This window comes from Haloarcula quadrata, assembly GCF_003634715.1.
Lineage (GTDB): Archaea > Halobacteriota > Halobacteria > Halobacteriales > Haloarculaceae > Haloarcula > Haloarcula marismortui.
In genome coordinates this window covers 2124606-2235104 of record NZ_RBWW01000001.1, presented here as the reverse complement: position 1 = coordinate 2235104, position 110499 = coordinate 2124606, and the positions used below count along the sequence as shown (strand labels likewise).

Below are 110499 nucleotides of genomic sequence, written 5' to 3'. Positions count from 1 at the left end.
ACTAAATCCTGCCCCCGACGATTCGGAAAATCCGAGTTGAGACAGGAGACGGTCACTATTCGTCATTATTCGTCTGAATTTCTCCCAACATGTATGAAATGGTTGACTTTTTTACCCCTCGGTGCTGACTTCGCGCGCTTCATTAGGCCGGACCCTTGCCAGACACGAGACTGCTCCCAGAGACAGTGAGGTACCCAACACGAGCGGCGCCAATGGCCCTATTGGTGCTTAGTTTTCTCGCCGTGTTCTATGTAGATGTACGCAAATCACCAGACGATACTACTCCAATTCAGGACCCATCAATGATTGAACGGAAAGGAACTACATTGCGTTCATCAGCAGAACCAGCCCACCGCTGTCGGGCGGTTAGAACTACAAAATCCGATACGGGCGCTGAGGGATTTTCACCCGACTGCGAGACTCGCTCTCGCTCGTCTCGTGTGGTTCAAATCCTTCAGTTTACCGTGGCAGCCGCTCGCGAATTTGCTCGCGGCAGAACACGGGCGCTGAGGGATTTGAACCCCCGACGGTTTGGTCCGAAGCCAAGCACTCTGTCCAAGCTGAGCTAAGCGCCCTACGTACAATGATATGATGGTGTTATGGTTTAAACCAACCGGTTCCGCCGCGCGATGGTACCGCAGTCAGGGGATTACTCTGAAACCGCTTCAGCTGTGTCGCTATCAGTGTCTGTGGCGACATCGGCCACGATCGCGTCTGTATCGACACCCCGTTCTTCGGCGAGTGCCTCGATGAGCGCGCGCTGTTCGGCCAGTTCCTGCTCCATTCCATCGACGCGAGTATTCGTCTCGTCGACAGTGCTCCGTAGGTCCTCGAGCTGTGTCTTCAGCTCGTTGACCTTCTTGTAGAGATCCTCGGCGATGTCGGCGACCTTCTGTATCTTTTTCGCGGTGGAGCCCAGTCCCATGGCCTCGGCTACGGCGAGCCGACATTTCCTCGTTTCGCTCGAACGTCGCTGTTAAGACGCCGCCGGACCGAGCGGCGATATGGACGACTTGCGGCTCGCTCCGACTGTCGGCATCGTCGGGTGCGTTCTGTATCTGCTTGTACTTGCGGTCCCGTACGGCCTCGTCGAAACGGCGAGTGCCGTCGGGGCGTACTACAGTTCGGGGGCGCTCTCCCCGCTGCTGCCAGGCGTATTCGCGCTTGTTTGCATTATTGTGCTGGCGGCCGGCCGCGAGGGACGGTCGGATCCGAGTGTCGCGGCGGGCGCGAGCATCGGCATGGGCGTATTCATCGTCGCCCTCAGTGTCTTCTGGGCGGTCACCGTCCCCGAGAGTCTCGTGCTGGGACTGACTGAGTCGACGTTGATGGAGCACCACCGCTGGGGCGTCGTCATCGCGGGCCTCCTCATCCCGCTTGGTGGGACATGGTTCGCGCGGGCGCTGGACCTGCTGTAGGCCGGTCTGTCCACCGGCGCGTCGTCCAGCGGTCTGTGGGCGCATCCGAAAGGCCCTTATGGGGCGGCGGCGGACTTTCAGATGGACTAGGTCGGGGGGCTAGGCCCCCCTCCTTGCCCGCACTGTGGTCTTGAGCGGGGACCGAACACCGGGGGCGTCCGGTCTGACGGACGTGGACCCCGTGAGCTAACGTGGAAGCCTCGTCCCACGGGGACGGCGGTCCGCGTGGTCGCACCTGCAGGGGTGCGCCCACGTGGTTAAACGATGGCACTCCGCCAGGCACGGAAGTGAGCAGCGGACCATCGAACACCCGTCGCTCGTGGGGTCGCGGGGTGGAGGAGGCAAACGGGATTACCCGCGTCCGAACGCCGGGCTATCCTGGCTGTCCGTTCCATTCATACCTACAGTCACTACCCGTGAACAGTCGTACTGGACGCGTTTTTGCGGAGCTCTCTCAGTACACTGTACGCGAAAGGACGATACTTGGGTGTAAATAGTGGCATTTCGTCTATAAAAATCTGATATAGATAATATATCTCACCATATATCCAGAATATAGAGACAAATATAGGTATATAGAACAGTAATTTGCCTACTTATTTGTATAAAAGGGGCTGCTTTTCAGCCTGTCGTCGTCAATATCTGGAATGCTTAACTGATTTCGTCCATCCGACGGCTATCGGTGGCGACACTTGAGACTACGGCAACTCGCCGGCGCTGTCGTCGGCATTCCACGCCTGTAATTCTTTCCGGCGGATCTTCCCGCTTGTCGTCTGTGGCAGCGCATCAGCGAACTCGATCTCGCGGGGGTATTCGTACTCGGCAAGGTGCTCTCTGACGATAGATCGGATTTCTGACCGGAGCGTCTCGTGGGCCGGCGCATCGGCCGATGCTTCCACGTACGCTTTGATGATTTCGCCCCGGGTGTCGTCCGGGACACCGATGACGCCCGCCTGAACTGCGTCGGGGTGTTCGAGAATCGCGCTCTCGACCTCCATCGGCCCGACGCGGTAGCCACTGGTGATGATAACGTCGTCTTTGCGCGATTTGAACCAGACGTAGCCGTCGGCGTCCTGTCGTGCCAAGTCGCCGGTAACGAACCAGCCGTCGACCTCTTTGGCCGCCGTCTTCTCCGGCATGTTCCAGTACTCGTCGAAGAACACCGAGCGGTCGTGCGGTCGCACCGCTATCTCGCCGAGTTCGCCGGTCGAGAGCGGCGCAGCAACGCCGCGGTCGGCGGCGTCGGGGTCCAGAATCGCCAGGTCATACCCCGGTAACGGCTTGCCCATGCTGCTGGGCTGTGTGTCGAACCAGTTCGAGTTGTTGGCGACAACGAGATTCAGTTCTGTCTGGCCGTAAAACTCGTTGATGGTGACCGAGTCGAACGTCTCCGCCACCCAGTCGACGATTTCCGGGGTCAACGACTCGCCGCCGACGGCAAACGTCTCGATGGCGAGGTCGTACGTCGTTGTCGGGTCCTCGATATCCATCAGCATTCGGAGGGCGGTGGCCGGCATGAACGACCGGGTGATATCGAACTCGGACAGCAGGTCGAACGCCGCCTCGGCCTCGAACCCTGAGGCGGGATAGCCGACGATGGTTCCACCGTGATGCCACGTCGCAAAGAGTGTCCCGCCGAGGGCCGCGCCCCAGGCCCAGTCCGCGGGCGTCCAGACTGTCGCGTCCGGTCCCAGCCCTTGGTCGAAAAAGTTGTACGCGGCTGCGGCTCGTCCGAGCCACAGTGCGTGTGAGTGCCGGACGCCTTTCGGCGGTCCCGTCGACCCGCTCGTGTACAGTATCGCCGTGTCAGTGTCCGGCGTGGAGTCGTAGGGTTCGATGTCGGTGTTTTCCGGCGCAGCAAGCATATCGCCGAAGGCGTGGACATCACCAGCCGGTGCGTCAGTTTCGATTTCGAGGACGTGCTCTAGCGTCGGACAGTCCTCGCGTATCGCGTCGATATCATCGCGCACGGTCGGGTCGATAACGGCGACGGTCGCGCCAGCGTCGTCCAGCCGGTACTGGAGCGCGTCCGTCCCGAACAGGACCGTCAACGGCACCGAGACGGCCCCGAGCTTCCAGTTCGCCAGGTGCGTTATTGGGTTCTGTGGCTTCTGTGGCACGACGACGCCGACCCGGTCACCGGCCTCGACGCCGAGACTGGCCAACCCCGCCGCGAGTCTGTCCGATAGCTCGTCCAGTTCGCGGAAGGTGTACTGCTCGCGCTGTCCGTCAGGATATGCCTGTTCGAGCGCCACCCTGTCGGGGCCCTCGTGTTTTTGCAGAAAATCGACCGCCGGATTGTACGACGACGGAAGGTCCCAGCTGAACTGCTCGTGGGCCTCGTCGTACCCCTCGAAGTCCGGCATCACTGTCCAGACCATGGCAGACCGGTCGTCTGGGTGGCTGTTGCGTCTTTCGGTCGAACCACCGTCGCCACACCCGAGCCGGCAGAACTTTCCGTCTTCCCCTCCCGACTTCACCGTGGACTCTACCGACATTCGGGACGAGTGGGCCGAGCGGTCCGGCGAATACTCTCCCGCGTATTATGCCTACTATGGAGCGGACGAGACGAGTGAGCTGGTGCAGTCAATACTCGCAGAGCATGTCGAGCAGGACGCGGCTGTGCTGGAGGTTGGCTGCAGCTCCGGGCGGCACCTCGCTGCACTAGCTGAAGCTGGCTACTCGGATTTGACCGGCGTCGATATCAACGGCGATGCGTTAGATGTCCTTGCTGAGACGTACCCCGACCTCGCAGCCACCGGCTCGTTTCACGCCATGGCTATTGAGGAGTTCGTCACAGATGTCGCGGACGACACGTACGATGTCGTTTTTTCCGTCGAAACACTGCAACATCTCCACCCAGATGTCGACTGGGCGTTCGAAGAACTGGCACGGATCGTAGGTGACCTGCTGATTACCGTCGAGAACGAAGGCGGCGACCCGGGTGAAGTAAACTACGTCGATGACAACGTCCCGCTGTATTACCGGGACTGGAATGCGGTGTTCACAGACTGTGGACTTACCGAGGTCGATTCAATAGACGGAAAGCGGGATACTGTTCGCATCTTTCAGGTACCTGAGTAGGCCGTAGTGAAAGTAGGTTTGTATAGGGCGCTATTGAGGTGGGAAACTGATATAGATACATATATGCTCGAAGTTGAGTGGCAAAAATCTGAATGTGGCGGTAAACATGCAGGTGGTGCTTGGAAAGCTCATGTGCAAATTTAGAGGTGTCTGTGGCTCATTAGAAATGCATATTGAACGGATGGTGACAGAGCGGAGTCTCGTTGATATTATATTGATATTAGTCCGATAACTGTGTATCAGATAGGAACTGAACTACTGAACGGCGGTGTTACACGGAACCGTTCTAGTATCATCACTCTCCGCTGTAGAAGTGGGCTTGGGAGCGGTGAGTATGTGTCTCACCACACACTCACTGGGATACCAGAATAACGTCTGTACGCCTGTCATTCGTAGTGTTCCGTATTGCTGAACGGCAGTTCGCCCGATTGGGAATGGGTTGCCGGTCGACGGTAGTGCTCTCGCGACAGGCAAGAAGCATACCGTTGCCAGCACAAGATTCATGTATTGTTGCAGTTTGCAACTCTGTATGAGGTACTACCAGCTACGTGACGGGAACTCACAGCGGTTAGCGGTCGAAACTGGGGACGGTGTGTACGATTTGACCAGCGTCAAACCGCAGCTTCGAACGCTCCGTGACCTCCTCAAATCGGCCTCGATTGCGGATACCGCACCGGACGAACTCAGCGCCCGCCACCTCGATGCCGCTGAGGCAGTGTCCGAACAACGACTCGAAGCCACTGCTACCGATCCCGTCACTGCCGACGAAGTCTGGGCCGCTGGCGTCACGTACCAGATCAGTGAAGAAGCGCGGACAGAGGAAAGCGGCACGCCGGAGATGTACCTTGACGTGTACGATGCGGAGCGGCCGGAGATCTTTTTCAAATCGACGCCCACTCGGACTGTCGGCCCCGACGAAGCGGTCGGCATCCGAGCCGACTCAGACTGGGACGTGCCCGAGCCAGAGCTTGCAATCGTTCTCTACGAGGGCGACATCGTCGGCTACACTGTCGGCAACGACATGAGCAGTCGGTCTATCGAGGGAGAAAACCCGCTGTACCTCCCGCAGGCCAAGGTGTACGACCGCTGTTGTTCGGTCGGCCCAGCCGTCGTCACGGACATCGAAGACCCGCACTCGCTGGCACTTTCGATGTCGATTCACCGCGATGGTGACCGTGTCTACCACGGAGAGACCAACACCAGCGAGATGAAACGCACCTGTGAGGAACTCGTCTCGTACTACACCGCGCACAACGCAGTCCCCGAGCTGTCAGTGCTACTTACCGGGACCTCGCTCGTTCCCGACGACGATTTTACGCTGCAAGAGGGAGATCAAGTCAGCATCAACATTGAGTCCATCGGAACACTGAACAATTCGGTTACAGTCGTGTGAAAGGCTATCGGACCGGGGCGGTCTGGTAACCGCTTCGCAGAGGGTTTCACACTGTGATACCGTGCTCGGCTCTCGACTGGTTTCGATTGCGTGCCTGTGTGTCGGTCTGGCGGGGATTTGCGCCGACGGAATTATTACAGCCCTCCATCTGAATGCACGCTCCACGGATATGTCTACCTGCGACAATCGATCAGGGCGTACGTGTCAGTTTGCGGTGATTTGCTATCGATATGCCGTGAGAAAACCAGTGTGCCGTCGAGGCCGCCGCTCTGTCCCAGATGTTTGAACAACTGTTTAGTACGAGGGGATACATGGCCGAGTATGGCAAAAACCGCTCAAAACCCAGTCAAATCCGCCGAGACGACGTTCGAGGTGCTCGACGCACTGAAAGATCTCGACGGAGCCGGTGTCACCGAACTGGCCCAGCACCTTGACATCCCAAAGAGTACCGTTCACAACTACCTGAGCACGCTGGAACAGGAAGAATACGTTGTCAACAGAGACGGTGTGTATGAGGTTGGGCTTCGGTTCCTAGAGCTGGGAGCGTACGCCCGCCACCGGCAGAAACTGTTCGAGATTGCAAAGCCAGAGGTTGACCGGCTGGCCGAAGAAACCGGCGAGCTCGCGAATATTCTCGTCGAAGAACACGGCCGCGGGTCGTACCTGTACCGTGCTCGGGGAGACAAAGCCGTGCAGGTCAAAGCCCACGTCGGAACACGCGTTCCGCTTCATACGACAGCGCTGGGAAAAGCGATTCTCGCACACATGCCGACCGAACGGGTTGATGCGATCGTCGACCGCCACGGACTCGGCGGGGAGGCCAGCAAGTCGATCAGTAGCAGAGCGGCACTGGAGCAAGAGCTAGCGGACGTCCGAGAGCGCGGCGTCGCCTTCGATGATGAAGAGCGTCTCGAAGGACTCCGCTGTGTCGCTGCCCCGGTGCTCAACCACGATACCGAAATTATCGGTGCGATCAGCGTTTCGGGCCCGACAAATCGGTTCCGAGGCGATCGATTCCGCGAAGAATTCCCACAGAAAGTACTGGAAGTCGCCAACGTTATCGAGCTGAACGTTACCTATTCATAGCAGCGGTGTTCAGAAGCGGTGAACGGTATTACAGTCTTGTGGTAGTGATACCTGAACAGCCCATTTTCGACAGTAGCGCTGTATTCGGGCAGCGTTTGCAGCACGCATTGGATCCACGACGCGCATGAGTTCCTGCTTGCATTCGATAACCGCCAGTTCATAGCTCTGGCTGCTGAACGGTGTCCATACCCGATTCATGATGAGTGAACGGCTTTCCAACGCTATCTTACACTGTTCGATACGAGATACGACCACGACTCCGACACGGTCCCAATCTCAATAATGGATGTACTACTGTTACTCCAGACGAGACACATCGATTATGCGTTTCCTATCACTGGCTGTGCTCGAAATAGTAGCAAAACCCACCGTCGCTATGGCTAATATATCCAAATGTCGATTTTATATACAGCTATGCCTAATATAGACCTAATTCAGGCTCTGAAAAATCGACAGTGCAAAATACGTCGATAGATTTGGGTAGATAGAATTATATTTTGTCAATAATAAGGGTGAGCATGAACTATCCGCCCATATATATTGCTCAGGTAGCCACGCAACAGCAGCTATCGTTCCGGCGGTATCTCCCAACAAATCAGGGGTGCACGGTTACGCGAGGAACTGGACGCCCAGAGCCAGCAGGAACAGTACCACGACCCCGATCGATGACAGTTCGAGCCACCGGGACCGCACGTCTGTGGACCTGATGCTTGCGACGAACAGCGTTCCGACGACGCCGACGACGACCAGTGCCAGATACACTGCGTTAAGCGCTGATGCCATATGATACCATTTCACAGCAGTACAGTAAACACTGGTGGTCGAATCGCCATCCCCACAACGGTAATGAGACCCAATCACATAGTCAGGGGCATGCGCCTCGAACTACGAATCTGTAAACACTGCTACGAGGGAGAGCATGGGAACGACCAAAAGACGGCGGTGACGCAGGACATGGTCGCCTGTGCCGAACAGGTCCGCGAGTACAAGGACCTCATTGGGCTCGATGCGCTCTATATTACGAAGGTGACGGAGGGCGACCCCGGCGGCGCGGAAGCACTGGATGTCATCGTCGCCAGCATCGAGGGCGACCAGGTCGCGCTCTCCGACACACAACTGGTCATGGAGGACGGCGACGGCAACATGCTCGTCTACCCGGAGCCAAAAGACATCCTGCAGGTCCTGACCCGGAACCTGAACCAGATTCAGGAACAGACCCGGCAGGACGTCGATGTCGAGCTGTCGCCGGAAGGACAGGCACTCATCGCGTAGCTGCACGAAAAACGGCCCTCAGTCGGTTCAGTTTTCGCTGTCGTCTGATTCAGGCTGGCCGCCGTCGGTCTGGGGTTCGCCACCGTCGGCCGCGGCCGGCCGCTCGTCTCGTTCTAGCTGTTGTTCCCAGCGGATGCGCAGGACGTTCCCGTACATCGACAGCACGAGCCCGACACCGAGGACGACCATGCCGAGGTTGATACCGATAGTCAACAGAATGCTCGACGGACCGCCGCCAATGGCGAGTTCGCGGGGCACCGGATAGCCCTCGTCGAAGATGCTCCCAATGAGCACGGAAACGATGCCGATGACAGTCATCGCGCCGAAGATCGTCGAGACAGTCCGCCAGGACGGGGACAGCGAGAGGCGTTCGATCCCCGTGGTGTCCGGCTCCTCGTCGTCGTCACCGTGGTGTTCGGGCACCATGCTTCGGGGAATGAACGCCTTCGTCTCGACGGGGTAGAAGGCAGGGTGCATCCCGTGCTCGAAGATGTGGAACATGACCCCCATCAGCATGATAACGCCCAGCAGGCCGTGGAACGTGACGAAGGCCATCGCGGCCGCCTTGGTCTGGAACATCGCGGCGAGGCCGGTCTTGCTCCAGATGAGCAGCCCCGATATCGCCAGCAGGGTCAGCTCGATGGAGAAGATGAACACGACGCCCTTGCCGATGTAGGACAGTAGCGGGACCTCGTCGGCCTTGTAGCCGGCGAACTGCCGCGCGCTCGGGTGTCGTTCGTCGGCTCGACCGAGCACGAACTGGATATCCTGAATGAACGCGTCGACGTCGTCTTTCGCCGGGAGGATTTTCGAGAAGTTGCTCCGGCCGGTCGAGGAGATAAGCTGGAGCGTAATCCAGAAGATGACGAGTGCAACCAGCCCGATGCCGGTGATGCGGTGGATCGCCGTCACGCCTGAGGCCCCGCCCATCAGCGTCAGCATCCACCACAGTTCGTCGTTGAACATGATGGCGTAGCCGGTGAAAAACAGGAGGAACACGTCCAGGCCCAAAAGCGAGTGGAACAGGGTCGTCACGCGCGTGAACTTCCCGTGGTCGAGATTGCTCATGCGCCGTCACCTCCCTGTCCGTCGCCGCGGGCCGGCGAACCACCGTCGGCCGCGACGGCCTCGCTGGTATCCTCACCCGGTTCACGCATCTTGCCTGCCAGACGCTGGAACGCCGCCCAGTGGATGAACACCATCACGAGGATGAACGCGCCGAGGATGACGTCGGCCGCGTGGATGAGCGCGATGAGGAAATCGAGCGCGGGGATGGTGTTGCCGAACACCCAGTCCGCGCCGATACCGCCGCCCTCGACGCTCGGGTTGACCCGGTACAGCGATTCATAGCCGAGTCTGAATCCCTGTGCCCAGAACAGCGCCAGCGCCGCGACAGCGAGGCCGACGACCGCGCTGACGAGCACCGAAACGCGGCTGTAGCCGTTCACCTCCGGGAGGTCTTCTGTGTTCGTCATTGGAACTCACTGGCGTCCTCGCCAAAGATGATGTCCATAGCCACGTCGTTGAAGAACGTGCCGCTGTCCCTGTTGTCCAGTTCGTCCGATATCTGGGCCGGCGTCCCGACCAGGATGGCGTCGGTGGCACACTCCTCGGCGCAGGCCGGCCCCTTGCCGACATCTTGACGTTCCTCGCACATGGTACACTTGTCCATGTTGCCACCGCTGCCGACGAGGTTGGCGACCCCGCTGTCCTCGTCGGGGAACTGTGGCGCGCCGAACGGACACGCCGAGAGGCAGTACTGGCAACCGATACAGAGGTCGTCACGGACCCGCACGAAGCCATTCTCCTTCGAGATGAGCGAGTCGGTCGGACACACCGAGACGCACGGCGCGTTCGAACAGTGATAGCACTGCATCGGGACTGCTGTCTCGCCGGGTGACTCACCTTGGCCTATCGCCTGGCCGCTGCTGGCGTTGAGCCCCGATGCGGCTTCCTGGCCTTCGAGCATCGTCGCGATACTGATTCGCTGTTCGTCCCGTGGGACGTCCCACGTACGCTTACAGGAGACAACACAGCCACCACAGTCGATACACGCCTCAACATCCGGGAAGATGCGCGCATCCTCGCCGGTACTCATCACGCCGTCGTGCATCACTTCATTGCCTGTTGACATACTAGCTCACCTCATTGCACCGTCGAGTTGTCGCGGACATCGAAGTCCTTCTGCGTCCCGACGTCGTTCACGTCCTGCGGGAAGTCAAAGTCGAGGTCCACGTCAATATTGTACCGGTCCAGTACCTCCGGCGTCGCCGGGTTGACCGCGACCATCGATACTTTCGTCTCCTGCATCTGGGTTTCAACGTCGTAGCCGCGAGACGTGATGGCGTTCGCTGAGTCCCCGATAGCGTAGGGAACGTGCCCGTCAGGGTACTTGTCCTCCAGACTCTCGCCTTTGAACACGCCGCCCCAGTGGTACGGCAGGAACACTTCTCGGTCGTTCGGCCGGTCCGTCACGCGGGCTTTCACCAGCACGGAACCGCGGTCCGTCGAGGAGATGACGACGAGGTCGCCGCCGTCAATGCCGAGTTCTTCCGCCTTGTTCGGCGTTATCTCAGCGTACATATGCGGCTGGAGGTCGGCGGTGTGGATGTTGTTCCGCGTCTCCGCACCACCGCCCTGATGTTCGACCTGCCGACCGCTGGTCATGATCATGTCCAGATCAGGCCCGTCGTCCTGATTGTGGATGATGTTCGTGGCCTGTTCCTGCTCCTCGAGGTTGTTCTGGTCGAGCCGATAGAAGTTCGTCTGCTGGCCGTTCGCCGGCCACTCGTTCAGTAGTTCCGTGTCCGGCCCCTCGATGGGTTCGCGGTGGACCGGCACCTTGTCGAGGAAGCTCCAGACGACGGCCCGCGCCCGGCCGCGCCCGGTCGGCGCGTCGGGCTGTTTGAAGTCGTATTGCTCGTAGAACTCGGGGTCGACGCCTTCCCCGATCATCGTTTCGAGGTACTCGTCGAACACTGCACTCCCGGTGTCAGGGTCGTTCAGCGCCTGCGCGGCGGTGTACACAGACTCCTGATTGTCGAGCGCGTACTGCTGTGGGATGGTGAGTTCGTCCGGCTGGACCTCCTGATTCGGATCGATGAGGCTCTGTGGCGGCGTCACCTTCCAGCCAGGGTACTCCGGGATGCCGTGGATCATGCCGTCCGCAGCCGTGTCGTCGTCGTCGGCCCATGCGGGGTTGTACGGTGCCCGGGTCAGGTCCAGCGCCTCCTCCTGGCTGTCGTAGCGGTCGCCGACAGCGTCGAGCGTCTCCTGCATCGGGTAGTCGTCGTCTGTCGGCATATCGGCCCAGTCTTCAGGCGTGGGTGCCGAGACGCCCCAGCGGGTCCGGAAGTCCTGGCCCCCGTTGTTGGGGTCCAGATCGTCGTTCCAGATAATCGGCGTCCCCGGATGGTCTTCGCCCCAGCAGGGCCAGGGGAGCATCCAGTATTCGCCCGCGACAGGCGTTCCTTCGGCTCCTTTGAGGTCCTCGTTGGAGAACGCGTAGTCGTACTCCAGATGTTGCTGGAGCCGTTCGGGCGTCTGCCGGTAGCCGATGGTGTTCGTCCCGAGGTTGAACTCGCGGACGACGCCCTCGTATGAGGACTTGCCATTGTATAGCTCCGAGCCCGCGCCCCAGTCGAAGTGTTCGCCAAAGCCTAGATAGCCAGCCAGTTCCTGCATGATCTGGAGGTCCGGCTTGGAGTTGTGTGCCGGCGAGCGGACCGGTTCGGACCACTGGACCGACCGGTTCGTGTTGGTCAGCGACCGGTAGTGCTCGTACTGGCTAGACGCCGGCAACAGCAGTACCGGCGGTCCGTCCTCGTAATCCGGCAGGACGCTCGCGACGGAGGGGAACACGTCGACGACGACCAGCAGGTCGAGGTTCTCCATCCCCTCTTTCATCTGCTCCATCTCGCTGATAGAGTTCGCCGAGTGCCCCCAGAAGACCGCGATTTTCGTCTGGTCGGGCTGGTAGATCGGTGTTTCCTGATACCGGTCTTCCTGATCAAGCGCCGATTCGAACCAGCGGGCCACGGTCAGCCCGTTCTGGAACATCATCGAGTTCTCCGCCGGGTTGTTCGGCCCGTGGGCGGTGTTCGGCGGCAGCGAATCCGCGTCCTCACTCCCTTCGTAGGTCGGACTCTGGCGGACGTACTTCTCCGGCGACATCAGCTCGAACCGGTTGTACATATCCGCAAACGACGTGTCGCCGCTGGTCTCGGGCGTCCGGTCCCAGATTTCAGCCCACCACGACCAGCCACCCGGTGACAGACCGTAATACCCCGGCAGGATGTGGCTAGCGACCGCAAGGTCGGTCGCTCCCTGAACGTTCGCGTGTCCGCGCATGACCTGCAGCCCGCCACCGCTCCGGGCCGCACTCCCGGAGGCGAGGCTCGCCACCGCGTACGAGCGGATGTTCTGGGTCCCGTTGTTGTGCTGTGTCCCGCCCATCGCCCACTCGATCTGGACGTGTGGTCGGGCCTCGTCGATCATGTCGGCGATGCGCTCTATGTCCTCGGCGGACACCCACGTGATTTCCTCGACCGTCTCCTTGTCGTACTCGTCGAGTTCCGCGTCGACGTCTTCCCAGCCCTGGACGCGGTCAGTGAGCATATTCTGCCCAGTTTCGTCCGCGTCGGGGTCCATCGCGAGCCCGTGCTTGTCACGGAGCTCCTTGATGATGCCCATCATCAGAGCCACGTCGGTGCCCGGACGGAACCGCATGAACTCGTCGGCGTGAGCCGATGTCTTCGTGAACCGCGGGTCCAGATTGAGGATGGTTCCGCCCCGTTTCTGCCCTTCGAGAATGTGCTGCATCGCGATGGGGTGTGCCTCAGCCGGGTTCTGGCCGATGATGATGTTCAGGTCGAAGTTCCGGTAGTCCTGAACGGTGTTTGTCATCGCGCCGTAGCCCCAAGTGTTTGCCAGTCCCGTGACTGTCGTAGAGTGACAGATACGGGCCTGGTGGTCGATGTTGTTCGTACCCATAAACGCCGCCAGCTTCCTGATGGCGTAGGCCTCCTCGTTGGAGTGATGGGCGCTGCCGAGCAACATCACGCTCTCGCGACTGTGCTCCGCGTCGACGTCGACAGCCTCGTCCGGAGAGGTGTCGTCGTCGGGCCACAGGGCCCGGATGTCTGTCGCCAGACGGTCGTACGTTTCGTTCCACCCGAGTTTGCGCCACTCTCCGTCCTCCTGTATCATCGGGTGTTTGAGACGCTTCTCGGAGTGTTCGGTCTCGTATATGCCGGCCCCTTTCGAGCAGAGCGACCCGGCATTTATTGGGTGTTCATGCCACGGCTCCATGCCGACGAAGGAATTACCCTCCCGCTCACCACGGAAGCCACAGCCCACCGAGCAGTAGTTGCAGATCGTCTTGGTCAGTTCGGTGTCCGTATCTGTCCCGTCCGTTTCCTCGCCGTCCTCCTGAAGTGCCCGACCAGCGCCGCTGACGCCAAGGGCGACCCCGCCCGCGAGGGCGCTCGCCTTCATGAACGAGCGCCGGTCGAGATCCAGTGAGACTGGTTCCTGTTGTGTACTCATGGTGACTGGTGCCCACCCATCACCGATGCTGTCCGTGTTTGCCACGCAATCTGGTTTGTCATTGTCTATCTAGCCGTTGCACAAATTCAATGCCCTCCATGATAAAATGTGTCATAGTTAGCCATTATAGTTCAGGAAATTTTCTGGTCTCCCCAGTATTTAGGGTTGAATTCATGAATAGATGTGTGAACACTCCGCAAGGTCTATTACCGGGACAGGATTTTGCATGATTAATGAATACAGGCGCCTTTGTGTGTTCCTGTGGGGGATCGTGTGACATCGACCTCGAAGCGGTTCGGGACGGTGTCGACGATGTCGATGTTGTCGCCAGTTCCGAACTGCTCTGTCAGGACGGCTTGGCGGGGATGTCGCAGGTCATCGAGGAGTACGATCTCGATCAGGTCATCGCGACGACGCCGGAACCGTCGTGTCAGGACCGCATCCGCGGGCTTGCCGACGAACACGACCTTCATCCCGAGGCATCGGTGTTCGTCGACCATCGGGAAACCAGCGCCTGGGTCCACGACGAGGCAGCGGCCACCGACAAGACGGCCCGTCTCATCAACGCGAAACAGGCCGGCCTCCGTGAGGAAGCGCCGTCGCGAACGGTGTCGAAAGACGCTGGGAACCGCGTCGCTGTCGTGGGCGACCCCGGCGCGGCGCGGTCACTGACCGACGATGCCGACGTGTTGTTCATCGCGGACGGGCGGGATTTCGCCGACGTTGACGGGCTCGGTGACGTGACGATGGAACGCGGGCGCGTCGTCGACATCGAGGGCTCCTACGGCGAGTACGAGCTCACGTTAGAGGCCCGCGTCACCGACGACTGTATCGACTGCATGGACTGTGTGCGCGAGGGGCCGGATGGGATGGTGACGGAGTTCCCCGTTGATATCCATCCGGACGCGCCCGACGGCGAGTGGACGAACACCTGCCCGACCGACGCCATCGATCTGGACGGCGTTACCCGTACTGTCGAAGTCGACCAGGTCATCTACCCCGGCGGCCGCGACGACGCTCGCGGCGGCCGGCTGGGCTTCTACACCGGGCCGGTCGACGCCGGAACCATCGCCGCAGTCGAATCGCAACTGGGCGGCATCGAGAAACCACAGTTCCTCGACCTCGAGGTGGATGTCTGTGCGGCCGGGGCATCCAGTCAGGAGGGATGTACGGCCTGCGTCGACGCCTGCCCTCACGGCGCGGTCGACCGACCGACTATCGACTCCGTGGAGTTCGATGAGGTGGCCTGCGAGAACTGCGGGGCCTGTACGAGTTCCTGTCCGACGGGCGCGACACAGCTCCGCGAGCCCTCGAACCGACGGCTCGCCCGCGAAGTCGAGGCGTTGCTGGAAGACGATTCCGACGAGGGCTTGCTCTCGCGGGGCGACAGCGCAGGTATCGACACCCAGGTCATCGCGTTCGTCTGTTCGGAGTACGCGATGGACCGCCTGCGGGCGCACGGACGCAAGGCCGTGCAGTCAGGCGACCTCGACTACCCGCCTATCCTTCCGGTTTCGGTCAACTGCACGGACACGGTCGGCGAGGCACATGTCATGCACGCGCTTGCGGCCGGTGCGGACGGCGTCGCCGTCGTCGGCTGTGGCGGCTCGTGTCTGCACTCCGGCCCGGATCCCAAGCAAGAGCTAGTTGACCGGCTCAATCAGGCGACAACCGACCTTGGGCTCGGTGACCGGGTCGGCTTCTTTGCGCCCGAGGCCGGCAACCCCGAGGCGTTCGTCGGGTCGCTGTCCGGGTTCGTCGAGTTCGGGCTCGACGAGACACCGATTCCGGCCGGCGGCTACGAGGCGACCGGCCGCAGCGACGCCGACCGGGAGGACCCTCGCCCAAACCCCGATTTCGACAGCCACGGCTGGACCTTGGAGAGCGTTCGAGCTATTCTCGACCACGTCGAGCCCGAACGCGAGGTGATTCGCGGGCTGAAGGACTTCGGGGTTATGGATGTCAACGACGCGTGTACGCTGACGCCGACCTGTACGAACCTCTGTCCGACCGGCGCCATCCAGCGGACCGGTGAGGGCGAACTGGCGTTCAACCACGCGGACTGCGTCAACTGCGGCCTCTGTGAGGAGGGCTGCCCGGAAACGGCGATTACGATGCACGACGGACTGGACCTCTCCCTGCTTCCCGAGAACAGGGGCGGCGAGGCTTGGGTGACCGTCCACGAGGGCGATATGCTGGAATGTGTCCGCTGTGGCAAGCCCTTCACCAGCGTCGCCTCCGCCGACAAGATTGAGGAGGAGGTCGGCGATCAGGTCGAGGGTCTGGCTCCCGATGCCGACCACTCCGTCTTCGAGTACTGTAGCGACTGCCGGAGTCGTCTGCTGTTCGACCAGGGGGAGAAACGATGAACGACGCGGCCGTCTACGAGGCCCGCCTCGAACTGGTGGATTTCGTTATCGACGTGTTCTGGGACGTGCCCGAGGAAGCGTTCGTCGAGCGACTGTTGAGCGGCGAGGTGCAACTGCCGGAAGAGTCCATCAACGACCAGCTCGACGAGGGCTTCGAGATGCTTGCGTCGTGGATCGACGAGAACGCCGATCAGTCGGTTTCGGCGGTGCAGGACACCCTCGAACGAGAGTACACGGACCTGCTTGTCGGCCCGCGACCGCCGGTGTTGCCCCACGAGACGAATTACCGCGAGGACACGGAGTTCATCGGGGAAGGGCTCGCCGAGGTCGATGCCAGCTACGCCGCGGCGGGCTGGGCACCCCCCGAGAACTACCCCGAAGAGGACGACTTCATCGCCGTCGAAATGGCGTTCCTGCGGTATCTCATCGAGCGCCAGCGAGAGGGCGACGAGGAGACCGTCGGCTACGAGCGGGTGTTCATTGAGCAACACCTCAGCGAGTGGGTTGTCGAATTCGCCGACGAGATGCGCGACGAGGCCGATGACGGACTGTTCCTCGCAGCGGCGCTCATCTGTGAAGGGCTCGTCCGCTTCGAGGACGAAATCGTCGCCCAGATCGGCTAGCAGGGTGGCTACCGGATTCGGAGCACGAGCCCGACGCTTGCGATGAGCCCGACAGCCATCAGAACCTTCACCGCGGGCAGCAGGAACGCCATCGCCTGTTCCATGAGAAAGAGCGACCGCCAGGTGTTGACCGACTGTGCGATGACCGCGACCGCTCCCGCGCCCGCGACCAGTACGCAGAGAAGCGTGACCGAGGCGGCCGCGACGACCCCGAATGGGTTCGCACGCAATCGCTCACGCATCGGGGACCACCCGCCGACCGACGACGAGAACTACGAACAGCGGGACGAGGACGACCAGCAGTCGGCTGACGAACAGCCCGATGTAACTGATAGTCGATTCGAGGTGAATCTGCCAGTGCCAACTTCCCTTGAGCTCGGCGATGAGGCCGATCGTGCCGACGACAAGCAGTGACAACGCCAGTAGCGTAGCAAGGGTGTAGACGAGAATTCGGAGATAGCCGAGAAGTGACGCGGCAGTCAGCCGGGAGTTCGATTGTTCGGTGGCCATCAGGTACCGTCCCCAGCCCAGTGCTGCTGATAGATATCGTACGTGATGACAGCGAGGACGACCAGCCCGACACCGAGGACTGCCGCACCCATATCGGGTGGAAACGGGAGGTTAAGTCCCGATTCCGAGTGCATGAGTGTAGTTAACATGAAGTGAGGTACGGACTGGCAAGTAAAAAACCGTTGTGACCTGTTCTCATGAGACAAAGTTTTTCTCCGCGTAGCCCTACCCTGTGATAGTATACCATGACTTCGCGCCGTGGGCTGCTACTTCGGCTCTCCGCACTCACCGGAGCGGCCGGTCTCAGCGGCTGTTCATCCCTGCTAGCCAGGCAAGCGGAGTCGCCGACGGGTGACCTCGACCCGAACCCGCGGGCCGACGACCTCCCGATACGGCAACACGCCTGGAACGAGCGCCTTCGGAGCGACGGCGCTGGCAACGACCTGTTGCCACGTCATTTCCGACTGTTCATGCTCGACCTTGATGCCGCCCCGTCGGATTCTGCCGCGGAGACCGTCGAGCTAGCGATGCGGACGCTGGAGGACGCCTACGAGTTCAACAGTGCAGGGCTCCTGCATATGCTCGGCTGGGGGACGAGTTATTTCGACACCTACGGGTCGCTCGATTCGTCCCCGATACGCAGCCCGCGGGTCCTCTCCCGGACCGACGACCCCGACTTGCAGTCTTTCGACGCGATGCTCGTCCTTGCGAGCGACGTTCCGTCGAACCTCGCCGCCGCCGAGTCGGCGATGTTCGACACGCGGCCGAGGCTTGCGGATGCGGAGGTGCAGGGTCGACTCGGCGACGTGTTCTCTGTCGCAGACCGCCGCGGCGGGTTCGTCGGCGAAGGGCTTCCAGCGGCCCACGCCGACGCGGAAGGCGTCCCCGCCGATATCCCCGAAGAGTCACATATGTTCTCTGGCTTTTTTGCCGGCCGGGCCGGCACGCAGGCCAGCGAGGACCGCGTCACCATCGACGACGGCCCCTACGCCGGCGGGACGACAATACACCTCTCACGAATCAACGAGGCCTTCGACAACTGGTGGGAGCTGGCCCAGTCAGACCGCGTCAAGCGACTGTTCTCGGCGGAGTTCTCCCCGGAGGACATCGACAGAGGGAGCCTCCCCTTCGCCGAGATGGTCCGCGAGCACGCGAGCAGCGAGGGAACGGTCGGCCACTTCGAGAAAGTGGCCCGCGCCCGCAAGGATGGGGAGCCGCTTCTCCTCCGGCGCGACTTCAACACGATTGACGGCGGCCAAGCCGGGATTCACTTCCTCTCGCTCCAGGAACGCCCGCGTGATTTCGAGGAAGTCCGGGACGCGATGAACGGCTGGTGGCTCCGGGAAGAACACGAAGAACTCCGGGACCGGCAGAACAACGGCCTGCTGGAATTTATCGAAGTCGCGTCACGCTCGAACTTCTACGTCCCGCCGCGTGACAGACGGGCCTTTCCGGCCCCATAGCTGTCGCTCGCGTGCAGGGTGAGCCACGAAAATAGGACAAGACCTGACGCCGATAGCGGTTCACTCCTCGTCGTCGTCCGATGTCGTGTCGTTCTGGTTCACGTCACCCGGCCAAACGCCGTGGTCCCAGACCTCGAAGTCGTTGAATGTCTCTGTCGCACCCTTGGGTTTCCACTCGCTTTTTTCGTGTGCCATTGTGTATCATCTGTCTCAGTGGTCGGGCTTAAGCTTTGGTGCCGTCACTCAGACGGCGTTCCCGGCGGTTTCTGCTCGTCCGTAACTTCATCAAGGAACGCGTTGGCGTAGAGGTCGACGTGCATCTTCAAGACCGCGCTCTCGTCGATGCCACTCTCTTCGGCCTGTCGACGGAGCAACGCGGCCAGTTCGGCTGTTGGTTCGTACCGTACCTCGCGACCGTCGACCTCGAACGCCACGTCGTGGGACTGTGAGACGAGGTGCTCGACCTCCAGTAACGCCTGCTCGACTTTCGTTTCCATCGCCTCGTCAATGTCCTCTAATCGCCGGTCAGCCCACTCCTCGGCGGCCGCATACAGTCGGTCACTCACCTCGAAGGCGAGCGTCAAAACGACACCCCCTCACCCTCGAACTCGGGCGTCCACAGCGTCGTCTCCTCACACACTGGACAGTCCTGTCGGCGCGGCTGTCCCTCGAACGCCGAGAGGTCTATCATCTGGCCGCATTTCTCGCAACTGTAGTAGGTCATTCTTCGGATGGCGGCCACGACTGTGGGGCCGGGTCCGACTCGGTTATCTCGGAGTACAGGACCACGAGCGCTCCGAGCACGATGGTCAACACCAGCACCCCGGCGATGCCGCCCAGCGCGTTCTGGCCGACATACGTTGCTGTGCCGGTCGCGAGGTCGATGGTCGACAGTACTTCGAACAGCGTCAGTAACAGCCAGACGAAGGCACCCAGTACCACGAACGTGAGTATCTTCGACTGTCGGACCGCGGTTCGGAGTGTCATTGTCGTTCGTGTATGACAATGACCAGCAAGCATTATAAATATACGGCGTCACTCATCAGCGAGGTCCCAGTCCGCTTTCTCGGCGGCGTCGGCGAGTGGGATGAACTCCCAGCCGGTCCGCTCTGCAATCGGCTCGTCGTCCGGGCGGCCGACGAGGACCATCCGCTCGGCGTAGAACATAGAGTGCTTGTCGATGTCGGCAAGTCGCTCGGCTGGCTCCTGGCCCGCGCCGCTGAAGAAATCGGCGTCGATGCCATGGTCGCGCTGGAACTTGTTGATGACGAACGCCTCCACGTCGCCGACGATACCGACCCAGTCGGCCCATCCCCGCGCCTCACGGAACACCAGTTGCGGGTCGGCGAACTGCCGGGCCGCGTCGTAGGTCACGGCCATCGTCATGTCGTCGATACCGCCGCCGTGCGGACCGCTCGCTTCGACAGACGCCTCGCCAGCAGCGGGGTCCTCGGCGACGTTCGAGGCCGGGTCAGTGTCAGTCGCGGCTGCGCCGCCCGCGCCGCCGCTGTCCGTCGGAATGCCGACCGGCTTGTCTTTGTTCTCCCGCGGGACGTGGGGGACCGGCTGTCCCCCGGGGTCTGCGCTGGCCGTCTCTCCGCTGTTCCTCTCGGCATCAGTGGCCGCGTCGGGACTCGTATTTATGGCTGCAGCGGGACTGCCAGCCTCGGCGTCGCTGTCGGGCCGTACCGATTCAGTCCCAGTTGCTCCGGTGTCGGGTTCATCCACGGGGTCGCCTTCATCGCTCCAGAACCAGTCGCCCCGGTTCGGCGTCTCTTCGTCGTCCTGTACGTCGAGTTCATCGAGGTCTATTTCGTCTGTCATTCTCCGAGTGCTGTGTCCGCTGGTAGTGTCGACTGGTCGACGGCGTCCGCGAGGCCGAGCCGTTCGATTGTCTCGGGAGTGGGGTGGCCATCGGCGTCCCAGCCCCGTTGCCTGTAGTACTCATCAAGCATCGCGTCGAAGGATTCGGTGTCGATTGCCGCGCCAGCGTTCGGGCCAGAATCAAGCGGTTCCTGCAGCTTTGCCGGCAGTTCGTCGTCGGCCCGCGAAATACCCTCGCGGACGTTGAACAGGCGCGTGAGTGTCCAGACCCGCTCGCCAACTGTCGCAAGGTCGCCGTCCGTGTCCAGTCCGACTGCATCAAGCCACTCAGCGCCGAGGTCGTCGAACGCGTCGCCGACGAAGTCGTCCACGACGAGACACCACAGCACCGAACGCTGGTCCTGTTCGCGGATGACGGCCGCGGCCGCCCGCTCGGGGCCCCAGTTGCCATCGAACCCCTCCCGCTCGATGGGGAGCGCCCGCCGATGACAGGCCCCGCGGTCGCTGGTCGCGTACGCCAGTGCCATGCTCCGTGCGCCGCGGGGGTCGTACGCGGGCAGTTCCATGGCCTTGACCGTCGGCAGGAGGTCGTCCCCGCCTAGACGGGCCGAGGCCGCGTCAACGCCGTCGGCCAGAGCGTCGCCGAGCGTCGACTCCCGCGCGACGATTTCTTCGAGGAGCGCTCGCGCGTCGTCAGGACTCCCGTAATCGAGCGATTCCGCAAGCAGGCCGGCGTCGCCGGCTTTGATAGCCCACGCGACGGCGCTTCCGGCGCTGATGAGGTCGAGCCCCAGTCGGTTGCATGTCTCGCCCAGCGTCGCCACGGCGTCGAAGTCGTCGATGCCAAGCCCGGCCCCAAGGCTCATCGCCGTCGCCCCGCGGGGCACGGTCTCGCCATCTTCAGTCTGGACGCGAAAGCCGCCGGGACTGTCCGCGTCGTCGTACTCTCGGCCCGCGGCAAGTTCCTGTACGGCCTCGATACCGACGCTGTCGGCCCCCTCGAACTGGCCGTCTTCCCAGCCGCGCGTCGAGAGCGCGCCGATCGCGTTGGCGAAATCGACTGTCTCGACGGTCCCGCTGGCGTTGAGCCACTGTCCGGTGTCGCCCTCGCGGTACCGCTTGGCGTACTGCTCCCGTAGCTCCGCGAGGTCCGTCGGCGGCTCACCGCGGACGACGACGGCTTTCAGCCGTTTTGCGCCCATCACTGTTCCGGCACCGCCCCGCCCCGCGTGGTGTTCGCCGCCGTCAGAAGCGATAGTCGCGAACGCGACGCCCTGCTCGCCCGCCGGGCCGATACACGCCACCGCAGCCTCGGGGAACGCTGCGTCGGTTTCGGCTGTATCCTGCCCCCACGTCTCGGCGGGTTCGACCGTCGCGCCGTCGGCCTCGACGACGAGTTTGACCGGCTCCGAAGCGCGCCCGGTGACAAGAATCCCGGTGTGGTCCTGCAACGCGCCGGCCAGCGTGTCCGGGAACGTCCCGCCCGCATAGGAGTCGAGGAAGCCGCCAGTCAGGGGCGACTTCGTGACCGCCGCGTAGCGTGTCTCGCCGGGGAGCAGCCCGGAGACCGGCCCGAGCATGAACAACAGGATGTTCTCGGGGCCTAGCGGGTCGGTGCCGGCGTCGAGTTTGTCGTACAGGTACCGAGCGCCGAGTCCCTTGCCGCCCACAAACTGGCGACGCCAGGCCTCCGGAACCGGACAGCTCTCGACCGATGCCGACGACAGGTCGACGTGGAGCATCCGGTCCCGATTAGCTACTGTCATCATACCTCACTCTTCCGTCTGTCGACTAAAGGATTACCCACAGCACCAAGCACCTTTGTGCCAGACCCGAGAAGGCAGGGTATGCGCGCAGGTGTCATCGTTGCGGGCGGTCGGTCGACGCGGTTCGGCGACAGCGACAAAGCCGTCGCCGACCTCGCTGGGACACCGATGGTCCGCCGCGTCGCCGACCGCCTTGGCGAAGCCGTCGACGAACTCGTCGTGAACTGCCGCGAGGACCAGGTCGAGGCCATCGACACGGCGCTATCGGACCACACGCTTGAGCCGACGTTCGCGCTCGATGAGGACCCCGACCAGGGACCGATGGCTGGCATCGCGACCGGGCTGGGGGCCGTCGACAGCGAATACGCTGCGGTGGTGGCCTGCGATATGCCCTTTGTCGACCCAACGTTCGTCGACTACCTGTTCGAGCGAGCGGCGTCCCACGAGGCCGCAGTCCCACGTCCGGACGAGTGGTTTCAGACGACACAGGCGGTGTACCACGCCGACGCAATGCATGACGCCTGTCAGCGAGCACTGGAGCGCGGTGAGCACAAAATCGTCGAACCGTTGTTCGACCTTGAGTACGTTGTCGTTGAGCGCGAAGACGTGCTCGCACACACTTCACTGGATACGTTCAAGAACCTCAACACCCGTGAGGAGTTCGAGGCCGCGGCCGAGCGGTTCTGAACGAGCGGGGCCGGTGTCGCCTCGCTCTCAGACGACTGCCACCAGCGGGTCGTCGCTCCGCATCTCAGCAAGGACGACACGCGACACGTCGGCTTGGTCGTGAATCGCCTCGGCAACGGCCCGCGCGCTTGTTTCGAGTCCCGCGTCATCGACCATGTTGAGCAGCGGAACCGCGGTCGCGTTGGCTGGCACGTCTTTCAGCCCGCCCTGCTCGTGGGCGAGGACCGCAGCGACGTCTTGCGGTCGAATCTCGTCACCGCGAGCGAGCCCGGTAATCGCGGTAACTTCGTCGACCCGGTGGACGATGTCGTCGGTCAAGGGTTCGCCGACGACGTGGGCGCTGGCAATCGGGACGACGGTCGAGGCCGACGTGGGGAGCTGTGGCTCGCGGTCGCTCGGCGCTTTGAACTCTCGCATCCGTGCGCCGTCGGCTTTCACCAGAATCGGATGGTCGATATCAGCCAGGTCGGCAACAGTCCCCGGGTCGTAGCCGCGGTAGCGGTCCGGTCGCTCCTGTGCCGGGACGACGCCTAGCGGCCACGCAGACGCCTCGTCAATGGCTGTCCGTGGGGTTTCCGTCACGACAACGTCCTCGACCCACCCGTCGAAAATCGGAATCCGAACCGTCGCGGTGACGACGGCGTGTTCTAGTCGCGCTGCGAGCGTCGCCATCGTCGTTTTCTTGCCCCCAGCGCCGACAAAGCAGATGGTCCCATGTCGTGCGTCTAGCGCGTCGACGATGTCCATACGCAGTACACGGCGGTCGCCTGATTAATCATTACCCCGTGTCCGATGACGGAACCGGACCAGTCACGCCATTTAATAGGCTGTGCTGTGAACAGTTAGCAAGGATATGCTCGAAGACGACTTCGGTCGCGAGGTCTCCGGTGTCCGCGTCTCCCTCACCGACCGGTGTAACTTCGACTGCGTCTACTGCCACAACGAGGGGCTGGGCGACACACGGGGCCCGATGGAGGCACAGGACGACGAACTCACTGCTGACACCATCGTGGCCTTCCTCGAAGTCGCCGCCGAGTTCGGCGTCGACTCGGTGAAGTTCACCGGCGGGGAGCCGATGCTCCGGGAGGACCTGGAGGAAATCGTCCGGCGCGCCCCCGACGAGATGGAGGTGTCGATGACGACCAACGGCACCTTCCTCCCCGGCCGCGCCCCGGACCTCGTCGACGCAGGTCTTGAGCGGGTCAACGTCTCACAGGACGCTCTCGACAGCGAGGCCTTCGCCGAACTGACCCAGAGCGGGGCCTACGACCGCGTCCTCGAAGGGGTCGAAGCGGCGCTGGACGCTGGCCTCGAGCCGGTAAAGCTCAACATGGTCGTCTTCGAGCCGACCGCGGGCTACGTCCCGAAGATGGTCGACCACGTCGCCGAGAACCCCGGTCTCCAGCTCCAGCTTATCGAGTACATGCCGGAACTGGCGGGCCATCCGGAGTGGGCTATCGACATCGACCGCGTCCACGACTGGCTCGAAGACCGCGCCGACAAGGTCGAACACCGCGAGATGCACGACCGCAAGCGCTACTGGATGCACAGCGGCGAGGCGACGGTCGAAGGTGATAGTGCCTCCACCTCGCTGGCCGCGTCCGACGGCGGGATACGAACGGAGCCGGTCAACAACCACAACAGCGGGATGGTCGAAATCGTCGACCCCGTCGGCAACGAGAACTTCTGTGCGAACTGTCATCGCGTGCGGCTCACCCACGACGGCTACCTCAAGGGCTGTCTGAACCGCAACGATGACCTGCGTGACATCGGCACGACCAAAGAGTCGATGCGCGCCGCGTTCCGCGAGACGGTCGACACTCGCGTCCCCTACTACGGCGAGTACATGATTGAAACCGAGGACGGCGAGTGGGAGATAAACGAGGAGTACATCGACACCGACGGGGACCGTGCGCCCTACGAGTACTCGGAGTAGCGGCCGCCGCGGAGGGGTTCGCTCACTGTTTCGCCGTCGGACACGACCGTCATGAGTTTCACGTTCCGCGACCAGACGACAGTTTCGCTGTCGTGGAATGAACTGACCGGCGCAATCGGGGACTCGGCGACGGTACTCCCAGTTGTTGTCGCCGTCGCCGTGCTGACGAAGCTCTCGCTCCCGGTCATGCTCGTCTGGTTCGGCGTTTTTCAGGTCGTCTGGGGGCTGTACTACGGTGTTCCCATATCAGTCGAGCCGATGAAGGCGTTCGCCGCGCTGGTCATCGCCGGGACCATCTCGACTGGCGAACTCGTCGTTGCAGGGCTTTTGCTGGCCGGCATCCTGCTCGTCCTTGGAACCACACAGTCGCTCGAAGTGGTCAATCAGTACGTCGACGATACCGTTGTCCGCGGGGTGCAACTCGGCGTCGCGCTGGTCCTGCTCGAAACCGGCGTGGGCCTCGGACTCAACGACCCAAGACTCGTGGCTGTCGCCGTTGGCATTGTTGCCGTCCTTGCGGTGGTCGGCCACAGCAGGCAGAGCGCCTTCGCCGTTTTTGTCCTTGGAGCCGCCATCGCCCTCGCGGAGACCGGGGTTCCGACGCCGGCCGTCCCAGCGGTTGAGGCCATGTTTATGCTTCCGACAATGACGCTATCGTTGCAAACGGGGGAGGCCGTCCTCGCACAGATCGCGGTCACGGTCGGCAACGCCGCCCTCGCCACGTCGGTCCTGCTCGCCGATTATTTCGACCGGGACGTATCTGCGGACCAGCTCTCGAACAGCATGGGGCTGATGAATCTGGTCGCGGTCCCTTTCGGCGCGTTCCCGATGTGTCACGGGAGTGGCGGCGTCGCCGGGAAGTACGCATTCGGGGCCAGAACGCCCGGCGCGAATCTGCTACTCGGTGCGGGCTACGTGCTGACTGCGTTCCTCGCCGTCGGCGTCATCTCGGCCTATCCGACGGCGCTACTCGGGGTCATTCTGGTACTGATCGCACTCCAACTGGGCTGGACCGGGGTTTCCAGCACGGATGACTTGGCAGTTGTCGCTGCAATCGGTGTCGTCGGCGTGCTCGTCAACCTCGGCCTCGCGCTCGTCCTCGGCGTCCTCGTCCAGCAACTGCGTGCCCGACTGTAACTCAGCGGCTGGCCCCCACACGCTTGTAGCAGGAGCCCGAAGGGTCGACCGATAAATGCGCCCCGCAACAGAACTTGAAAATCTACTCGGAGAGGCGGAGTCGCTCACGATTGTCTGTCACAACAACCCTGACCCCGACTGTCTGGCCAGCGCGCTCGCGCTCGGTCGCATTGCGGCCGCCGTCGGCATCGACGAACGACGCATCCTCTACAGCGGCGAGATATCACACCAGCAGAACCGCTCGTTCGTCAATCTGCTGGAGATGGACATTCAGGAGTTCGATAGAGCCGACGTGATTGACCGGGACCCTTCGGAACTACTCGCCTTCGTCGACCACTCGATTCCAGGGGCGAACAACCGGGTTCCCGATGATGTCTCGGTCGATATCGTTGTCGACCATCACCCCGCCGAGGATATCAGCGCCCGGTTCGTCGACCACCGGGTGGAGATCGGGGCGACGGCGACGATACTGACCGAGTACCTGCGGGACCTCGAAATCGAACTCGACGACCGGCTGGCGACAGCGTTGCTGTTTGCCATCCGCCGGGAGACGCTGGGATTCCTGCGCGGCGTGACGCCGGATGAGTACGGGGCGGCCGGCTTTCTGACGGACACGGCCGATTCGGACCTGTTGCGACAGCTCTCTTCGCCGTCGATCAGCGGTGCAACCGTCGACGCTATCGCGGACGCAATCGGAAACCGGACAGTCCGCGGGTCGGTGCTGATTTCACACGTCGGCCGGACGCCCGAGCGGGACGCCCTGCCGCAGTCGGCTGATTATCTGGCGACGCTTGAGGGCGTCGAGGCGGCCATCGTCTTTGGCATTGTCGAGGACACGATTCAGCTCAGCGCCCGCTCGACGGACTCCCGGGTCAACATCGGTGACATTCTGAGTGAGTCCCTGAGCGATGTGGGGAGCGCAGGGGGACACCGCGAGATGGCCGGCGGCGAAATCCCGCTTGGCATCTTCGCCGATTACACGAGCGACGACACCGTGCTTGTCGATATTGTCGAGCAGGTGATTTCGGCGCGGCTCTTTGCCGGGTTGAATCTCTCGGAAGACAGCTAAGCCGCTGTTCAGGACAGCCGGAACGTTTCTAGGTTCTTCGGGTTGTGCGTCCGCATGTTGAACTTCTGGTACAGCGCCGAAGAGAGCTGGTTCGTCGTGGACGCGTCGCCGTGGACACAGAGGATCTTCTCCGGCCGCGGGTGCATTGTCTCGACGAACGACTCAAGCCCCTGTCGGTCGGCGTGGCCGGAGAAGCCATCGACCGTCTCCACGTTGAGTCTGAGGCTCACCCGCTCGGCGCGTGGCCCGCTCGTGTCGCCAAGGGTGATTTCGTCCTGTCCGCGCTGAATCTGGCGACCGAGGGTGCCTTCGGCCTGATAGCCGACGAACGCCATCGTGCTGTCCGGGTCGCTGCCCAGCAATCGGAGCCAGGACATCACGGGGCCGCCGGTGACCATTCCGGAGGTAGTCAGGATAATAGCCGGTTCGTCGTCGGCGATGTCCTGTCGCATCTCGTCGCCGCCGTCGACCTGCTCGAACTGCTCGGCGAGGAACGGGTTCTCGTCTTCGTAGAGGATTCGCTGGCGGAGGTCGTCCCGGAGGTACTCCGGGTACGCGGTGTGGATAGCCGTCGCCTCCCGAATCATCCCGTCGAGGTACACCGGCATCGTCGGAATATCGCCCTTCCGCATCGCTTCTTCGAGGACAAGCATGAGTTCCTGCGACCGCCCCACGGCGAATGCCGGAATCAGTACCTTGCCGTCGTTCTCGTAAGACTCGTTGATAACGTCTCTGAGAACCCGTTCGGAGTCAGACTGGTCGGTCTGGTAGTCGTTCTTGCCGCCGTAGGTCGACTCCAGCACGAGCGTCTCGACGCGGGGGAAGTCGTTGACGGCCCCGTCGAGCAGGCGGGTGTCTTTGTAATGGATGTCCCCGGAGAAGGCGACGTTGTAGCGGCCCTCGCCGATATGGAAGTGACACACTGCCGACCCAAGGATGTGGCCGGCGTTGTGCATCGTGAGCTTGATATCCGGCGCAATGTCGGTGACGTTGCCGAACTCCAGCGGAATCGTGTGTTTCAGTGCGTCCCGGACCTGCTGGCTCTCGTAGGGCGGTGTCCGCCCTTCCTTCGAGGCCACGTCGAGGTAATCCAGCTGGAGCAAGCCCATCAGGTCCCGCGTCGGTGCAGTCGTGTAAATCGGCCCGTCGTAACCGTATTTGAACAGAATAGGAATGAGCGCGGAGTGGTCGAGGTGGGCGTGTGTCAGGACGACGGCATCGAGGGAGTTCGGCCCCGCAGCGAGCGCTTCGGGAGCCTGGAGATACGGAACCTCGCCCTCAGCGCCGGGTTTGTCGCCACAGTCGATGAGGATGCGGGACTCCGGCGTCGAGAGGATGAAGGCGGCGCGCCCGACCTCACGACAGCAGCCGAGCGTGGTGAGTCGAACCCAGTCCTCGTCGCTCGTGGTTGGGCGGTTGATCTGTCGACCGACGCGCTGGAGGATATCTCGGCGTTCTTCGCGTTCCTGTTTGAGGTAGTTCCGGACGTTCGAGACAGTCGAGGACTCCATCGGCGGCGTCCGGACGACCTCGGGGGTCCAGCCGACGGATGCAGAAATCTCGTCCAGCGTTGCCCCGTGGCGGCCGATGACGCGACCGGGCTTTTCGGCCTCAATAAATACCTCGCCCGTCTGGCGGTCGAAATCCAGATTCTGGACGCCGGCGTCCTCGGGAATCGTCTGCGTGATTTGGGCCCGGGCTTCGTTCGGCGGCACGAGGGCTTCCTGCGTGGGGCGAACGTTGATGCGTTTGCGGAGCGTCTGTGCAAGATTTCTGACGATGCCGTCGCGGTTGGCGACCGTCTGCGCGTCCGGCGTGTAAATAACTAGTTCCGGCCCCTCGAACGCGACCGATTCGATTTCGATGTCGTCTGGTGTCTCTTCTTCGACCTGTGCTTTGATTCGATCAAGTGTCTCGTCTGCGGAACTCATAAGTTTGGAGATGGAGGCCCGATAGCCGTCGGAAAACCACGGCTCTCGACTGCCGTTATCTAGCGGGAGTGCAAGCACGGTAAAGAACCTTTGCTTGTCTCGTTATGTCATCGCGTGGTCGTGTCTCGGCAAGAACCGGCGAATTTTAGTGTGGGACTGCGAGTTGTATCTATATGGGCTTTGGTAGCTACGATGAATCCGAACAGAAAGACAACGACGTAGACGCGGACGACAGCGAGGGTGTTGCGGTCCACGAGAACGACCACGACGGGTCGGTCTCCTTCGAGACGGAGGCGACCACGAGCGACCTCGTCGACAAGCTCGGCGACATGAAAGACGAAGATGAAGAGTAACGCCGCCACTTCCGGCCGCGCTTACTGACCGACTTTTTGTGCAAGTTCGCCGCGCTCGTCGAGCTGTTCGAGGATATCACTGCCACCGATGAACTCCCCGTCGACGAACGTCTGTGGGATCGTTTCGCGCCCGCTGTGGCGCTCCAGAGCTTCCCGATAGGCGTCGGTCGCTTTGAGCACGTCCACTGTCTCGATGTCGTCGCGGTGTTGTTGCAGTAGTGCGAGTGCCTTCTTCGAGTAGCCACACTGTGGCATCAGCTCGTTGCCTTTCATGAACAGCACGACCTCGTTGTCCTCGATGACACTGTCTACCTGCTCCGTGACCTCTTCCGGGGAAAGTTCTTCGGGCTCGAATGCCATACCGCCACTAACGGCGTCGGCAATAAAGGCGTACCGACGGGGCGAGTGAGGCCCCATCACCGAGACCCGGCTACTCTGCTTCCGCAGGTGTCAGCGTCGTCAGCTCGATGGCGTGAATGTCGCGAGTGAGATGGTCCCCCAGCGCGTCGTGGACGAGCTGGTGCTGGTCAACTAGCGACTCCCCTTCGAACACCGGCGAAACCACGCGTACGGCGTAGTGTTTGTCGTCGTCAGGGTCCCGCGGTGTGGTGACCGTCGCCTGTGCTTCCGGAAGCGCTTCCTCGATGAGTTCGGCGACCGCATCCTCGTCCATACGCGTTCTGAAGAGAGCGGCGGGCAAAACAGTTGGCGTCACAGTCGCGTCGTGGGCACCAACTGAGCGACAGTACCCGGTCGAAGGCGGCCAGTCACAGGGGTACAAGCCCGCCAGTCACGACCGGTTTGACCAACCGATTCACGTCCGCGTCTGTGGTGACCGGCTGTGAATCCCTGTCGGCTGAACCACAGGTGTTTGTGCCCCGGATGCGTAGACCGCATATGAGCGACGCAACGCTCGTCTACGACGACGACTGTGGCTTCTGTACATGGTGGGCGGACTTCATCGGCGAACGGTCTGATCTCGAAATCGTTGGCTTCTCTGCGCTCGGCGACGACCTGCTAGAGCGACTCCCAGACGACTACGAGTCCTGTTCGCATCTGGTGACCGAGGAGGACGTGTATTCCTGCGGGAAATCCATCGAAACCGCGCTTACATACACCGAACTCGGCAAGCCAGCACGACCGCTGGTCTCGTTCCTCCGGCAGTTCGAGGACTACGAGCGGTTCCGCGAGCGGGCCTATCGACAGGTCGCGGATAACCGTTCGAAGTGGGGGAAGGTCATGTCAAAGACGCCGCCAGCGCGCAGGGATAACTCGGACTGACGCCACATTCCCAAAACTGCTGGACGACGTTCACACATCGATCAGCGGTAGTCCGCGACAGTCGCCCGTCCACTCACCTCATCAGTTGCTGGTGGGTCGGCTTCATACAGCGGTCCTGAACGACGCGGCGGCCAGCCGCTTCAGCGCGTTCGACGGCGTCGTCGTCGTGGATACCAAGCTGGAGCCAGATGACGGCGTCGTCGTCGCGTTCTAGGGCCGCGTCAACGATGTCGCGGACCTCATCGCTGGGCCTGAACACGTCAACGATGTCTATTTCACCCGGAACCTCTGCCAGTGAGTCGTAGGCCTTCTGCCCGAATATCTCGTCAGCGAAGGGGTTGACCGGAATTACTTCGTACCCCTGTTCGCTAAGGTACTTCGGAATCTCGTGGGCGTCCTTGCCGGGGCTGGTCGAGCACCCGACGACGGCGACACGGTCATATTCGAGAATCTCCCGGAGTTCGTCGTCCGAAGTAACAGGCATACACGAAGGTTCGTCGGGCAGCAACAAAAGGGATTGCCTGCTGGACCTACTCCGCGGGCTCGTCGGCCTCTGTCGGTTCCTGCAGGTACGTCTCGCCCCACGCCGCCATTTCGGTGATTACGGACTCCAGCGACTCCCCGTGTTCGGTGAGCGAATAATTGACGCGAAACGGCTGTTCGTTGATTACTTCCCGGTCGACGAGCCCTTTCTCCTGCAGGTCTTCAAGGCTGTCAGAGAGGACTTTAGAAGAAATCCCATCGACGTTCTCTTTGAGTTCGTTAAAGCCTGATGGGCCGTTATCAAGCAATCGGTGGATGATAACGGGGTGCCACTTCTTCCCGATAAGGGACGCCGTCGTGGTTATGGGGCACCAGTCCTCGCCAGCACACCAGACGGAGAGCTTCTCTGGTGAATCGCTCATATCTTGTCGGGATTTCGGCCGCGGCCGGCTAATAACTACCCCTGTGCAAGTAGCCGGACTCCATCGTTTGGGAACCACATCGAGAGACTCAGCAGGACATCGCACACTGAGGCCTACCCAGAGCTATGAGCTATTATACCCGAGTGTGTCCCTCTCCGCTATTTCCTGCGGCGCGGTTACGCTGGGAGAGAGTAGCCATATTTTTCTCCGGTTATTCAGTGTATTCTTGTATGGTTGCAGTCACCGTGTGGAACGAAAATCAGCATGAACGGGCGACAGGCCCGGCCAATGCGATGTACCCCGACGGGATCCACACGACGTTGGCTGAGACGCTTACTTCGTACGGCCACACCGTTCAGACAGCGACACTCGATGACCCAGCCCACGGACTGACCGAGACGGTGCTCGCCGAAACTGATGTGTTACTGTGGTGGAGCGATATCGCCCACGATGTTGTTAGCGATGCGACTGCGAACCGCGTCGAGCAGGCCGTCCGTGACGGGATGGGGTTCATCCCGCTCCATTCCAGTCACGAGTCGAAGCCGTTCGAGGCACTCATGGGGGGGACTGGCACCCTGCGCTGGCGCGAGGAGGGCGAGCGTGAGCACGTCTGGGTCGTCGAAGCGAGCCATCCTATTACCGATGGACTACCCGAGGAGTTCGAACTCGAACGTGCCGAGATCTACGGAAAGGGGTTCGACCTGCCGACACCGGACACGCTAGTGACTGTAAGTTGGTGTGACGACGGCACGGTGTTTCCCAGCGGGTGTTGTTACTACCGTGATGCAGGAAGAATATTCTACTTTCAGCCCGGCCACGAGACGTTTCCAGTGTACCACCGGCCGGTCGTCCAGAAGCTCTTGCACAACGCCGTTACGTGGGCCGCGCCGAATGAGCCCGACCGCCCCTGCGCCGGACAGTCCTGACAAGCAGCACAATTGTTATGCTGGCCATTGGCCCCCGGATGACCCGTCTCCTGTTCAATTGACTGGCTGGAAACGGCGGCCTGAATCCGCACGTAGGTGATTAGGAGGGGTTTTCAGGAACAGTAGGAACTGTTTGCGCTCAGGAGGGGGAGCGAAGGTGACTGCAAACTTAGGGGGCTGGGTCACAACCGCGAGCCAGCATGCGAGGACAACAGCAAAGCCGTGGACCGATTCCAAAGGGTTTGTATCTAATGACTCCGGAGAGTGGCCTATGACAGAGAACGTAGTGGTGCTTGGTTCGGGGTACGCCGGCGCGGGGGCAATAAAGAGTTTCGAGGACGAGTTAGATGGCCAGACGGACGTTGATGTGACCTGGATTTCTGAGACGGACTATCATCTGGTCTTGCACGAGTCTCACCGCTGCATCCGGGACCCGAGCGTGCAGGAGAACATCGCCATCCCTGTCCACGAAATCAAGCAGCCGTCGACGTCATTTATTCAGGACGAGGTCGTCGGCATCGACACCGACGCCCAAGAAGTGGCCCTCGCCGACTCCGACACCGTCGAGTACGACTACTTGCTCGTTGGGCTGGGCTCCCAGACGGCCTTCTTTGGCATCGAGGGCCTCAAAGAGCACGCTCTGACGCTCAAGAGCCTCGACGACGCGCTTGAAATCCACGACAAGATTCAGCAAGCGGCCCGCGAAGCCTCCACAAACGACCCAGCACAGGTCGTCATCGGCGGCGCTGGCCTCTCCGGCATTCAGACCGCCGGCGAGGTTGCCGAGTTCCGCGACGAACACAACGCGCCAATCGACATCCACCTCGTCGAAGGCCTCGACCAGGTCTTGCCCAACAGCGACCCGGAACTGCAGGGTGCCCTGCGCAAGCGTCTGGAAGCCGCCGACGTGAACATCAAGTGCGGGGAGTTCATCGGCGAAGTCGACGAGGAGACGGTCTACATCGGCGACGAGGACGAACTGGAGTACGACGTACTGGTCTGGACGGGCGGCATCACCGGCCGCGATTGTATGCAAGACGTCGACCTGGACAAGGACGAGCGCAACCACCGCGTCCACGCAGAAGGGAACTTCCAGACCGAGGATAAACACGTCTTCGCGATCGGCGACTCGGCGCTGATCGACCAGCCGGGCGACCAGCCCGCCCCGCCGACCGCGCAGGCCGCCTGGCAGGCCGCCGAAGTCGCCGGTGAGAACCTTGCTCGCGCCGTGCGAGGCCAGCCGCTGAAGACGTGGACCCACAAGGACAAGGGCACGGTTGTTTCGGTCGGCGAGAAAGCCGTCGCCCACGACGTGGTGAACATGCCTATCGAGACGTTTGGCGGGATGCCGGCGAAACTGCTGAAGAAAGCGATTGCCGCCCGCTGGATCAACGACATGACCGGTGTTGGTCGGGCCGCCAAGGCCTGGCCTGACATGTAGCGAGTACCTTTTTACGTCACCTCCCCTCCTCGCGCCTCCGGCGCTGCGGGGAGCAGGGTCGTAAAAATCTACGCTAAAAACGACCTCCGTGTCGCGTTCTGCGAACGCGCTCGGAGTGAAACCGCGCTCGCTCCGCTCGCGCGGTATGCCGTGTCTGCCACCTTCCCCAGTAGCTATTGATATATGCCGCCGTCTGTAGGTCGCTACCAAGCAGACTCTAACACGCCGACAATATCGTCCCGGGTTGGCTCCAGCCCCGACGGGACGTTCATCATGAAGGCGTCTTCAAGGACGGCATCGGCGACTTCGGGAAACTCCGCCCGGTCGGGGCCGGCTACGTCCCGGAGTTGTGTTGGCAGTCCCAGCGTCGTCACTACCTCACTGACTCGGTCAACGACCGCCGTACCAGGGTTGTCAGCGTCGCCGACCCCGAGTGCGTCGGCCAGAAGTGACCGCCGGCCGTCGACCTGCTCGAAGAGGTACGAGAGCGCGTGCGGAGCAATGATTCCGTGAGCCGCGCCCTGCTGGACGTCGTCGGTCCGGGTTAGTCCGTGGCCGAGGGCGTGGATCAGCGAGAGCGTCGTCCCGTTGGCCCGCGAGATACCGTACTGGACGAGCATGAGTCCCTGCGTGACCGACTGGTACACCCATGGGTCGTCGTCACCGTTACCGAACGCGAGCAGGCCTTCTGTGAGAAGGTCGAGGCCGTGCGACGCTGTGGCGTCGGTTATCGGAGTTGCGTTGGCCGCGTACAGCGTCTCGATACCTTTGTCGAACCCGTTCATCGCCGACGCCGCGAGGACCGACCGGGGCGTCGTCGCAATCAGTTCGGGGTCGTAACAGGCGGCCGCGGGCATCAGTTCCGGGTCACTGACACCGCCGCTGGCCGGTTCGTCCACAGGACAGGTGTCTGGTGCGGCTGTGACGCCAGCAACGATAGAGAGGTCAGCGCCGGCCAGCGTCGTCGGGACGGCGATAATCGGTGGCAGTGCTGCTTCGGGGACAGCTATCGTTCCGGAATCAGCGAACGCCGTGCCGACAGCGGTTGGGTCGCGGTCGGTCGCCGCGAGAATACTGATGATTTTTGCCACGTCGAGGCTGCTCCCGCCGCCGACGGCCACGAGACAATCGGCGTCAGCCTCGCGGAAGCGTTCGAGCCCGTCGTACGCAGTGCCGAGCCGCTTGGCTGGCGTTGTCTCCGCGAAGACGCCGGCAAGTCGGTCACCGAGTCCGTCCCGAACAGGGTCCATCACGGCCGGCGTCTCACCGACGGTAGTGCCACAGACGACCAGTGCACGGTCGTAGCCCTGCTCGTCTAACTCCGTACCCAGCGACCGCACGGCGTCAGGGGCGTATCGGAGCGTCGCGGGGGCATACTCGAACCGAAACGGGGCCTCAAGGTCGCCGGCAACCGGTGTGTCGGCCATCGGTGTGACGCATTCGGCCCCGCTCGTCTTTAGGCCTTCAGGTCGCCAGAGCCGTCAATCGCCACAACTTTCGCTTTCGATGACTGCAACGCGGACACGTGACGGTCCCTTGCAGGACGGCAGCGTATTCTCGGCTGAAGTCCCCGCGTTCGGGTAAACGCCGTTACTGCGGTTCCATACCAGCTATCCCGTCGGCCAGCGAGTCAAGGTCGTCAAGCGCCTCCTCCAGCGCACCGACGCTGTGTTTCTCCCGTCGGTCCGGGTTCGCAAGTACCCGGACCTGCTGTGTTCCCAATGAGACGAACCCAAGGTCAAGTTTCGCCGCTGTAGCGTGAAGCCCGAGCCCCGCATCCGCACCGCCCGCCATGACCTTTCGAGCGGGACTCTCGTGGGCTTTTGTCGTGAGTTCGTAGCCTTCGATGGCATCGACGACCTCCGCGCGGCCGACGCCCCGGTCCCCGCCGAGGGCGTCGAGCGCGTCGTCGAAGCTCCGTCGCAGTCCGGAGGCAGTGTCGCGGTTGACAAAGCGGTAGTCACCGTCGACGAGGTCGCCCAAGTCGGATACGTCGGTATCAGGACCAACGACAAGCCCCCATTCGCGCTCCCAGCCGCCAATGTCGGCCGCGTCGTGGTCATCGGCGGCCGGCCCCGCAACGACGGCGATGTCGGGCACGCCGTTGTTGAGGCGGCGGAGCCCCTCAGTAGATCCAAGCGGGAGATACCGCGGCCGGCCAATCGTGTCGAGCAGGCGCGAGAGCAGCGGGTCGTCCTCGCCCATCCCCAGAAGCGTCGGCGGCCTGACTGCCGGAGAGAACAGCGTCACGTCGACTGCCTCCCCCTCTGCCAGGTAGTCCGTCCCCGGCGGGACGTCGACGAACCCGTCGGCGTCGACGAGGCTTGTCGTCGCGCCGCTGCCCTTGTCGACGGGGTAGACCAGCAGCGACCCCGTTTCGTCCTCGACCAGACCCGCCGGCATGAGGCGTCTGCGCCCCTCACCGTAGCGTTCCTGAACTGCCATCGTGCCAGAGACCGTTGCTGTCCGTGGCGGGTCCCGTCCGGCGGCGTCCCGGACTGCCGGCGCGACAAACGTCTGGAAGATGGTCAGCGCCGACACCGGGTACCCCGGCAAACCGACGTACGCCGAGTCGCCGATAGTGCCGACGAGCATCGGCTTGCCGGGCTTGACGGCGACGCCGTGGAGCCTGAGTTCGCCCCGCTCCTCGATGACGCGGTAGATGACATCGACCGCGCTGGCGCTCGTCGACCCTGACGAGAGGACGAGGTCGCACTCGTTGGCTGCCTCGTGAAGTAACCGCTCCATCTCCTCGTAGTCGTCGCCGGCGTGGGGGTACATCACAGGGTCGCCGCCGGCCTCCGCGACCGCGCCCGCCAGCGTGTAGCTGTTTACGTCGTATATCTGGCCGGCAGCGCTGTCGAGGGGATTCCCGGGTCGGACGAGTTCGTCCCCGGTTGAGAGGATGCCAACCTGGGGCCGGCCACGCACCGGGACCTCGTCGACGCCCAGCGCGGACAGGAGTCCGATTTCCCGGGGCGTGATTCGCGTTCCGGGGCCGAGCGCGCGCGCCCCGGCCGCGATGTCCGCGCCGGCGAGCATCACGTTGTCGCCGGGCGCAACGGACGTGCGTATCTCGATGCCATCGTCAGTCTCAGTCGTTCGTTCGACCATCACGACGGCGTCCGCGCCGGTCGGCATCACCGCGCCGGTCGAGATTTCGGCGAGTGAACCCGGTTCGACGGTTACGTCGGGCTCCTCGCCCGCGTGGACCTCCCCAACGACCGACAGCGTCACCGGGTCAGCCTCGTCAGCGCCGAAGGTGTCTCTGGCGTGTACAGCGTAGCCGTCCATGCTCGCGCGGTCGAACCCCGGCACGTCGATATCGGCGTCGATCCGCTCGGCGAGGACGCGGTCCCGTGCATCTGCCAGCGGGACCGTCTCCGGGGCGGGGTCGATGTCGAGGCCCGCGACGACCTCGTGGGCCTCCTCGGGTGACGCCAGGTCGCGGAACTCGCGGCGGTCGCTCACTGTGACCACTCCCAGTCCTCGACGGTCACGGTGTCACCGGCGTCGTACCCCTCAACGGACTCCGGCACGACAACCCAGCCGTCAGCGAGCGCGACGCTTGAGAGGACACCGGAGCCGCTGGCCCGCGTCGGCGTCGCGGTCGTTTGCTCGTCCGCGTCTTCATCGTGCAGTTCCACCCGCGCGTAGGTTCGGGTCCCCGGCTCGCTGGCGATCTTCCGCGTGAGTTCGGCCTTGGTCGTCGGTGGGTCGGTCGACCGGAGATGGCCGGCCTGCCGGAGCGCTGGCCGGAGGAACTGGACGGCGTTGACGATGCAAGCGACCGGATACCCCGGAAGCATGAGAATCGGCGTCCCCTCAGCCACGCCGAGCGCGACCGGGTGGCCCGGCTTCAGTGCGACCCCGTGGACCAGCACCTCGCCAATCTCGCTGACGACCTCCGGGAGCAGGTCACGCTCGCCGACAGAGGACCCGCCGGTCGTCACGACGAGGTCGTGGTCAAGGTCGTCACTGATGGCCGCCCGGAGTGCGTCCACGTCGTCGGTGACGATGTCGCGGTAGGTCGCGTCGCCGCCCCAGCGCTCGACGTACTGGGTGACGGTCTGGCCATTCGTCTCGATTACCTGCCCCGGTTCTGGGTCATTTTGGACCAGCTCCTCGCCGGTCGGGATGACGCTGACCGTGGGCCGCTCGTACACCTCGACCACGTCGTTGCCGACCGATTTTAACAGCCCGAGGTCCGACGGTCGGAGCCTGTGGCCATCCTCGTACAGCGTCTGCCCTTGCTCCACGTCCTCGCCGACAGGGGCGACGTTCTCCCCGCCAGCGACCGCATCGAACACTGTGACGCTGTCGCCGGTCACCTCGGTCTCCTCAACCATCACGACGGCGTCGGCACCCTCGGGGAGTTCGCTCCCCGTGTGCACGCGAGCCGCTGTTCCCGTTGTCACCGCCTCATCGACCCGGAGCGATGCCGGCGACCGCTGGCTCGCGCTAAACGTGTCCTCGGCTCTGACAGCGAAGCCGTCCATCGCCGCACGGCGGTAGTGGGGCACCGCTCGCTCGGCCGTGATTTCACCCGCGACGACGCGTTCGTCGGCGTCACGCAGCGGGACACGCTCCGTCCGCTCGTGTGGGGACACTGCGTCCAGCAGCGTCTCTCTGGCCGTCGTCACCGGCGTTCGGTCCTTGAATCCGGCTGACTTCCGGGACTCGTTGCTCATACGTGTACGAATGGCCGGCACACCAAAAAGCTCGCCAGATTCAGGGGGCTTCGGGCAAACAAGAACGTATGGCTGAGTCGGACCTTCGCTGTCGGCTCCGTGGGAACGAGCTCTCGAAAGGACTGGTCGCAACCGACAGCCGGCACTGCTGTCTCAATGCCACCCCTATCGCCGGGACCTGCCCCGAACACGGTCCGGTCGGCCCGCATCACGCTGTGGAGGACTAGCCGGGCTGCGCGTCGCGGAGGTTCAAGTACGGGAACGGGGCCACGCCTCAGTGTGCTTCCGGGGCTTCCTGCCGCCGACCCGACAGCGACGCTCGCGCTCCTCACAGCGATCGGGGCAGGGGTCGGACTGGGAACGCTCAGCGGACTCGTTCCGGGGCTACACGCCAACACGTTCGCGCTCTTGCTCGCTGCTGCGGCGAGCAGTTTGCCCGGGCCGCGGCTCTACGTCGGCGTCGCGATGCTTTCGGCCGGGGTGACACACACCTTTCTCGATGTGATTCCGGCGCTGGCACTGGGCGTGCCGGACCCGGCGATGGCGGCCAGCGCGCTGCCGAGCCACCAGCTGGTGATAGAGGGCCGCGGTCGGGAGGCGCTTCGCCTGTCTGCGCTGGGGAGCGGGCTCGCCGTGGTGTTTGCCGTCCCGCTCGCGGTTCCGCTCACTCTGGTAATGAAGCGTGTGTACCCACTCCTCCGGCCGTGGCTGTCGGTGCTACTCGTCGGGGTCGCCGTCCTGCTCGTGGTCACGGAGCACGGTCGCCGCCAGCAGGTCGGTGCTGCGTGTTCGCTCGCCGCGAGCGGGCTGCTCGGAGTCAGTCTGCTCGATGCGCCAGTGACCGGCGCGTTGCCTGTGTTGGACGTGCTGGTCCCGCTGTTTTCGGGGCTGTTCGGCGCGCCGGTGCTCTTGGCCGCTATCGAGGGGGATGGCGTCCCGCCACAGGCCGGTGCAACGGTGACGACGCCGCGGCGAACAGTCGGCGTCTTAGCAGGCATCGGCACGCTCTGTGGGGGTGCAGTCGGCTACATCCCGGGAATCTCGAGTGCTATCGCGGCGACGCTAGCGTTGGGTCTGGTCTCCGACCAGGGACCTCGGGCGTTCATCGTCACGACGAGTGGGGTCAACACGGCGACAGCGGTGTTTGCCCTGTTCGCGCTCATCTCGCTCGGGACGCCCCGGACCGGCGTCCTCGTCGCGCTGGACCGGGCGGAAGTCCCGCTGGTGCTTCCAGCGCTGCTTGCGGCAGTCGCTATCGCTGCCGTCGCCGGCGCGATACTCGTCCCGACGCTGGGCGACCGGTACCTCCGAATTGTCGGCCGACTGGACCCGACATATCTCTCGCTGTCGGTGATTGCAGTACTCGTCTGTCTCTCCGCGCTCTTCGCCGGCCTCGTCGGCGTGGGCGCGTTCGGGGCCGCGACTGCAGTGGGCCACCTGCCCCCGAAGTTCGGAGCCCGGCGAGCAACCCTGATGGGGGTCTTACTCGTCCCGCTGGCGTTATAGGTAGCCCCGCTGGCGGAAATGAGCGAGCAAGACTCCGACGACGATCACCATCCCAATCATCACCGCGGGATACCCGAACGCCCAGCCCAGTTCCGGCATATTGTACGGGCTGTCGGTGAAATTCATCCCGTAGACGCCGACCACGAATGTCAGTGGGATGAAGATCGTCGCAACGACGGTCAGCATCTTCATCACCTCGTTTGTCGACTGGGACACCGTATTCAGGTAGATATCCCGCGCCCCCGAGACGAGGTCGCGGTAAGTCTCAGTCAGGTCGACAATCTGGACCAGGTGGTCGTACACGTCCCGGAAGTATTTCTCCGTCTGTGGCTGGATCTGTTTGGGGTCGCCACGGGCGAGCACGCCAATTGCCTCCCGTGCCGGCCAGACCTGTTTGCGGAAAGACAACAGGTCACGCCGAACGTCGTTGATCCGTTCGAGCGTCTCGATATCGGTGGAGGTAGTCACCTCCTCTTCGATCTGTTCGATATCGGTCTCGATCTCGTCCAGCAAGTCGAAGTACGCGTCGACGATGACGTCGATGACCCGGTAGGCAGTAAAATCCGGGCCGCGGTGAAGGAGTCGCTCGTCCCCACGGCCGACAGCGTCCATCACGCGCTGGATGGACGGGACGGCGCCCGTCGACAGCGTGACAACCCAGTCGGAGCCGACAAACAGGCCGAGCGGCGTCGTTTTCACCTCCTTGTCGAAGGTCGTATCGCCGGGCGTAAGCGACGCAGATTTGACGAGCACGAACGTGTAGGCGTTGAACTCCTGAACGTTCGCCCGGACGTCGTTCTTGATGTCATCGATAGCCAGCGAATGAAGGTCGAAGGCGGAACTGACGGCGTCGACCTCATCGGCTGTCACGTCGGTGACGTGAACCCACGTCGTTCCGGCAGCCGTTCGGGCGGTCGTCAGATCCTCGTACTCTATCGCCTGCCCGTCAGCGTACACCACTGCGGAAATCACGGCGTGTCCTCCGTCGGCGTGGCGTGGCCGACGGCCGCCACAGTCAGCCCGACCATCACCGCCGTTACTGACACAGACCGGCCGGGATAGGCGACGCTCGTCCCGACGGCGTAGCCGGCGATACCGACAAGCGTGAGCACCACACCGCCGACAGACAGCCGATTCATGCCTCCGTTATCACTGGCCCGAAAGAAAACAGTGTCCCCGCAATCAGTTGCCCGAGTGCGAGAGGCCGCCAAGCAGCGTATCGACGCGCGGCCCTTCGCTGTCGTCAAGCCGCTCAGGGTAGACGGCGACGGCGACGACCACGTCGCCCTCGTGTTCGAAGCTCGTGAGGTGGATCAGGACATCGACACTCTGACCCTCAATGGTCGTCGTCCCGGAGAACACAGCCACCTCACGGGACTCACCCAGCGCTTCCACTGTGCGGTTACGCTCGAACTGGACGTCGTTGATCTGGTCGTTTCGACTGGCGACTTCCTCGACGAGGCGTTCGTTGGACCAGCTCGCGGCGGGGTTCAGCGTCTGTCCCGCCACACTGGCGCTGGGCGTCGAGAAGACGATGAATCGACCGGCGTTGACCTCACCGACCGGTCCGAGATCGATGCCACGCTGGTACTGTCGGACGTGGTTCGTGACACGGATGGTTCGCTCTTGGCCGGCGACGGTGACCGTCCGCTCGATTGTTTGTTCGTCCGCCATCGACTGCTCGTAGCCGGTTTCATCGAGCGCACTGTCGCTGACTGTCGCCGGTGCGGAGTCGAACGCTACCGTCTCCCCGGTTATCAGGCCGGTACAGCCCGACGAGACGACGAGTACCCCGACAAGAAGCGTGAGTATCCCCTTTCGCATTGTTGTCCTTACACTGTGTCCAGCATCTGTCTTTAGCTAAGAGACGAACCACGTGACAGCAGCGGCTTATCGAGGCTACTTTTCGAGAGGAATGAGGAGGAGTCCGCTGTGCACACTGACACCTCCTCGTCGAGAATCATGCGTCGGCTCACTACACTGTTTCCCTCCGAGTTCCTCGAAGAGCACGCCGAGGAACTCGGCGTGGTCGAGCGAGAGGGCAAGCTTCAGATTCCTGTCCTCGTGTGGGCGCTCGTGTTCGGCTTCGCCGCAGGCGAGAGCCGAACACTCGCTGGGTTTAGACGCTGCTACAACGCTACAGCTGACGAACCGATCTCTTCTGGCGGTTTCTATCACCGGTTGACGCCTACTCTTGCAGAGTATCTCCGCGACCTCGTCGAGGCCGCGCTCGACGAGGTCGCTGTCCCTGATGCTGTTGACGCTGATATCGACCGATTCAGGGACGTGATGATCGCTGATGGAACCGTGTTGCGGTTGCACGAGTTCCTCTCTGATGAGTTTCAAGCCCGCCACGAGGAGCAGGCTGGAGCGAAGCTCCACCTGCTCCACAACGCCACCGACCAGACGATTGAACGGATCGATGTGACTGATGAGAAAACGCACGACAGCGCGCTGTTCAAGACGGGATCGTGGCTGCAAGGACGACTGGTTCTGTTTGATCGGGCGTACTTCAAATACCGCCGCTTTGCGTTGATCGACGAGAACGACGGCTACTTTGTGAGTCGGCTGAAGCAGAACGCAAATCCGGTGATAACGGCGGAATTACGGGAATGGCGCGGCCGCGCCATTCCCTTGGAGGGCAAGCAGATCCACGACGTGGTCAATGATCTCTCGCGGAAGTACATCGACGTAGAGGTGGAAGCAGAATTCAAGCGCGGCCAGTACGAGGGAACTCGGTCGCTGGACACGAAGCGGTTTCGCGTCGTCGGCGTCCGCAACGAGGACGCCGACGACTACCACCTGTACATCACGAATCTGCCGAGAGAGGAGTTTCTCCCGGCGGATCTAGCGACGCTGTATCGGTGTCGATGGGAGGTAGAAACGTTGTTCCGTGAGTTGAAAACGCAGTACGAACTGGACGAATTCGACACGAACAACCCTGATGTCGTGAAAATTCTACTATACGCTGCGTTGCTGTCACTGCTGGTGAGCCGAGAGTTGTTGGATCTGGTCACCGAGCAGGCCGACGATGAGATCGTGTTTCCGCCGGAACGCTGGGCGGCGACCTTCCGGTCGCACGCCCAGCTCATCCTCCACGAACTCGGTGAGTACCTCGGCTACTCGCCACCGCCGTTGCTGGAGCGGCTGATCGAGGATGCTCAGAAGATCCACCAACAACGACCGATCTTACAAGAGACGCTCGCTACCGCTACACAACCGAGGTGTGAGTCTTAGCTAAAGACGAATGCTGTGTCCAGTATATAAAGTACATGGCCGTTCAAGGTATCATCTGGACTATAGAATTCATCGATACGCGTTTAGAGCCGGTATATCGTCCCTTCAGAGGCGATAGGTCGGCCCGTCGTCGGTGTCCTGCACCTCGACACCGAGCGCTTCGAGTTCGTCTCGGAGTTCGTCGGCGCGCTCGTAGTTACCGGCCTCCCGTTCCTGTTGACGGACGGTCAGAACGAGGTCGACGACGTCACCGGCCAGCGACACGTCGCCGCTGTCGTCGTCGCCGAAGGCCAGTCCGAGGATGCCGCCGCCGAATTCCTCGAACGTCTCGACGGCGCGGCGGAGCCCCTGGTAGTCGTACTCGTCGTGGCCGTCAACGTGCGTGTTGACCGCGGCCGTCAGGTCAAGCAGCGCGGTCATCGCTTCCCGCGTGTTGAAATCGTCGTTCAGTGCCGCCTCGAACGCCGAGCGAGCATCCTCAACAGCGTCGCGAAGCGTCTCGTCGGTCACCTTCGTGTGGGCGTCCACGTCGTCGCAGGCTTCGACCGCCCGCTCGTAGCCACGGGAGAGGCGGTCCCAGCGTTTTTTGGCCTCCGCAATGGTCTCATCGCTGTATGTTGCCCGCGAAGTGTAGGCCGTCGACAGCAGGAAGGTTCGGAGTACGTCGGGACCGAACTCCTCCACAGCGTCGGCGACGGTGAAGTAGTTGCCAAGTGAGGATGACATCTTCTCCTCCTCGGTTTCCAGCAGGCGGACGTGGAGCCAGTAGTTCGCGAACTGCTGGCCGGTCGCGGCCTCGCTCTGGGCTACCTCGTTCTCGTGGTGGGGAAAGACAAGGTCCTGCCCACCGACGTGGATGTCGATGGACTCGTCGAGGTGGGTCATCGACATCGCCGAGCACTCGATGTGCCAGCCGGGTCGCCCCTCGCCCCACGGCGAGTCCCATATCTGAGCGGTCTGGCAGGCTTCCTCGGCGGGTGCGGCCTCGGGATGTTGATGTTCGGCGATGTCTGCCGGATCGACGCCGCCAGCCTTCCAGAGCGCGAAGTCTGCGGGGTGCCGCTTCTCCCCTTCGGTGTCCGCGCCCTGTGATTCGATGTCGTCGACGGACTGGTTCGAGAGTTTCCCGTAGTCCTCGAAGCTCGTCACATCGAAGTAAACGGAGCCGTTCTGCTCGTAGGCGTGGCCCTGCTCGATGAGTCGCTCAACGAGGTCGATGATTTCCGGGACGTGCTCTGAGACGCGGGGGTACACCTCCGCGCGGCCGAGGTTGAGCGAGCGCATATCGTCGATGGCCTGCTGGACGTAGTGGCGGGCCACGTCGGCCTCGCTGTCGCCGTCCTCGCCGACGCGAGCGACGATCTTCTCGTTGACGTCGGTGAGGTTCTCGACGTGGTGGACGTCATAGCCCAGATAGTCGAGCCAGCGGGCCATCACGTCAACGTGGACCCAGCCGCGCGCGTGGCCGAGATGGGGCGGGTCGGAGGTCGTCAGCCCACAGTAGTACAGCAACACGGAGTCGGGGTCGCGCGGCTCGAAGGGCTCTTTCTCACCGGTCAACGTGTTCGTCACGCGAAGCGTCATTACCCGGGAGAACTGTGTCCGCCCGCTTTAAGCCGTCGGAAGGCGCCTCACTTTTGAACTGCAGCTTCAACTGTTCGGAGTACGTCAGGCCCCGCGCGGCGGCTCACTACCACGACGAGCGCGGCGTCGGTGACACCGGCAGCGTCGACGGAGACGTCCGCCGCTCGCAGGCGTCCTAGCACCTCGCCGAGGGCTTCTGGAGCAAGAGCACCGCTGGCGATGATGCCCGTCAGCGAGCCAGCGTCCTCGGCGAAGGCGGTGTCCGCGACTTCGAGGACAATAGCTGACTCCGCGTCGGATGATTCGACCCGCCCAAGCCCGCTCTGCATCGAGACTCTGGCGTCGCTGTCGTGTGGCGAGTCGGCAGGCAATTCCTCGGCGAACCGACGGAGCGCAGTCGCGATCGCTTCTTCCTCACCCTCGATGTCGAGCGTGCGTGCGGCGGCCGTGTAGTTGACGACGCCGGCCCGAAGTGCATCATAGAGGAACGGGCGCTCGCGGACGGCGTCTCTGGTCGCGGCTGCGAGTGACATTGGCGGCAGGCACGAACGGCGCGGGCAAAAGCGGTTCTATCAGGCGCGAGGGAACGCGGTGCGACTGGACAGTTAGCTGCAAGCCTCACATCACCCCGTGATACCCACTCTACGGACGTGTTGAACCCGCAGAATTGTGGACTGCTCCCAGCAAGTGAGAACAGTCAGGGGGGATTGTCCCTCTGGACGCTCACTCTCTACATGAGGGAAGGACAATGGCTATTGCACAACGTGAACGGCAAGTGTTCGGACAGCCCCTGAAAACGGCGGAACGAGTCATTGGTGGCCTCGTCGTGGTCGCCGGCGCGCTGGGACACACCGCACTGCTGGCAGCTGCCGGACTGTTGTTCTACGTCCTCCTGTTCGGGCTGTGACTAAGTAGAATCGGTCGGCAACGACACACTTTCGGCACGCAACACTACACAGCTCGCCGGCTACCCGAGCAGGTCAACGAAGGCCCTAAGGACGGCTCGCACCAACCAGTGGATATGGACGAAGCACTCGTTATCGCGGCCCACGGCTCCCACCTGAACGCCGAGTCGAGTACGCCCACCTACGACCACGCGGACACGATTCGAGCGACCGGCGCGTTCGCCGAGGTCCGTGAATCCTTCTGGAAGGAGGAGCCGTCGTTCCGGGAGGCACTGCGGACCGTCGACGCCGACGAGGTGTATCTGGTTCCGTTGTTCATCTCTGAGGGCTACTTCACCGAGCAGGTCATTCCACGGGAGTTCCGGCTGGAGGACTGGGACCCCGAGCTGTGGGACTCCGACGGGACGAGCGCGACCAACGCGACGCTAGCCGCCGAGGACACGGACCAGACGGTCCACTACTGCGGCCCGGTCGGAACGCACGATTCGATGAGCGATGTCATCGTCCAGCGGGCCGAGTCCGTCACCGGTGACCCCGACGTCGGCGACGGGTTCGGACTCGCAGTCGTCGGCCACGGCACGGAGCGCAACGAGAACTCCGCGAAGGCCATCCAGTACCACGCTGACCGCATCCGCGAGCGGGACCGCTTTGATGAGGTGCAGTCGCTGTTCATGGATGAGGACCCCGAGGTCGATGATGTCGCGGATTACTTCGAGAGCGACGACATTGTCGTCGTGCCGCTGTTCATCGCCGACGGCTTCCACACGCAGGAGGATATTCCCGAAGACATGGGCCTGACCGACGACTACCGGACGGGCTACGACGTGCCGACCACCGTCGAGGGCCACGACATCTGGTACGCCGGCGCGGTCGGGACGGAGCCGCTAATGGCTGACGTGGTGCTCGAACGGGCCGCCGACGCGGGAGCCGATGTGAGCAGCGCCATCGAGCAGGTGCGTGAGGAGACCGGCGGGGGCACCACGGCCGCTGGGGACTAGCGGTAGCGAGCGACGATTGCTTCGGTCCCCGAGTGGACTATGATGTCCTCGGTAACTGCGTAGAGAAAACTGAAGTCGAGACGAGGCTCGTGCCAGCGGAGAGTGCCGTCGGTCCCAAACTGAAACAGCCCGTGGTGCTTCGTGTTGAGAAACACTGACGCGCCGTCCGGGGCCGGGACCGCGCCCGTTGCCCCGAGATCTATCTCGAATTCGCTTCGCCCTCGTTCCATGGCCGCCAACCGCTCATCATTGAACCGCCACAGTTCTTCGCCATCGGCGGTAGCAATCGCTATCAGGGCGTGACGCTCCGGAATGTAGACGATTTCGCCGTCACGGCTGAACCGCAACGGTCCATCCGGAATAGTGGTGCCCCTGTTCACCCAGCGGGGTGCCCCCGAGTCGCGGTTGAACGCCCGGAGGAATTCCGAGCGGGCGTAAACCGTGTCACCGCGCACGTGTGGCCGGCCGTTGAGGCTCCGCTGTAGGGGCTGGTCCCACAGAACCGAACCATCCGGGGCGTACACATCGAGTTGGGACTCCTCGCTGGTCCCCCAGTCGACAGCGAGGCTGCCGTGTCCCGCACCGACTGTCGGCAGGTCGCTCTTGGATGGGTCAGTGGGGACCGGAAGCGACTTCGACCACCGCTCTGCGCCGCTCTCGCCGTCGAAGGCAACGATGCGTCCGCCGTCGGTCCCGACATACACACGGCCGTCAGCGGCGGCGACACTGGCTACTGGGTGGTCGACGGTTTCCGTCCAGGCTCGTCCGTCGCCGGCCACCGCGACGACGTGGCTGGCTTCCGTTCCCACGTATAGGTGGGCTCCGTCGCTGGCCCAGTCCGTAGCTACGCCCTTGAACTCGAAGCGACCCAATTTGGTCCCATCAGCGAGTGTGTATCGAGCAACAGCGCCTACCGGGTAGTCGTCAACGAAGCGCGTCGCATCGAACGTCACTTCGAACAGCGTCCCGTCAACCAACGTGACCAACCGGCCGCCGTCGTCGGCGGTTTCCCACTTCTTATCGCCCGGGCCGGGGCGATAGCCACACCCGGCGAGCGACCCGACAGCGCCGGTCAGGCCCGTAAGAACCGTTCGGCGGCTGTACTCCGTCACGTCGGTCCCTCCGTGGCCATCGCCTCCAGTCGTTCGATGCGGGCCTCGGTTGGCGGATGGGTCTGGGGGAACACGTCGTTTGCAACGAAAGCAGGCGCGTCTTTGAACTGTGTCTCGTCGATGGGTGCGATATAGAGCGCGTCGAGACCACCGTCTTGCGCCCGGAGGTCGTGGTCCGGGGCCGCCGCCATCTCGTCATCGATGGTCGCCAGCGCGCTGGCGAGCGCCGCAGGGTCGCCGGTGATAGCGACGGCCCCGCGGTCTGCGGCGTACTCGCGGTACCGCGAGAGCACGCGAAACAGCGTGAAACTGGCGAGCCAGAACACGGCTGAGACAGCGAGCGTCAGTAAGGCACTGACTGTCAAGATAAAGATGCCGAGTAAGAGGCCCCGGGCGCTGTCGCTATCGGTGTGTCGGAAGCCGGTGAAAGCACCGGGGATGGCCTGAAGAAGCCCGAGGGTGCTGGCTGCGAGGCTGTAGGTTAGCGTCGGGAGCACGTAGGAAAGCGACATCACGGTGGCGTCGCGGTTCTTGATGTGAGCGAGTTCGTGGGCGATAACGGCGTCGCGCTCGTTGTCGTCGAGTGCGTCGAGCAGTCCGGTCGTGAGCACCAGCGTGGCGCTGTCGGGACTCCGGCCAACAGTGAATGCGTTCGGCGCGTCGCTGTCTGCAATGGCGACTGCCGGTGCCGGAAGGTTCACTGATTGCGCTAGCCGTGTCACGTTTTCAACCAGACCGGGTTCGTCGTCGGGGCCCACGGGGCGAGCGTCCAGCGCCCGCAGGGCGATGGTGTCACCAACGGCCAACTGCGCGGCGAACCCGACCACGACGCCGCCAGCGACCAGCCACGGCTCGATGTAGAACTCGCCGGCCAGCACCCAGTCGGTGGCTAGCTTCGCCAGCCATATTCCGGCCGTGTTCACGAGTGCAAGGCCCGCGTAGACGAACCCCACCGGAAGGAGTCCCACAAGGACGACAGCAGTCGCCATTCGGACCTGTAACCCCCGGTCAGTCGGCCAGTCCACAGCGTCCACCTCCGGACACGGACCGCTCCCACCAAGATATCATAAATCATCTACGATTCTTGTAAAATATAATTTTACCAAATTTGGAACTATCTCCACTCCGATTGCCGGAACAGGCGACTTTTCCCGGTGCGACACCTACGGCGGCGGTATGGACGACACCCATGTCGAGGCGTTCGCCGAGGCAGCGTCGGACGGTATCGCGTTCGACGGTATCGAGGCAGCGGTCGAGGGTGGACGCTACGCCGTCGAGACGACAGCGGAAGCAGAGAGTACGAGTATCGCGGACCTCGATGGCCTGGCCGCGTCGTACCCCGAGTACATCTCGAACTGGTACTTCTGGCACGCAAAAGCGCCTCAGGCGGAGCCTCGCTGGGCGTATCTCCGGTGGCTCGAAAACGCTGAGTCGACGCCGATTCCGGACCGATACGACCAGTTACGAGAGGGGCTGACGACGACGTGGGGTGAGCTCTCGATTACCGTGACACTGGACGAGGACGACGAGCGGGTGTACGACCTCCGCCACGTCGACGACACGGGGACAGACGCCGATTCGCTGGACGCGTACGACGACCCACTGGACGCCCGTACCCTCGCCAAACACGACGACCGTGACCGCTACCGCCCGCTGAAAACAGCCCCCACTCTCCAGTCAGGCTGGGTGTTTCCCGAACTCGGACCGACGGAGCTAGTCCAGGCGGTGGACTTCTTCTATCCGGCCACGATTTCGAACTGGCACCGTGAGCGCGAGGGCGAGTTGGACGTGAGCCACTGGCGCGACACCGTCGACCGCCAGACAGGGATTTACGGCGTCGTCAAGACCTGGGACCGCGGCGACGGCTACGAACACGTCAACTGGGTCGCCGAGGCTTGCTGTGACGATTCCCAGTGTCTCAAGCGCCGGGAGTGGCAGTACGACGACGAAACGGAACTTGACGTCGACGGTGGGTCGGGGAAATTCCCCTGCCGTGAACCCTGTTCCCTCGTCATCGCTGGCGCACGCAAGTGGACGAAACTCGAAGGCGAGCAGTCCCAGACCTACGAGTTCGAACTCACGCCAAGCGAGAAAGAACAGTTGGAAGCCATCATTGATGCTGTCGCCGACGGCGAGGCAGACGACATCCGCGAGGCGGACATCTACGAGGGAGCCAACCGGTACCGCGCACGGTTCCTGCGGGCGAAGCTGTTCGACAACGATGAGAACCTCGGCGGCGTCGAGACGGAGCAGTAACCGGGTTTCAGGACGAGCGAAGAGTCACGGACAGGAGTCCCAGCACGATTGCGACCGCAAATACGGCGGCAACGGTCAACAGCACGCTTTCGGTGAGTACCAGCGTGATGAGCCCCGCAATCAGGGCTGTGAAACCGCCAGCCGCCAGTATCGGTCCAGCCGACAGGTCTTCGAGGCTGGGTTCTGAGTCCGTCGCCGGTTTCGGCTGTGGCTTTGACAGTTCCTCGTCGACGATGACCGGTTCGTTCTCCGTCCCGCCTTCCGGGATGTAAATGTCGATGTATCGAGTCTCAGCGCCGTATCCAGTCACGACCTTTAGCTTGCCACGGACTGGTCCGTCACCGTCGACGGTCACTCTGGCCAATCGGTCGGTTTCGGCCCGCACGTGGTGATTTGTGGCGTCAAGCGAGGCGACAGAAGAGAGCGAATCGCTGAGGTGGAGATGGACGTGCAGCGCCTCGCCGTGATTGACTAGCTGTACATCGAAGCTCCCTGTCGCGTCGAACTCCTTTGGAACGTCCAGGCTGTGGATGTCCGTCCGGTTGAGGTGCACGGGCAGGGAGTCAGGCACGGATGTGACTCCGCGTGGCGAGGAAAAAAAGGTTCAGGCCGGTGCCTCGTCGCGCATGTCCGGCGGGAGCAGGTTCGGAATGCCGTCCTCGATGGGGAACGTCTCGCTACACTCGGTACAGGTGAGTTCGCCCGACAGAATCTCGCCGTCGTCGCGCTCCGTCACTTCGAGGTCGAGGTCGTGCTTGTCCAGAGGGCAGCAAATAATTTCCATCAGGTCCTCTTTCATACATTCGACCAAGACCGGCGGTCGCAAAAGTCTGCCGCTCTCTCAGTGGTACCGCCCCACCGCTGGGCGAAGGTAAGTGGGCACTCAAACGCCGAATCCGAGAGAAAGGCCGCTCAGAACGGCTGTTCGCGGACGATAGTTTCGCCGCGGCCGGGACCAACGCCGATGGCGTAGGCCGGTGTGTCGAGTTCTGATTCGATGTATTCGACGTAGGCTTTCGCGTTCTCGGGGAGTGCGTCGTACCCCTCTTCGGCGGCGTCCGCCCAGTCGACCTCGGGCCAGCCGTCGAACGACCGGAAGTTCGCCTCGCACTTGGCCCACTGTTCGGTGGTCGCAGGCATCGATGCCAGCTCCTCGCCGTCGAGCGTGTAGGTGTGGCCGACCTTCACTTCGTCGAGGCCGGCGAGCACGTCGAGGTGGTTGATGGCGATGCCGGTAAAGCCGGACACGCGCGTGGAGTGGCGCAACATTGGCAGGTCGAGCCAGCCGACGCGCCGCGGACGGCCGGTAACAGTGCCGTACTCGCCGCCTTCCTCGCGGATGTAGTTCGCCAGCTCCTCGTTTTCGCCCTCGCCCTGCTCGTCGTAGCCGGGCGTATCGCCGACGACACCGCCGAGTTCGGTCGGCAGCGGGCCACTGCCGACGCGGGTGAGGTACGCCTTCACGATCCCGATGACTTCGCCGTCGCCGACGACACCGGGACTGAGTCCGGTCCCGGTCGCCGCGCCGCCGGCCGTCGGGTTCGATGACGTGACGTAGGGGTAGTTCCCGTGGTCGATGTCGATGATTGTCCCCTGTGCGCCCTCCAGCATGACGTTCTGGCCCTCGTCGATGGTCGCGCTGAGGAAGGCCCCAGCGTTGACGGTCATGTCTTCGGCCTCGAAGCGGCGGCCGAACTCGCGGAACTCCTCGAAGACGGCGTCCACGTCGAAGGCGTCCGGATCGTCAAGCTCGTCGACATCGAGGTCGTACACGTCCTCGACGACGGCCCGCTTCTGCGGAACGACGTATTCGAGGCGCTCCCGGAGCACGTCCGGGTCGAGCAGGTCGCCGACGCGGACGCCGCGGCGACCGGCCTTGTCCTCGTAGGTCGGGCCGATACCCCGGCCCGTCGTCCCGACTTCGTCATCCGTTTCGCTTTTTAGTTCCTCCTCGATACCGTCGAGCACGCGGTGGAACGGAAGAATGACGTGTGCTCGTTCGGCGATGCGAACGTCCGGGTCGAGGCCCCGTTCCTGGAGCGTGTCTATCTCGTCGAACAGCGTTCGCGGATTGACGACGCACCCGTTGCCGAGTACGCCGACCTTGCCGCGGATGGCTCCGCTCGGAACCAGCGAGAGCTTGTACTCCTCGCCCTCGTGGACGACGGTGTGGCCGGCGTTGTCGCCGCCCTGATAGCGCGCGACGACGTCTACGTCGTCGCCGTACAGGTCGACGATGCCGCCCTTCCCTTCGTCGCCGAGCTGTGAGCCGACGATGGTTACGGTCATCGCACGCACCTTCCATCCACCGTGATAAACAGATTACGGTCCGGAACTCACGCTCGTGAGCAGTACCCATGTGAATCGTTACGACGGTTTTAAGACACCCCTGTTCAAACGTATCAACGTTGTAGCGATTATCCGAGGGAGAACCTTTAAATACCGCAAACACAAGTTAACAATTGCCATGATAGACAGGCTTGAAAAGGAAGTTGACATGCTGGAGCGCCACTTGCAGGTGCTTCGCATGGTTATCGAGAACGAGCCTATCGGTATCGTGAAGATGTCCAACGAAACCGGCTACCCGCACCACAAGGTGCGGTACTCCCTGCGCGTTCTCGAAGAGGAGAACCTCATCGAGCCCTCCAGCCAGGGTGCGATCACGACCGAACAGACTGGTGAGTTCGTCGACGACCTTGACGAGAAGGTCGACGAAATCATCGACAAGCTCGAAGGTATGAAGATCGAAGACGCAGCCGAAATCGAAGGCTAAGCTTCTTTCTCAGAGTTCCGGGACCGCCAGGTGGAACTCCTGGTTTCTCGCTTCTAACAGGCAGAGGTGAAAGCCCTCTTTGCGCGAGAGGTTCACGAAGCTCTTCCGCTTATCCCGGTTGAACAGCCCGCTAGAGGTAGCTTCTTCGGCGGTTTCGAGTGCGCCCGGCTCGAAGAAACTACTCGTGACGAGAAACGCTGACGCGAGCGACCCGGAAGCGTTGCCGACCCGCTCGGCGTTCCGGATGAGATCCGACATCTGGCCCTCGGAGGCCGGTTCGCGCGAGTTGTTGATGTTTGCAACAACCAGCGGGTTCCCCATCCGGTCGCGGACGACCACATCGAACCGTTCTTGCGAGCGGTTTTCCTGTCCATCCTCGGTGTAGGTTACCGTGACGTTGCCGTTCAGTTCGGCACGGTCGATAGCTGGAAGGCCTTCATAGAGGTCCTTCATCGCTCCCGCGTGTCCGGTGTCCCGAATCTCGTAGAGGAGGTTCCGGATGAGCCAGTTGACGAAGCGGTACTGGATGCTGTCTTCGAGGAACTCCTCGAACGGCGTCCCGTTGACCGCAGCGCCCTCGGCCTCGAACTGCGTGTGGTACTCCAGCCTGAGGTTCGCTTCGACCTCCTCGCGGCTCGCCTCGCCGTCCCTGGCCTCTTCAAGCGTCGCCTTGCCCTTCGAGTCGTACCTGACGAAGAGGTTCGTCCCGTTTATCGCCTCGCCGGCGCTGAGCCGGGTACCACCTGCGGCGTCGTCGTTTTGCTCGTCGAGTTGTTCTTCCAGCTGGTCGATCTTGGCCCGCGCGTCGGCTAGCTCCGACTCCAGGCGGTCGCGTTCGTCACGAAGCTCTTGATTTGTTGCCTCCAGATCGGTGAGTTCGGATTCGAGCTCCGACACCGTCTCGGCTCGCTGTTCGAGTTCGGATTCGAGTTCTGCGACGCGCTCCCCCTCGCGCGGTGTTGGCTCTTCGTCGGCAGGCGACTGTCGCTGGTCCCCTGTCGACGGCTGGGACTGCGGCGTATCGACCGGCTGTGGGTCTTTCGTAGGTGTGCCACGGCTTTCCTGAGCCGGTGCTGGTCCCTGCACACTGGGTTCGGTTGACGATGTCGGGTCGTCTTGGGCTGGCTGGTCACGTCGTGGCGTCGATACCTCTTGCCCACCTGTTGGTGGCGTCTGGGTGGATGACACGCTGGAGGGTGTGCTTTCCTGCGCACCGCCGGACTTGTTCGGGTCCAGCGACGGGACCGAGCGCGTCTCCAGGTCCGTACTTGCCCCGCCAGAGCCGGCTTCGGGTGTCGGAGTTGGCGAATCAGTCCCGGGCTGTGCCTTGGACGGCTGTGGCTCGGTGCTCTGGTTCGGTTTCGAGTCGGTCGGTTCAGGGTGGCGGTCTGTCGAAGCCGTCTGGTCGGTCTGTGCCGGTGAACTGCGGGTACTGGCTTGCTGGGCTTCCCGTGTCTGTGACGGCTCGGCCCCCCGGCGTTTCGGCTCTGTCTCCCCGGTAGTCTCACGCACCCCGGTCTCCCGTTCAGTCGGTTCCGTCTGCGTCGCGGTGTCGGTGTCTGCCGTCGCCCGGTCGGTCACCCTGCTGTCTGGCCGGCTGTCCGCATTCGGCTTTTCCTCCACGTCCGGTTGCTCGTCCGATTCAGAACTGCGGCGGGACCGGCCCGGATTCGCACCAGCAGCTTTCGACCCCGGCGGGCCGCTGCTTGCAGGGCCGCGGTCCGGTGTCGACTCTGCTGCGGTCCGAGTCTGCCCAGCGTCGTCGGCTCTATCGGTTCCGCTGTCCCTGGTGGCTTCCGGTGGCGTCTCGACCGACTCGTCGCTGCGAGCGTCGTCGCGTTGCGGTGCCCCGTCCGGCTCTTCCTCGCCTGTCGCCGCGGCGTCCGCCACACCAGCATCAGCCGGTTCGTCGGTAGCGGCTGTCTCGTCACCAGCGTCGAGCGGGTCGACGCCGGCAGCCGCCGGGTCCGCTGACTGCTCGTCCGTCTCGTCTTCCGGCGGTTTCGGAATCTCGATCGGCTCGATGTCGACCGGCATAACCTCGTAGATGCCGACCTCGTCGTTGGCCGTCTCGAACGCCTCATCGTCAGTGAGCAGATTGTCAGAGTTCCCGACCCACGCGACGCTCATCGAGCGGCCCTGGTGGTAGACGGTGTAGTAGTCGCCCGAGAGGACATTCTCGGAGAGTTCGATAAAGCCGGTAAAATTGCCACTCGACAGGGTATGGTCGACTTCTGCAAGCGCCGTATCCTCGGTGTAGTACTGTGCTTTCACCTCGTCGGCGCGCTCCTGCATCACTGCAAGCAGTGGCAAGGCCTCGTGCGGTGACCGCTTAGCTGTTCCCGACGCGTCCTCGAAATCCTCGATGGTGCCGTCGAGGACGCCGACGACGGTCCCGTTCAACATGAACAGGCGCGTCGGACCCGTGATGACCGCGCCGGAGAACTCCTGCCCGGCGAGGTCCTGTAGGCCCGCGAACCCGCCGTCGAACGGAACCGACTCCCACCCGTCGACCCGCTCGACCGTGCGTGTACTCATTACTCCCACCAAGCCGGATGGTGAACAAATAGTTTGTGCCCACGGGCGCGGTCCGATGGACATATGATGATTCGAACCGAAGTGTTGGTATGGCAGAGGAGCCGGGACTAAGCGACCAGTATCCGACTGCGAGTCCGTGGCCGCTGTTCGTTGCACTGGGATTAGCACTGTCAGAGATCGGCGTGTTCGTCGGACTCTTTCCAGTGGCTGTCTTCGGGCTGATACTGTTTGGCGGTAGTATCGCCGGCATCCTCACGGAGTCCGGGTACGTGGGGCGGCCGTGGCCGACCATGCTGGGTGTGGGCGTCATTCTCATTGTCCTCGCTGCTGCGTTTACGCTCTGGCAGGTTCCGGTCGCCGACATCGCGCTCTCGAATGTCGGGACCGGGCCGCTGTTCACTCGGCTAGTGGCTGTCGCCGTGGCGGGCGCAGTGATGATCGCAATGGGTGGCGTTGCCTCGATAATGGAACAGACCGCTGTCTGAGACGGGTCCCTGCCCGATACGGAAACCAACAATCTATTTACTGGCCTGTGCTAACGGGCAGACATGGCACTGTTTGGGTTCGAAAAAGACACCCTGCTCGACCTCACCGTGAACATCATTCCGCTTGGGATCCTCTTCTTCTTCATCGTTGCATTTGCCGTGTTCCCGGCGTTCGGAACGGACCCCGTTTTCTCCGGGCTGCAGTTCGCGTTGATTATCTCGATGTTCCTGTTGCTCGCTGTCCTGACGTACTACGCGGGGAAGGCTGTCGAGAACGCCGAGAAAGAGAACGACGAACTGGGCCACGAAGGCTGAGCGGCCAGTTGCAGACAGACCGTTTCGAAGACGCCCGCGCTTGGCACCGGATGACTGTGTGAGGAGGTCTCTTATTTTTGAAGCTGTAATGCTGGATGGGAGCCGTATTTTATGGTCGTTGCTGCAGGAATCGACCCTTTGATAATGTCCCAGTCCTGAAGGACGACTATGGTAGCAGGAGATATTGTGCTGACGGGGCTGATGGCCGTCCTCCTCGTCGGCGTCGCCGCGCTTCTCACCCGTGTCGAGAACTGGCGTTCGTATACGCCGCTCGCGGGTGGCGGGGCCGTCACGGGTGACGAGACGGCGGTCATCAACCGTGAGAAACCCGCAGGTATCATTCGCTGGCTAACAACTGTCGATCACAAGGACATCGGTCTGTTGTACGGGGTGTACGCGGTCATCGCCCTGGCTGTCGGTGGGATCATGGCGATGCTCATTCGTATCCAGCTCGTCACGCCCGCAGGGGCCATCCTCGGCAACAACGCCTACAACTCCATCCTGACGAGTCACGGCATTACGATGCTGTTCCTGTTCGGGACGCCCATTATCGCGGCGTTCGCGAACTACTTCATCCCCCTGCTTATCGGGGCTGACGACATGGCGTTCCCGCGTATCAACGCCATCGCGTTCTGGCTGCTCCCACCAGCAGCACTGCTGATCTGGGCGGGGTTCTTCCTCGCGCCGGTGACCGACAACATGATCGAGCCGGCTCGAACGGCCTGGACGATGTACACGCCGCTGTCCGTCGAGCAGGCGAACCCCGGTGTCGACCTGATGCTGCTGGGGCTGCACCTTTCGGGCGTCGCAGCGACGATGGGGGCGATCAACTTCATTGCGACCATCTTCACGGAGCGCAATGAGGAGGTCAACTGGGCGAATCTCGATATTTTCTCGTGGACAATCCTCACCCAGTCCGCACTGATCCTGTTCGCCTTCCCGCTACTGGGGAGCGCCATCGTGATGCTGCTGCTGGACCGGAACCTTGCAACGACGTTCTTCGCGGTCGAGGGCGGTGGCCCGCTGCTGTGGCAACACCTGTTCTGGTTCTTCGGCCACCCTGAAGTGTACATCCTCGTCCTGCCGCCGATGGGACTGGTTAGCCTCATCCTGCCGAAGTTCTCCGGGCGAAAGCTGTTCGGCTTTAAGTTCGTCGTCTACTCGACGCTCGCCATCGGTGTACTGTCCTTCGGCGTCTGGGCCCACCACATGTTCTCGACGGGCATGGACCCGCGGCTCCGGGCCTCGTTCATGGCTGTCTCGTTGGCTATTGCAATACCGAGCGCGGTCAAGACGTTCAACTGGATCACAACGATGTGGAACGGCCGCCTGCGTCTGACGACGCCGATGCTGTTCTGTATCGGCTTCGTCTCGAACTTCATCATCGGCGGCGTGACGGGCGTGTTCCTCGCCTCCATCCCCGTTGACCTGATCCTGCACGACACCTACTACGTCGTCGGGCACTTCCACTACATCGTGATGGGGGCCATCGGCTTCGCGGCCTTCGCGGGCATCTACTACTGGTTCCCCATCTTCACCGGTCGGATGTACCAGCGCACCCTCGGGAAGGCCCACTTCTGGTTCTCGATGGTCGGGACCAACATCACGTTCTTCGCGATGCTCGCACTGGGTTACCTGGGGATGCCACGGCGGTACGCCACCTACCAGTTTGACGGCGCTATCGCACCGCTGACGCAGGTGTCGACGTTCCATCAGGCGGCGACGGTGGGCGCATTCATCCTGTTCATCGGTCAGCTGTTCTTCGTCTGGAACATTGTCCAGTCCTGGCTCGAAGGCCCGAAAGTCGAGGACGGCGACCCGTGGGACCTCGAAAGCGACGGGATGCTGGACCGCGAGTTCCAGTGGTTCGACGAGCAACTCGAAGCCGAGGCACCCGAAAAGGACCCATCGCTACTCGCTGACGGCGGCCAAGAAGAACAAGACGACTCGTAAGCGTCCCGAACCCTGTTTTCGTCCGCTTCTTTTCGTTCGCAACCAGAACGGACAGTTCCTGTTAGCTTGCGCCAGAGACCAGTACCATAGCCGTCACGAACATCATGAGCGCGATTCCGGTCAGGACGAGAAACAGTAGCTCTTTCTGTGACATAAGATAGCTACGGCGTGGAAGTGAAAAAGGCTAATCGTCTCCGAGCCGTTGGTCTCACATGAGCGAGTCAGCCGAGGCCAGATCCGGGCAGCAAATCGTCCTTCGCCTGTACGTTGCTATCGTTGTGCTTGCCGGTGTGATGGGGTTCGTCCTTGGAAGCATTCGTCCGGAGGACCTCGAACCGGAACTGTTCGGTGTAATCGCACTGCCGCCGACGCCGTTCGGTGTCGCTATCTACGGGTTTGTCACTATCGGTATCGTCCTTGGCGTGTTGCTTGGCCTCGTCATATACGTCTCCGAGCGAATCGACGACGCGGCCAGTTCGTGACCAGAGCGACACGGTGATCAGCGGCGTTTTCGACGAAGCAACACGAACGCACTGCGATGAGACGCCTATCGTGACTCGACAGGTCCGGGCAGCGTGCTACGAGAGCGCCGTTACGCGACACTGGCCGTTTCCTGATAGCTCCCGTACTCTGCCTCGAAGACAGCCATAATCTCGCCCATCGTCGCGTAGGCTTTCACCGCGTCGATGATGATGGGCATGACGTTCCCGCCGTCGGTGACCACTTGCCGTAGGTCATCGAGCGCCGCTTCCACAGCCGCGTCGTCGCGCTCTGCCTTGACCGTCGCAAGCTTGTCCCGCTGGCGTTCCTGTACGTCTTCGTCGACGGTGAGAATCTCGGGTTCGGTGTCTTCCTCGACGGTGTACTTGTTAACGCCGACCATGACTTCTTCCTCGCTCTCGACGCGTTGCTGATACTCGTAGGCAGCGTCCTGAATCTCACGCTGGAAGTAGCCGTCCTGAATCCCCTGAATGACGCCGTCCCGGACCGACCCGTCTCCGAGTTCGTCTCTGATGTGATTGATGTAGGCCATTGCCTTCTCTTCGACCTCGTCGGTCAGTGACTCGATGGCGAAACTGCCGCCCATCGGGTCGACGATGTCGGCGGCCCCCGACTCCTCCGCAATGATCTGCTGTGTCCGGAGGGCGACCCGAACCGCCTGTTCGGACGGGAGCGCCAGCGCCTCGTCGAAGCTGTTGGTGTGCAAGCTCTGGGTTCCACCGAGAACCCCCGCGAGGGCCTGAATCGTCACGCGGACGATGTTGTTCAGCGGTTGCTGGGCAGTCAGTGACTGGCCAGCGGTCTGGGTGTGGAACTTCAGTTGCTTGCTCGCGTCGGCCTCCGCGTCGTACCAGTCGCCCATTACCCGGGCGTAGATGCGCCGGGCCGCGCGGAACTTCGCGATCTCCTCGAACATGGAGTTGTGTGAATTGAAGAAAAAGGAGAGTTGTGGGGCGAACTCGTCGACATCCAGCCCACGGTTCAGACAGTCCTCGACGTAGGCGAAGCCGTCCGCGAGCGTAAACGCGAGCTCCTGTACCGCTGTCGAGCCGGCCTCCCGGATGTGATACCCCGACACAGAGATGGGCTTGAACTTCGGCGTCTCCTGACTGGCGAACTCGATGGTGTCGGTCACAAGCTTCAGCGACGGCTCTGGCGGGATGACCCACTCTTTCTGTGCGATGAACTCTTTGAACATATCGTTCTGGAGCGTCCCACGGATTTCCTCGCGTGGGACGCCCTGCTGGTCGGCCAGCGCGATGTACATCGCATAGATGACGGGAGCGCTGGGGTTGATAGTAAAAGAGGTTGACACCTCGCCGAGATTGATGCCGTCGAACAGCCGTTCCATGTCCGCCAGTGTGTCGACGGCGACACCCTCCTTGCCCACCTCGCCGTCGGCCATCACGTCATCAGAATCGATCCCCATCAGCGTCGGCATATCGAAGGCCGTCGAGAGCCCGGTCTGGCCCTCGTCGATGAGGTAGTGAAACCGCTCGTTGGTTTCATCAGCGGTCCCGAAGCCCGCGAACTGTCGCATCGTCCACTGCCGGCCGCGGTACATTGTCGGATAGACACCGCGTGTGAACGGCTCCTCGCCGGGGAAGCCGATATCTTCCTCGTAATCGAGGCCATCCACGTCGCGTGGCGTATACAGCCGGTCTACATCGAGGTTTGAGACCGTCGCGAACCGCTCCTTGCGTTCGCCGTAAGCGTCCAGTACGGGGTCCAGTGTCTCGGCTTCCCACTCGTCTTTCTGCTCGCGGATTCGTTGGAGGTCTGACTCGTCGAACATACTCCGGTGTATGTCATGATTTAGTAAGAAGGTTCGGGCAAAGCGGGGTGCTACCGTCGATCACACCGCTAGGGACTAGTCTTGGAGTCGTTCCGTTGTCTGTACGAGCGGGTGGTGTGCGTAGTCGACGACCTCGATATCGTCGATTGACTCTAAGTCGGAGTCTGCAGCCGTCTCGGCCATCCCCAGTTCGACCGTCTCATCGAGGACGATGACGTAGGCGTCCATCTCATCGATGTCGAGTCTGGCAGCGGCTTTCACGCGGTGATGGCCATCCGCCAGCAGGAGGTCTCCGCCGTTGTCGATGACGACGAGTGGTTCCGCCAGTCCCCGTTCCAGTTCGTACACCCGGCCTTCGAGTTCGTCGGCGTACACCGTTGTCTGTGTTGGCGTCAGGTCATCGAGGTCCACCTCACGGCGGCCTTCGTGTGTCGTGATCCCGTGGATATTCTCGAGCGTCCGGCCGAGCTTGTCTACCTTGCCCGGTGTCGCCCGTTCGATCTGGGAACGGATCACGTCAGCGTTCGAGATGATGCCGACAAGATGGCCGGCGTCGTCGACAACCGGGAGTTTCTGGATGCCCGACCGCAGGATAACGCGCGCCGCGTCCTGCACGGCCATGTCTGGATGTGCCACAAGGATATCGTCGGTCATCACGCGGAACATCGGCTCGTGGTCCTCTGCGAGCAGCAGGTCGCGCGCGCTAACGAATCCCTCGACCCGGCGGCCGTCAGTCACCGGAAACCCGCTGAAGTGGTCATTGTCGGCGATTCGTCGGGCGACCTCTCCCACGGTGTCGTCGAGTTCGACGGTGGCAACCTCGCGTGTCATATAGTCCCCGACCGTCGGGCGATTCGAATCCTCCATCGGCACTGGGTTCTCGACCGACAGCAAAAAAGGCTCGCCTACAGCGGTTCGCCGTCGTCGGGTTCGACGAGCGTTTCCGGGCTGTCCTCTCCCTGTTCTGCCTCGTCGTCTGTCGGTTCAGCCGCGTCGGCTGCCTGGTCTGGCTCGTCACCACCGTCTTCGTCGCCGTTCTCCAGAAACATCACATCGCTGTTCCAGTCCGCTGTGCCGTCGTCACCAGCCTCTCCAGATGCGCCTTCGGCCGTCGCTGAGGTGTCGTCGCTGTCCTGACTAAGCGCCGTCGACTCCGTGAACGCGGCCACGTCGTAGTCAGCACGGGCGTAGACGCGCCCAAGCAGCCGGTGGGACCGCGACTGGACAGCGTCGAGGAACCGATTGGAAACGATAGCGCGGACAATCTCCTCCAGTGATTCCTCGCGGTCGTCGACGGTGATCATCCCCACGTCGATCTGTGCGCCCGCCATATCGGCGTGACCGCCCGCGGACCCGATCTGTCCGAAGGCGTCCCGCAGCGCCTCGCCGAGGTCGATATCTGCCCCACGTGCCCGAGCGGAGACGTATATCGTCCCATCGACGACGCCGTACACCATCGTCGTCTGGACGCCTTCGAGGTCGAGGAGCCTGTCAGCCGCCTGTGCGAGTGCATCCCGGTCACTGATCTCACCGACACCAGTCAGGAGCACTGAGCCCTCCTGATCGCGGTTTGTAATCGCGCGGCCGATGACGGACAGCGTCTCCGGGCTCACGCTTGGGTCTTCGATTCGCTGGAGCGTTGCCATGTCGGCGTTCGTCACGAGATGTGCGGCGGCCTCGAAGTCCGCGGCAGCGACCTCCCGGCGGAAGTCCTTCGTGTCGACCTGAATGCCGAACAGCAGGCCCGTTGCGATAGGTGTCGGAATGTCAACGTTGAACCGCTGGAGGTAGTCGACCAGCAGTGTGCTCGTCGCCCCGACGCCGCTCCGGAGGTCGACGAAGCGGGCTTCGATCGGAACGCGTGGCGGATGATGGTCAATGACGATGTCGATGGGGGTCTCCGGCGGGAGTTGGTCGTTGACACCGGCTCTGGAGTGGTCAACTAGCGCAAACGCGTCGAACGCTTCCAGTTCGTCTGGTGAATCGGCGTCAAGGTTTCGGAGGTCAAACTCGAGGAGGTTGACGAACGCCCGGTTCTCCTGATGGGATATCTCCCCGTAGTAACAGATCGTCACCTCGCAGTCGGCTCGTTCAGCGAGCGCTCCGAGGGCGACAGCGCTGGCAATCGCGTCAGGGTCGGGATTGTCGTGCATGACGACAGCGAGGTGGTCGTCGATGTCCCGCAGTACCTGATGGAGCTGTCTGGCCCGCGTTCCTTCGTCGCCGACCGACTGGGTAACGTAGTCGGTGACGACGGTCTCCGGTGTGACCAGCCGGTCCGCCACGCTGTCAAGCCGGTCGCGCTGGTCGGTTGTCGCGCCGTGGCCGGCGTATGCGAGGAGGAACGCATCGGGAAAGCAGTCACGCGCGGCCGTTGCCGCGTCGGCGTTCTGTTTGGGATCCTCACTGGCGACGATGATGCTTTCGGGGTGAAAGTCGAGGTCGGCGAGAACAGATGGGTCGGCCTGGTCGGCTTCGAGCACGTTGATGCCGTCCGCCCGGAGCGTTTCAGCACGGTGCTCGTCCTGGGTCACGACCGCCAGCTCGCCGCGGTCGTCGCTAATCGCGTCGAGAAGGTCCGCGGCCGTCGGCCCGAGTCCGAGCACCAGCCGAGAAAGCATACCGTGCAGTCAGCACTGGAGCGTCTAAAAACCCGTTACTTCAGCCGTTCCTGCAGAAACGACGGATGTGCGGCGGTAACACCGTCGAGAGCGAGGATCTTGTCTTCGATGACGTCCGCCAGCGAGTCACCGTCCATCGCCCGGACTTCCGCCATCAGCATATGGTCGCCGCTAGACGTGTACAGTTCCTCCATCTCCGGAATCTCCTTGAGGTTCCGCGTGGCTTCAACGTAGCAGTCGCTCGCGATGTCGATGCCGACCAGCGCAATCGACTGGCCCGCCAGCTTCTTCGGGTCGACATCGGCGGAGTAGCCGACGATGACACCCTCCTCTTCGAGTTTCTGGATGTATTTCCGGACTGTCGGCTTCGATACCTCCGCTCGCTCTGCGATTTCTGCGTACGAGGCCTGTGCGTCCTCTTCAAGGACCGACAGGATTCGACGCTCCGTAGACTCGGCACTCATGCACTAATCTTTTCGGTGCATGAAAAAATATCTTCCGAACCAGAAACCCACGTCCGGGGGTATCCGCAGTCCGGCAGCGAGCCTTATTTGTGGTGTTCGAGGAGGTTGTCGTAGGTCCGCTCCCACTCCGCGTCCTCGTCGAAGTACCGCTCTGCGAGCGGTTCCTCGGGCATTTCGCCGATCTGGCGCTTCTCCTCGCCGTAGGAGGGGCGCTCGTCTTCGATGTACATCCGACCGGTGAGCACTTCGCCTTCGTACAGTCGCTCTTCGGTCTTTCGCATCATCTCGGCGGCTTCCGCGCGGTCCGAGACGTCGAAGTCGAACTCGTCGGACTGCTGGACGTCCGTGTACGGGACGTAGTGTTTCGCGTCCTTGTTCCAGGTCGGACACTGGGTCAGGAAGTCGATGTGCGCGAAGCCGTCGTGCTCGATGGCTTCGGCGATGATTTCCTTCGCCTGGTTCGGGTTGACAGCCGCGGTCCGGGCGATGTAGGTCGCACCGGCGTTGAGCTGCTGGGACAGAGGGCGGATCGGCGACTTCGCCGAGCCGTGGGGCTGTGTCTTTGACTTGTGGCCCTTCGGCGATGTCGGGGATGTCTGGCCCTTTGTCAGCCCGAAGATCTCGTTGTTGAACACGATATACGTCATATCGTGGTTCTCACGGGCCGTGTGGATGGTGTGGTTCCCACCGATACCGTAGCCGTCGCCGTCCCCACCGGCCGCGATGACTTCGAGGTTGGGGTTGGCGAGCTTCGCGGCCCGGGCGACGGGCAGCGAGCGGCCGTGGATGGTGTGGAAGCCGTAGCTGTTGAAGTAGCTGTTGAGCTTCCCCGAACAGCCGATACCGGTGAACAGCGCGACTTCGTCGGGGTTCTTGCCGACTTCCGGCATGGCCTGCTTGAGCGCCTTGAGGACGCCGAAGTCGCCACAGCCCGGACACCAGGTCGCCTGGGGTTCGATGCCGGGTGTAAACTCGTCGCGCTCGATTTCGCGTTCTTCGTTGATTGCTGAGAATGCACTCATAGGTTAGTCACCTGCCGCGGGTACGTACTTCATGTTGCTCGCGGCGAGTTCCTCGCCGTCGATGCTGGATTCGAACCCGTCGACGATCTCGGCGGGCTCGAAGGGGTTGCCGTTGTACTTGAGCAAGCTCGACAGCTTGTCGCCGTACTTGCCGAGTTCCTTCTGGGTAAGACCGCGGAACTGGGCCGTCGCGTTCATCTCGACGACAAGTGCCTCGTCGACTGATTCGAGCCACTCAGAGACTTCTTCCTTCGGGTACGGAGCCATGTCGGAGACGCCAAGCGCCTTCACGGAGTGGCCGTTCTCGTTGAGTCGGTCGACGGCCTCGAAGACGGTCCCCTGCTGGCTGCCCCACACGAGGATGCCGTAGTCGGCTTCCTCGGGTCCGTGGTAAGTCTGGTGGGACGTGTTCTCGTCCAGATCAGCACGGATGTCGTCGAGCTTGTTGAGCCGACGGTTCATCTGGGCGATTCGGTTCTCGGGGTCCTCGCTGATGTGGCCCGATGGGTTGTGCTCGTTGCCAGTCGCGAGGAAGCGGCCGTCCTTCTGGCCCGGCACGGTGCGCGGGCTGACGTTCGAGCCGTCCTCGGGCTCGTGGAGGAACCGCTGGAACTTCCCGGAGGAGTGGTGTGCGGCGTCCTGAATCTCCTCTTCGGTGAGGACCGAGCCGGGATCGGCGTTTGGCTCCTCGTCGAAGTGGCTGGCCGGGAGGTTTCGGAGTTCGCCCTGAATCTTCTGGTCGTAGATAACGATGACCGGGATCTGGTACTCGTAGGCGATGCGGAACGCCGAGCGGGTCTGCGTGTAACACTCGCGGATGTTCGCCGGTGCGAACACGACGCGGGCGGAGTCGCCCTGTGAGGTGTACAGGACGTGCTCAAGATCAGCCTGCTCGGGCTTGGTCGGCATCCCCGTCGAGGGGCCGGCTCGCATCGCTTCGACCAGCACGATAGGCGTCTCGGTCATCTCTGCCAGTCCGAGCGGTTCGGACATCAGCGCGAAGCCACCGCCGGAGGACCCGGACATGGCTTTCACGCCAGCGTGGGATGCACCGAGCGCCAGCGCGGCGGCCGCGATCTCGTCTTCGACCTGTTCGGAGATGCCGCCGAACTCGGGCAGATGCTGTGACATGATCGTGAACACGTCGGTCCACGGAGTCATGGGGTAGCCTGAGATGAAACGACAGCCCTCGTCGATTGCGCCGTAGGAAATCGCGTTCGAGCCCGAGAGAATGACCTGCTCCTCGTCGTGGGAGCCCTCGGGGACCTCGATGTCGTGGTCGACATCGAGTTCGCTGGCGGCTTCGTAGGCGTCGTGCAGGACGTTAAGGTTCGCCTCCTGCATGTCGCCGCTCATATTCTGTGTGATGAGTTTCTCGAACTCGTCGGTGCTGATGTCGAGAATGGCCGCAGTCGCGCCGATACCGGCCGTGTTCCGCATGATCTCGCGGCCGTGTTCCTTGGCGATACCGCGGAGGTCCATCGGGACGACGTGCCAGTTGTTCTCCTCGGCGGCTTCTTCGAGACCGATCTCGTCGACGTCCTCGTCGTCGAGCAGTCCCTCGTCGTAGAGGAGAACGCCGCCTTCTCGGAGGTCGTCGAAGTTCTCGTACAGCGGTTTCAGCTCTTCTTTGCCGTAGTAGGCCTCTTCCTGTGGGTTGCGGGCGAAGGAGTCACCCAGGGCCAGCAGGAAGTTATAGCCGTCCCCGCGGGACTGTACCGGTTCGTCCTTTGCACGTACTTCCACGTACGTGTGGCCGCCGCGGATACGCGACGGGTAATGGCGGTGTGTGAACACGTTCAGCCCCGACCACATCAAGGCCTTCGCGAAGTTCTGGCTTGTCGAGTCGATTCCGTCACCGGAACCACCGGCGATTCGCCAGATTAGTTCGTTGTCTGTCATGGTGAAATCCTCGGCCCCAGCTCTGGTGCCGTATCATTCCGTTGGGGGGCCATGACTAAAGATTTTCCACTATGTCACCACTCATTAATCGTTATCTTTCGGCTCAGGCACCTCAGATTGCCGTTTTCGAAATGGGGGTTCGTCACTAGTGGGACAAATTCACAGGGTCGATATATTCAGCTAACCCACACGTGTCAGCCGCTACTAGTAAGTCGCGTAACTCCCTCCCGCAACGACTAACACGGTGAATACCGATGTACAGTCGAAGATGTCGTTAACGGAACTCATCACCGGCGTCGAGGACCATCAGAAGACGCTGACTATCTTTAACGCCGGGCCGACAGCGGCCGAGGACCTTCGCGAGCGCTTCGCGGACCGTAACGTCCACGTTCAGACCGAGCAGACCGAGAGCGGACGACCGGGCGAGTTTATCACCCTCAGCGAGGACACAGAGGTGATCGCGGCCGCGAGCCTCAACTCGTTCACGGACGCGCTCAACGAAGGTCGGCAGTACATCACGCGTGACAACAGCCCGTACGTGTCGATTCTCGACCACCTTGATGAGACCATGTTCACCTCGTGGTCGATTCAACGGATGACCGCCGCATCGCGCGAAATAGAGGATCGCGCATGGCGAGTGGGACAGGGAACCCTGCACGCCGGCTTTCAGACACTCTCGACGCTTCAGGGCGAACTCGACCTCTATGAACGACTGGGTGAGACCGACGTGGATGTTCACGCCTATGCCGTCCCTGACGTCGAACCGCCCGAGTACAGTACGTTCTCGCTGCATCTGGAACGGTCGAACGAGATCGCCGACTCGTGGTTCGTCGTGTTCGATGGCGGGGGTGACCCGACCCAGAAATGCGCCCTGTTGGCCGAGGAGCGCGAACCGCGCGAGTTCTACGGCTTCTGGACCTACGACGAGTCGACGGTCGACTGGATCATCGACTATCTGGAGGAGACGTACGGCTATCTCGAACAGTGACAGCCGCGCGCAAACGGGCCAACGCGGCCACTGCCACGGCACGCCGTTGGCTGCCATCTCGTCTGTGACATGACGAACGTTGCTGCGTCCCGGGAGTTCCGTATCGAAGAGACCGGCGAACGCGTCAACGGTCTCGAACTGGAGTTACACCTGTTTTTCGGCGTGTGGGCAGTCGTTGAGCGGCACGATAACCGGTGGATCGTGGCAACTGAAAACGGCGAGCGCCGAACGCTCGTCGTTGTCTCGGACTGACCCAACGAACCGCGTCTCAGTCTGTCGCCCCGGCTACGTCCTCAAACACCCCGAGGTCGTGGCCGAGTAGGACTTCAGCCCCCGTGGCCCGCTGGCGGTCGCGGCACCGTTCGAGGCTCTCCTTCCACGCGCCGTTGTTCCACAGGAGGCTCGTCGCCATTGGTTGGCCCGCGTAGTTCGCCTCAACGTAGGCTTCGTCGCCGACGACGAGGAGCGACTGGTCCGGGCGGTCGATGAATGCACCCATGAGCCCTGGGGTGTGGCCAGGGAGGTGAAGCAGTTCGATACCATCGGTGAGGTGATAGCTGTCGCCGTGAACGATCTCCCAGTTCAGGTCGCGGTCGAAATCGCTGGCGAGGTAAGCGATAGAACCGTCGTCCGTGTTGGCGCTGTAGTACGCGTATGGGAGTTCCTCGCGGTGGACGTAGATTGGCACGTCCGTTCCCGCGAAATTGCGCAGGCCGCCAGCGTGGTCCAGATGCAGGTGGCTCATCACGACGGCATCGATCTCGTCGATGCTGTAGCCCGCATCTTCGAGATCTGCCGGCAGGGTATGCTCGGCGGCATCGATGTGTGCGAACGCCTCGTACAGCGGCGTCGGCCAGTACCCGTCGCCGGCCTCTGGGTGAGAGCCGGTGTCCCAGAGGACGGTTAGCTCGGGCGTCTCGATGATGAGGTTCCATACAACGTACGTTTCGTACTCGTGCTCCGGGTCACGGTGAGAGGCTGTCGCGACGCTGTGGCCGTCAACGACGAAGTTTCGGTCAGCCTGTACGCGGCCCCGGTCCATGAATGTCACTGTGAGGTCGTCCATACAGTGTCTACGGCCTGTCACAAAGTAAAGACGATGCCGTGCGCAGTGGGCTGGCTCGGTGCACCAACCGCATTTCGCTGTGGAATGGGGTTTCATGCCGTGTGGACATTGAGTGAGATTTATGCCAAAATATTCGTGACAGAGCGGGACCCACACACACCACCCTGCAAGTGTTCTCGGGGTTTGCAGGGGGTGGGGGCGGGGAGTGGCGGAACCACGTCACTATATTTAAATAGAGTGGAGATTGTTCTGTCTCGCCGAGACTGTGTGGTCGGTACTGTACCTGAATACATAGACTTAGCCGTTACAGACCCCTTCCGACGTAGATTCTATAGACTGTGCTATTCAACAGTAACCAGGCTATATTGCATATACCATAAGATATAAACTAATCCCTAGTTCCATATCTAGTCATTGACTAGAGAATGAAGAATCGCAGGAATCAAGTGTGTTAAGTCAGGTATCGGTGTAGCAGGCCGCTCGTAACTGTTTTCGAGTGGGAGCGGAGAAACACTTGCAGGGTGGTGTGTGACTGTTCGGCGTGAAAACACTTGAAACACTTGAACGGTGGTCACTGGTTTTATATAGAGCCACTCAAAAGGTGGAATACGATGGTCGACGTGAACGAGAACCCGTTCGACGGGACTGATTCGATCTTCGAACGAAAACAACCACTGAAAAAAGACACGTTCACGCCGGATACGATCTTTCACCGCGACGAGGAAATCGAATTCTACATCAACGCACTTCAGGATGTCATTGTCGGCCACGACCCCAACAACGTCTTCGTCTATGGTCCAACAGGAGTCGGCAAAACTGCTGTTACAAAGTGGGTACGAGACAAACTCGAAGAGAAAGCCGAGGCTGAGGATATCCCGCTCACCGTTGTCGGTCCGATTAACTGCCGGAACTACCGGTCGGCGTATGCACTGGTAAATACGCTCGTCAACGAGTTCCGGGATCCCGAGAACCAGCTCCCGGAGAGCGGCTACAGCACTGACAGCGTCTTCGAGTTCCTCTACGAAGAGATAGAGGCTGTGGGCGGGAACGTGCTTATCATTCTGGACGAGATCGACAACATTCCTGCGGATGCACGGAACGACTTTCTCTACGAACTGCCGCGGGCCGAAGCGAACGAGAACACGCCGATCACCGATGCGAAGGTTGGACTTATCGGTATCTCAAACGACCTCAAGTTCGTCGACGTACTGGAACCCAAGGTGAAATCGACGCTGGGGGAGCGAGAGATCAAGTTCGGCCCATATGACGCGACTGAACTTCGAGATATTCTTGGCTACTACGCCGACATCGCGTTTCGGGAGGACGTGCTCGGCGAAGATGTCGTCCCGCTGGCAGCAGCCTTCTCTGCACAGGAACGCGGTGACGTTCGGCAGGGACTCCGAATCCTCGAAAAGGCCGGGGAGTACGCGCGGATGGAGGGTGCAGAGGGTGTAACGGAGGCACATACACGGCGGGCGACGGACACCATCGAAACCGATGAACTGCTGGATTACTTCGAGCACGATCTGAGTTCACAACAAGCATTGACCTATCTCGCCACGACGCTTGCACTCATCGAGCCGAAACACGAGGCGTCGACAAAACGGATCTACAATCTCTATTCCTCTATCGCGGAGTCGAGCGGTCGCCGCGTGAAATCCGAGCGGAAGATATACGAGTTCCTTGACCAGCTCTCAATGCAGGGACTGGTCCGTTCTGCGGAACGCAACCTTGGCCGCAAGGGCGGACGCAAATATATTTATGAAGTCACTGATGACCCGACCGACATCATCAAGGCTGCACTCCAGTCCTCCTACAGCGATGCTGTGCCGAGTAACGTCAACGGGATTCTCGAACATTATCTGGAAGACGAGGCGACTGAGTTCGAGGCACCGGACACTACTGACGACGAGCAACAGAACCTCTGGCAGTTCACGTAGCCACCCCCCGTCGGCTCACACGGCAGAACACTTGCACGGTGGTGTGTGTGTGTGTTCAGCGGCGGTCTAACTATTGTGGCGTCCAGAACAGTTGCAGGGTGGTGTGTGTCCCCACAGTAGGCAGTGAAAGGGGGTGCAAACAGGCGGTTATCTGGTATCTGTTCCCCGCTGCAGTGTGTAGAACACTTGCAGACCGGTGTGTCCGTCCGGTTCCACCACGACCCTACGTATTCCGTTTCGAAAACACTTGCAGGGTGGTGTGAACCCGATCCGACGGGAAAACCGCCCAAAACGGCCTTTTGGAACACTTGCAGGGTGGTGTATCAGCATACTCTCACACATCTCAAGCAGTACGTGAAACACTTGCACGGTGGTGTGCAAGGGCGAATCGGAACTCGGAACAACGCTACAAAAACACTTGCAGCGTGGTGTTTTCGTAGATTCAGACGCTTGCACACCTTCCGTGCGAACACTTGCAGGGTGGTGTGTGAACACGTGTTCACCATTCTGGTCTGGCTGTACTCGAACTGGAAACACTCGCAGGGTGGTGATAGAACACTTGTAGGGTGGTGTACCGACTCAGTATCACTCGCATGGACTTCGTACAGTAGCGTAATCCCTGTCTGGTTGGTATATCCGGGCTGTACAGGCTGTCCAGTCGTGAACAGCCGCTGGAGTGATAGCTGGCCAGCCACGCTCCTCTAAAGAACACTCGAAGGGTGGTGTTCCCGCGAAAAACACGCCGTTTGCGACGCAATCAATCGACAGTGACCGCTACTCTTTCCGTTACATCGGAGCCTGCTTGTAGATGAGGTTCCGCTGGATGTCGTTGGCTCCCTCGTAGATAACCGGAATCCGAACATCGCGATACACGCGGGAAATGCGGTTCTCCGTCAGCACGGACCGCCCACCGTGGAGTTGCATCCCCTTCTCCGCACAGTCCATTGCGGCTTCGGTCGCGTTGGTCTTTGCTAGTGCGGCCCAGTAGCCGGAGTTCTCCTGATTGGCGACGCGTTCGGCCGCGTGCCAGGTGAGGGTCCGGGCGGACTGGAGGCTGAGTTGCATATCGGCCAGCTTGTGCTGGACCGCCTGGAACTCGTCGACGGTCTTGCCGAAGGCTTCGCGGTCATGGACGAACTCCCAGGCTTCCTCGATGGCTGCGGCGGCCAGCCCGAGACCGTGTCCGCCGACGACGACGCGGCCGTGATTGAAGAACTCGGCGAGCATATAGAAGCCGGCCCCTTCGACGCCGACCAGATTCTCCTCCGGAATCCGGCAGTCGTCAAGCACGATGTGGGCCTGCTTGGACGCCCGGAAGCCCATTTTTTCGGGGATGTGCTCGGCGTGGTAGCCGTCGGCGTCCGTCGGGACGATAAACATCGAGTAGTTCCCGTAGCGGTCGTTCGGGTCGTCACCAGTCTTGGCGTACAGCGTCACCCAGTCCGCCTCGACACCGTTGCCGATCCAGTATTTTTCGCCGTTAATTACCCACTCGTCACCATCTTTCTCAGCGGCCGTCGTCATCCCAGCAAGGTCGCTCCCCGTTTCCGGTTCAGAGACGGCGAGACCGGTAAGCTGGTCGCCGGCAGCGACGGGCTTGAGGAACTCCTCTTTCTGCCAGTCCGCGCCGTGGTCCTCGACGATTTCTGCCCCGAAGCTGGCGAGCTGGATCGTCAGCGCGATTCCTGCGTCGGCTTTGTACAGCTCCTCTGCCATCGCAAGCATCTGCTGGAGGTCGTAGCCGCTCCCGCCCCACTCTTCGCCGATATCCTGTGCGACGAGCCCGGCCTCCGTCGCCGCTTCGAGCACGTCCCAGGGGTACTCCCCGGACGCGTAGTACTCACCCGCGACTGGCTCGATGTGCTCCGCGGCGAACTCCCGAGCCTCCTCCTTGACCTCGTGCGCGTGCTCCGGAACGAGTTTCTCGGATAGCAGGTCCATAGTGATTATCATGGTTTGTGTACTCATATACTCCGTGGAACTCTGCCAAACACCGTCGTAGTTGTTTCTGGGAAACTCCTGATAATCGGCCAGCACGCTTTTCCATGGCTGTAGCCTTCCTCGGACATGAATCGTCGAGACTACTTGCTCGCCGGAGCCACCCTTGGAACTGCCGGGCTTGCGGGGTGTTCGTTTCTGGCCGCAGCCGAGGCACCGCCACCGGACGTTCCGACAGCGCAACTGAACGACGGTGGCTGGACGCAAACGGCCCAGTCCTCGGAAACAGTATTCGACCGGAGCTACGGCCCGGTTTCGGTCGAGGCCGTCTCCAGTACGGTTCAGTACGTCGACGAACAGCTACAGGAGCGTGTCGCCGACCGTACTCTTGACCAGGTTCAGACTGCACTCTCCGTGTTTTTCGCCACCCGAGTGGATTTCAGCCCCAATCTGGACAATCTTCCGGCTGGCGTGGGGCGCGAGGAACTGCTGGCGGAAGTCAAAACAAACGCCCGCGACAGCTTCGAACAGCAGATGGAAGCGCAGGGGCTGACCGACATCGAGAAATCCGGCGAGGGGACAATCGATATCGACACCGGAGAGACAGCTGAGACGGTGGAACTGTCCGCCGTGTACCCATTCGAAGGGATTTCCTTCGACGTGACCGAGGACGAGGCCGTCGAGATACCAGCCAGCGACATCGACATCTCGGCGATGTTCGCCGTCTGGCACCACGGCGACTTCGTCGTCATTTCCGGGGGCGCGTACCCGGCACAGAACTTCGAGCAGGTCGTCGAAAACGACCTGAGCGACGGCATCACAGTCACCGTCGATGTCGACCTCGGACTCCAGCCCGAAACCTATCGGACCGAAGTCCGGAATCTCGTCACTGGCGTTCAGTAACGCTACTGAGCGGCTGAAAACGCGCCAACTCCCCTATTCCGGCGCGGCGTCGTCGGGGACGCGACCTTCGACGAGCGATTCGTCGGCGTACTCGTCACGGAGCGACTTTTTGTCGAACTTTCCGGTTGCCGTCTTCGGAACCTCGTCGATGGTGACGAAGTTGTCCGGGACCCACCACTTGGGGTAGGACTCGAGGATGTACTCACGGAGTTCATCACCAAGCGTCTCCTCGTCGGCATCGGCCGTCGGAACGATCATCGCAAGTGGGCGTTCCTGCCAGCGCTCGTGCGGGACACCGATGACTGCCGCTTCGTTCACGTCGTCGTGGGCGATCAGTTCGTTTTCCAGTTCGAGCGAGGAGATCCACTCTCCGCCGCTCTTGATAACGTCTTTCGCCCGGTCGACGATCTTGATGTAGCCGTCCTCATCGACGGACACCACGTCACCAGTCTTCAGATAGCCGTCCTCGAACTCCTGCTCGTTCGCTTCCGGACGCTTGAAGTATTCTGTCGTCACCCACGGCCCGCGGATGTGGAGTTCGCCGAAGTCCTCGCCGTTATGTGGGACCTCGTCGCCGTTGTCGTCGATGACACGGAACTCCAGTCCGGGCGTGATGAGTCCCTGTTTCGAGCGTTTGTCCAGTTGCGTCTGGTAGTCAGCGTCCTCTAGGTCGCTCCGCAGGGACGCCACCGCACCCACCGGGGCCGTCTCGGTCATTCCCCAGGCGTGGACGAGTTCCACGTCGCGGTCGTCGAAGAACCGGATCATCGCTTCCGGTGCGGCGCTTCCGCCGACGATGAGGCGCTCAAGCGACGAGAGGTCGACGTCGTTCTCTTTGATGTACTCCATCAGTCCCAGCCAGACGGTCGGGACGCCGGCGGTGACGGTGACGTCCTCTTCTTCGATGAGCTTCGCGAGGTCCGCAGGCTCCGGCTGTGGGCCGGGGTAAACGTGTTTGGCCCCGCCTGCAGTTGCTGAGAAGGGGAGTCCCCACGCGTTGACGTGGAACATCGGGACGACGGGCATCATCACGTCGTCGTCGTCGAGTGGAATTCCCTGTGGCGATTGAATCGCCATCGTGTGGCTCCACAGCATTTGCTGGGTGTACTCGACGCCTTTTGGTCGCCCGGTCGTGCCGGACGTGTAACAGAGGCCGGCAGCGCGGTCCTCCTCCAGCTCGGGCCAGTCGTACTCCGTCGGCTGGTCGGCGATGAACGACTCGTAGGCAACGGCATCAAGCTCTGTCTCCGGGACGGAGTCGCTCATTACGATGAACTGCTCGACCGTTTCGAAGGACTCTGGGTCCGCTGTTGCAGCGCCTTCGAGTTTCGGCAGGAGCGATTCGTCGACGAAAATGAGTTCGTCCTGTGCGTCGCTGACGATATACTGGATGTGTTCGTCGGGCAGGAGCGGATTGATAGTGTGCAGCTGCGCACCGGTTCCGGGTACCCCGAAGTACGTCTCGAAGTGACGGCTGTGGTTCCAGCAGAACGTCCCGAGCCGTTCACCGTCGCCGTAGCCGGCTTCTTCGATCGCGTTCGCTAACTGTGCCGTCCGTTCGGCATATTCGGCGTAGTCGTGGCGGACGATGCCCTCGTGGGTACGAGAGACGACCTCTGTGTCCGGATACAGTGTTTCTGCACGCCACAAGAACGGTCGTAGAGTTTGCGGGCTGCCTCCTGGCATATCATGACGCAAGGGCCCACGGTACAAGAAACACTGCTAAATCTTTCATGAGGGACAAGGAGTTCATCCGCAGTTCCCGCCGCCAGAATAAGTTCGGACCGCTTACACTTCGATTTCCTGCATCAGGTCGACCAGCTCTTCGAGTTCCGGAAATGTGTACACCTTCACGTTGATGTCGGACTCCAGTGCGTGGACGCGGGAGTCGAACATCAGCGCCATCTCGTTGTCCCGGTCGCCGACGAGCTGGTCCACCATCCCGCTCCCCGGGCCGAACGTGAAGTTCGGCGTGGAGATGTCGATGGTGGTATCGAGAACGTTTGCCCAGCCGTCGATGAAGCCGCTGGTCATGATGTTGCCGATCTCCTGAATCGCCGAGCGTTCCATGTCGGTGAAGCCGTTCGCGTTGGGGTCCGTCTCACCCATATCGCCGATCATCCCGGTGGCGAGGTCCTTTGCACTGGCGGCGTTGAACAGGAACAGGATGTGCCCGTGGGGCTTTTCCACCATTTCGATACTGATACCGATCTGCTTCTCGTCGCCGACGTGCGTTTTGATATCCGGGATATCGATGAAGTTGATCTTCGTGATCTCCATCTCCGTCTCCATCCCTGTCATCTGGCTGAGGTGGTTCGCAACGGTGTTGCCGCCCTCTTTAGCCATCTGATTGAACAACCCGAGCTTCCGAATATCTATCATCAGACTCATTCGTTAGGACCAGCGTTGCCGCTGAGTTGTGTGCCCTCATACATAAGCTATGCACCCGCATTTTCGTCGGCGAGAATCGGAGCGTGTTGCTGCCGCTTGCTCACTCCACCCGGACGCTCACAGCGACGCCCTCACCGAGCGGTAGCAGCCCGGTCTCGAACGCCGGGTCGCTGCCGACGCGTTTGAGATACGCGGCGATACCGCGACTCGTTTCGTTGGCGTCGATGTCCTCGCCAGCCAGCAACGCCCGTACATCTGCAAATTCCAGCGGCCCGGCCTCGATCATGTTGTCAGCGACCACGGCCCCACCGACCGGCACCTTTGCCCGGACAGCCTCGAAGGCCTCTGCATAGCGGTGTTTCTCGTTATCAATAAGCACGACGTCGAACGGGCCGTCGTAGTTCTCGACGATTTCGATTGCGTCACCGTGCTCGAAGGCGGCCAGGTCGGCGAACCCGCCGCGGTCGAGGAACTCGCGGGCATCCTCGAGTTCGTCGGCGTCGATCTCCGTCAGGACAATCTGTCCATCGTCGGACACAGCGGGTGCCATCCAGTACGCCGAGTAGCCGAAGCCGGAGCCGAACTCGAAGACACGGTCGGCGTCGACCATCCGGGCGACGAGGCGGAGCCACCCGCCGACTGCGGGACCGACCGTCGGGAATCCCTCTCGGTCGGCTCTGGCGTCCATCTCATCGATAATTGCATCGCTGGCTGGCGCCAGTGTGCGAGCGAACTGCTCTGTCACTTCCGGGAGCGGGGTTTCGTCCATGTCAGGCTATGCCGGTAGCGGCAACATAAACGAGTGGGTCCGGACCGGAACTAGCCGAGTTCGAGGCGTTCGACGTACTGAATCACGGACTCCAGCGCGGGATTGGCGTAGTACTCAACAGTATTATCAGCTGTCTCGTACGAGAGAATCCCCAGATCGTCCAGCCGCGGAAGGTGATTGTGTGCCAGCGACACGCCCACTTCATCGCGTGATTTTGGCGTCGTTCTGGCTGGAATAGCCTTTTCGCGTTCGTAGACGCGGTCGACGAGGTCGTCCAGTGGGACCTCGGTTTCAGACCGGTCTTTCAGGTGATACAGGAGACTGCGCCGCCGCGGAGCGGAGATCAGTTCCAGTACCTGGTCAAACGAGTAGGGTATCGGAATCGTTTCGGGCTCCTCCGGGTCGCCCTTCTTGACGCCGCCGGGTGGGGTGACGGTGTCTCGAAACGTCGGCGTCTCTTCTGCGTCTTGCGACGCCGTGACGGTCCAGCCGTGGTCCGGGAGATACTCGTACACGACATCATACAGCGGCCGAAACATCTCGACTGTCTCCTCCGTATGGGCCTCTGGGTCCATGTGGTGGTGGCTCGAGACGCCCATCTCGGCACATTGTCGGTTCAACGCCGTCACCAGCGCGATGACGCGGTCACGCTCCCAGGACTCAAGCAACCCAGTAAGCGAATGCAGGCACAGAAGCAGCGGTGTATCTTCCTGCTCCAACCGACCGAGATGGCGAGAGACGGTCGCGCTGATGTCTATCGGCGCCACTGTTGCGGGAAGGGTATCAAGCGTCAATGAAGGAAACGCACCAGACGCTGCTGCCTGTGAGGTAGCCGGTAACTCGCTGCCGGCGTCGACGATGATCGCCTCTTCGGGCATCTCGTCGTCGAGGTGCTGCTGCCACAGCGAGAGGCGCGAATCGGGGGATTCGGACACTGTGACACAGATCGCCTTCGACTTACTGACCTCCTGCTCAGCCAGAAACCCGGCACACCCCTCTCGTTCGGCGTCGCTTGCATTGCGTGCCAACACCAATACGGACGCAGCCTCTTTCAGAGGCTGGTCAACTGTCCCACTCCCGGAGTTCATTGCGTACTGTATCGTATCTGGAACCATAAAGCCATCAACAAATAAGCGTTCCCTTGACATACGGTAACTTTTGATAAGCGCCACTCGAATACGAAACAGTGCTCGTCTCGGCTCTCTCTATACAACTAGGCTTTAGTGCCTATTCTATACCGTCTCAAGTCCGAGGATTTTTGCGGTACGATGCCGTATCACTGTCTATGCCAGTCATGTCGAGTAGCGACTTTTCTATTCATATCGAGGAGTGTGATGAGTTTGATGATGGGATGCCGATAAGTTCACTTCCGGACGAAGTCACGTCCATCGACGACCTCGACTGCGAGTGCTGGAGCGGGTTCGAATCTCTGGACGAAATCTAACAGCAGGTATCGACGCCCGGGTTTCCAGAACTGGCTTCAGTTGACTGGTCGTCGAGCATCTCGTTGACGACCGTCTTCACCTCGGTGCTGAGTTTCTTATACTGTATGCCTACTGACACCTAACCACTACCTAAGGTTCCCGTAGATACGATTGAAGTTATAACTAGTGCGTCTACTGGGTCACCATCTCAGCACGGGCAACGCATTTGTCTCGGTTGTCTTGCCCACGCCGGGCCATCCCGATTAAACGTCCCAGTACGCGGGTTTGTTACCGGGCTTCCACTTTATCGAGCACCCTCTGGATGGTTTCTCGACCGCCGTAATCTGGTCGCCATCCAGCAACGTTTCGACGTGTGTAGCCATCTCCCGCTCGCTCGGTTCGTCGTCCGGGTTTGGCGCGTCGTCAAGGCGGCCGTGGTACGCCAGTTTGAACGCCCCATTGTCGTTCCGGAACAAGAACGGGTCGGGGGTACAGCGGGCACCGTACGCGGCTGCGATATTTTGTGACTCGTCGAATAGATACGCGTCGTACTGTATCTCTCCGCGCTCGACGAGTTCCTGCATCCGCTCGAACGAGTCGTCGGGGTATTCCTCGGGGTCGTTGGCATTAATCCCGACGACAGCGAGGTCGTCGTATTCTGTCGCGAGGCGATTTAGCTCGTCTATCTTCGCTTTCGCGTATGGACAGTGGTTGCACGTAAATACAATTAGTAGTGCGTCCTTGTCCGCGAAATCCGACAGTGAGTACGTCGCCCCGTCGGCCCCCGGCAGTTCGAACGTCGGTGCTTCGTCCCCACGTCCGAGCACGTCGGACTCCGAATCGAGTGAAACCATCGCCTTCCACTACGGCTGTCGCCGTCAAAAGTCCACGGACGCTAGGCTGCCTTCTGTGACAGCCGTTTTTCGATCAACTGTCCACGTCGCTGGATGTCGCTGCCGCAGTATCGAAGGCCTTCGCTGCCTCGAACGCTGCGCTCCCGTCATCGACCGAGAACAACGTCTCTTCGCCATCCGCTTCGTGCTTTTCCAGCAGCCCGACCGTCACTAGCTCTTCGAGCGTCCCGTCAAGGTATAGCGTCTTCAGCGGCACGCCAGCTTCCTCACTCAGGGCTGTTTTCGTGTACGTCTCGTCCACGTCCAGGCGGAGTATCGTGTCAATAACTGTTGCCGCCTTGTCGTGATTCGCGACATGTGCCCATCCAGTGTCAGAATCAGCCCGCTGGCCACCCTCTTCGAACATTAAGCGATATATAACCAGCAGAGATATTAAAACCGTCTGGTGCATTCCCGACCGAATGATGTGACGCTCTCTCACTATTGAGCAAGGCTTTTGTCCGCGTCACTCTGCTGGCACTGTATGAGCAGTCGCCGCGAGATACTCGACCTGCTACGGGAGAACGCTCGCTACACGACCGAGGACATCGCTCGGTTGACCGATTACTCCGAGAGCGAGGTAGCCGAGATTATCGACGAATTCGAGGAGGCAGGCATCATTCGCGGCTATCAGGCAGTCGTCGACTGGAACGCGGTCGAGAACGACGAGGAGCGCGTCCGCGCTACCGTCGAACTCAACGTCACGCTGGACCGTGAGACCAGCTACGACGACATCTCCGACCGGATCGCGAAGTTCCCGGAAGTGACTTCGCTACGCCTCGTCAGCGGCGACTACGACTTCGATCTGGAGGTTGAGGGCGATTCGATGCGCGAAGTGTCGCATTTCATCAGCGACAAAATCGCGCCGATCCCCGAGATCACGCAGACGGTAACCCACTACATCATGGAGTCGTACAAGGAGCAGGGGATGGAGTTCGACGACCACGACGACGACGACCGCCTGTCCGTCTCACCATGACATTCGAAGCAGCGGACAGAGTCGACAGCGTGCCGCCATCAGGCATCCGTCGGTTCTTCGAACTGGCCGAGGAGATGGACGACATCATCTCGCTCGGGGTCGGCGAACCGGACTTCTCGGCCCCGTGGTCGGCCCGTGAAGCCGCTATTGCGTCGCTCGAACGCGGCCAGACCTCCTACACCGCCAATCGCGGGAAACGGGAGCTCCGGGAGCGCATCGCGGACTACGAAGCGGCGACGCACAACCTGCAGTACGACCCCGATGAGGAAATCCTCGTCACGGCGGGTGCGAGCGAGGGTCTGGATCTCGCTTTTCGGGCACTGCTAAACCCCGGCGATTCGATCGCTATCGCCCAGCCGTGCTACGTCTCGTACGTCCCCGGTGCGACGTTCGCTGGTATCGACGTTATCGACGTTCCGACGCGCGCGGAAGATGAGTTCAAACTCACCCAAGAGGTGCTGGAATCGTCCGGTGCGGCGGAGGCCGACGCGCTCGTATATTGCTTCCCGAACAATCCGACCGGAGCGACGATGACGGCCGAGGAGATGGCGGATGTTTCGGCCTTTTGCCGCGAAAACGACCTCCTCGTGTTCGCCGACGAGATCTACGCCGATCTCACGTACGAACACGACCACACGTCTATTGCTACCCTCCCCGGGATGCGTGAGCGGACCGTCGTGTTCAACGGCTTCTCGAAGGCCTTTGCGATGACGGGGTTCAGACTGGGATACGCGATGGCACCGCCGGAGGCTGTCGAGGCGATGAACCGAATCCATCAGTACTCGATGCTTTCGGCCCCGACGACGGCTCAGCACGCCGCTATCGAGGCGCTCGACAACTGCCGCGACGAGGTCACGGACATGGCCGCTCAGTACGACCGCCGGCGGAAGTACGTCCTCACGCGCTTCGAAGAGATGGGGCTGGACTGCTTCCCGGCGGCCGGAGCGTTCTACGCGTTCCCGGAATGTCCCTGGGACGATGCCGGTGAGTTCGCCGAGAGTCTCCTTCAGGAAAAACGGGTCGCGGTTGTCCCCGGAACCGCGTTCGGGGAGGGCGGGTCGGGCCATCTCCGAGTGTCATACGCGACGGGTCTCGACGATCTCAAGGAAGCAATGGCCCGGATTGAGTCATTCCTTAATTGACAACTAGGATCGGCGAAACATTCAGTATGGTCCACTTACTACCGTAAGGAGACCGTGATACGAACAACCGGAACTTCTTTTTCATCGACATTTGGTGGGGATAAACTTTTTTCCTGCCTAACGGGAGATAAATAACAATGGCTATCGATGATACTGGGGGAGGTGAGTCAGAACAGGTCAACAGTGGGGGGAATCTGACTGACGAGCCTGTACGGGTCGGCGAATACACGTGGGATGATCTCCGGCGAGAGGTACACGATGGGGGGCGGTTCGACCGGAGCGTGTACCTCGGCTTCGAGCCGAGAGAACTCAGTCAGCGACTCGAAGACGCGGCGAGTGCCGGGAAAACACTGCAAGCGCCGTTCGAAGAGTATCTCGACCCAACTACGACACCAGTCGCGAAAGACATCTACACGTGGGAGCATTTCAAACAGGAGTACTATTACGAGGACGGCAGTCTCCCCCGTGACAGTGACGGCGAAGTTATTCCGTTTGATGCAAGTGAGTATCTGCACTTCGACTCTGAACACACGGAAAACAAACTGTCCGCCGCCGAAGACATCGCCAGTGAACTGCACGAGTATGTCGATGAAAACACCGTTGACGTGAACCCGGAGCTGGACGAAGACGAGTTCTTCTCGACACGGGACGGCCACACGACCGTCGTCAACCGCTACGACCTCGAAAAAGCTGTTCCCCAGTCGAAGAAATCACATTTCAACGAACTGGAACGGTACTGGGTCAACAAACCCTACGCCTGCGTTATCATCTTCCACTCACGGAAAGAGAACGAGAAGAAGTACTACGTCATTGAGCCGTATCTCACCGATATTGAGATCGACCTTCGGGAGTTCCTCTCGGGCAAACTCAAGACCGCGATCAAGTACTCCGAGGACGACGTGATCGTTCAGGGGACTGATGCTGACCGGGCACAGGTCATCCAGCGGGAGGCCGAACAGCTCCTCTCGCGGTATGACCTCTACGACGGCTCAGTCTCCAGCCGTGGTGAAGAGAGCGTTCTCGGACAGGTCAAGGAACTGTTCGGGCTGGATGAGGAAACACAAAGTGAAACGACGGGACAACTCTCCGGCATTTCGACACGGCCTGAGCCGGCTATCCTCGAAGACGACGAACCGAAGCTAAACGAGTATCAGGTCGAGAAGCTGCTGTATATGCTCAAGCGGGACTTCGTCGGCTATGCCCGCATCGACGGCGTCAAACACGATATCAACGTGGAAGATATCTCCTGTGACGGGTACAACTCCCGGGTGTTCGTCTATCACACTGACTACGAGCAGATCATCTCGAACGTCGAACACGGAAAAGGGGAACTCGACGACTTCGTCGTGAAGCTCGCACAGCGGTCCGGGAAGGGTATCTCGAAGCGCCAGCCACAGGTCGATGCGACGCTCCCGGACGGGTCGCGTGCCCAGCTGACACTGGGTAGGGAAGTGTCCGACCACGGGACGAACTACACTATCCGGCAGTTCAAGGACGTCCCCTTTACCCCTATCGACCTCATCAACTGGAACACGTTTTCGCTGGACGAGATGGCGTTCCTCTGGCTCTGTATCGAGAACAACAAGAGCCTCATCTTCGCCGGCGGTACTGCCTCGGGGAAGACGACAAGCCTGAACGCCGTCTCGCTGTTCATCCCATCGAACTCCAAGATCGTCTCCATCGAGGACACGCGTGAGGTCGAACTGCCACAGCGAAACTGGGTGGCAAGCGTTACGCGCCCTTCCTTTGGTGAAGACGACAAGGGTGACGTCGACGAGTTCGACCTGCTGGAAGCCGCACTCCGTCAGCGTCCGGACTACATTGTCATGGGTGAGATCCGCGGTGAAGAAGGTCGGACGCTGTTCCAGGTCATGTCGACCGGGCACACCACCTACACCACGTTCCACGCCGACTCGGTCGGTGAGGTCATCAAGCGGTTCACCACCGAACCGATCAACGTCTCGAAGACGCTGTTTACCGCGCTTGATCTGGTGTCGATTCAGACCCAGACGCGGGTCGACGGCAACAAGGTTCGCCGAAACAAGTCCCTGACCGAAATTAACGAGTACTCCGCGGAGAACGATGAGATCAACGTCCGGGACGTGTACGAGTGGCGCGCCGAGACGGATGAGTACATCCAGATGGGGAACTCGAACACGCTTGAAGAGATCAAGTTCGACCGTGGGTGGACCCAAGAAAAACTCGACGAAGAGCTGTTCAAGCGCAAAGTCGTCCTCGCATATCTCATCGAGAAGGGGCTCAACACCTACACGCAGGTTGCGGCGACCATCCAGGCGTTTATTGATGACCCCGACACCATCCTCACGCTCATCGCCAACGACCAGCTCGAACTGTCACTCGAGGACCTCCGAGAGATGGAATCTGTCAAGATCGATATCGACCCCGAAAAAGAGGAAATGGTGCCCCGGCCGGACGCGCCGCCGGAAATGGTCGAGGAGACAAAGCAGGTGCTTGACAACGCCCAGCCACTGTTTAACACCTACAAGAGCCGCGAAACGCCGGACATTGTCTCAGCGTTGATGGACGATTCCGAGGAGAGCGCTGACGAAGACAGCATCGACTTCGGTCAGTTCGTTCCGAAAGCCGGTGCGGAGGCAGATAGCGAATGAGCCTCAGTCGATCACATCGACAGCCGCGTAACCCCGTTTGATTACGGTGAACTAAACCGAACTAGCTGTGGAGCATCTTCGAACCGCTGGTGAGCATGATTTTCGGGATGGACCGTCGCTGTCGGCGGCGGACTGCCGCCGACGCGACAGTGTCACCACTGACGACCGCCGTCCGGCCCGATGGACAGCTACCGGAAGAACCGGCCGTCAAGTGGTTGATTCGCTGGAACAGACCTGCGGACACCAAGTGCTGTCCAAGCTGCGCGAAGCGTCATTTCGCAAAACTCCGTGAACGACCACTGCAAGAGGCGGCGCCCCCCACGGCGGGGCGCCGCCACGTACCTCCAGTGGAGATATCGCCAGCTGTTCTGAAGCAGTAGGCTCACTACAAACATTACCAACCGTAGTCCAGCATCCTGAGAACTAGTGAAAGCGAGGCTCTGCTTGGCTAATCGGTAGCTTGATTCGATGCCGAAGCGCTTGCTGTAGTGATCTCGTGCATCTCGTGGCGTGTCGATAAAGGGCGCGTCAGCGGCGTAGCCGTGACGCGCCACCCCGTGTTCGTCGTACCGTCCCTGCTGGTACACGCAGTCGATGAACACAGGGAACTCCACCTCGCCAGCGAGATCGTGTTCGATCTCGCGGCTCCAGCCTTTGCTGAGTTTGTTTTGAATCGTCTCACCCCACTTGACGATCGGCATCACATAGGCGTAATTGTGCGCGTACAGCAGCTTGAGACAGGTGCTGTTGTAGAAACCTCGATCAAGGTAGACGGCCTTGACGCCGAGGTCAAGGCCGTCAAGGAGTTCAAGAAACTCACCGAGGACATCGCTGGTGGTTTCGCCAGCAACGAGCTGGCGAACCGCCAGCGTGTATCGCTTGTTGCGTACGCGCACGTAGAGCGTTGCATAGGCGTGAAACGTCGTTGTTCCACGCTTGGCCTGTGAGGAGTACAGAGCCTCGGTTTCGTCCTCATCACCGTAGTAGGGATCGAGGTGGAGGTCTGCGCAGACCTCCACCGGTCGATCTGGAAGTGTCTCAAGCGTATCTCGTTGAAGCAGCGTGTCTCCAACCGATTCAACCGAATCCAGTTCAAACTGATCGGTGAGATGTCCACGGACGGTATTAGCGTGTGGTGAGTCGTCAGTCGTTTCGCAGACGTGATTGATCGAGGTCCCGCCGGCGCTGGCGCCGGCGAGGACCTCATAGAGCGTCTCTGCCGTGACCTTGACATTCTCGCCGAGATCTAATGAAAGTTCCTCGTCAAGACTATTGACGACAAAATTAAGCAGGTGCTCTTCTTCTATCTCGCTGTCTGCTTGGGTGGCTTCCACACTCTTCCCAAGTAGACGCTTCCTCTAACCCGATGTGATCGACTGAGCCTCGACACACCGGGTCAGCAACAGGTCGGCAGCGGCGGTGCGCTCGGCGACACGTTCTACCCGGCGTACCAGATGGTGTTCGACGACGAGGGCGACTTCGTCAGCAGTGTCGAGAACAAACTCGCGGAGGCCCGGATGGCCGACAACGTAGAGATGTTCCTCGCACGCGCACTCGCGGTCGGTGTCATCGCGGGTCTAGCGCTGTGGCTCGTCGGCACGTTCCTCGGGTATCTGCTGGTCCAGTTGTTGTTTGCCAGTGGAGAAGCGCCGACGCTCATCGGGATTCCAGTGTCTGAGAGCGTCTCAGAGATTCTCGCCGTGCTGAAACTCCCATTCCTCGTCATCGTGACCGGCTTCGTCTTCGGTGCCATCGGGTTCGGTATCGGCTTCGGGTCGCTGGTCTCGATTCCGTATTTCCGTTCGAGCGCGCGTGAGCGCGAAATCAACGTCTTGTTGTCCGACTCAATTTCGTTCATGTATGCGCTGTCCGTGGGTGGGCTCAACCAACTCGAAATCCTGCAGTCGATGGGGAAAGCCGAAGACACGTACGGTGAAGTCGCAAAAGAGTTCCAGTCTATCGTACTGGAGACGGAGTATTTCGATACCGACTACCGGACCGCTGTCCGGAACCAGGCGCTGCAGACGCCCTCAGACGAACTGTCACAGTTCCTGACGGATATGCTTTCTATCATCAATTCCGGCGGTGACATGACCTCTTTCCTCGAAGACCAGAAGGAAAAGCACATGCGAACCGCCCGGCAGGAACAGGAGAAGATGCTGGAGACGCTGGAGCTGTTCGGCGAGATGTACATGACGCTCTCGCTGTTTCCACTGCTTCTCATTATCATTCTGGTCATCATGTCGATGATGGGGAACGCACAGCAGTCGCTTATTTATGGGACTGTGTACGGGTTGATTCCCCTGACCGGCCTGGGCTTTCTCGTCCTCGTTTCGACTGTCACGCAGGACTCAATCGGGGACGGCTATCTGCGCTCGAGCCCCGGCGAGAAGGAACTCGTCGTCGATGAGGGCGTCGGCGTGTTCAACCTCGGGCTCATCGAGAGCTACACGGGGACTTACAGCGTCTTCGACCGGATCAAGAGTCGGGAGGGAACTCACGAACTTCTCGCCATCCTCACACGGCCTGACCTGTTCTTCCGTGACCATCCCCTGTTGGTGCTGTGGCTGACGGTTCCACTGTCAATTCTCGCTGTTATCGCGGCTATCGTCATCGGCTGGGCCCCGTTATCGCTAGACGGGATGATCGCTGTCCCGGTTCGTTCGACGTTCTTCTGGGTGTACGTCCCGATGTACCTCAACTTCATCCCGCTGATGATCTTCTACGAGTGGAACCAGCGCTCGCGGAAGGCAATCATCGGGAAACTCTCGGAAAACCTCCGGAAGCTTGCATCGGCCAACGACACCGGGATGACGTTGCTAGAGTCGGTCAAGGTGGTCTCCGAGACGTCTTCCGGAAAGCTTTCCGACGAGTTCGAGACCATCCACGCAAAGGTCAACTACGGAACGAGCCTGAAAGACGCGCTTCGAGAATTCAACAACAAGTACAACGTCCCACGACTGGCGCGGACGGTCAAGCTCATCGCGGAGGCACAGGAAGCCTCCAGCCAGATTCAGGACGTGCTCTCGACGGCCGCGCAGGCCTCGGAGAATCAGGACGACATCGAACGGGAGCGCAAATCCCGGACGCGGATGCAGACGGTCATCATCCTGATGACCTACCTGACGCTGCTCGGCGTGATGGCGTTGCTAAAGACACAGTTCCTTGATGTGATGTCGGGGCTGGCGACGCAGGCCTCCGGGTCAAGCAGTTCGAGCGCGCCCGGTGGCGGCTTCGGCGGCAGTGTCGACACGGAACTGCTGTCGATGCTGTTCTTCCATGCAGTGACGCTGCAGGCGTTGCTGTCGTCGTTTATCGCCGGCTACATTCGGGAAGTGAAGCTCGTCGCAGGCGTCAAGTTTGCAGTCGTCCTGTCGACGATTGCACTGGTGGTGTGGATCGCCGTGGGTTAGCGCCTCACTCGCGGTTCGACAGCGGACGTATCAGATAATAAATAGGGTGTGTGGGATATGGATTCAAGAGCACAAACACCGCAGGACTTCGCCGTGGGGGTGAGTGTCCTGCTCGTGACGATAATCGGGGTATTGGCCTTCGTACAGGATAGTGCGGTCGGCGTGTACGAATCCCCAGACGTACAGCGTAACCAACCAATTGCGGACAGAGCGGCGACGTACCTTGTTGAAAACCACTCGGTTGAGGGGACACGGAACCTCATTCGATACAACACGAGCGGTGGGATCAACGAGTCCCTCAACAATGACATAGCCAAGCACGGCGGAACGCTTGGCGACCTGAAATCGAGTGCCGGTCTCGACACCGCAACACAACGCCGGACAAACGCCACACTCAATGTAAGTGTGGTCAACGCGTCATCGCTCAAAGCAGGAACACGGGACCCGGCAGTTGATGACCACGACCAGCGGCTCGCTTGGGGGCCTGATGTCGCCGATAGAGACAACGTTGCGACGGCGTCCCGCGTAGTGAAACTGACCAACGCAACCGGCCAGTGCGACCCGGTCTGCTGGCTTGTCGTGAGGGTGTGGTAACGATGCGTGGCCAAGCCTACACCTTGGAAGGCGTTCTCGCGGCTATTGTCGTTGTGACCGCGACCGTTTACGGCCTGTCGGCAGTCGACACCGGCCCGTTCCAGACCGGCGCCCAGCAACGAACCGCGGCACTGGAAACCCGCGCAAGCGACACGCTATCACTGGCGGCAGAAACCGGCGCGCTGCACAACGCGACGGCGTGTTACAGCGTCGGCACACCGACACTCAACGGTAACCAGACGGGCAGCTCAACCGAGTTCGAGCGGATGTTGAACCGTACTTTCGACCGTCAGGGAGAACAGTACAATCTCTACTTCAGTTACTCGGATTCAGGCGTGCGCCAGACAGTTCTTGCCTCGCAGGAATCAGATGAGAACGTCGCTGAGCGGCCGGCTGATGCAGCTGTCGCAACCGAAACGGTGACCCTGACCGACAATATGCCCGCCCGAATCGGCGACTGCAGCGGTACCGGCCCGCCTCTCTCGGCGGTCGGCGGGTATTTTGCTCCCGACGCGGAGCCTGACTCTATCGTCTACAACGTTGTGGAGGTGCGTCTGGTCGTATGGTAGCCAACGAGCGCGGACAACTGCTGTTGATCGGTGGCGTCGCCATCGCTATCGTCGTGTTCAGTACGATACTGTTTGCCCACAGTCTCGCCGTCACTGACGGCATCACGACCACCGGCAGTGCGGATACTATTGAACGGTCGGCTGACCGCGAAGCCTCCGTTGAACGTGATCTCGGACGGCTTGCGGCCGAAACGCGGGGCGATGACCTCGATGAATTTGAGGCGCGATACGAGAACGCGCTTCAGAACTATACGGAGACGCACAATCGCGTCGTCGGAGGCAGCGGGGGGGCCTATCTGAACGCGACGCTGAACGAGTCGGCGTCGCTCGGTAATGAAACGCAACAGCCTTCGTCCAAGGATATTGACGACCCGAACGGAGGCCCGAAGCCGAAAGAGTGGGTTGTGGCTAAGAACGTCACTCGTATCGCTGTGTTCAACTTTACTTTCACCAAAGGACATGACAGCGGAAAACCATTTAACATTACCGTGGAAGGGGCCGACGGTAACTGGTGGTCGTTAGAGGTTTCGCTCAATGGGACTAGTCCCAAAAATAAAACTATAACCGTTCGGGATAGCACTCCGATGTCTCCTACTGTTGCCTGTTCAGCCCCGAATTCTGGACCTGGAAATACCTTAGAGGTCGATCTCGTTGCTGGAACGTGTAACAAAGGGAGTGGTTTCAGAACATTCAGTGACGTAACCAAACCGCCGTACGACATTAATGTGATAAAAGGACAGAAGGCCGAGGGAACATACCGGTTCGCGGCTATTGGTGACTTTCCGGGTACCAGCTACGATTCTGTCGACCCGTATCCCGTCGTCCCTGCTATAGATGTGACCTACGACACACCGTCTGCGAGTTACAATCGAACAGTTCTGGTGGAGGTGGAGAACGGATGAACCTCGACTGCCTCCTGTCTGACAGCCGCGGCGTCTCGCCCGCGGTCACGCAGGCGCTCACTATCGGTATCACGTCGCTGCTGGTGACTGGTCTCCTCATCGGCGGGAGCCAGATGGTCGATTCACAGCGTGAGCGAGTGACCGAAGAAGCCCTAAAGAACGTCGGCGATGGTATCGCGCGCGACCTGGTTCGTCTGGATGCGTTCAACACTGAGAGCCTCAATTCGACGGTGTCGTTTCGTGCGACGTATCCGGAGCGGATCGCTGACCAGTCGTACAATGTCGAGGTCTCTCCAGATACTTCGCGCACGCGCGTGTACGTGAATGCATCAGGACTGAATCGGTACGCTGTCGTCCGATTCGAAAATGAAACTAATGTCTGCACATCTGTCGTTTCCAGCGGGCCACTAGCCGTCTCGTACAATGCGACGGCCGACTGCATGGAGGTGACACGCGGATGACATCGCCACTGTCAATCCCAGACAGTCACGACCGTGGCGTGTCCGATCTGCTTGCGTTTACGCTTACGTTCAGTATCATCATCACTGGCATTGCGCTGGTGACGCTCGGTGGGCTCGGTGCGTTCGACGCTATCCAACAGGGGGCAACAACTGATGTCGCCGAAACGTCGATGATCGGGTTCGCGGAGACTACAGATGACCACATCCAGGGCGATGCCCCACGACGGACCACGAGTATGAAACTCCAGGGCCACGGGCTCTCCATCCGGTCGTCAACGCTGAACGTAACTGTTGACGGACGGTCAACGAATATCTCGACCGGAGCGTTCATCCGGGAGACTGACTCCGAGACGGATATCGTCTACACCAGCGGTGCAGTGTATCGGGTCCAGCAGGAGGGACTGGTCGTCTCACGGAAACCCAGTTTCCGGTGTACCCCTGATAGCAGCAGTGCATACCTCTCCGTCCTTTCGCTTGACGGACAGACGGACTTCTCCTCGTCGAGTCGCGTCACAATCGAGACTGCTGTCCAGAATAAGACGCTCGTTTCGCCCCAGGCTGGCAAGCCACCGTCCGCGACAACCGTCTTGATCAACGTCTCGGAGACTGCGTACCCGGATGCGTGGCACCGTCTATTTGAGCAGGAACTACCAAACTGGTCGGGCCACTCGGAACCACACACGTACCAGTGTACAGGCATCAGCCGCGCTGTCGTCCACAACACAACGGTTGATATCCGTACCGTTACCTAACGGCCTGTACGCGGTGCATAGATCTGTCGCTATGGGATTTCAGTCCTGAGCGGTGAGAAAGCCGTTATGCAACAGTCATCAGCGCCGCGATGAATGACCACTCCGTCCCGCTATTTGCTTCTTCTTGTTTCGCCATAGCCGCAGTCTTGTCTCGTGGGTGCTTCCAGTTCATTACGACTATAGGTACGTGCTCAGCAGTCATGAAGTGTTCGATAACTAATATATTGTCGTGGTTTTTCATGATTGAGAGCGCTTCGCAGGTCAGTAGCCCACTCAATTCCGTTAACCAGTATTGAGTGATAATTGACACGACAAAGTTTCCGCCGTTACATTTAATATTAGGGCCTGAAAGAAGAATATTACTATCTGTAACCGAAAGCACAAGACGTAAACGGTACTGCGCCGGTAGACAACTCTATTTTTGCAACTGAGATTGGTGAGTGTTGCATCTGAATGAGCATTACGTGTGGGTCATTGGCAAGGTAGTACTATTACCCTTCACTCCATAAGATTGGATACTAATGAAGAAGCAAGAACTCATTCACCTTCACAGTCTTCTCGCACAGGTACAACACCACTACGAGCACGAGGCGGACACAAGCGTTGAGCACGATCTCTACGCTGACCTTGGTGTCAAACCGACATCAATCCACAAATCGAAGACAGACCACAAAGAAGGGGTCTTTGCGCTCGCGTCCGGACTGACGGATGCGATGGCCGAGGAAGCCGACGAGCCACAGGCCCTGACTGCCGACTGAATCAACGCACTGTCGCCAGTCCGTTCTTATCGTTTCACTGCTTCCGATAGCTATTGGTCAGCTCTTGCCGTGGTACGGCCGTTGTGTCGGATCCATGGTACACGCTATCCCGCCTCTCAAACGACTTATACGGGAGGCGACCGTATTTATGCTGTGAGCGACGATTCAGGGCGGCGGAATCTCCGCATGCCTACAAACGACGAGATGTTTGCAGTGGTAACAGAGCACCTTGGCGGGAACCACGTCCGCATTCGCTGTGAGGACGGCGAAACCCGACTCGGCCGGATTCCAGGTCGGATGAAGTTCCGGACCTGGATTAACGAGGATGACATCGTTCTCGCCGAACCGTGGGACTGGCAAGACGAGAAGGCCAACATCGAATGGCGCTACAAGGGGCAAGACGCCGACCAGCTCCGTTCGGAAGGCCACATTGACTCGCTGACCGCCTAATTTTACCACTGTACCCGCGTCCTGGTTCACAACGACCTGAGATAGTTCTCTATCACAACCCCGGCGGGCCCCTGTTCTGACTGCTGTCTTCCTGCGTCTCCTGACGCCTGTTTCGTCATAGTGTCTGGTATACTACGACTGTCTACCGTCAGGTCTGTACCCCTTCCAATTGATATATAATGGCTTTCTGACCTCCGGTCATTGAAACCCATGTCAGGATTCAAGAACAAATACACATTGGATGATAGACAGACTGGCGCTGTCTTGCGATTATGCGTGTCACGCCATCACGTTACGTATGCGTCGTGTGTGTCCTATACAGGGCGGGTGTGAGACGATTCATTTATATGTTCCCCCGTCTTCTGAACTAATGCGAAGGTCGCACCGGGCAGCGAGCCCGGGTCGACACGCTCGGTCGACCACCTGGGTCGGCTTGAGCTACGAGAGGATCTCGCCTTCCCCTCTGGGGCCTGCGAGATCCACCCTATGAGGATTCCACCCCTGCGGTCCGCCGTTAAGATGGAATCTGATGTGAGCCCACGGACCCATGCAGTAGTCAACACTGGTGTAGGAACCAGTGTGTTAGCTTCCGACGGAGTGCAACCACTTCCGCCGCTGATGTATATCAGCACATTCCGGTTGATCCTGCCGGAGGCCATTGCTATCGGAGTCCGATTCAGCCATGCTAGTTGCACGAGTTTAGACTCGTAGCATATAGCTCAGTAACACGTGGCCAAACTACCCTACAGACCGCGATAACCTCGGGAAACTGAGGCCAATAGCGGATATCACTCTCAGACTGGAGTGTCGAGAGTGAGAAACGTTCCGGCGCTGTAGGATGTGGCTGCGGCCGATTAGGTAGATGGCGGGGTAACGGCCCACCATGCCGATAATCGGTACAGGTTGTGAGAGCAAGAGCCTGGAGACGGTATCTGAGACAAGATACCGGGCCCTACGGGGCGCAGCAGGCGCGAAACCTTTACACTGCACGACAGTGCGATAGGGGGACTCCGAGTGTGAGGGCATATAGCCCTCGCTTTTCTGAACCGTAAGGTGGTACAGGAACAAGGACTGGGCAAGACCGGTGCCAGCCGCCGCGGTAATACCGGCAGTCCAAGTGATGGCCGATATTATTGGGCCTAAAGCGTCCGTAGCTTGCTGTGTAAGTCCATTGGGAAATCGACCAGCTCAACTGGTCGGCGTCCGGTGGAAACTACACAGCTTGGGGCCGAGAGACTCAACGGGTACGTCCGGGGTAGGAGTGAAATCCTGTAATCCTGGACGGACCACCAATGGGGAAACCACGTTGAGAGACCGGACCCGACAGTGAGGGACGAAAGCCAGGGTCTCGAACCGGATTAGATACCCGGGTAGTCCTGGCTGTAAACAATGCTCGCTAGGTATGTCACGCGCCATGAGCACGTGATGTGCCGCAGTGAAGACGATAAGCGAGCCGCCTGGGAAGTACGTCCGCAAGGATGAAACTTAAAGGAATTGGCGGGGGAGCACCACAACCGGAGGAGCCTGCGGTTTAATTGGACTCAACGCCGGACATCTCACCGGTCCCGACAGTAGTAATGACAGTCAGGTTGACGACTTTACTCGACGCTACTGAGAGGAGGTGCATGGCCGCCGTCAGCTCGTACCGTGAGGCGTCCTGTTAAGTCAGGCAACGAGCGAGACCCACACTTCTAGTTGCCAGCAACACCCCTGCGGTGGTTGGGTACACTAGGAGGACTGCCATTGCTAAAATGGAGGAAGGAATGGGCAACGGTAGGTCAGTATGCCCCGAATGGACCGGGCAACACGCGGGCTACAATGGCTATGACAGTGGGATGCAACGCCGAGAGGCGAAGCTAATCTCCAAACGTAGTCGTAGTTCGGATTGCGGGCTGAAACCCGCCCGCATGAAGCTGGATTCGGTAGTAATCGCGTGTCAGAAGCGCGCGGTGAATACGTCCCTGCTCCTTGCACACACCGCCCGTCAAAGCACCCGAGTGGGGTCCGGATGAGGCCGTCATGCGACGGTCGAATCTGGGCTCCGCAAGGGGGCTTAAGTCGTAACAAGGTAGCCGTAGAGGAATCTGCGGCTGGATCACCTCCTACTGACCGGGATCAGGGCTCTGCCCTGACCCACCTACACTGACTGGTGACCACAAGTCACCGCGAGTCGGTAAGCACCGACTACTGCATGGGCCCGCTGGGCTCACAAGACCTATCCGAGGCGGATATCCCCTCACGGGGATGTCGGGTGCAACTCCCGACGGGTCCGTACTCCGTATCGCTTCGAAATCCGTCCCCTTAAGTGTGGGACGGCGTTCGAATGTGATACGACGACAGATGCACCAGGCCGGGTAAAACCGAGCCTGGGAAGGGTCAATTCGCCCACCATCTCCACCTTGGGGGCGAGTATGAAACCGTGTGTACGTGCGATCCAGGCGTCCACTGGACTCGTTCAGTTGAACGAGTCACAACGACGTTGGCTACTATGCCAGCTGGTGGATTGCTCGGCTCAGGCGCTGATGAAGGACGTGCCAAGCTGCGATAAGCCATGGGGAGCCGCACGGAGGCGAAGAACCATGGATTTCCGAATGAGAATCTCTCTAACAATTGCTTCGCGCAATGAGGAACCCCGAGAACTGAAACATCTCAGTATCGGGAGGAACAGAAAACGCAATGTGATGTCGTTAGTAACCGCGAGTGAACGCGATACAGCCCAAACCGAAGCCCTCACGGGCAATGTGGTGTCAGGGCTACCTCTCATCAGCCGACCGTCTTCACGAAGTCTCTTGGAACAGAGCGTGATACAGGGTGACAACCCCGTACTGAAGACCAGTACGCTGTGCGGTAGTGCCAGAGTAGCGGGGGTTGGATATCCCTCGCGAATAACGCAGGCATCGACTGCGAAGGCTAAACACAACCTGAGACCGATAGTGAACAAGTAGTGTGAACGAACGCTGCAAAGTACCCTCAGAAGGGAGGCGAAATAGAGCATGAAATCAGTTGGCGATCGAGCGACAGGGCATACAAGGTCCCTTGACGAATGACCGACGCGCGAGCGTCCAGTAAGACTCACGGGAAGCCGATGTTCTGTCGTACGTTTTGAAAAACGAGCCAGGGAGTGTGTCTGTATGGCAAGTCTAACCGGAGTATCCGGGGAGGCACAGGGAAACCGACATGGCCGCAGGGCTTTGCCCGAGGGCCGCCGTCTTCAAGGGCGGGGAGCCATGTGGACACGACCCGAATCCGGACGATCTACGCATGGACAAGATGAAGCGTGCCGAAAGGCACGTGGAAGTCTGTTAGAGTTGGTGTCCTACAATACCCTCTCGTGATCTATGTGTAGGGGTGAAAGGCCCATCGAGTCCGGCAACAGCTGGTTCCAATCGAAACATGTCGAAGCATGACCTCCGCCGAGGTAGTCTGTGAGGTAGAGCGACCGATTGGTGTGTCCGCCTCCGAGAGGAGTCGGCACACCTGTCAAACTCCAAACTTACAGACGCCGTTTGACGCGGGGATTCCGGTGCGCGGGGTAAGCCTGTGTACCAGGAGGGGAACAACCCAGAGATAGGTTAAGGTCCCCAAGTGTGGATTAAGTGTAATCCTCTGAAGGTGGTCTCGAGCCCTAGACAGCCGGGAGGTGAGCTTAGAAGCAGCTACCCTCTAAGAAAAGCGTAACAGCTTACCGGCCGAGGTTTGAGGCGCCCAAAATGATCGGGACTCAAATCCACCACCGAGACCTGTCCGTACCACTCATACTGGTAATCGAGTAGATTGGCGCTCTAATTGGATGGAAGTAGGGGTGAAAACTCCTATGGACCGATTAGTGACGAAAATCCTGGCCATAGTAGCAGCGATAGTCGGGTGAGAACCCCGACGGCCTAATGGATAAGGGTTCCTCAGCACTGCTGATCAGCTGAGGGTTAGCCGGTCCTAAGTCATACCGCAACTCGACTATGACGAAATGGGAAACGGGTTAATATTCCCGTGCCACTATGCAGTGAAAGTTGACGCCCTGGGGTCGATCACGCCGGGCATTCGCCCGGTCGAACCGTCCAACTCCGTGGAAGCCGTAATGGCAGGAAGCGGACGAACGGCGGTATAGGGAAACGTGATTCAACCTGGGGCCCATGAAAAGACGAGCATAGTGTCCGTACCGAGAACCGACACAGGTGTCCATGGCGGCGAAAGCCAAGGCCTGTCGGGAGCAACCAACGTTAGGGAATTCGGCAAGTTAGTCCCGTACCTTCGGAAGAAGGGATGCCTGCTCCGGAACGGAGCAGGTCGCAGTGACTCGGAAGCTCGGACTGTCTAGTAACAACATAGGTGACCGCAAATCCGCAAGGACTCGTACGGTCACTGAATCCTGCCCAGTGCAGGTATCTGAACACCTCGTACAAGAGGACGAAGGACCTGTCAACGGCGGGGGTAACTATGACCCTCTTAAGGTAGCGTAGTACCTTGCCGCATCAGTAGCGGCTTGCATGAATGGATTAACCAGAGCTTCACTGTCCCAACGTTGGGCCCGGTGAACTGTACATTCCAGTGCGGAGTCTGGAGACACCCAGGGGGAAGCGAAGACCCTATGGAGCTTTACTGCAGGCTGTCGCTGAGACGTGGTCGCCGATGTGCAGCATAGGTAGGAGACATTACACAGGTACCTGCGCTAGCAGGCCACCGAGTCAACAGTGAAATACTACCCGTCGGTGACTGCGACTCTCACTCCGGGAGGAGGACACCGATAGCCGGGCAGTTTGACTGGGGCGGTACGCGCTCGAAAAGATATCGAGCGCGCCCTATGGTCATCTCAGCCGGGACAGAGACCCGGCGAAGAGTGCAAGAGCAAAAGATGACTTGACAGTGTTCTTCCCAACGAGGAACGCTGACGCGAAAGCGTGGTCTAGCGAACCAATTAGCCTGCTTGATGCGGGCAATTGATGACAGAAAAGCTACCCTAGGGATAACAGAGTCGTCACTCGCAAGAGCACATATCGACCGAGTGGCTTGCTACCTCGATGTCGGTTCCCTCCATCCTGCCCGTGCAGAAGCGGGCAAGGGTGAGGTTGTTCGCCTATTAAAGGAGGTCGTGAGCTGGGTTTAGACCGTCGTGAGACAGGTCGGCTGCTATCTACTGGGTGTGTAATGGTGTCTGACAAGAACGACCGTATAGTACGAGAGGAACTACGGTTGGTGGCCACTGGTGTACCGGTTGTTCGAGAGAGCACGTGCCGGGTAGCCACGCCACACGGGGTAAGAGCTGAACGCATCTAAGCTCGAAACCCACTTGGAAAAGAGACACCGCCGAGGTCCCGCGTATAAGACGCGGTCGATAGACTCGGGGTGTGCGCGTCGAGGTAACGAGACGTTAAGCCCACGAGCACTAACAGACCAAAGCCATCATTCATACGCACTGTGACTCATTCACCGACGATTTAACTCGTCGCTGAACGAGTCCAGGCGCAATCTGGATCGCACGTAATCACACGGTGGAAAAGTTAATCGAGACTGGTACTATCGCGGTTCGATTCCGTGACTCGACGTTAGGCGGCCACAGCGGTGGGGTTGCCTCCCGTACCCATCCCGAACACGGAAGATAAGCCCACCAGCGTTCCGGGGAGTACTGGAGTGCGCGAGCCTCTGGGAAACGCGGTTCGCCGCCACCATTCATACCTATCACAGCCCACTCAGGAGAGATATCTCTCCCGAGTGGGCTTTCCGTATTTAAACAGACTCACATCAGGTCGACAAGCCAGTCGCCGTAGCTTGAGAGACGAAGCGGCAGCGCTATCCGAAAGAATGCCAGTCTGTGCGGAGAGATATGAACTATTAATACTCTAACGGCGCTCAGTTAATATATGGGCGTTGTAAGTATCTCGATGCCGGACGAGCTGGAGGAGCGAATCGACACGTTCGCCGACGAACATGGGTACACGGGTCGCAGCGAAGTCGTTCGAGAAGCAGTCCGGAATCTGATGGGAGAGTTTGAGGACAAGCGGCTGGAAGACCGCGAACTGATGGCGGTCGTCACTGTGTTGTTCGACTACGAGACGACAACCGTCGAGGAGAAAATGATGCATCTCCGCCACGACCACGAGTCCATCGTCGCGTCGAACTTCCACAGCCACGTCGGCGACCGGTACTGTATGGAACTATTTGTGCTGGAGGGCCAGTTAGAGGACATCTCTGCGTTCGTCGGTAAGGTCCGAGCCACGAAAGACACGCTGTCAGTCGATTACTCGGTGCTGCCGGTCGACGACATAAATATGTTCACGTGAGACGGTGTCGACGCCGGAAAGGACTGCCGCGTCTCGGAAGTCCACGAACCGTTTGAGACCTTCAGTAGGCGTTTAAGTCGGGGCCGCGTAGCCGACGGCGATGAAAGACTCTATTCTCGATACAATCGGGTCCCCACTGGTCTCGGTTCGCGCACCGGAGGGGGCAACCGTTGCAGCGAAGATCGAGTCGTTCAATCCCGGTGGGTCCGCGAAGGACCGGCCGGCGAAGTACATGATTGACGACGCCGAACGAAACGGCTCGCTCCAACCGGATGATACGCTTGTCGAGCCGACGAGTGGGAACACCGGCATTGGGATGGCGATGGTCGGGGCAACGAAGGGGTACGACGTGGTGCTAGTGATGCCGTCCTCGAAGTCGCCGGAGCGCCGGCAGATAATGAAGGCGTACGGCGCGGAGATCGAACTTGTCGAGGGTGATATCTCCGACGCGAAAGAGCGCGCAAACGAGCTATGCGAGCGCGATGACTACGTCCAACTCCGGCAGTTCGAGAACCCGGCGAACCCGACAGCGCACTACGAGACGACGGGCGAGGAAATACTTGAACAGGTGGGCGACCGGACTGTCGACGCGCTGGTGGCCGGTGTCGGCACCGGCGGGACACTCACCGGCACCGGCCGTCGACTGCGGGACGCGTTTCCTGGGATGGACATCGTCGCGGTCGAGCCGGCGGACAACGCTGTGCTTTCGGGGATGGAACCGGGCACTGGCGAGGATAGCTTTCAGGGAATGGGGCCGGGATTCATCAGCGACAACTTAGACACCGACCTGCTGGACGACGTGATGACGGTCGAACTCCCGGACGCGGAAGACGAGTGCCGCCGCCTCGCCCACGAGGAGGGAATCCTCGTTGGCCAGTCCTCGGGTGCGTCGAACCTCGCGGCAAGAGAGTTTGCTGAGCAACTCATCAGGGACGGTGTCGATGACCCGCTCGTCGTCACAGTCTACTGGGACAGTGGTGAGCGATACATGTCGACCGGAATGTTCGATTGAAAACGGTCTGTCTTGCGCGCAGCGTGACCCGACTCAGGCCCCGAACTCCGACTCGGTCACTCTAACGATGAGCGTTTCGTCCACGTCCTGGAGGTCGTAGTCGGGAATCGTGTCGCCAGTCCGTGTCAGGAGCATCGGCTCGAACAGTTCCGGTGGGCCGTCGGCTTCCACCGACTGCGTGTCGGGCGTTGACTCTCCTTCCGTCGGGCCTTCATCGTCAGCGTCGCTGGTCCTGTCCGGGCCGACGATGCCGTACACCTTGAGAAAGCGCCCGGTCTCTTCGGGCGCGATGTCGTCGTCTCGTATCGCTGCGGCAAGGTTTCGAGAGAGCCATTCCGTCTCACTAATTGACGGATCACGAACGAACGCGGCGTCAGCGAAGCGAACGAGATACCAGTTCAGGTCGTTGAGCAGCGCCACCGCCGCCCCGAGGCTCACGGTGTCGACGGCGACGGTATTCGCAAACGGTTCCTGCAGGTCGTAGGTGGCGAGTGCGTTCCGTGCGGTCTCGCGAGAGAGGAGTTCGTATCGAAGATTCACGTCGTCGCTCCCGACGAGACAGACCTGCGTCATGGCTCAACCCTGGCCCGCCCCGGAGATTTAGCTTTCGATGGGGACGACAGTACGGTCCTGGGCGCAGGCTTCGGCGCGCTCGAACAGGTCGTCGGGTTCGGCTACCCGAACCGCCTCTAGCGAGGCATTGGTTTCCGGATGTGATGGCGCGACGCGGTTGCAACCGGTGTCGATTGTCGAATCCTCAAAGGTCTCGATGGTTCGCGCATGATCGGTTATCTCGGACTTGTCGACGGTGAGGTTCGGTCGGTACACGGGGAGTGTGGTCGCGGCATCGGTGACTGCGATGTTCGCGCTCGTCTGGCTGGATTTCTGCCCAATAGCTTCGCCGGTGACGATGCCGACAGCGTCGTAGTCGTGTGCGATAGCCTCAGCGACTGCGAGCATGAACCGGCGGAGAACGAGCATTCGGAGCGACCCGAGGTTTTGAGAGAGGTCGGTGACGACGTCACCGGCCTCAACGACGTTGACGGACAGGTCGTGCCCGGGTGCGTACGAGGCGAGTGTTTTGACGGTCGAAACGGCTCGTGCCCGGTGGTCGGGGCCGCCGTAGTCACCGAGGTCGACGTAGACTGGAATCACGGGTGCGCCGCGTTTCATGAGCTTCCAGGCGGCGACCGGCGAGTCGATACCACCGCTGATGAGGGCAACGACGGGCCGCTGGGTCCCGAGTGGGAGTCCGCCCGGGCCCGAACGTTTCTCACAGAAGACGTACGCCTCGTCGGCGCGACACTCGACGAACAGTTCGAAATCGGGGTCGTTGAGGTCGACGGCGGGCTCGCCGCCCAGTTCTTCAATTGCCTCCCAGACGGCGGTCCCGCCATCGGATTCGATGTCCGTACTCGAAAAGGGGTGTGCGTCTGCTGGCCCTGCCCGGCGAGCGTTGACAGCGAAAGTGCCGCCGTCGTGCTGTTCTCGTGCGGTCGCGACCAGTGCCGTTTTGATTGCAGACAACGTCGGATCGACGGTCGTGACCGCCGAGGCGGAGGTGACGCCGAACGTGTCGGCCGCGGCTGCGGCCACACTCTCTGGCTGGTCAGTATGGATGAACAGCCGGTTCCGTCGCTGTTCGATGCCTCCTGACAGGTCGCGCGCGTCGAGCATCGCGCGGAGATTGTCCGCCAGTTGCTGCTCCATCTTTCGACGGACTTGGTTGCTCTTGACGCCGAGTTCGCCGTGGCGGACGAGCACGCTGTCGGCGTCTGGCGGATGCATGCCAGCGAGTTGACTAGCAGTGAGTAAAGGGGTGTCGTCTCGCCGTCTCAGAACGTGGAGAGGTCGCCCTCAATGACCTGCCGCGTGATGTCGGTCACATCGGCCAGTTCGTCGTCGATTGTGGCCTGAATGTCTGCTTCGACATCGCCGACCGCAACGCCGTCTTCGGTGACGACCGTCGCGTCAGCAACGTGGGGCTCGTCAATCGGCGACCCGATCTGTGAGAGCAGGCGCATCTGGACCTGTCGGATGCCATCGACTTCATTTGCGACGGACTGTGCGATTTCTGTCGAAAGGAGATTGTAGATCTTCCCGATGTGGTTGACTGGGTTCTTGCCAGATGTCGCTTCCATGCTCATCGGGCGGTTCGGCGTGATGAGGCCGTTCGCGCGGTTCCCGCGCCCGACAGAGCCGTCATCGCCTTGCTCGGCGCTTGTCCCGGTGGTGGTGAGATAGATGGACTCGGCGTCGTAATCGTCGGCCGTGTTGACGTGGACCGTTACGTCTCGGTCGGTGTACTCTTCGGCGAGGTCAGTAACGAACGCTCGCACGTCCGAAACGGCAGTTTTGTACGCATCGAGGTCCGGGACGTGTTCGTCGACCATCGCAACGGCCACAGTCACGTCGATGTGGTCGCCCTCGCGCTTGCCCATCACCTTCACGTCTTGGCCGACGACTGGGTTGGACTCGGCGTACTCGCCGGTCAATTTCTGCTCGGTGTTGCGGACGATCTGTTCAGTTTCCGTTAGCGGGGCGTGGCCGACACCGTAGCTGGTATCGTTTGCCATCGGAATTGCTGCTTCCTCACCGAACACGGTCTGGAGGTCGCCTGACCCTTCGCCGAACTGAACGTCAACGATGACGTCGGAGCCGAGATCGAGGTGGGGGAACTGCTCGTCGAGGTAGTCGCGTGCGGCCCGGAGGGCGATGCTTTCAGCCGGGATACGCTCGCCGTCGAACTTCTTCGTCGCTCGACCGACGACCAGAATGTAGATCGGCTCAAGCACTTCGCCGCCGCCGTACGCAGGGGCGGCAGTGCCGGCGACGAGCTGTGTCTCGTCTGTGTTATAGTGCAAGACTGTGCCGAACCGGTCGATGTACGTCTGTGCCAGTGCACGTGAAACCGTCTCTGCGATGCCGTCACAGATGGAGTCCGGATGGCCGATACCCTTGCGCTCTACGACTTCGATGTCCTGATCTTCGACTGCGAGTCCGCTTGCAGGTTGGACGTGGATGTTCCGCTCAGTCATTGACTCGACTTCGTCTGGCCGGGTTCTATAACTTACGGGAACAGATAACAGCGGAATGATTACTCGTTCGCATCGCTAAGTAGCATCCCGAGATAGGAGGTCCGTTGCTGGTCGTTGGGGTTCAGACTGAGGTCCCGAAGCACCTCGTAGGCTCCTTCTCGAACGGGTTCGATATCACCGTCGGTTTCGCGCTCGACTTCGACGAATTCGCCGACATCGTCGACAGCGTCGAGGGTGACATCGTACTCTCGGACCTCGTAGACTCGGCGGTTCTTCCGGACCGTCGCCGCGGGCTCGAAGCCGAGGTGCTGGACGATAGCGTCGATGTGGTCGCCGTTCTCGACGCCCGTTTCGAACTCTTCTCGGCTCTTCGACTCCGCTTCGAGGAGTGGCCCCTTGTAGGTGACTTTCGCCGTCGTCTCTCCCTTCCTGGTCTCGCGACGGACCCGGAACGCCTCGTCTGTCTCGGCGAAATCCCGGTGGGGCGCATCGTAGTACGTGTCCGTCTGTATCACCGTATCGACCTGTTCGGCTCCGAGCTCGTCGAGTCGCTCCGCGACAGCCTCGATATCCGCCGGCACTTTCACCTCGACTTCGTACATACTGTGTGGCTGGGCCGGGCCGCTGAAAAACACTCCCGTCGACCGCGCCCTTTACTGTGTCCGCTCTCCCGGGTAGTAGTATGGCCGGTCGCTACGAACCGATCGACTCCCCGGACGAGACGACCCTCTTTCCGTACCACGACCTGACGCCGCCGACAGTTGCAACGGTCGCGCGCGCCCGGCAACGCATCCGACAGCACCTCCCGGAGACGCCTCTGGTCCGAAGCGAAGCCCTCTCCGAAGCCCTCGACGCGGATGTCTTGCTCAAGCGAGAAGATACACTCCCGACCGGCGCGTTCAAAGTCCGCGGCGGGGTGAACCTCGTCGCGTCCCTCGACGAGGAGTTCCACGACGCCGGACTGCTCGCCGCGAGCACGGGAAACCACGGCCAGTCTATCGCCTGGGCCGGGCGTGAGTTCGACGTACCCGTTACTATCGGCGTCCCCGAAGAAGCCAACGCCGGAAAGGTCGGCGCGCTGGAGCAACTCGGCGCAGAAGTCATCCAGTACGGCGAGGACTACGATGAGGCCCGCGAACACATCGAGGACTTGGCGACCCAGCGCGAGGCGCGCTACGTCCACTCGGGCAACGAACCGAAGCTGCTCGCCGGCGTCGGCACGGCGGGGCTCGAAATCCTTGACGAGCGCCCCGACGTCGACCGTGTGTTCTGCCCCGTCGGCGGCGGCACCGCCGCGGCCGGGTACTGCACTACGCTCGGGGCGATGACCGACGCCGATGTCGTCGGCGTGCAGGCTGCGGGCGCGCCCGCGGTGTACCGCGCTTGGCAGGACGAGACGCTGGACGCCCTCGACAGCGTCGACACTATCGCCGAGGGTGTCGCAACCCGGGTTCCGTTCGCGCTCCCGACCGAAATCCTGCAGGCGGGACTCGCCGATTTCCGACTCGTGTCCGAAGACGCCATTACCGATGCCGTGGCGCGCCTGTTCGAAACAGACCGCATCGTCATGGAAGGGGCCTGTGCGACGGCTGTCGCCGCAGCGATTCAGGCTGGTGACGAACTACGGGGCGAGACGGTCGTCCTTCCCATTTCGGGACGGAACATCGACCGAGAGAAGTTTGACCGACTGCTGGCCGAAAGCGAGTACTAGCCGACCACTTCCGAAGTTCTTCGACCGCTACTGACCGGGAAACGTTGTCCTTAAGAGTGCCACGACTGACGAACAGGGTATGAGCAACGAGTCTGAGACCGACGTAGACGAGGAGACCGCAGACGAAGAAGAACAGGCCGAGGGACTCCAGAAGGGCGATGTCGTCAAGCTCGCCTACACTGCCCGCACCGTCGACGGCGGTCAGCTTGTCGATACGACCGACGAGGAAGTCGCCGAGGACGACGGTATTGATACCGAACAGCAGGAGTTCGGTCCGCGAACCATCGTGCTGGGTGAGAACCACATCTTCCCGGATGTCGAGCAGGACATCTACGGGAAGGAGGTCGGCGACGAGGGTGACGTGACCGTTGCGGCTGCCGACGCCTTCGGCGAGTACGACGAGGAAGAGGTCCGGACGGTTTCGAAGGACAAGATCCCCGAGGACGACCGCTACCCCGGCGCGCACGTCGACCTCGAGGGCGAACACGGCCACGTCGAGACCATCATCGGCGGCCGCGCGCGAGTGGACTTCAACCACCCGCTGGCCGGTGAAGACGTCGAGTACGACTACGAAGTCCTCGAAGAGGTCACGGACCGCGAGGAGAAGGCACAGGGCATCATTCAGATGATGCTCGACATGGAACTCGACGTGTGGTTCGAGACTGACACCGTCGAGGAAGAACAGCTCGTCGAGAGCGAGGACGAGGATGAAGACGAAGAGTCCGAGCCCGAGTACGAAACCGTCGAAGTCGAGAAAGAGACGCTCTACATCGAGGCGACGCCGCAGCTGACGATGAACCAGCAGTGGATGATGGGCAAACAGCAGATCGCCCAGCAGCTCACGCAGCTACTCGATATTGACCGCATCATCGTGCAGGAAGAGATCGGTGGCGGCGGCATGGGCATGCCCGGCATGATGGGCGGCATGGGCGGTGCCGGCGGTGCTGACATCGAAGACGCGCTGGAAGACGCCGACGTTGACGCCGAGGAGATCGTCGAAGAGATCGAAGGCGCCGAAGAGTAACTTCGTCGCGAGCACGCCGAGCGGTTCTACGGTGCTGAGCGACAGCGAACGGGGTTGCGGTATCGAGCGGTAGCGGGCGGTTTTACGGTTCTAGGCGCTAGCAACTGCCACTTTCTGACGGCCAATACGGGAGAACCGTTATACGCACGACACGTCATCACTACGCATGCGAGTGTCGCTGGTGTACCCGTCACTGCTCGCGCTCCCGCCGGGAATCGCGTTTGGCGTCGGCACGGTCGTGCTGACTGGAAGCACCGGCGCAGGATTGGCAGCAGGCGTTGGCGTTGGTCTCGGACTATTCTTGTTGATACTCGTCGGCACTGAGTTCGGCTCGACGGACAGAGAGCCACAGCCCGGCGGCGAATAGAATCAGGCGATGTCGCGGCTCGTATCGATGCTGACCTCTTCGACGAGATTGAGCTTGATGATATCAGTGGGAGCGCGCCCGCCGCGGAACTTCGGAATCGCGAGCCGGTTTTCGACCTCGTCACCGTTCGTTGTGGTGTTAAGCTGGAACACCACGTCAGCGAAGTGCTCGGTCGTATCTCGAAGCGGTGGCACGTCACGGCCGTCGAGACAGTGGACGATAGCGAGGCTCCCGGTGTTGACGATATGGTTCTGCAAGTCGTTCATGAACGCGCGAAAGCGCGAGTGTGGCTCTTGGGCTTCCAGCACGTCGAGCGGGTCGACAATGAGGTTTGAGGTCTCCGGCAGTGCCGAGACGAGCTTGCCGGCGTTGTCAAGCGGCGCTTCGCCGGAGATGTGCCGCACCGTCGGGTCGCCGGTATTGGCCGGCGTCTGTTCGATGCTCGCGATGACTGATTCGGCGGTCCGGTCGAGCGACAGCCACAGCGTCCCGCGCGTGGCGGTAAGTTCGTAGAGGAACAGCTCCGCTTGGCTAGCCGGCTGGGCAGAGAGCACGACGATACTCCCCGCAGGGATGCCACCATCGAGCTTTCTGTCGAGGACATCGATGCCCGTTCGCAACCGGTTGGCCATACCACTGAGAGCTTATTTACCCACGAGATTAAGTATTCCGCTTGGCGAGAACGTTCGCCATCTCGACGTATTTTGCCACCGCCCGGTCCGATTCCAACGGCCTCGACACCGATGGAACGTGAACCGTTCCCGAGCAGGACAGCAGGTCCGATGGGTCCACGGACCCGTCACCGCCGACGAGGACTGTGAGGGCGGGCGGCGCGTCAAGCGCACGGGCAATCGCCGCGGTTTTGGCTGTGTCGGTGAGGCTCTGTCGGGTTGGTGCACTCACAAGCACCGTCCTGTCGGCCGCCCGTAGCGGCTGGGCGGCATCCGGGCCAGCGCCGGCTGGACAGTCGAGTACTACAGGGCCATCACACCGAGACAGACTGTCAATAGCATTGTCGATAGCGGCTCCGGGTGCGGTCTGACAGGGAAGTACGTCGACGTTCTCGACGGTCGTGGCGGGCTGGGCAACTGCGGTCGGCTCAGCCGAGGCTGTGATATCAGCGATTCCGGGTGTCGGAGCGACGCCAGCGCGACGGTGGAGGTTCGGCATGTCGCGGTCGGTGTCCACGACTAGCGACCGCCGGGTGGGCGTTCCCAGTGCCTGACCGAGCCCGAGGGCGATGGTCGTTTTGCCACAGCCACCCTTGCCGCCAGCGATTGCGAGCATAGTGAGGGTGGACTGCCTATCGGTTTTGAATCCTCGTACTATGAATCACAAACAGTGACCGCAAAACTGGGCCGGAAGGTCTGACTTACGTCGGTTGGCTGTTGCCTACCCTTACGCGCTGGGTTCCATTGTCGGGCGCAGTTTCAGGTTGTGGCCGCTGTCGGCCGGTGTTAGCCCGGCTATAACAATACCGATGTACCCGAAGGGCTGGGACATGAACCTACATCACGAGCGCATCGAAGCCTCGCCGCCGGCGAGTACGATGAGCTTCTGTCTCACAACCGACCTCACGGGGAACGGCCGACCGGACGTCATCGTCGGGGCGCTCGGCGACACGCACGAGGTCCAGTTCCCACTCGTCGACAAGTCAGTCGACTTGCTGTCCGTATTCGGTATGGGGCCGCTGGCCCGCTGGCTCCAGACGAACGTGTTCTGGTACGAAAACCCCGGCTGGGAGCGCCACGACGTTGCCAGCGCACCGGAACTATCCGTCGGTGGCTCGCTTGGTGACATCACGGGGAACGGCCGACCGGATATGGTCGCCGGCCAGAACATCCACCAGCACAAACTGTGGTGGTTCGAGATACCGGACAACCCACGGAAGCAGTGGACGCGCCGGCTCATCACCGACGATTTCGAGAAATATCACGACACCGCTGTGGCGGACGTGGACGGCGATGGACAGAACGAGGTCGTTGGGCTGTCCCAGGAGTCAAAGACAGTGTTCTACTACGATATTCCTGCGGACCCGACGCGAAAACCGTGGCCGGTGGCCAACCGACACGTCGTCGCCGAGGACCTCGATGTTGAGGGCGTCGCTGTCGAGGACATTGACGGGGACGGTGCGGTCGAAATCGTCGCCGGCCCCAACGTCTTCCACCGGACGGCCGACGGATGGGACCGGGAGCCAATCGCCGAGGACTGGCAGTGTACTCGCGTCGCTATCAAGGACGTTGACGGCGACGGCGACCTAGAGATAATCCTCGTCGAGGGTGACGAACCGTATCTCGACGACCGCCCGGCCAGGCTGGGCGTGTTCGACCCACCCGAGTGGGACCTGACCCTGCTGCACGACGACCTTTCGAACCCGCACAGCCTCGACGTGGCGGACTTCGACGGTAACGGTAATCCCGATATCTTCGTCGCAGAAATGGGTCTAGAGGACGGACACGAACCGCGACAGCTCGTGTTCCACAACGACGGCGAGGGGAATTTTGAGCAGAAGGAACTGAACACCGGCATCCCCACCCACGAGGCGAAGGTCGTCGACCTCGACGGTGACGGCGTCCCGGACATCGTCGGCAAGGCGTACACCGAGCCCCGCGTCGATGTCTGGCAGAGCAACCCCTGACGAGTCGCCTCGTCGTGTTATTTTGGCCGCTACGCTCCCTCTGGCCTCGCTTTCGAACCCAGCGACGATGTTCACGAAGCCGAACCTGACGATGTAAGTGACCGTTCAATTCCCGTGTCGGGGGATTCAAGAGCGTCCGGAGCGCGGTATCGAGTGAAATGCGGCACGACCACATCATCAGCGCGAAACAACTCTCGCGGGGCGACATCGAGACGGTGCTCGACCACGCGGCTGACATCGCGGCTGACCCGGGAGCGTTCGCGGACCGGCACAGCGACACGCTGCTTGGCCTCCTCTTTTTCGAGCCGAGCACCCGGACGAAGATGAGCTTCACAACGGCGATGAAACGCCTCGGCGGCGACATCGTCGACATGGGATCTGTCGAGTCCTCAAGCGTGAAAAAAGGCGAGTCACTGGCTGACACTGTCCGCGTCGTCGAGGGGTACACCGACGCGCTCGTGCTCCGGCACCCGATGGAGGGTTCCGCGAAGATGGCGAGCGAGTTCGTCGACGTGCCGCTCGTCAACGCCGGTGACGGGGCCGGTCAGCACCCGACACAGACGCTGCTCGACCTCTACACGATCCGTGAAAACGCCGGCTTCGACGACTTGACTATCGGCATCATGGGCGACCTGAAGTACGGACGAACCGTCCACTCGCTGGCCCACGCACTCACGACCGTCGACGCCAGCCAGCACTTCATTAGCCCGGAGTCGCTCCAGCTTCCGCGGTCGGTTCGCTACGACCTCCACGAGGCCGGCGCAGGCATCCGCGAACACACCGAACTTGACGACATACTCCCGGAACTGGACGTGCTCTACGTGACCCGCATCCAGGCCGAGCGGTTCCCCGACGAGAGCGAGTACCGCGAAGTCGCCGGCCAGTACCAGATCGACGGCGACACGCTTGCGGCGGCCAAAGACGACCTGACCGTGATGCATCCGCTCCCACGCGTCGACGAGATCGCTCACGACGTCGACGAGACCACCCACGCACAGTACTTCCAGCAGGCCCACAACGGTGTTCCCGTACGGATGGCGCTGCTTGACCTGATGCTCGGAGGCGACCAATGAGCGACAACGACCAGCAACTCCGCGTTTCGAAGATCCAGAACGGCACCGTCATCGACCACATCGCGGGCGGACAGGCGCTAAACGTCCTGGCGATTCTCGGCATTGACGGCACCAGTGGCGACTCCGTCTCCGTCGCGATGAATATGCCCTCGGACCGCCTGGGTCACAAGGATGTGGTCAAGGTTGAGGGCCGCGAACTCTCACAGAACGAGGTCGACGTGCTCTCGCTCATTGCCCCCGCGGCGACGATCAACATCATTCGCGACTACGAGGTTGTCGAAAAAGGCCGCGTCGAGCGCCCGTCGGTCGTCGAGGGCGTCCTCGAATGCCCGAACCACAACTGCATCACGACTGAGAACGAACCCGTCGACTCGCGCTTTGCCGTCGGCGACGACGGTGTCCGCTGTGAGTACTGCGATACGATCATCCGCGACGACCTGCCGGCACACATCCTCGCAGAGTAAGCCGACCTTGCTGCCGCTTTGCTACTGTAGCCAGATGCTCGCAAACGAGTCGAAGTAGTCTTCGCCGGTATTGATCAGTACGTGGTCTGCACCGAGTGCCGTAACGCGGTTTGACACCGAATCGATGTGGGCGTCGAGCCGCGACTGGTACGTCTCTGCCAGCGAGCCGCTGAAATACGATCGGCGTGTCTCGTCGCTCTCGGGGTCGGCAAACAGCACGTCACCGACGACGCCAGGGTCCCGTTCCGCTGGCGCGACCACGCGGACCAGCAACACGTCGGCGTCGTTGCGTGCGAGCGCGGCGATACCGGATTCGAGTGCCTCCGGGTCGGACAGACAGTCGCTGAAGACGACGACGAGCGAGCGCGACCGAATGCGTTCGGCGTACGCTTCCAGCGCGGATTCGAAATCGGCCGTCCCGCCGGGCGTCATCTCGTTCAACTGGTCGATGAGCGAGAGGAGTTCGCCGCGGTTCGACTGGCCGGTATCGATCCGGTTCACCCGGTCGCGGAACGTGCAGAACTGGAAGTCGTTGTTTTCCTCCGCGGTAAGGTAGGCGAAGCCGAGCCCGAGCTTGGCGGCGTACTCGAACTTGTGACTCGTCGCGTCGCCGTAGTCCATCGACGCGCTCGTGTCGACGAGCAGGTGGACGGTCAGGCTCCGCTCTTCCTCGTATTGCTTGATGAAGTACTCCTCTGTGCGGGCAAACAGCTTCCAGTCGATCCGTCGCGTGTCGTCCCCCGGCGAGTACCGCCGGTAATCGCTGAACGTGAGCCCCTCGCCGACCCGCGGGGACTGCTGGTCGCCCTGCCGAATCGAGGTCGTCTGGCGGTTCAGCGCGGCGGTGAACCGGCCGAGTTCGTCGAGAAAGTCCGGTTCGATAGTCACGACTGTCCCTCCCATTCTTGCTGTGCCGCCCGCTGAATCGCGGTCACTGAGTCGCTCATTCCAGCAGGGCTGCGATGAGGTCGTCCGCCGTTCGACCCTCCCGCTCGGCCCGGAAGTCAACGATAATCCGGTGGCGGAGCACGGGGGCTGCCAGCGCCTCAATGTCCTCGCCGGTGACGTGCGAACGGCCGTGGAGGAACGCCCGGGCCTTCGCCGTCTGGACGAGTGCCATGCTCGCCCGCGGGCTGGCACCGAACTCGATGTCGTCGGCCTCGCGCGTCCGGCGGACGAGCTGGACTGCCCGGTCGCGCAGGTCGTCTGCGATAGGCATCTCACGGACCAGTTGCTGTATCGCCTGAATTTCCGAG

General features: G+C 61.1%; 110 protein-coding genes, 1 tRNA gene, 3 rRNA genes and 1 other RNA gene (1 of these 115 cut by a window edge). 55 read left to right on the top strand and 60 right to left on the bottom strand.

Going from position 1 to position 110499, the window contains the following annotated elements; all coding sequences use genetic code 11:
- Positions 1–500: 500 nt before the first annotated feature.
- Both BDK61_RS11355 and BDK61_RS11350 read right to left on the bottom strand, forming a co-directional pair.
- Positions 501–575, bottom strand: a tRNA-Arg gene (locus tag BDK61_RS11355).
- 74 nt (positions 576–649) lie between these two features.
- Positions 650–925 (bottom strand): DUF5798 family protein, encoded by a 276-nt coding sequence (locus BDK61_RS11350; protein WP_004956884.1) that lies wholly within the window; start codon positions 923–925, stop codon positions 650–652.
- A gap of 79 nt (positions 926–1004) precedes the next feature.
- Between BDK61_RS11350 and BDK61_RS11345 the strand changes: the two genes are divergently transcribed.
- Complete coding sequence (locus tag BDK61_RS11345) at positions 1005–1418, top strand: DUF7548 family protein (protein WP_121303278.1); 414 nt, start codon at positions 1005–1007, stop codon at positions 1416–1418.
- 79 nt (positions 1419–1497) lie between these two features.
- Positions 1498–1810, top strand: an RNA gene (ffs, locus tag BDK61_RS11340) — signal recognition particle sRNA.
- A 306-nt stretch (positions 1811–2116) separates the two neighbouring features.
- On the opposite strand, the gene BDK61_RS11335 is transcribed toward ffs, so the two are convergent.
- Positions 2117–3799: an acyl-CoA synthetase gene (locus BDK61_RS11335; protein ID WP_121303277.1), complete on the bottom strand. Its 1683-nt coding sequence runs from the start codon at positions 3797–3799 to the stop codon at positions 2117–2119.
- Between the two features lie 100 nt (positions 3800–3899).
- Here BDK61_RS11335 and BDK61_RS11330 point away from each other — a divergent pair, with 100 nt between their 5' ends.
- From BDK61_RS11330 to BDK61_RS11320, 3 genes are all read left to right on the top strand, one after another.
- Positions 3900–4502 (top strand): class I SAM-dependent methyltransferase, encoded by a 603-nt coding sequence (locus tag BDK61_RS11330; RefSeq protein ID WP_121303276.1) that lies wholly within the window; start codon positions 3900–3902, stop codon positions 4500–4502.
- A gap of 529 nt (positions 4503–5031) precedes the next feature.
- A complete protein-coding gene (locus BDK61_RS11325) occupies positions 5032–5895 on the top strand; it encodes a fumarylacetoacetate hydrolase family protein (RefSeq protein WP_121303275.1) in 864 nt (287 codons plus the stop codon).
- Positions 5896–6216: 321 nt separating this feature from the next.
- Positions 6217–6981 (top strand): IclR family transcriptional regulator, encoded by a 765-nt coding sequence (locus tag BDK61_RS11320; RefSeq protein WP_004956872.1) that lies wholly within the window; start codon positions 6217–6219, stop codon positions 6979–6981.
- A 609-nt stretch (positions 6982–7590) separates the two neighbouring features.
- Here the strand turns inward: BDK61_RS11320 and BDK61_RS23440 are convergent.
- The gene (locus BDK61_RS23440) at positions 7591–7764 is read right to left on the bottom strand and encodes a hypothetical protein (protein ID WP_167467378.1); all 174 of its coding nucleotides are present in this window, start codon (positions 7762–7764) and stop codon (positions 7591–7593) included.
- Positions 7765–7854: 90 nt separating this feature from the next.
- On the opposite strand from BDK61_RS23440, the gene BDK61_RS11315 reads away from it, so the two are divergent.
- Positions 7855–8253, top strand: coding sequence for a hypothetical protein (locus tag BDK61_RS11315; protein ID WP_004956867.1), 399 nt, complete (start codon positions 7855–7857; stop codon positions 8251–8253).
- Positions 8254–8280: 27 nt separating this feature from the next.
- Here BDK61_RS11315 and BDK61_RS11310 read toward each other — a convergent pair whose 3' ends face one another.
- From BDK61_RS11310 to BDK61_RS11295, 4 genes are read right to left on the bottom strand one after another with little or no spacing between them, the layout of a single operon-like run.
- On the bottom strand, positions 8281–9321 hold the full coding sequence (locus BDK61_RS11310; RefSeq protein ID WP_004956864.1) for a cytochrome b/b6 domain-containing protein: 1041 nt from the start codon (positions 9319–9321) through the stop codon (positions 8281–8283).
- The gene (locus BDK61_RS11305; protein WP_121303274.1) at positions 9318–9728 is read right to left on the bottom strand and encodes a hypothetical protein; all 411 of its coding nucleotides are present in this window, start codon (positions 9726–9728) and stop codon (positions 9318–9320) included. Before BDK61_RS11305 ends, BDK61_RS11310 begins: the two co-directional genes overlap by 4 nt.
- A complete protein-coding gene (locus tag BDK61_RS11300; protein ID WP_011223562.1) occupies positions 9725–10387 on the bottom strand; it encodes a 4Fe-4S dicluster domain-containing protein in 663 nt (220 codons plus the stop codon). Before BDK61_RS11300 ends, BDK61_RS11305 begins: the two co-directional genes overlap by 4 nt.
- A gap of 11 nt (positions 10388–10398) precedes the next feature.
- The gene (locus BDK61_RS11295; RefSeq protein WP_121303273.1) at positions 10399–13800 is read right to left on the bottom strand and encodes a formate dehydrogenase subunit alpha; all 3402 of its coding nucleotides are present in this window, start codon (positions 13798–13800) and stop codon (positions 10399–10401) included.
- Positions 13801–14033: 233 nt separating this feature from the next.
- On the opposite strand from BDK61_RS11295, the gene BDK61_RS11290 reads away from it, so the two are divergent.
- Both BDK61_RS11290 and BDK61_RS11285 read left to right on the top strand, forming a co-directional pair.
- The gene (locus BDK61_RS11290; protein WP_121303272.1) at positions 14034–16169 is read left to right on the top strand and encodes a 4Fe-4S dicluster domain-containing protein; all 2136 of its coding nucleotides are present in this window, start codon (positions 14034–14036) and stop codon (positions 16167–16169) included.
- A complete protein-coding gene (locus BDK61_RS11285; RefSeq protein WP_121303271.1) occupies positions 16166–16792 on the top strand; it encodes a TorD/DmsD family molecular chaperone in 627 nt (208 codons plus the stop codon). The genes BDK61_RS11290 and BDK61_RS11285 overlap by 4 nt, the downstream gene beginning before the upstream one ends.
- 8 nt (positions 16793–16800) lie before the next feature.
- On the opposite strand, the gene BDK61_RS11280 is transcribed toward BDK61_RS11285, so the two are convergent.
- From BDK61_RS11280 to BDK61_RS23435, 3 genes are read right to left on the bottom strand one after another with little or no spacing between them, the layout of a single operon-like run.
- Entirely contained in the window at positions 16801–17034 is a 234-nt protein-coding gene (locus tag BDK61_RS11280; RefSeq protein WP_004956847.1) for a hypothetical protein, read from the bottom strand.
- On the bottom strand, positions 17027–17302 hold the full coding sequence (locus tag BDK61_RS11275; protein WP_011223557.1) for a hypothetical protein: 276 nt from the start codon (positions 17300–17302) through the stop codon (positions 17027–17029). Before BDK61_RS11275 ends, BDK61_RS11280 begins: the two co-directional genes overlap by 8 nt.
- Entirely contained in the window at positions 17302–17451 is a 150-nt protein-coding gene (locus BDK61_RS23435; protein ID WP_011223556.1) for a hypothetical protein, read from the bottom strand. The genes BDK61_RS11275 and BDK61_RS23435 overlap by 1 nt, the downstream gene beginning before the upstream one ends.
- 96 nt (positions 17452–17547) lie before the next feature.
- Here BDK61_RS23435 and BDK61_RS11270 point away from each other — a divergent pair, with 96 nt between their 5' ends.
- Positions 17548–18765: a DUF7405 family protein gene (locus BDK61_RS11270; protein WP_011223555.1), complete on the top strand. Its 1218-nt coding sequence runs from the start codon at positions 17548–17550 to the stop codon at positions 18763–18765.
- A gap of 60 nt (positions 18766–18825) precedes the next feature.
- On the opposite strand, the gene BDK61_RS24180 is transcribed toward BDK61_RS11270, so the two are convergent.
- Genes BDK61_RS24180 through BDK61_RS11250 form a run of 6 tightly spaced genes read right to left on the bottom strand, consistent with a single transcriptional unit; the run spans position 18826 to position 22358 of the window.
- Positions 18826–18960: a hypothetical protein gene (locus BDK61_RS24180; protein WP_004956837.1), complete on the bottom strand. Its 135-nt coding sequence runs from the start codon at positions 18958–18960 to the stop codon at positions 18826–18828.
- 44 nt (positions 18961–19004) lie between these two features.
- Complete coding sequence (locus tag BDK61_RS11265) at positions 19005–19349, bottom strand: hypothetical protein (protein ID WP_004956834.1); 345 nt, start codon at positions 19347–19349, stop codon at positions 19005–19007.
- Positions 19346–19489, bottom strand: coding sequence for a hypothetical protein (locus BDK61_RS23430; protein ID WP_167467377.1), 144 nt, complete (start codon positions 19487–19489; stop codon positions 19346–19348). The genes BDK61_RS11265 and BDK61_RS23430 overlap by 4 nt, the downstream gene beginning before the upstream one ends.
- Positions 19486–19752: a hypothetical protein gene (locus tag BDK61_RS11260; RefSeq protein ID WP_004956823.1), complete on the bottom strand. Its 267-nt coding sequence runs from the start codon at positions 19750–19752 to the stop codon at positions 19486–19488. Before BDK61_RS11260 ends, BDK61_RS23430 begins: the two co-directional genes overlap by 4 nt.
- A gap of 48 nt (positions 19753–19800) precedes the next feature.
- On the bottom strand, positions 19801–20589 hold the full coding sequence (locus tag BDK61_RS11255) for a DUF7124 domain-containing protein (RefSeq protein ID WP_121303270.1): 789 nt from the start codon (positions 20587–20589) through the stop codon (positions 19801–19803).
- Entirely contained in the window at positions 20586–22358 is a 1773-nt protein-coding gene (locus BDK61_RS11250) for an aldehyde ferredoxin oxidoreductase family protein (protein ID WP_121303269.1), read from the bottom strand. The genes BDK61_RS11255 and BDK61_RS11250 overlap by 4 nt, the downstream gene beginning before the upstream one ends.
- Before the next feature lie 78 nt (positions 22359–22436).
- On the opposite strand from BDK61_RS11250, the gene BDK61_RS11245 reads away from it, so the two are divergent.
- Complete coding sequence (locus BDK61_RS11245; RefSeq protein ID WP_011223550.1) at positions 22437–23042, top strand: molybdenum cofactor guanylyltransferase; 606 nt, start codon at positions 22437–22439, stop codon at positions 23040–23042.
- 27 nt (positions 23043–23069) lie between these two features.
- Here the strand turns inward: BDK61_RS11245 and yqeC are convergent, their stop codons facing one another.
- Complete coding sequence (yqeC, locus tag BDK61_RS11240) at positions 23070–23789, bottom strand: selenium cofactor biosynthesis protein YqeC (protein WP_121303268.1); 720 nt, start codon at positions 23787–23789, stop codon at positions 23070–23072.
- Between the two features lie 106 nt (positions 23790–23895).
- Here yqeC and moaA point away from each other — a divergent pair, with 106 nt between their 5' ends.
- Genes moaA through BDK61_RS11225 form a run of 3 tightly spaced genes read left to right on the top strand, consistent with a single transcriptional unit; the run spans position 23896 to position 27184 of the window.
- The gene (moaA, locus tag BDK61_RS11235) at positions 23896–24978 is read left to right on the top strand and encodes a GTP 3',8-cyclase MoaA (RefSeq protein ID WP_121303267.1); all 1083 of its coding nucleotides are present in this window, start codon (positions 23896–23898) and stop codon (positions 24976–24978) included.
- 51 nt (positions 24979–25029) lie between these two features.
- Positions 25030–26115: a putative sulfate/molybdate transporter gene (locus tag BDK61_RS11230; RefSeq protein ID WP_121303266.1), complete on the top strand. Its 1086-nt coding sequence runs from the start codon at positions 25030–25032 to the stop codon at positions 26113–26115.
- Between the two features lie 55 nt (positions 26116–26170).
- Positions 26171–27184, top strand: coding sequence for a DHH family phosphoesterase (locus tag BDK61_RS11225; protein ID WP_121303265.1), 1014 nt, complete (start codon positions 26171–26173; stop codon positions 27182–27184).
- An 8-nt stretch (positions 27185–27192) separates the two neighbouring features.
- On the opposite strand, the gene BDK61_RS11220 is transcribed toward BDK61_RS11225, so the two are convergent.
- The gene (locus tag BDK61_RS11220) at positions 27193–29115 is read right to left on the bottom strand and encodes a beta-CASP ribonuclease aCPSF1 (RefSeq protein WP_007187723.1); all 1923 of its coding nucleotides are present in this window, start codon (positions 29113–29115) and stop codon (positions 27193–27195) included.
- Positions 29116–29288: 173 nt separating this feature from the next.
- On the opposite strand from BDK61_RS11220, the gene BDK61_RS11215 reads away from it, so the two are divergent.
- Entirely contained in the window at positions 29289–29468 is a 180-nt protein-coding gene (locus BDK61_RS11215; protein WP_004516241.1) for a DUF5786 family protein, read from the top strand.
- Positions 29469–29489: 21 nt separating this feature from the next.
- Here BDK61_RS11215 and BDK61_RS11210 read toward each other — a convergent pair whose 3' ends face one another.
- Together BDK61_RS11210 and BDK61_RS11205 are read right to left on the bottom strand one after the other, a co-directional pair.
- Positions 29490–29828 carry a glutaredoxin family protein gene (locus tag BDK61_RS11210; RefSeq protein ID WP_004956798.1) on the bottom strand — a complete coding sequence of 113 codons (339 nt, stop codon included), beginning with the start codon at positions 29826–29828 and terminating at the stop codon, positions 29490–29492.
- 70 nt (positions 29829–29898) lie between these two features.
- Positions 29899–30141 carry a BolA/IbaG family iron-sulfur metabolism protein gene (locus BDK61_RS11205; protein WP_004956795.1) on the bottom strand — a complete coding sequence of 81 codons (243 nt, stop codon included), beginning with the start codon at positions 30139–30141 and terminating at the stop codon, positions 29899–29901.
- 224 nt (positions 30142–30365) lie between these two features.
- Here BDK61_RS11205 and BDK61_RS11195 point away from each other — a divergent pair, with 224 nt between their 5' ends.
- Entirely contained in the window at positions 30366–30749 is a 384-nt protein-coding gene (locus BDK61_RS11195) for a thiol-disulfide oxidoreductase DCC family protein (protein ID WP_004956793.1), read from the top strand.
- Positions 30750–30822: 73 nt separating this feature from the next.
- Here BDK61_RS11195 and BDK61_RS11190 read toward each other — a convergent pair whose 3' ends face one another.
- Together BDK61_RS11190 and BDK61_RS11185 are read right to left on the bottom strand one after the other, a co-directional pair.
- Positions 30823–31233, bottom strand: coding sequence for a CoA-binding protein (locus BDK61_RS11190; protein WP_121303263.1), 411 nt, complete (start codon positions 31231–31233; stop codon positions 30823–30825).
- A gap of 46 nt (positions 31234–31279) precedes the next feature.
- Positions 31280–31654, bottom strand: coding sequence for a winged helix-turn-helix transcriptional regulator (locus tag BDK61_RS11185; protein ID WP_004956789.1), 375 nt, complete (start codon positions 31652–31654; stop codon positions 31280–31282).
- Positions 31655–31884: 230 nt separating this feature from the next.
- Here BDK61_RS11185 and BDK61_RS11180 point away from each other — a divergent pair, with 230 nt between their 5' ends.
- Together BDK61_RS11180 and BDK61_RS11175 are read left to right on the top strand one after the other, a co-directional pair.
- A complete protein-coding gene (locus BDK61_RS11180; RefSeq protein ID WP_007187719.1) occupies positions 31885–32580 on the top strand; it encodes a ThuA domain-containing protein in 696 nt (231 codons plus the stop codon).
- A 271-nt stretch (positions 32581–32851) separates the two neighbouring features.
- Positions 32852–34021, top strand: a complete 1170-nt coding sequence (locus tag BDK61_RS11175; RefSeq protein WP_121303262.1) for an NAD(P)/FAD-dependent oxidoreductase — start codon at positions 32852–32854, stop codon at positions 34019–34021.
- A gap of 203 nt (positions 34022–34224) precedes the next feature.
- On the opposite strand, the gene BDK61_RS11170 is transcribed toward BDK61_RS11175, so the two are convergent.
- The 3 genes from BDK61_RS11170 to BDK61_RS11160 all read right to left on the bottom strand — a co-directional run bounded on the left by BDK61_RS11170 (position 34225) and on the right by BDK61_RS11160 (position 38712).
- On the bottom strand, positions 34225–35448 hold the full coding sequence (locus tag BDK61_RS11170; RefSeq protein ID WP_121303261.1) for an iron-containing alcohol dehydrogenase family protein: 1224 nt from the start codon (positions 35446–35448) through the stop codon (positions 34225–34227).
- Positions 35449–35611: 163 nt separating this feature from the next.
- Positions 35612–37492, bottom strand: a complete 1881-nt coding sequence (locus tag BDK61_RS11165) for a molybdopterin biosynthesis protein (RefSeq protein WP_121303931.1) — start codon at positions 37490–37492, stop codon at positions 35612–35614.
- Positions 37489–38712 (bottom strand): molybdopterin molybdotransferase MoeA, encoded by a 1224-nt coding sequence (locus BDK61_RS11160; protein ID WP_004956755.1) that lies wholly within the window; start codon positions 38710–38712, stop codon positions 37489–37491. The genes BDK61_RS11165 and BDK61_RS11160 overlap by 4 nt, the downstream gene beginning before the upstream one ends.
- Positions 38713–38780: 68 nt before the next feature.
- On the opposite strand from BDK61_RS11160, the gene BDK61_RS23425 reads away from it, so the two are divergent.
- Together BDK61_RS23425 and BDK61_RS11155 are read left to right on the top strand one after the other, a co-directional pair.
- Positions 38781–38939 carry a hypothetical protein gene (locus tag BDK61_RS23425; RefSeq protein WP_167467375.1) on the top strand — a complete coding sequence of 53 codons (159 nt, stop codon included), beginning with the start codon at positions 38781–38783 and terminating at the stop codon, positions 38937–38939.
- Between the two features lie 52 nt (positions 38940–38991).
- Positions 38992–40218 carry a tripartite tricarboxylate transporter permease gene (locus BDK61_RS11155; RefSeq protein WP_121303260.1) on the top strand — a complete coding sequence of 409 codons (1227 nt, stop codon included), beginning with the start codon at positions 38992–38994 and terminating at the stop codon, positions 40216–40218.
- Here the strand turns inward: BDK61_RS11155 and corA are convergent.
- Genes corA through BDK61_RS11145 form a run of 3 tightly spaced genes read right to left on the bottom strand, consistent with a single transcriptional unit; the run spans position 40213 to position 42042 of the window.
- Positions 40213–41190: a magnesium/cobalt transporter CorA gene (gene corA, locus BDK61_RS11150; RefSeq protein ID WP_004956748.1), complete on the bottom strand. Its 978-nt coding sequence runs from the start codon at positions 41188–41190 to the stop codon at positions 40213–40215. The two genes, BDK61_RS11155 and corA, sit on opposite strands and share 6 nt — an antisense overlap.
- Entirely contained in the window at positions 41187–41357 is a 171-nt protein-coding gene (locus BDK61_RS23420; RefSeq protein WP_164734770.1) for a hypothetical protein, read from the bottom strand. Before BDK61_RS23420 ends, corA begins: the two co-directional genes overlap by 4 nt.
- A 43-nt stretch (positions 41358–41400) precedes the next feature.
- Positions 41401–42042 carry a DUF6517 family protein gene (locus BDK61_RS11145; protein WP_004956742.1) on the bottom strand — a complete coding sequence of 214 codons (642 nt, stop codon included), beginning with the start codon at positions 42040–42042 and terminating at the stop codon, positions 41401–41403.
- A gap of 138 nt (positions 42043–42180) precedes the next feature.
- Between BDK61_RS11145 and BDK61_RS11140 the strand changes: the two genes are divergently transcribed.
- Positions 42181–43455 (top strand): IS4-like element ISHma1 family transposase, encoded by a 1275-nt coding sequence (locus tag BDK61_RS11140; RefSeq protein WP_011222252.1) that lies wholly within the window; start codon positions 42181–42183, stop codon positions 43453–43455.
- A 105-nt stretch (positions 43456–43560) separates the two neighbouring features.
- Here BDK61_RS11140 and cysS read toward each other — a convergent pair whose 3' ends face one another.
- Together cysS and BDK61_RS11130 are read right to left on the bottom strand one after the other, a co-directional pair.
- Entirely contained in the window at positions 43561–45039 is a 1479-nt protein-coding gene (gene cysS, locus BDK61_RS11135; RefSeq protein WP_121303259.1) for a cysteine--tRNA ligase, read from the bottom strand.
- A 47-nt stretch (positions 45040–45086) separates the two neighbouring features.
- Entirely contained in the window at positions 45087–45572 is a 486-nt protein-coding gene (locus BDK61_RS11130; RefSeq protein ID WP_011223536.1) for a DUF7523 family protein, read from the bottom strand.
- A gap of 215 nt (positions 45573–45787) precedes the next feature.
- Between BDK61_RS11130 and BDK61_RS23415 the strand changes: the two genes are divergently transcribed.
- On the top strand, positions 45788–45946 hold the full coding sequence (locus BDK61_RS23415; protein WP_007188914.1) for a hypothetical protein: 159 nt from the start codon (positions 45788–45790) through the stop codon (positions 45944–45946).
- 114 nt (positions 45947–46060) lie between these two features.
- Positions 46061–46942, top strand: coding sequence for a CbiX/SirB N-terminal domain-containing protein (locus BDK61_RS11125; protein ID WP_011223534.1), 882 nt, complete (start codon positions 46061–46063; stop codon positions 46940–46942).
- On the opposite strand, the gene BDK61_RS11120 is transcribed toward BDK61_RS11125, so the two are convergent.
- Together BDK61_RS11120 and BDK61_RS11115 are read right to left on the bottom strand one after the other, a co-directional pair.
- Positions 46939–48054, bottom strand: a complete 1116-nt coding sequence (locus tag BDK61_RS11120; RefSeq protein ID WP_121303258.1) for an outer membrane protein assembly factor BamB family protein — start codon at positions 48052–48054, stop codon at positions 46939–46941. The two genes, BDK61_RS11125 and BDK61_RS11120, sit on opposite strands and share 4 nt — an antisense overlap.
- A complete protein-coding gene (locus BDK61_RS11115) occupies positions 48051–49043 on the bottom strand; it encodes a M48 family metalloprotease (RefSeq protein WP_121303930.1) in 993 nt (330 codons plus the stop codon). The genes BDK61_RS11120 and BDK61_RS11115 overlap by 4 nt, the downstream gene beginning before the upstream one ends.
- Positions 49044–49230: 187 nt before the next feature.
- Here BDK61_RS11115 and BDK61_RS11110 point away from each other — a divergent pair, with 187 nt between their 5' ends.
- The gene (locus BDK61_RS11110) at positions 49231–50310 is read left to right on the top strand and encodes a DR2241 family protein (RefSeq protein ID WP_121303257.1); all 1080 of its coding nucleotides are present in this window, start codon (positions 49231–49233) and stop codon (positions 50308–50310) included.
- 7 nt (positions 50311–50317) lie between these two features.
- Here the strand turns inward: BDK61_RS11110 and BDK61_RS11105 are convergent, their stop codons facing one another.
- The 3 genes from BDK61_RS11105 to BDK61_RS11095 form a co-directional block, all read right to left on the bottom strand.
- On the bottom strand, positions 50318–50881 hold the full coding sequence (locus tag BDK61_RS11105) for a DUF7524 family protein (RefSeq protein ID WP_229380433.1): 564 nt from the start codon (positions 50879–50881) through the stop codon (positions 50318–50320).
- 33 nt (positions 50882–50914) lie between these two features.
- Positions 50915–51109: a methytransferase partner Trm112 gene (locus BDK61_RS11100; RefSeq protein WP_004956717.1), complete on the bottom strand. Its 195-nt coding sequence runs from the start codon at positions 51107–51109 to the stop codon at positions 50915–50917.
- Between the two features lie 113 nt (positions 51110–51222).
- A complete protein-coding gene (locus BDK61_RS11095) occupies positions 51223–52599 on the bottom strand; it encodes an adenylosuccinate synthase (protein ID WP_121303256.1) in 1377 nt (458 codons plus the stop codon).
- Between the two features lie 178 nt (positions 52600–52777).
- On the opposite strand from BDK61_RS11095, the gene BDK61_RS11090 reads away from it, so the two are divergent.
- Positions 52778–53083 carry a hypothetical protein gene (locus BDK61_RS11090; RefSeq protein ID WP_004516266.1) on the top strand — a complete coding sequence of 102 codons (306 nt, stop codon included), beginning with the start codon at positions 52778–52780 and terminating at the stop codon, positions 53081–53083.
- 9 nt (positions 53084–53092) lie between these two features.
- Here BDK61_RS11090 and BDK61_RS11085 read toward each other — a convergent pair whose 3' ends face one another.
- Positions 53093–55621 carry a DUF7527 domain-containing protein gene (locus BDK61_RS11085; protein WP_121303255.1) on the bottom strand — a complete coding sequence of 843 codons (2529 nt, stop codon included), beginning with the start codon at positions 55619–55621 and terminating at the stop codon, positions 53093–53095.
- Positions 55622–55710: 89 nt separating this feature from the next.
- Between BDK61_RS11085 and BDK61_RS11080 the strand changes: the two genes are divergently transcribed.
- From BDK61_RS11080 to BDK61_RS11065, 4 genes are all read left to right on the top strand, one after another.
- Complete coding sequence (locus BDK61_RS11080; RefSeq protein ID WP_121303254.1) at positions 55711–56106, top strand: DUF7541 family protein; 396 nt, start codon at positions 55711–55713, stop codon at positions 56104–56106.
- Between the two features lie 63 nt (positions 56107–56169).
- Positions 56170–56421 (top strand): DUF6684 family protein, encoded by a 252-nt coding sequence (locus tag BDK61_RS11075; RefSeq protein WP_004956700.1) that lies wholly within the window; start codon positions 56170–56172, stop codon positions 56419–56421.
- Between the two features lie 168 nt (positions 56422–56589).
- Positions 56590–58374: a cytochrome c oxidase subunit I gene (locus tag BDK61_RS11070; RefSeq protein WP_004956695.1), complete on the top strand. Its 1785-nt coding sequence runs from the start codon at positions 56590–56592 to the stop codon at positions 58372–58374.
- A gap of 212 nt (positions 58375–58586) precedes the next feature.
- The gene (locus tag BDK61_RS11065; protein ID WP_004956692.1) at positions 58587–58856 is read left to right on the top strand and encodes a DUF7520 family protein; all 270 of its coding nucleotides are present in this window, start codon (positions 58587–58589) and stop codon (positions 58854–58856) included.
- A 110-nt stretch (positions 58857–58966) separates the two neighbouring features.
- On the opposite strand, the gene BDK61_RS11060 is transcribed toward BDK61_RS11065, so the two are convergent.
- The 6 genes from BDK61_RS11060 to BDK61_RS11035 form a co-directional block, all read right to left on the bottom strand.
- Complete coding sequence (locus BDK61_RS11060) at positions 58967–60670, bottom strand: methylmalonyl-CoA mutase family protein (protein WP_007188906.1); 1704 nt, start codon at positions 60668–60670, stop codon at positions 58967–58969.
- 75 nt (positions 60671–60745) lie between these two features.
- Complete coding sequence (locus BDK61_RS11055; RefSeq protein ID WP_004956686.1) at positions 60746–61537, bottom strand: CBS pair associated ParBc domain-containing protein; 792 nt, start codon at positions 61535–61537, stop codon at positions 60746–60748.
- A 38-nt stretch (positions 61538–61575) separates the two neighbouring features.
- On the bottom strand, positions 61576–63291 hold the full coding sequence (locus BDK61_RS11050; RefSeq protein ID WP_011223530.1) for a DHH family phosphoesterase: 1716 nt from the start codon (positions 63289–63291) through the stop codon (positions 61576–61578).
- Positions 63292–63326: 35 nt separating this feature from the next.
- Entirely contained in the window at positions 63327–63755 is a 429-nt protein-coding gene (gene lrpA1 / locus BDK61_RS11045; RefSeq protein ID WP_004956678.1) for an HTH-type transcriptional regulator LrpA1, read from the bottom strand.
- 83 nt (positions 63756–63838) lie between these two features.
- On the bottom strand, positions 63839–64777 hold the full coding sequence (locus BDK61_RS11040; RefSeq protein ID WP_004516277.1) for a thiamine pyrophosphate-dependent enzyme: 939 nt from the start codon (positions 64775–64777) through the stop codon (positions 63839–63841).
- 3 nt (positions 64778–64780) lie between these two features.
- Entirely contained in the window at positions 64781–66679 is a 1899-nt protein-coding gene (locus tag BDK61_RS11035) for a 2-oxoacid:acceptor oxidoreductase subunit alpha (protein ID WP_121303253.1), read from the bottom strand.
- Between the two features lie 268 nt (positions 66680–66947).
- Between BDK61_RS11035 and BDK61_RS11030 the strand changes: the two genes are divergently transcribed.
- Together BDK61_RS11030 and BDK61_RS11025 are read left to right on the top strand one after the other, a co-directional pair.
- Positions 66948–67667, top strand: coding sequence for a DICT sensory domain-containing protein (locus BDK61_RS11030; RefSeq protein WP_004956670.1), 720 nt, complete (start codon positions 66948–66950; stop codon positions 67665–67667).
- Positions 67668–67736: 69 nt separating this feature from the next.
- Positions 67737–67919: a hypothetical protein gene (locus BDK61_RS11025; RefSeq protein WP_007188902.1), complete on the top strand. Its 183-nt coding sequence runs from the start codon at positions 67737–67739 to the stop codon at positions 67917–67919.
- Between the two features lie 16 nt (positions 67920–67935).
- On the opposite strand, the gene BDK61_RS11020 is transcribed toward BDK61_RS11025, so the two are convergent.
- Positions 67936–68733 carry an N-acyl homoserine lactonase family protein gene (locus BDK61_RS11020; protein ID WP_121303252.1) on the bottom strand — a complete coding sequence of 266 codons (798 nt, stop codon included), beginning with the start codon at positions 68731–68733 and terminating at the stop codon, positions 67936–67938.
- Between the two features lie 611 nt (positions 68734–69344).
- Between BDK61_RS11020 and BDK61_RS11015 the strand changes: the two genes are divergently transcribed.
- The gene (locus BDK61_RS11015; RefSeq protein WP_121303251.1) at positions 69345–70673 is read left to right on the top strand and encodes a Cdc6/Cdc18 family protein; all 1329 of its coding nucleotides are present in this window, start codon (positions 69345–69347) and stop codon (positions 70671–70673) included.
- A 786-nt stretch (positions 70674–71459) separates the two neighbouring features.
- On the opposite strand, the gene BDK61_RS11010 is transcribed toward BDK61_RS11015, so the two are convergent.
- Positions 71460–72614 carry an acyl-CoA dehydrogenase family protein gene (locus BDK61_RS11010; RefSeq protein ID WP_004956660.1) on the bottom strand — a complete coding sequence of 385 codons (1155 nt, stop codon included), beginning with the start codon at positions 72612–72614 and terminating at the stop codon, positions 71460–71462.
- A 126-nt stretch (positions 72615–72740) separates the two neighbouring features.
- On the opposite strand from BDK61_RS11010, the gene BDK61_RS11005 reads away from it, so the two are divergent.
- Positions 72741–73514: a DUF6517 family protein gene (locus BDK61_RS11005; RefSeq protein ID WP_004956656.1), complete on the top strand. Its 774-nt coding sequence runs from the start codon at positions 72741–72743 to the stop codon at positions 73512–73514.
- Between the two features lie 33 nt (positions 73515–73547).
- On the opposite strand, the gene BDK61_RS11000 is transcribed toward BDK61_RS11005, so the two are convergent.
- The 4 genes from BDK61_RS11000 to BDK61_RS10985 form a co-directional block, all read right to left on the bottom strand.
- On the bottom strand, positions 73548–75200 hold the full coding sequence (locus BDK61_RS11000; protein WP_007188900.1) for a long-chain fatty acid--CoA ligase: 1653 nt from the start codon (positions 75198–75200) through the stop codon (positions 73548–73550).
- Positions 75201–75302: 102 nt separating this feature from the next.
- On the bottom strand, positions 75303–75905 hold the full coding sequence (locus BDK61_RS10995) for a chemotaxis protein CheC (protein ID WP_011223526.1): 603 nt from the start codon (positions 75903–75905) through the stop codon (positions 75303–75305).
- A 100-nt stretch (positions 75906–76005) separates the two neighbouring features.
- A complete protein-coding gene (locus tag BDK61_RS10990) occupies positions 76006–76674 on the bottom strand; it encodes an O-methyltransferase (protein ID WP_007188899.1) in 669 nt (222 codons plus the stop codon).
- A gap of 50 nt (positions 76675–76724) precedes the next feature.
- Positions 76725–77762 (bottom strand): DUF7504 family protein, encoded by a 1038-nt coding sequence (locus BDK61_RS10985; protein ID WP_007188898.1) that lies wholly within the window; start codon positions 77760–77762, stop codon positions 76725–76727.
- Positions 77763–77959: 197 nt separating this feature from the next.
- Between BDK61_RS10985 and BDK61_RS23410 the strand changes: the two genes are divergently transcribed.
- On the top strand, positions 77960–78118 hold the full coding sequence (locus BDK61_RS23410; protein ID WP_004956641.1) for a hypothetical protein: 159 nt from the start codon (positions 77960–77962) through the stop codon (positions 78116–78118).
- Positions 78119–78361: 243 nt separating this feature from the next.
- On the opposite strand, the gene BDK61_RS10980 is transcribed toward BDK61_RS23410, so the two are convergent.
- Positions 78362–78952 (bottom strand): thioredoxin family protein, encoded by a 591-nt coding sequence (locus BDK61_RS10980; protein ID WP_121303250.1) that lies wholly within the window; start codon positions 78950–78952, stop codon positions 78362–78364.
- A 73-nt stretch (positions 78953–79025) separates the two neighbouring features.
- Positions 79026–79358: a hypothetical protein gene (locus tag BDK61_RS10975; RefSeq protein ID WP_121303249.1), complete on the bottom strand. Its 333-nt coding sequence runs from the start codon at positions 79356–79358 to the stop codon at positions 79026–79028.
- 117 nt (positions 79359–79475) lie between these two features.
- Between BDK61_RS10975 and BDK61_RS10970 the strand changes: the two genes are divergently transcribed.
- From BDK61_RS10970 to BDK61_RS10960, 3 genes are all read left to right on the top strand, one after another.
- Positions 79476–79970, top strand: coding sequence for an Lrp/AsnC family transcriptional regulator (locus tag BDK61_RS10970; protein ID WP_004956629.1), 495 nt, complete (start codon positions 79476–79478; stop codon positions 79968–79970).
- Positions 79967–81112: a pyridoxal phosphate-dependent aminotransferase gene (locus BDK61_RS10965; RefSeq protein ID WP_121303248.1), complete on the top strand. Its 1146-nt coding sequence runs from the start codon at positions 79967–79969 to the stop codon at positions 81110–81112. Before BDK61_RS10970 ends, BDK61_RS10965 begins: the two co-directional genes overlap by 4 nt.
- 137 nt (positions 81113–81249) lie before the next feature.
- Entirely contained in the window at positions 81250–83742 is a 2493-nt protein-coding gene (locus BDK61_RS10960; protein WP_121303247.1) for a type II/IV secretion system ATPase subunit, read from the top strand.
- Positions 83743–83930: 188 nt separating this feature from the next.
- Here the strand turns inward: BDK61_RS10960 and BDK61_RS10950 are convergent, their stop codons facing one another.
- Positions 83931–85076, bottom strand: a complete 1146-nt coding sequence (locus BDK61_RS10950) for an ISH3 family transposase (protein ID WP_121302812.1) — start codon at positions 85074–85076, stop codon at positions 83931–83933.
- A gap of 42 nt (positions 85077–85118) precedes the next feature.
- Between BDK61_RS10950 and BDK61_RS10945 the strand changes: the two genes are divergently transcribed.
- The 13 genes from BDK61_RS10945 (at position 85119) to BDK61_RS10880 (ending at position 98928) form a co-directional block, all read left to right on the top strand.
- Entirely contained in the window at positions 85119–87155 is a 2037-nt protein-coding gene (locus tag BDK61_RS10945) for a type II secretion system F family protein (protein ID WP_121303246.1), read from the top strand.
- Positions 87156–87212: 57 nt separating this feature from the next.
- On the top strand, positions 87213–87749 hold the full coding sequence (locus tag BDK61_RS10940; protein ID WP_121303245.1) for a DUF7287 family protein: 537 nt from the start codon (positions 87213–87215) through the stop codon (positions 87747–87749).
- A gap of 2 nt (positions 87750–87751) precedes the next feature.
- Entirely contained in the window at positions 87752–88318 is a 567-nt protein-coding gene (locus BDK61_RS10935) for a DUF7288 family protein (protein ID WP_011223519.1), read from the top strand.
- Positions 88312–89220, top strand: coding sequence for a hypothetical protein (locus BDK61_RS10930; RefSeq protein WP_121303244.1), 909 nt, complete (start codon positions 88312–88314; stop codon positions 89218–89220). The genes BDK61_RS10935 and BDK61_RS10930 overlap by 7 nt, the downstream gene beginning before the upstream one ends.
- Positions 89217–89681 carry a DUF7266 family protein gene (locus tag BDK61_RS10925; RefSeq protein ID WP_121303243.1) on the top strand — a complete coding sequence of 155 codons (465 nt, stop codon included), beginning with the start codon at positions 89217–89219 and terminating at the stop codon, positions 89679–89681. Before BDK61_RS10930 ends, BDK61_RS10925 begins: the two co-directional genes overlap by 4 nt.
- Positions 89678–90433, top strand: coding sequence for a DUF7289 family protein (locus BDK61_RS10920; protein WP_121303242.1), 756 nt, complete (start codon positions 89678–89680; stop codon positions 90431–90433). Before BDK61_RS10925 ends, BDK61_RS10920 begins: the two co-directional genes overlap by 4 nt.
- 521 nt (positions 90434–90954) lie before the next feature.
- Positions 90955–91191 carry a UPF0058 family protein gene (locus tag BDK61_RS10910; protein WP_004956601.1) on the top strand — a complete coding sequence of 79 codons (237 nt, stop codon included), beginning with the start codon at positions 90955–90957 and terminating at the stop codon, positions 91189–91191.
- Between the two features lie 153 nt (positions 91192–91344).
- Positions 91345–91641 (top strand): translation initiation factor eIF-1A, encoded by a 297-nt coding sequence (locus tag BDK61_RS10905; protein WP_049909223.1) that lies wholly within the window; start codon positions 91345–91347, stop codon positions 91639–91641.
- A 632-nt stretch (positions 91642–92273) separates the two neighbouring features.
- A 16S ribosomal RNA gene (locus tag BDK61_RS10900) occupies positions 92274–93745 on the top strand.
- 369 nt (positions 93746–94114) lie between these two features.
- Positions 94115–97045: ribosomal RNA gene (locus BDK61_RS10895) — 23S ribosomal RNA — on the top strand.
- Between the two features lie 136 nt (positions 97046–97181).
- A 5S ribosomal RNA gene (gene rrf, locus BDK61_RS10890) occupies positions 97182–97304 on the top strand.
- The 16S, 23S and 5S rRNA genes sit together here, the layout of an rRNA operon.
- Positions 97305–97496: 192 nt before the next feature.
- Entirely contained in the window at positions 97497–97916 is a 420-nt protein-coding gene (locus BDK61_RS10885) for a CopG family ribbon-helix-helix protein (protein ID WP_004960664.1), read from the top strand.
- A 100-nt stretch (positions 97917–98016) separates the two neighbouring features.
- Positions 98017–98928 (top strand): PLP-dependent cysteine synthase family protein, encoded by a 912-nt coding sequence (locus BDK61_RS10880; protein WP_004960667.1) that lies wholly within the window; start codon positions 98017–98019, stop codon positions 98926–98928.
- Between the two features lie 33 nt (positions 98929–98961).
- On the opposite strand, the gene BDK61_RS10875 is transcribed toward BDK61_RS10880, so the two are convergent.
- Genes BDK61_RS10875 through cyaB form a run of 4 tightly spaced genes read right to left on the bottom strand, consistent with a single transcriptional unit; the run spans position 98962 to position 102568 of the window.
- Entirely contained in the window at positions 98962–99501 is a 540-nt protein-coding gene (locus tag BDK61_RS10875; RefSeq protein WP_121303240.1) for a DUF5804 family protein, read from the bottom strand.
- 27 nt (positions 99502–99528) lie between these two features.
- A complete protein-coding gene (locus BDK61_RS10870; RefSeq protein ID WP_121303239.1) occupies positions 99529–100716 on the bottom strand; it encodes a tRNA sulfurtransferase in 1188 nt (395 codons plus the stop codon).
- Positions 100717–100763: 47 nt separating this feature from the next.
- A complete protein-coding gene (locus BDK61_RS10865; protein ID WP_004960672.1) occupies positions 100764–101966 on the bottom strand; it encodes a methionine adenosyltransferase in 1203 nt (400 codons plus the stop codon).
- A gap of 59 nt (positions 101967–102025) precedes the next feature.
- Entirely contained in the window at positions 102026–102568 is a 543-nt protein-coding gene (cyaB, locus tag BDK61_RS10860) for a class IV adenylate cyclase (protein ID WP_121303238.1), read from the bottom strand.
- 80 nt (positions 102569–102648) lie between these two features.
- Between cyaB and BDK61_RS10855 the strand changes: the two genes are divergently transcribed.
- The 3 genes from BDK61_RS10855 to BDK61_RS10845 all read left to right on the top strand — a co-directional run bounded on the left by BDK61_RS10855 (position 102649) and on the right by BDK61_RS10845 (position 105068).
- Positions 102649–103677, top strand: a complete 1029-nt coding sequence (locus BDK61_RS10855) for a threonine ammonia-lyase (protein ID WP_011223511.1) — start codon at positions 102649–102651, stop codon at positions 103675–103677.
- A 79-nt stretch (positions 103678–103756) separates the two neighbouring features.
- Positions 103757–104701, top strand: coding sequence for an FKBP-type peptidyl-prolyl cis-trans isomerase (locus BDK61_RS10850; protein ID WP_011223510.1), 945 nt, complete (start codon positions 103757–103759; stop codon positions 104699–104701).
- Positions 104702–104867: 166 nt separating this feature from the next.
- Positions 104868–105068 (top strand): hypothetical protein, encoded by a 201-nt coding sequence (locus BDK61_RS10845; RefSeq protein WP_007190080.1) that lies wholly within the window; start codon positions 104868–104870, stop codon positions 105066–105068.
- A gap of 2 nt (positions 105069–105070) precedes the next feature.
- On the opposite strand, the gene BDK61_RS10840 is transcribed toward BDK61_RS10845, so the two are convergent.
- Both BDK61_RS10840 and BDK61_RS10835 read right to left on the bottom strand, forming a co-directional pair.
- Positions 105071–105700, bottom strand: coding sequence for an RAD55 family ATPase (locus BDK61_RS10840; RefSeq protein ID WP_004960685.1), 630 nt, complete (start codon positions 105698–105700; stop codon positions 105071–105073).
- A gap of 28 nt (positions 105701–105728) precedes the next feature.
- Complete coding sequence (locus BDK61_RS10835; RefSeq protein ID WP_004960687.1) at positions 105729–106355, bottom strand: MinD/ParA family ATP-binding protein; 627 nt, start codon at positions 106353–106355, stop codon at positions 105729–105731.
- A gap of 193 nt (positions 106356–106548) precedes the next feature.
- Between BDK61_RS10835 and BDK61_RS10830 the strand changes: the two genes are divergently transcribed.
- The 3 genes from BDK61_RS10830 to pyrI all read left to right on the top strand — a co-directional run bounded on the left by BDK61_RS10830 (position 106549) and on the right by pyrI (position 109243).
- Positions 106549–107706, top strand: a complete 1158-nt coding sequence (locus BDK61_RS10830) for an FG-GAP repeat domain-containing protein (RefSeq protein WP_121303237.1) — start codon at positions 106549–106551, stop codon at positions 107704–107706.
- A 158-nt stretch (positions 107707–107864) separates the two neighbouring features.
- Entirely contained in the window at positions 107865–108779 is a 915-nt protein-coding gene (gene pyrB, locus BDK61_RS10825) for an aspartate carbamoyltransferase (RefSeq protein WP_004960692.1), read from the top strand.
- Positions 108776–109243 (top strand): aspartate carbamoyltransferase regulatory subunit, encoded by a 468-nt coding sequence (gene pyrI / locus BDK61_RS10820; protein ID WP_004960695.1) that lies wholly within the window; start codon positions 108776–108778, stop codon positions 109241–109243. The genes pyrB and pyrI overlap by 4 nt, the downstream gene beginning before the upstream one ends.
- 21 nt (positions 109244–109264) lie before the next feature.
- Here pyrI and BDK61_RS10815 read toward each other — a convergent pair whose 3' ends face one another.
- Complete coding sequence (locus tag BDK61_RS10815) at positions 109265–110131, bottom strand: DUF58 domain-containing protein (RefSeq protein WP_049944739.1); 867 nt, start codon at positions 110129–110131, stop codon at positions 109265–109267.
- Positions 110132–110186: 55 nt separating this feature from the next.
- Positions 110187–110499: the end of an AAA family ATPase gene (locus tag BDK61_RS10810; RefSeq protein ID WP_004960702.1), read on the bottom strand. It continues 629 nt past the right edge of the window; the window shows 313 of its 942 coding nt (coding positions 630–942); its start codon lies beyond the right edge, outside the window — the gene reads right to left on this strand; its stop codon occupies positions 110187–110189.

What these genes read in the sequence shown, in the direction of transcription:
- BDK61_RS11350 (WP_004956884.1), bottom strand. Translation starts at nt 925, where the DNA reads ATGGGACTGGGCTCCACCGCGAAAAAGATACAGAAGGTCGCCGACATC.
- BDK61_RS11345 (WP_121303278.1), top strand. Translation starts at nt 1,005, where the DNA reads ATGGACGACTTGCGGCTCGCTCCGACTGTCGGCATCGTCGGGTGCGTT.
- BDK61_RS11335 (WP_121303277.1), bottom strand. Translation starts at nt 3,799, where the DNA reads ATGGTCTGGACAGTGATGCCGGACTTCGAGGGGTACGACGAGGCCCAC.
- BDK61_RS11325 (WP_121303275.1), top strand. Translation starts at nt 5,032, where the DNA reads ATGAGGTACTACCAGCTACGTGACGGGAACTCACAGCGGTTAGCGGTC.
- BDK61_RS11320 (WP_004956872.1), top strand. Translation starts at nt 6,217, where the DNA reads ATGGCAAAAACCGCTCAAAACCCAGTCAAATCCGCCGAGACGACGTTC.
- BDK61_RS23440 (WP_167467378.1), bottom strand. Translation starts at nt 7,764, where the DNA reads ATGGCATCAGCGCTTAACGCAGTGTATCTGGCACTGGTCGTCGTCGGC.
- BDK61_RS11315 (WP_004956867.1), top strand. Translation starts at nt 7,855, where the DNA reads ATGCGCCTCGAACTACGAATCTGTAAACACTGCTACGAGGGAGAGCAT.
- BDK61_RS11310 (WP_004956864.1), bottom strand. Translation starts at nt 9,321, where the DNA reads ATGAGCAATCTCGACCACGGGAAGTTCACGCGCGTGACGACCCTGTTC.
- BDK61_RS11305 (WP_121303274.1), bottom strand. Translation starts at nt 9,728, where the DNA reads ATGACGAACACAGAAGACCTCCCGGAGGTGAACGGCTACAGCCGCGTT.
- BDK61_RS11300 (WP_011223562.1), bottom strand. Translation starts at nt 10,387, where the DNA reads ATGTCAACAGGCAATGAAGTGATGCACGACGGCGTGATGAGTACCGGC.
- BDK61_RS11295 (WP_121303273.1), bottom strand. Translation starts at nt 13,800, where the DNA reads ATGAGTACACAACAGGAACCAGTCTCACTGGATCTCGACCGGCGCTCG.
- BDK61_RS11290 (WP_121303272.1), top strand. Translation starts at nt 14,034, where the DNA reads ATGAATACAGGCGCCTTTGTGTGTTCCTGTGGGGGATCGTGTGACATC.
- BDK61_RS11285 (WP_121303271.1), top strand. Translation starts at nt 16,166, where the DNA reads ATGAACGACGCGGCCGTCTACGAGGCCCGCCTCGAACTGGTGGATTTC.
- BDK61_RS11280 (WP_004956847.1), bottom strand. Translation starts at nt 17,034, where the DNA reads ATGCGTGAGCGATTGCGTGCGAACCCATTCGGGGTCGTCGCGGCCGCC.
- BDK61_RS11275 (WP_011223557.1), bottom strand. Translation starts at nt 17,302, where the DNA reads ATGGCCACCGAACAATCGAACTCCCGGCTGACTGCCGCGTCACTTCTC.
- BDK61_RS23435 (WP_011223556.1), bottom strand. Translation starts at nt 17,451, where the DNA reads ATGTTAACTACACTCATGCACTCGGAATCGGGACTTAACCTCCCGTTT.
- BDK61_RS11270 (WP_011223555.1), top strand. Translation starts at nt 17,548, where the DNA reads ATGACTTCGCGCCGTGGGCTGCTACTTCGGCTCTCCGCACTCACCGGA.
- BDK61_RS24180 (WP_004956837.1), bottom strand. Translation starts at nt 18,960, where the DNA reads ATGGCACACGAAAAAAGCGAGTGGAAACCCAAGGGTGCGACAGAGACA.
- BDK61_RS23430 (WP_167467377.1), bottom strand. Translation starts at nt 19,489, where the DNA reads ATGACCTACTACAGTTGCGAGAAATGCGGCCAGATGATAGACCTCTCG.
- BDK61_RS11260 (WP_004956823.1), bottom strand. Translation starts at nt 19,752, where the DNA reads ATGACACTCCGAACCGCGGTCCGACAGTCGAAGATACTCACGTTCGTG.
- BDK61_RS11255 (WP_121303270.1), bottom strand. Translation starts at nt 20,589, where the DNA reads ATGACAGACGAAATAGACCTCGATGAACTCGACGTACAGGACGACGAA.
- BDK61_RS11250 (WP_121303269.1), bottom strand. Translation starts at nt 22,358, where the DNA reads ATGATGACAGTAGCTAATCGGGACCGGATGCTCCACGTCGACCTGTCG.
- BDK61_RS11245 (WP_011223550.1), top strand. Translation starts at nt 22,437, where the DNA reads ATGCGCGCAGGTGTCATCGTTGCGGGCGGTCGGTCGACGCGGTTCGGC.
- yqeC (WP_121303268.1), bottom strand. Translation starts at nt 23,789, where the DNA reads ATGGACATCGTCGACGCGCTAGACGCACGACATGGGACCATCTGCTTT.
- moaA (WP_121303267.1), top strand. Translation starts at nt 23,896, where the DNA reads ATGCTCGAAGACGACTTCGGTCGCGAGGTCTCCGGTGTCCGCGTCTCC.
- BDK61_RS11230 (WP_121303266.1), top strand. Translation starts at nt 25,030, where the DNA reads ATGAGTTTCACGTTCCGCGACCAGACGACAGTTTCGCTGTCGTGGAAT.
- BDK61_RS11225 (WP_121303265.1), top strand. Translation starts at nt 26,171, where the DNA reads ATGCGCCCCGCAACAGAACTTGAAAATCTACTCGGAGAGGCGGAGTCG.
- BDK61_RS11220 (WP_007187723.1), bottom strand. Translation starts at nt 29,115, where the DNA reads ATGAGTTCCGCAGACGAGACACTTGATCGAATCAAAGCACAGGTCGAA.
- BDK61_RS11215 (WP_004516241.1), top strand. Translation starts at nt 29,289, where the DNA reads ATGGGCTTTGGTAGCTACGATGAATCCGAACAGAAAGACAACGACGTA.
- BDK61_RS11210 (WP_004956798.1), bottom strand. Translation starts at nt 29,828, where the DNA reads ATGGCATTCGAGCCCGAAGAACTTTCCCCGGAAGAGGTCACGGAGCAG.
- BDK61_RS11205 (WP_004956795.1), bottom strand. Translation starts at nt 30,141, where the DNA reads ATGGACGAGGATGCGGTCGCCGAACTCATCGAGGAAGCGCTTCCGGAA.
- BDK61_RS11195 (WP_004956793.1), top strand. Translation starts at nt 30,366, where the DNA reads ATGAGCGACGCAACGCTCGTCTACGACGACGACTGTGGCTTCTGTACA.
- BDK61_RS11190 (WP_121303263.1), bottom strand. Translation starts at nt 31,233, where the DNA reads ATGCCTGTTACTTCGGACGACGAACTCCGGGAGATTCTCGAATATGAC.
- BDK61_RS11185 (WP_004956789.1), bottom strand. Translation starts at nt 31,654, where the DNA reads ATGAGCGATTCACCAGAGAAGCTCTCCGTCTGGTGTGCTGGCGAGGAC.
- BDK61_RS11180 (WP_007187719.1), top strand. Translation starts at nt 31,885, where the DNA reads ATGGTTGCAGTCACCGTGTGGAACGAAAATCAGCATGAACGGGCGACA.
- BDK61_RS11175 (WP_121303262.1), top strand. Translation starts at nt 32,852, where the DNA reads ATGACAGAGAACGTAGTGGTGCTTGGTTCGGGGTACGCCGGCGCGGGG.
- BDK61_RS11170 (WP_121303261.1), bottom strand. Translation starts at nt 35,448, where the DNA reads ATGGCCGACACACCGGTTGCCGGCGACCTTGAGGCCCCGTTTCGGTTC.
- BDK61_RS11160 (WP_004956755.1), bottom strand. Translation starts at nt 38,712, where the DNA reads ATGAGCAACGAGTCCCGGAAGTCAGCCGGATTCAAGGACCGAACGCCG.
- BDK61_RS23425 (WP_167467375.1), top strand. Translation starts at nt 38,781, where the DNA reads ATGGCTGAGTCGGACCTTCGCTGTCGGCTCCGTGGGAACGAGCTCTCG.
- BDK61_RS23420 (WP_164734770.1), bottom strand. Translation starts at nt 41,357, where the DNA reads ATGAATCGGCTGTCTGTCGGCGGTGTGGTGCTCACGCTTGTCGGTATC.
- BDK61_RS11145 (WP_004956742.1), bottom strand. Translation starts at nt 42,042, where the DNA reads ATGCGAAAGGGGATACTCACGCTTCTTGTCGGGGTACTCGTCGTCTCG.
- BDK61_RS11140 (WP_011222252.1), top strand. Translation starts at nt 42,181, where the DNA reads ATGCGTCGGCTCACTACACTGTTTCCCTCCGAGTTCCTCGAAGAGCAC.
- cysS (WP_121303259.1), bottom strand. Translation starts at nt 45,039, where the DNA reads ATGACGCTTCGCGTGACGAACACGTTGACCGGTGAGAAAGAGCCCTTC.
- BDK61_RS11130 (WP_011223536.1), bottom strand. Translation starts at nt 45,572, where the DNA reads ATGTCACTCGCAGCCGCGACCAGAGACGCCGTCCGCGAGCGCCCGTTC.
- BDK61_RS23415 (WP_007188914.1), top strand. Translation starts at nt 45,788, where the DNA reads ATGGCTATTGCACAACGTGAACGGCAAGTGTTCGGACAGCCCCTGAAA.
- BDK61_RS11125 (WP_011223534.1), top strand. Translation starts at nt 46,061, where the DNA reads ATGGACGAAGCACTCGTTATCGCGGCCCACGGCTCCCACCTGAACGCC.
- BDK61_RS11115 (WP_121303930.1), bottom strand. Translation starts at nt 49,043, where the DNA reads ATGGCGACTGCTGTCGTCCTTGTGGGACTCCTTCCGGTGGGGTTCGTC.
- BDK61_RS11110 (WP_121303257.1), top strand. Translation starts at nt 49,231, where the DNA reads ATGGACGACACCCATGTCGAGGCGTTCGCCGAGGCAGCGTCGGACGGT.
- BDK61_RS11100 (WP_004956717.1), bottom strand. Translation starts at nt 51,109, where the DNA reads ATGAAAGAGGACCTGATGGAAATTATTTGCTGCCCTCTGGACAAGCAC.
- BDK61_RS11095 (WP_121303256.1), bottom strand. Translation starts at nt 52,599, where the DNA reads ATGACCGTAACCATCGTCGGCTCACAGCTCGGCGACGAAGGGAAGGGC.
- BDK61_RS11090 (WP_004516266.1), top strand. Translation starts at nt 52,778, where the DNA reads ATGATAGACAGGCTTGAAAAGGAAGTTGACATGCTGGAGCGCCACTTG.
- BDK61_RS11085 (WP_121303255.1), bottom strand. Translation starts at nt 55,621, where the DNA reads ATGAGTACACGCACGGTCGAGCGGGTCGACGGGTGGGAGTCGGTTCCG.
- BDK61_RS11080 (WP_121303254.1), top strand. Translation starts at nt 55,711, where the DNA reads ATGGCAGAGGAGCCGGGACTAAGCGACCAGTATCCGACTGCGAGTCCG.
- BDK61_RS11075 (WP_004956700.1), top strand. Translation starts at nt 56,170, where the DNA reads ATGGCACTGTTTGGGTTCGAAAAAGACACCCTGCTCGACCTCACCGTG.
- BDK61_RS11070 (WP_004956695.1), top strand. Translation starts at nt 56,590, where the DNA reads ATGGTAGCAGGAGATATTGTGCTGACGGGGCTGATGGCCGTCCTCCTC.
- BDK61_RS11065 (WP_004956692.1), top strand. Translation starts at nt 58,587, where the DNA reads ATGAGCGAGTCAGCCGAGGCCAGATCCGGGCAGCAAATCGTCCTTCGC.
- BDK61_RS11060 (WP_007188906.1), bottom strand. Translation starts at nt 60,670, where the DNA reads ATGTTCGACGAGTCAGACCTCCAACGAATCCGCGAGCAGAAAGACGAG.
- BDK61_RS11055 (WP_004956686.1), bottom strand. Translation starts at nt 61,537, where the DNA reads ATGGAGGATTCGAATCGCCCGACGGTCGGGGACTATATGACACGCGAG.
- BDK61_RS11050 (WP_011223530.1), bottom strand. Translation starts at nt 63,291, where the DNA reads ATGCTTTCTCGGCTGGTGCTCGGACTCGGGCCGACGGCCGCGGACCTT.
- lrpA1 (WP_004956678.1), bottom strand. Translation starts at nt 63,755, where the DNA reads ATGAGTGCCGAGTCTACGGAGCGTCGAATCCTGTCGGTCCTTGAAGAG.
- BDK61_RS11040 (WP_004516277.1), bottom strand. Translation starts at nt 64,777, where the DNA reads ATGAGTGCATTCTCAGCAATCAACGAAGAACGCGAAATCGAGCGCGAC.
- BDK61_RS11035 (WP_121303253.1), bottom strand. Translation starts at nt 66,679, where the DNA reads ATGACAGACAACGAACTAATCTGGCGAATCGCCGGTGGTTCCGGTGAC.
- BDK61_RS11030 (WP_004956670.1), top strand. Translation starts at nt 66,948, where the DNA reads ATGTCGTTAACGGAACTCATCACCGGCGTCGAGGACCATCAGAAGACG.
- BDK61_RS11025 (WP_007188902.1), top strand. Translation starts at nt 67,737, where the DNA reads ATGACGAACGTTGCTGCGTCCCGGGAGTTCCGTATCGAAGAGACCGGC.
- BDK61_RS11020 (WP_121303252.1), bottom strand. Translation starts at nt 68,733, where the DNA reads ATGGACGACCTCACAGTGACATTCATGGACCGGGGCCGCGTACAGGCT.
- BDK61_RS11015 (WP_121303251.1), top strand. Translation starts at nt 69,345, where the DNA reads ATGGTCGACGTGAACGAGAACCCGTTCGACGGGACTGATTCGATCTTC.
- BDK61_RS11010 (WP_004956660.1), bottom strand. Translation starts at nt 72,614, where the DNA reads ATGGACCTGCTATCCGAGAAACTCGTTCCGGAGCACGCGCACGAGGTC.
- BDK61_RS11005 (WP_004956656.1), top strand. Translation starts at nt 72,741, where the DNA reads ATGAATCGTCGAGACTACTTGCTCGCCGGAGCCACCCTTGGAACTGCC.
- BDK61_RS11000 (WP_007188900.1), bottom strand. Translation starts at nt 75,200, where the DNA reads ATGCCAGGAGGCAGCCCGCAAACTCTACGACCGTTCTTGTGGCGTGCA.
- BDK61_RS10995 (WP_011223526.1), bottom strand. Translation starts at nt 75,905, where the DNA reads ATGAGTCTGATGATAGATATTCGGAAGCTCGGGTTGTTCAATCAGATG.
- BDK61_RS10990 (WP_007188899.1), bottom strand. Translation starts at nt 76,674, where the DNA reads ATGGACGAAACCCCGCTCCCGGAAGTGACAGAGCAGTTCGCTCGCACA.
- BDK61_RS10985 (WP_007188898.1), bottom strand. Translation starts at nt 77,762, where the DNA reads ATGAACTCCGGGAGTGGGACAGTTGACCAGCCTCTGAAAGAGGCTGCG.
- BDK61_RS23410 (WP_004956641.1), top strand. Translation starts at nt 77,960, where the DNA reads ATGCCAGTCATGTCGAGTAGCGACTTTTCTATTCATATCGAGGAGTGT.
- BDK61_RS10980 (WP_121303250.1), bottom strand. Translation starts at nt 78,952, where the DNA reads ATGGTTTCACTCGATTCGGAGTCCGACGTGCTCGGACGTGGGGACGAA.
- BDK61_RS10975 (WP_121303249.1), bottom strand. Translation starts at nt 79,358, where the DNA reads ATGTTCGAAGAGGGTGGCCAGCGGGCTGATTCTGACACTGGATGGGCA.
- BDK61_RS10970 (WP_004956629.1), top strand. Translation starts at nt 79,476, where the DNA reads ATGAGCAGTCGCCGCGAGATACTCGACCTGCTACGGGAGAACGCTCGC.
- BDK61_RS10965 (WP_121303248.1), top strand. Translation starts at nt 79,967, where the DNA reads ATGACATTCGAAGCAGCGGACAGAGTCGACAGCGTGCCGCCATCAGGC.
- BDK61_RS10960 (WP_121303247.1), top strand. Translation starts at nt 81,250, where the DNA reads ATGGCTATCGATGATACTGGGGGAGGTGAGTCAGAACAGGTCAACAGT.
- BDK61_RS10940 (WP_121303245.1), top strand. Translation starts at nt 87,213, where the DNA reads ATGGATTCAAGAGCACAAACACCGCAGGACTTCGCCGTGGGGGTGAGT.
- BDK61_RS10935 (WP_011223519.1), top strand. Translation starts at nt 87,752, where the DNA reads ATGCGTGGCCAAGCCTACACCTTGGAAGGCGTTCTCGCGGCTATTGTC.
- BDK61_RS10930 (WP_121303244.1), top strand. Translation starts at nt 88,312, where the DNA reads ATGGTAGCCAACGAGCGCGGACAACTGCTGTTGATCGGTGGCGTCGCC.
- BDK61_RS10925 (WP_121303243.1), top strand. Translation starts at nt 89,217, where the DNA reads ATGAACCTCGACTGCCTCCTGTCTGACAGCCGCGGCGTCTCGCCCGCG.
- BDK61_RS10920 (WP_121303242.1), top strand. Translation starts at nt 89,678, where the DNA reads ATGACATCGCCACTGTCAATCCCAGACAGTCACGACCGTGGCGTGTCC.
- BDK61_RS10910 (WP_004956601.1), top strand. Translation starts at nt 90,955, where the DNA reads ATGAAGAAGCAAGAACTCATTCACCTTCACAGTCTTCTCGCACAGGTA.
- BDK61_RS10885 (WP_004960664.1), top strand. Translation starts at nt 97,497, where the DNA reads ATGGGCGTTGTAAGTATCTCGATGCCGGACGAGCTGGAGGAGCGAATC.
- BDK61_RS10880 (WP_004960667.1), top strand. Translation starts at nt 98,017, where the DNA reads ATGAAAGACTCTATTCTCGATACAATCGGGTCCCCACTGGTCTCGGTT.
- BDK61_RS10875 (WP_121303240.1), bottom strand. Translation starts at nt 99,501, where the DNA reads ATGACGCAGGTCTGTCTCGTCGGGAGCGACGACGTGAATCTTCGATAC.
- BDK61_RS10870 (WP_121303239.1), bottom strand. Translation starts at nt 100,716, where the DNA reads ATGCATCCGCCAGACGCCGACAGCGTGCTCGTCCGCCACGGCGAACTC.
- BDK61_RS10865 (WP_004960672.1), bottom strand. Translation starts at nt 101,966, where the DNA reads ATGACTGAGCGGAACATCCACGTCCAACCTGCAAGCGGACTCGCAGTC.
- cyaB (WP_121303238.1), bottom strand. Translation starts at nt 102,568, where the DNA reads ATGTACGAAGTCGAGGTGAAAGTGCCGGCGGATATCGAGGCTGTCGCG.
- BDK61_RS10855 (WP_011223511.1), top strand. Translation starts at nt 102,649, where the DNA reads ATGGCCGGTCGCTACGAACCGATCGACTCCCCGGACGAGACGACCCTC.
- BDK61_RS10850 (WP_011223510.1), top strand. Translation starts at nt 103,757, where the DNA reads ATGAGCAACGAGTCTGAGACCGACGTAGACGAGGAGACCGCAGACGAA.
- BDK61_RS10845 (WP_007190080.1), top strand. Translation starts at nt 104,868, where the DNA reads ATGCGAGTGTCGCTGGTGTACCCGTCACTGCTCGCGCTCCCGCCGGGA.
- BDK61_RS10840 (WP_004960685.1), bottom strand. Translation starts at nt 105,700, where the DNA reads ATGGCCAACCGGTTGCGAACGGGCATCGATGTCCTCGACAGAAAGCTC.
- BDK61_RS10835 (WP_004960687.1), bottom strand. Translation starts at nt 106,355, where the DNA reads ATGCTCGCAATCGCTGGCGGCAAGGGTGGCTGTGGCAAAACGACCATC.
- BDK61_RS10830 (WP_121303237.1), top strand. Translation starts at nt 106,549, where the DNA reads ATGTACCCGAAGGGCTGGGACATGAACCTACATCACGAGCGCATCGAA.
- pyrB (WP_004960692.1), top strand. Translation starts at nt 107,865, where the DNA reads ATGCGGCACGACCACATCATCAGCGCGAAACAACTCTCGCGGGGCGAC.
- pyrI (WP_004960695.1), top strand. Translation starts at nt 108,776, where the DNA reads ATGAGCGACAACGACCAGCAACTCCGCGTTTCGAAGATCCAGAACGGC.